This is a genomic window from Modicisalibacter coralii (genome assembly GCF_004117855.1).
Taxonomy (GTDB): Bacteria; Pseudomonadota; Gammaproteobacteria; order Pseudomonadales; family Halomonadaceae; genus Modicisalibacter; species Modicisalibacter coralii.
In genome coordinates, this window is record NZ_QWBW01000007.1 from 171773 (window position 1) to 278989 (window position 107217).

The 107217-nt window shown below is 65.8% G+C and carries 127 protein-coding genes, 6 tRNA genes and 1 pseudogene (2 of these 134 only partly in view); 69 read left to right on the plus strand and 65 right to left on the minus strand.

What is annotated here, in order from left to right; genetic code table 11:
* From bioD to D0901_RS02865, 8 genes are all read left to right on the plus strand, one after another.
* A protein-coding gene (bioD, locus tag D0901_RS02830) for a dethiobiotin synthase (RefSeq protein ID WP_129138770.1) crosses the window boundary here: on the plus strand, positions 1-208 show its end. The gene continues 476 nt to the left of window position 1, outside the view; the window shows 208 of its 684 coding nt (coding positions 477-684); its start codon lies beyond the left edge, outside the window; its stop codon occupies positions 206-208.
* 44 nt (positions 209-252) lie between these two features.
* Positions 253-337 (plus strand) — tRNA-Leu (locus D0901_RS02835).
* Positions 338-521: 184 nt separating this feature from the next.
* On the plus strand, positions 522-1784 hold the full coding sequence (locus D0901_RS02840) for a tyrosine-type recombinase/integrase (RefSeq protein WP_129138771.1): 1263 nt from the start codon (positions 522-524) through the stop codon (positions 1782-1784).
* Positions 1785-1869: 85 nt separating this feature from the next.
* Complete coding sequence (locus D0901_RS02845; protein WP_129138772.1) at positions 1870-2397, plus strand: hypothetical protein; 528 nt, start codon at positions 1870-1872, stop codon at positions 2395-2397.
* Positions 2398-2659: 262 nt separating this feature from the next.
* Positions 2660-3544, plus strand: a complete 885-nt coding sequence (locus tag D0901_RS02850; RefSeq protein ID WP_129138773.1) for an endonuclease — start codon at positions 2660-2662, stop codon at positions 3542-3544.
* 83 nt (positions 3545-3627) lie between these two features.
* Positions 3628-3855 (plus strand): DUF1654 domain-containing protein, encoded by a 228-nt coding sequence (locus tag D0901_RS02855; protein ID WP_129138774.1) that lies wholly within the window; start codon positions 3628-3630, stop codon positions 3853-3855.
* Positions 3852-4298, plus strand: a complete 447-nt coding sequence (locus D0901_RS02860) for a LexA family protein (RefSeq protein ID WP_129138775.1) — start codon at positions 3852-3854, stop codon at positions 4296-4298. Before D0901_RS02855 ends, D0901_RS02860 begins: the two co-directional genes overlap by 4 nt.
* Positions 4295-5578 carry a Y-family DNA polymerase gene (locus tag D0901_RS02865; protein ID WP_325051823.1) on the plus strand — a complete coding sequence of 428 codons (1284 nt, stop codon included), beginning with the start codon at positions 4295-4297 and terminating at the stop codon, positions 5576-5578. Before D0901_RS02860 ends, D0901_RS02865 begins: the two co-directional genes overlap by 4 nt.
* On the opposite strand, the gene D0901_RS02870 is transcribed toward D0901_RS02865, so the two are convergent.
* The 33 genes from D0901_RS02870 to D0901_RS03020 all read right to left on the minus strand — a co-directional run bounded on the left by D0901_RS02870 (position 5579) and on the right by D0901_RS03020 (position 30077).
* Positions 5579-6061 (minus strand): DUF4124 domain-containing protein, encoded by a 483-nt coding sequence (locus D0901_RS02870; protein ID WP_162500803.1) that lies wholly within the window; start codon positions 6059-6061, stop codon positions 5579-5581. It lies immediately after the preceding gene.
* 159 nt (positions 6062-6220) lie between these two features.
* On the minus strand, positions 6221-6415 hold the full coding sequence (locus D0901_RS02875) for a hypothetical protein (protein ID WP_129138777.1): 195 nt from the start codon (positions 6413-6415) through the stop codon (positions 6221-6223).
* Complete coding sequence (locus D0901_RS02880; RefSeq protein WP_129138778.1) at positions 6390-6800, minus strand: hypothetical protein; 411 nt, start codon at positions 6798-6800, stop codon at positions 6390-6392. Before D0901_RS02880 ends, D0901_RS02875 begins: the two co-directional genes overlap by 26 nt.
* 441 nt (positions 6801-7241) lie before the next feature.
* On the minus strand, positions 7242-7880 hold the full coding sequence (locus D0901_RS02885) for a hypothetical protein (protein WP_129138779.1): 639 nt from the start codon (positions 7878-7880) through the stop codon (positions 7242-7244).
* On the minus strand, positions 7877-8854 hold the full coding sequence (locus D0901_RS02890) for a hypothetical protein (protein ID WP_129138780.1): 978 nt from the start codon (positions 8852-8854) through the stop codon (positions 7877-7879). The genes D0901_RS02885 and D0901_RS02890 overlap by 4 nt, the downstream gene beginning before the upstream one ends.
* Positions 8851-9597 (minus strand): hypothetical protein, encoded by a 747-nt coding sequence (locus D0901_RS02895; protein ID WP_129138781.1) that lies wholly within the window; start codon positions 9595-9597, stop codon positions 8851-8853. Before D0901_RS02895 ends, D0901_RS02890 begins: the two co-directional genes overlap by 4 nt.
* Positions 9594-10526: a hypothetical protein gene (locus D0901_RS02900; RefSeq protein ID WP_129138782.1), complete on the minus strand. Its 933-nt coding sequence runs from the start codon at positions 10524-10526 to the stop codon at positions 9594-9596. The genes D0901_RS02895 and D0901_RS02900 overlap by 4 nt, the downstream gene beginning before the upstream one ends.
* The gene (locus D0901_RS02905; protein WP_129138783.1) at positions 10523-15493 is read right to left on the minus strand and encodes a hypothetical protein; all 4971 of its coding nucleotides are present in this window, start codon (positions 15491-15493) and stop codon (positions 10523-10525) included. Before D0901_RS02905 ends, D0901_RS02900 begins: the two co-directional genes overlap by 4 nt.
* A 73-nt stretch (positions 15494-15566) precedes the next feature.
* On the minus strand, positions 15567-15965 hold the full coding sequence (locus D0901_RS02910; RefSeq protein WP_129138784.1) for a hypothetical protein: 399 nt from the start codon (positions 15963-15965) through the stop codon (positions 15567-15569).
* Positions 15946-16347 carry a hypothetical protein gene (locus tag D0901_RS02915; RefSeq protein WP_129138785.1) on the minus strand — a complete coding sequence of 134 codons (402 nt, stop codon included), beginning with the start codon at positions 16345-16347 and terminating at the stop codon, positions 15946-15948. Before D0901_RS02915 ends, D0901_RS02910 begins: the two co-directional genes overlap by 20 nt.
* A 72-nt stretch (positions 16348-16419) precedes the next feature.
* Positions 16420-16683, minus strand: coding sequence for a DUF1799 domain-containing protein (locus D0901_RS02920; protein ID WP_203234781.1), 264 nt, complete (start codon positions 16681-16683; stop codon positions 16420-16422).
* Positions 16684-16778: 95 nt separating this feature from the next.
* Entirely contained in the window at positions 16779-17123 is a 345-nt protein-coding gene (locus tag D0901_RS02925; RefSeq protein ID WP_129138787.1) for a hypothetical protein, read from the minus strand.
* 76 nt (positions 17124-17199) lie between these two features.
* Entirely contained in the window at positions 17200-18153 is a 954-nt protein-coding gene (locus tag D0901_RS02930) for a phage tail tube protein (RefSeq protein ID WP_129138788.1), read from the minus strand.
* The gene (locus tag D0901_RS02935; protein ID WP_129138789.1) at positions 18134-18322 is read right to left on the minus strand and encodes a hypothetical protein; all 189 of its coding nucleotides are present in this window, start codon (positions 18320-18322) and stop codon (positions 18134-18136) included. The genes D0901_RS02930 and D0901_RS02935 overlap by 20 nt, the downstream gene beginning before the upstream one ends.
* A gap of 23 nt (positions 18323-18345) precedes the next feature.
* Positions 18346-19077, minus strand: coding sequence for a hypothetical protein (locus D0901_RS02940; protein ID WP_129138790.1), 732 nt, complete (start codon positions 19075-19077; stop codon positions 18346-18348).
* Complete coding sequence (locus tag D0901_RS02945) at positions 19074-19601, minus strand: HK97-gp10 family putative phage morphogenesis protein (RefSeq protein WP_162500804.1); 528 nt, start codon at positions 19599-19601, stop codon at positions 19074-19076. Before D0901_RS02945 ends, D0901_RS02940 begins: the two co-directional genes overlap by 4 nt.
* Positions 19588-19926, minus strand: a complete 339-nt coding sequence (locus D0901_RS02950) for a phage head closure protein (protein WP_129138792.1) — start codon at positions 19924-19926, stop codon at positions 19588-19590. The genes D0901_RS02945 and D0901_RS02950 overlap by 14 nt, the downstream gene beginning before the upstream one ends.
* A gap of 3 nt (positions 19927-19929) precedes the next feature.
* The gene (locus D0901_RS02955) at positions 19930-20472 is read right to left on the minus strand and encodes a head-tail connector protein (protein ID WP_129138793.1); all 543 of its coding nucleotides are present in this window, start codon (positions 20470-20472) and stop codon (positions 19930-19932) included.
* 58 nt (positions 20473-20530) lie between these two features.
* Positions 20531-20752, minus strand: a complete 222-nt coding sequence (locus D0901_RS02960) for a hypothetical protein (RefSeq protein WP_129138794.1) — start codon at positions 20750-20752, stop codon at positions 20531-20533.
* A gap of 84 nt (positions 20753-20836) precedes the next feature.
* Positions 20837-22138, minus strand: a complete 1302-nt coding sequence (locus D0901_RS02965) for a phage major capsid protein (protein ID WP_129138795.1) — start codon at positions 22136-22138, stop codon at positions 20837-20839.
* A 76-nt stretch (positions 22139-22214) separates the two neighbouring features.
* Positions 22215-23150, minus strand: a complete 936-nt coding sequence (locus D0901_RS02970; RefSeq protein WP_129138796.1) for a S49 family peptidase — start codon at positions 23148-23150, stop codon at positions 22215-22217.
* Positions 23135-24328: a phage portal protein gene (locus tag D0901_RS02975; protein WP_233440336.1), complete on the minus strand. Its 1194-nt coding sequence runs from the start codon at positions 24326-24328 to the stop codon at positions 23135-23137. Before D0901_RS02975 ends, D0901_RS02970 begins: the two co-directional genes overlap by 16 nt.
* A gap of 86 nt (positions 24329-24414) precedes the next feature.
* The gene (locus tag D0901_RS02980; RefSeq protein ID WP_129138798.1) at positions 24415-24594 is read right to left on the minus strand and encodes a hypothetical protein; all 180 of its coding nucleotides are present in this window, start codon (positions 24592-24594) and stop codon (positions 24415-24417) included.
* Positions 24588-26303: a terminase large subunit gene (locus D0901_RS02985; RefSeq protein ID WP_129138799.1), complete on the minus strand. Its 1716-nt coding sequence runs from the start codon at positions 26301-26303 to the stop codon at positions 24588-24590. The genes D0901_RS02980 and D0901_RS02985 overlap by 7 nt, the downstream gene beginning before the upstream one ends.
* A 6-nt stretch (positions 26304-26309) precedes the next feature.
* A complete protein-coding gene (locus tag D0901_RS02990; RefSeq protein WP_129138800.1) occupies positions 26310-26783 on the minus strand; it encodes a phage terminase small subunit P27 family in 474 nt (157 codons plus the stop codon).
* A 148-nt stretch (positions 26784-26931) separates the two neighbouring features.
* Positions 26932-27450: an HNH endonuclease gene (locus D0901_RS02995; RefSeq protein WP_233440337.1), complete on the minus strand. Its 519-nt coding sequence runs from the start codon at positions 27448-27450 to the stop codon at positions 26932-26934.
* Entirely contained in the window at positions 27432-27569 is a 138-nt protein-coding gene (locus D0901_RS20850) for a hypothetical protein (protein ID WP_162500805.1), read from the minus strand. The genes D0901_RS02995 and D0901_RS20850 overlap by 19 nt, the downstream gene beginning before the upstream one ends.
* Before the next feature lie 53 nt (positions 27570-27622).
* A complete protein-coding gene (locus D0901_RS21420) occupies positions 27623-27805 on the minus strand; it encodes a hypothetical protein (RefSeq protein WP_425256165.1) in 183 nt (60 codons plus the stop codon).
* Complete coding sequence (locus D0901_RS20855; protein WP_162500806.1) at positions 27744-28193, minus strand: hypothetical protein; 450 nt, start codon at positions 28191-28193, stop codon at positions 27744-27746. Before D0901_RS20855 ends, D0901_RS21420 begins: the two co-directional genes overlap by 62 nt.
* Positions 28190-28540, minus strand: a complete 351-nt coding sequence (locus D0901_RS03005) for a phage holin family protein (RefSeq protein ID WP_162500807.1) — start codon at positions 28538-28540, stop codon at positions 28190-28192. Before D0901_RS03005 ends, D0901_RS20855 begins: the two co-directional genes overlap by 4 nt.
* Positions 28541-28586: 46 nt before the next feature.
* Entirely contained in the window at positions 28587-29117 is a 531-nt protein-coding gene (locus D0901_RS03010; RefSeq protein WP_129138803.1) for a glycoside hydrolase family 24 protein, read from the minus strand.
* Positions 29118-29194: 77 nt separating this feature from the next.
* Positions 29195-29269 (minus strand) — tRNA-Met (locus tag D0901_RS03015).
* A gap of 100 nt (positions 29270-29369) precedes the next feature.
* Positions 29370-30077 carry a hypothetical protein gene (locus tag D0901_RS03020; protein ID WP_129138804.1) on the minus strand — a complete coding sequence of 236 codons (708 nt, stop codon included), beginning with the start codon at positions 30075-30077 and terminating at the stop codon, positions 29370-29372.
* Positions 30078-30162: 85 nt separating this feature from the next.
* Between D0901_RS03020 and D0901_RS03025 the strand changes: the two genes are divergently transcribed.
* A complete protein-coding gene (locus D0901_RS03025; RefSeq protein WP_129138805.1) occupies positions 30163-30342 on the plus strand; it encodes a type II toxin-antitoxin system HicA family toxin in 180 nt (59 codons plus the stop codon).
* Positions 30343-30414: 72 nt separating this feature from the next.
* Positions 30415-30834 carry a type II toxin-antitoxin system HicB family antitoxin gene (locus tag D0901_RS03030; protein ID WP_129138806.1) on the plus strand — a complete coding sequence of 140 codons (420 nt, stop codon included), beginning with the start codon at positions 30415-30417 and terminating at the stop codon, positions 30832-30834.
* A 2-nt stretch (positions 30835-30836) separates the two neighbouring features.
* Here the strand turns inward: D0901_RS03030 and D0901_RS03035 are convergent, their stop codons facing one another.
* From D0901_RS03035 to D0901_RS03065, 8 genes are read right to left on the minus strand one after another with little or no spacing between them, the layout of a single operon-like run.
* Positions 30837-31358, minus strand: a complete 522-nt coding sequence (locus tag D0901_RS03035) for a VRR-NUC domain-containing protein (protein WP_129138807.1) — start codon at positions 31356-31358, stop codon at positions 30837-30839.
* On the minus strand, positions 31355-31603 hold the full coding sequence (locus tag D0901_RS03040; RefSeq protein ID WP_129138808.1) for a hypothetical protein: 249 nt from the start codon (positions 31601-31603) through the stop codon (positions 31355-31357). The genes D0901_RS03035 and D0901_RS03040 overlap by 4 nt, the downstream gene beginning before the upstream one ends.
* Before the next feature lie 8 nt (positions 31604-31611).
* Complete coding sequence (locus D0901_RS03045; RefSeq protein WP_129138809.1) at positions 31612-31935, minus strand: hypothetical protein; 324 nt, start codon at positions 31933-31935, stop codon at positions 31612-31614.
* A complete protein-coding gene (locus tag D0901_RS03050) occupies positions 31932-32204 on the minus strand; it encodes a hypothetical protein (protein WP_129138810.1) in 273 nt (90 codons plus the stop codon). Before D0901_RS03050 ends, D0901_RS03045 begins: the two co-directional genes overlap by 4 nt.
* Positions 32201-32485 (minus strand): hypothetical protein, encoded by a 285-nt coding sequence (locus D0901_RS03055; protein ID WP_129138811.1) that lies wholly within the window; start codon positions 32483-32485, stop codon positions 32201-32203. The genes D0901_RS03050 and D0901_RS03055 overlap by 4 nt, the downstream gene beginning before the upstream one ends.
* Complete coding sequence (locus D0901_RS03060) at positions 32482-32817, minus strand: MarR family winged helix-turn-helix transcriptional regulator (RefSeq protein WP_129138812.1); 336 nt, start codon at positions 32815-32817, stop codon at positions 32482-32484. The genes D0901_RS03055 and D0901_RS03060 overlap by 4 nt, the downstream gene beginning before the upstream one ends.
* 2 nt (positions 32818-32819) lie before the next feature.
* Positions 32820-33449: a replication protein P gene (locus tag D0901_RS20860; RefSeq protein WP_162500808.1), complete on the minus strand. Its 630-nt coding sequence runs from the start codon at positions 33447-33449 to the stop codon at positions 32820-32822.
* Between the two features lie 7 nt (positions 33450-33456).
* On the minus strand, positions 33457-34392 hold the full coding sequence (locus D0901_RS03065; protein WP_162500809.1) for a DnaT-like ssDNA-binding domain-containing protein: 936 nt from the start codon (positions 34390-34392) through the stop codon (positions 33457-33459).
* A 79-nt stretch (positions 34393-34471) separates the two neighbouring features.
* On the opposite strand from D0901_RS03065, the gene D0901_RS03070 reads away from it, so the two are divergent.
* Positions 34472-34930: a hypothetical protein gene (locus tag D0901_RS03070; RefSeq protein WP_129138814.1), complete on the plus strand. Its 459-nt coding sequence runs from the start codon at positions 34472-34474 to the stop codon at positions 34928-34930.
* A gap of 522 nt (positions 34931-35452) precedes the next feature.
* Here D0901_RS03070 and D0901_RS03075 read toward each other — a convergent pair.
* Complete coding sequence (locus tag D0901_RS03075) at positions 35453-35743, minus strand: hypothetical protein (protein WP_129138815.1); 291 nt, start codon at positions 35741-35743, stop codon at positions 35453-35455.
* A gap of 33 nt (positions 35744-35776) precedes the next feature.
* The gene (locus D0901_RS03080; RefSeq protein ID WP_129138816.1) at positions 35777-35980 is read right to left on the minus strand and encodes a Cro/CI family transcriptional regulator; all 204 of its coding nucleotides are present in this window, start codon (positions 35978-35980) and stop codon (positions 35777-35779) included.
* Between the two features lie 78 nt (positions 35981-36058).
* Here D0901_RS03080 and D0901_RS03085 point away from each other — a divergent pair, with 78 nt between their 5' ends.
* From D0901_RS03085 to D0901_RS03180, 19 genes are all read left to right on the plus strand, one after another.
* Positions 36059-36733, plus strand: coding sequence for a LexA family protein (locus tag D0901_RS03085; protein ID WP_162500810.1), 675 nt, complete (start codon positions 36059-36061; stop codon positions 36731-36733).
* A gap of 328 nt (positions 36734-37061) precedes the next feature.
* Positions 37062-37475 (plus strand): type VI secretion system-associated protein TagO, encoded by a 414-nt coding sequence (locus tag D0901_RS03090; protein WP_162500811.1) that lies wholly within the window; start codon positions 37062-37064, stop codon positions 37473-37475.
* A 141-nt stretch (positions 37476-37616) separates the two neighbouring features.
* Positions 37617-38003 (plus strand): response regulator transcription factor, encoded by a 387-nt coding sequence (locus D0901_RS03095; RefSeq protein WP_129138819.1) that lies wholly within the window; start codon positions 37617-37619, stop codon positions 38001-38003.
* A complete protein-coding gene (locus tag D0901_RS03100) occupies positions 38000-38329 on the plus strand; it encodes a hypothetical protein (RefSeq protein ID WP_129138820.1) in 330 nt (109 codons plus the stop codon). Before D0901_RS03095 ends, D0901_RS03100 begins: the two co-directional genes overlap by 4 nt.
* Positions 38326-38628 (plus strand): hypothetical protein, encoded by a 303-nt coding sequence (locus D0901_RS03105; RefSeq protein WP_129138821.1) that lies wholly within the window; start codon positions 38326-38328, stop codon positions 38626-38628. The genes D0901_RS03100 and D0901_RS03105 overlap by 4 nt, the downstream gene beginning before the upstream one ends.
* Positions 38625-38918 (plus strand): hypothetical protein, encoded by a 294-nt coding sequence (locus tag D0901_RS03110; protein ID WP_129138822.1) that lies wholly within the window; start codon positions 38625-38627, stop codon positions 38916-38918. The genes D0901_RS03105 and D0901_RS03110 overlap by 4 nt, the downstream gene beginning before the upstream one ends.
* A gap of 13 nt (positions 38919-38931) precedes the next feature.
* The gene (locus tag D0901_RS03115) at positions 38932-39465 is read left to right on the plus strand and encodes a hypothetical protein (protein ID WP_129138823.1); all 534 of its coding nucleotides are present in this window, start codon (positions 38932-38934) and stop codon (positions 39463-39465) included.
* Positions 39466-39928: 463 nt separating this feature from the next.
* The gene (locus D0901_RS03120) at positions 39929-42547 is read left to right on the plus strand and encodes a DNA methyltransferase (RefSeq protein WP_129138824.1); all 2619 of its coding nucleotides are present in this window, start codon (positions 39929-39931) and stop codon (positions 42545-42547) included.
* Positions 42544-42738 carry a hypothetical protein gene (locus D0901_RS03125; RefSeq protein ID WP_129138825.1) on the plus strand — a complete coding sequence of 65 codons (195 nt, stop codon included), beginning with the start codon at positions 42544-42546 and terminating at the stop codon, positions 42736-42738. Before D0901_RS03120 ends, D0901_RS03125 begins: the two co-directional genes overlap by 4 nt.
* A gap of 1 nt (position 42739) precedes the next feature.
* Positions 42740-43666, plus strand: coding sequence for a recombination-associated protein RdgC (locus D0901_RS03130; protein WP_129138826.1), 927 nt, complete (start codon positions 42740-42742; stop codon positions 43664-43666).
* 17 nt (positions 43667-43683) lie between these two features.
* Positions 43684-44316 (plus strand): hypothetical protein, encoded by a 633-nt coding sequence (locus tag D0901_RS03135; protein WP_129138827.1) that lies wholly within the window; start codon positions 43684-43686, stop codon positions 44314-44316.
* Entirely contained in the window at positions 44313-46112 is a 1800-nt protein-coding gene (locus D0901_RS03140; protein ID WP_129138828.1) for a DNA cytosine methyltransferase, read from the plus strand. The genes D0901_RS03135 and D0901_RS03140 overlap by 4 nt, the downstream gene beginning before the upstream one ends.
* Positions 46113-46120: 8 nt before the next feature.
* The gene (locus D0901_RS03145; RefSeq protein WP_129138829.1) at positions 46121-46465 is read left to right on the plus strand and encodes a chromosome partitioning protein ParB; all 345 of its coding nucleotides are present in this window, start codon (positions 46121-46123) and stop codon (positions 46463-46465) included.
* A gap of 9 nt (positions 46466-46474) precedes the next feature.
* Entirely contained in the window at positions 46475-46750 is a 276-nt protein-coding gene (locus D0901_RS03150; RefSeq protein WP_129138830.1) for a MazG-like family protein, read from the plus strand.
* A gap of 9 nt (positions 46751-46759) precedes the next feature.
* Complete coding sequence (locus D0901_RS03155; protein ID WP_129138831.1) at positions 46760-47230, plus strand: hypothetical protein; 471 nt, start codon at positions 46760-46762, stop codon at positions 47228-47230.
* Positions 47231-47369: 139 nt separating this feature from the next.
* Positions 47370-47885, plus strand: coding sequence for a hypothetical protein (locus D0901_RS03160; RefSeq protein WP_129138832.1), 516 nt, complete (start codon positions 47370-47372; stop codon positions 47883-47885).
* Positions 47886-47948: 63 nt separating this feature from the next.
* Positions 47949-48215, plus strand: coding sequence for a helix-turn-helix transcriptional regulator (locus D0901_RS03165; protein ID WP_129138833.1), 267 nt, complete (start codon positions 47949-47951; stop codon positions 48213-48215).
* Positions 48216-48760: 545 nt separating this feature from the next.
* A complete protein-coding gene (locus D0901_RS03170; protein ID WP_162500812.1) occupies positions 48761-50476 on the plus strand; it encodes a PilZ domain-containing protein in 1716 nt (571 codons plus the stop codon).
* A 357-nt stretch (positions 50477-50833) separates the two neighbouring features.
* Complete coding sequence (locus D0901_RS03180; protein WP_129138835.1) at positions 50834-51124, plus strand: hypothetical protein; 291 nt, start codon at positions 50834-50836, stop codon at positions 51122-51124.
* A gap of 270 nt (positions 51125-51394) precedes the next feature.
* Here D0901_RS03180 and D0901_RS20865 read toward each other — a convergent pair whose 3' ends face one another.
* Entirely contained in the window at positions 51395-51571 is a 177-nt protein-coding gene (locus D0901_RS20865) for a hypothetical protein (RefSeq protein ID WP_162500813.1), read from the minus strand.
* Between the two features lie 113 nt (positions 51572-51684).
* Positions 51685-52401, minus strand: a complete 717-nt coding sequence (locus tag D0901_RS03190) for a GntR family transcriptional regulator (RefSeq protein WP_129138836.1) — start codon at positions 52399-52401, stop codon at positions 51685-51687.
* A gap of 302 nt (positions 52402-52703) precedes the next feature.
* On the opposite strand from D0901_RS03190, the gene D0901_RS03195 reads away from it, so the two are divergent.
* From D0901_RS03195 to D0901_RS03205, 3 genes are all read left to right on the plus strand, one after another.
* Positions 52704-53468: an SDR family oxidoreductase gene (locus D0901_RS03195; RefSeq protein ID WP_129138837.1), complete on the plus strand. Its 765-nt coding sequence runs from the start codon at positions 52704-52706 to the stop codon at positions 53466-53468.
* An 88-nt stretch (positions 53469-53556) separates the two neighbouring features.
* Entirely contained in the window at positions 53557-54549 is a 993-nt protein-coding gene (locus D0901_RS03200; protein ID WP_162500814.1) for a TRAP transporter substrate-binding protein, read from the plus strand.
* Between the two features lie 78 nt (positions 54550-54627).
* Positions 54628-56493 (plus strand): TRAP transporter large permease, encoded by a 1866-nt coding sequence (locus D0901_RS03205; protein ID WP_129138839.1) that lies wholly within the window; start codon positions 54628-54630, stop codon positions 56491-56493.
* Between the two features lie 153 nt (positions 56494-56646).
* On the opposite strand, the gene D0901_RS03210 is transcribed toward D0901_RS03205, so the two are convergent.
* Both D0901_RS03210 and D0901_RS03215 read right to left on the minus strand, forming a co-directional pair.
* A complete protein-coding gene (locus tag D0901_RS03210; RefSeq protein ID WP_129138840.1) occupies positions 56647-56904 on the minus strand; it encodes a hypothetical protein in 258 nt (85 codons plus the stop codon).
* Between the two features lie 237 nt (positions 56905-57141).
* Positions 57142-57217, minus strand: a tRNA-Ala gene (locus tag D0901_RS03215).
* Positions 57218-57418: 201 nt separating this feature from the next.
* Between D0901_RS03215 and uvrY the strand changes: the two genes are divergently transcribed.
* From uvrY to nadB, 8 genes are all read left to right on the plus strand, one after another.
* Positions 57419-58066 carry a UvrY/SirA/GacA family response regulator transcription factor gene (gene uvrY / locus D0901_RS03220; RefSeq protein ID WP_129138841.1) on the plus strand — a complete coding sequence of 216 codons (648 nt, stop codon included), beginning with the start codon at positions 57419-57421 and terminating at the stop codon, positions 58064-58066.
* A gap of 67 nt (positions 58067-58133) precedes the next feature.
* Positions 58134-59948, plus strand: coding sequence for an excinuclease ABC subunit UvrC (uvrC, locus tag D0901_RS03225; RefSeq protein ID WP_129138842.1), 1815 nt, complete (start codon positions 58134-58136; stop codon positions 59946-59948).
* Between the two features lie 61 nt (positions 59949-60009).
* Positions 60010-60558: a CDP-diacylglycerol--glycerol-3-phosphate 3-phosphatidyltransferase gene (pgsA, locus tag D0901_RS03230; protein WP_129138843.1), complete on the plus strand. Its 549-nt coding sequence runs from the start codon at positions 60010-60012 to the stop codon at positions 60556-60558.
* Positions 60559-60616: 58 nt separating this feature from the next.
* A tRNA-Gly gene (locus tag D0901_RS03235) sits at positions 60617-60691 on the plus strand.
* Positions 60692-60911: 220 nt separating this feature from the next.
* Positions 60912-60985: transfer RNA gene (locus tag D0901_RS03240), tRNA-Cys, on the plus strand.
* A gap of 32 nt (positions 60986-61017) precedes the next feature.
* Positions 61018-61104: transfer RNA gene (locus D0901_RS03245), tRNA-Leu, on the plus strand.
* 143 nt (positions 61105-61247) lie between these two features.
* A complete protein-coding gene (locus tag D0901_RS03250) occupies positions 61248-62429 on the plus strand; it encodes an FUSC family protein (RefSeq protein ID WP_129138844.1) in 1182 nt (393 codons plus the stop codon).
* Positions 62416-63996, plus strand: a complete 1581-nt coding sequence (nadB, locus tag D0901_RS03255) for an L-aspartate oxidase (protein ID WP_129138845.1) — start codon at positions 62416-62418, stop codon at positions 63994-63996. The genes D0901_RS03250 and nadB overlap by 14 nt, the downstream gene beginning before the upstream one ends.
* On the opposite strand, the gene D0901_RS03260 is transcribed toward nadB, so the two are convergent.
* Together D0901_RS03260 and D0901_RS03265 are read right to left on the minus strand one after the other, a co-directional pair.
* On the minus strand, positions 63967-64305 hold the full coding sequence (locus D0901_RS03260) for a hypothetical protein (RefSeq protein WP_129138846.1): 339 nt from the start codon (positions 64303-64305) through the stop codon (positions 63967-63969). The two genes, nadB and D0901_RS03260, sit on opposite strands and share 30 nt — an antisense overlap.
* 19 nt (positions 64306-64324) lie before the next feature.
* The gene (locus D0901_RS03265; protein ID WP_129138847.1) at positions 64325-64603 is read right to left on the minus strand and encodes an FAD assembly factor SdhE; all 279 of its coding nucleotides are present in this window, start codon (positions 64601-64603) and stop codon (positions 64325-64327) included.
* Between the two features lie 240 nt (positions 64604-64843).
* Here D0901_RS03265 and D0901_RS03270 point away from each other — a divergent pair, with 240 nt between their 5' ends.
* The 3 genes from D0901_RS03270 to lapB are packed head-to-tail and all read left to right on the plus strand — an operon-like array spanning position 64844 to position 66665.
* Positions 64844-65140: an integration host factor subunit beta gene (locus D0901_RS03270; RefSeq protein ID WP_129138848.1), complete on the plus strand. Its 297-nt coding sequence runs from the start codon at positions 64844-64846 to the stop codon at positions 65138-65140.
* A 34-nt stretch (positions 65141-65174) separates the two neighbouring features.
* A complete protein-coding gene (locus D0901_RS03275; RefSeq protein WP_129138849.1) occupies positions 65175-65480 on the plus strand; it encodes a lipopolysaccharide assembly protein LapA domain-containing protein in 306 nt (101 codons plus the stop codon).
* Positions 65481-66665: a lipopolysaccharide assembly protein LapB gene (gene lapB, locus D0901_RS03280; protein WP_129138850.1), complete on the plus strand. Its 1185-nt coding sequence runs from the start codon at positions 65481-65483 to the stop codon at positions 66663-66665.
* A gap of 12 nt (positions 66666-66677) precedes the next feature.
* On the opposite strand, the gene pyrF is transcribed toward lapB, so the two are convergent.
* On the minus strand, positions 66678-67379 hold the full coding sequence (pyrF, locus tag D0901_RS03285) for an orotidine-5'-phosphate decarboxylase (protein WP_129138851.1): 702 nt from the start codon (positions 67377-67379) through the stop codon (positions 66678-66680).
* Between the two features lie 208 nt (positions 67380-67587).
* On the opposite strand from pyrF, the gene D0901_RS03290 reads away from it, so the two are divergent.
* Complete coding sequence (locus tag D0901_RS03290; protein ID WP_233440338.1) at positions 67588-67863, plus strand: ComEA family DNA-binding protein; 276 nt, start codon at positions 67588-67590, stop codon at positions 67861-67863.
* Positions 67864-67937: 74 nt separating this feature from the next.
* Here the strand turns inward: D0901_RS03290 and D0901_RS03295 are convergent, their stop codons facing one another.
* Positions 67938-68699 (minus strand): SDR family oxidoreductase, encoded by a 762-nt coding sequence (locus D0901_RS03295; RefSeq protein WP_129138852.1) that lies wholly within the window; start codon positions 68697-68699, stop codon positions 67938-67940.
* Between the two features lie 169 nt (positions 68700-68868).
* On the opposite strand from D0901_RS03295, the gene D0901_RS03300 reads away from it, so the two are divergent.
* The 3 genes from D0901_RS03300 to groL all read left to right on the plus strand — a co-directional run bounded on the left by D0901_RS03300 (position 68869) and on the right by groL (position 71570).
* A complete protein-coding gene (locus D0901_RS03300) occupies positions 68869-69378 on the plus strand; it encodes an FxsA family protein (protein WP_129138853.1) in 510 nt (169 codons plus the stop codon).
* A gap of 181 nt (positions 69379-69559) precedes the next feature.
* The gene (locus D0901_RS03305) at positions 69560-69853 is read left to right on the plus strand and encodes a co-chaperone GroES (RefSeq protein WP_129138854.1); all 294 of its coding nucleotides are present in this window, start codon (positions 69560-69562) and stop codon (positions 69851-69853) included.
* Positions 69854-69929: 76 nt separating this feature from the next.
* Positions 69930-71570: a chaperonin GroEL gene (gene groL, locus D0901_RS03310; protein WP_129138855.1), complete on the plus strand. Its 1641-nt coding sequence runs from the start codon at positions 69930-69932 to the stop codon at positions 71568-71570.
* 135 nt (positions 71571-71705) lie between these two features.
* Here the strand turns inward: groL and D0901_RS03315 are convergent, their stop codons facing one another.
* Positions 71706-71996 (minus strand): hypothetical protein, encoded by a 291-nt coding sequence (locus D0901_RS03315; protein WP_129138856.1) that lies wholly within the window; start codon positions 71994-71996, stop codon positions 71706-71708.
* A gap of 304 nt (positions 71997-72300) precedes the next feature.
* Here D0901_RS03315 and D0901_RS03320 point away from each other — a divergent pair, with 304 nt between their 5' ends.
* Together D0901_RS03320 and D0901_RS03325 are read left to right on the plus strand one after the other, a co-directional pair.
* Complete coding sequence (locus tag D0901_RS03320; RefSeq protein ID WP_129138857.1) at positions 72301-72798, plus strand: nucleotidyltransferase family protein; 498 nt, start codon at positions 72301-72303, stop codon at positions 72796-72798.
* A gap of 93 nt (positions 72799-72891) precedes the next feature.
* Entirely contained in the window at positions 72892-73317 is a 426-nt protein-coding gene (locus D0901_RS03325; RefSeq protein WP_129138858.1) for a GFA family protein, read from the plus strand.
* An 85-nt stretch (positions 73318-73402) separates the two neighbouring features.
* Here D0901_RS03325 and D0901_RS03330 read toward each other — a convergent pair whose 3' ends face one another.
* The 3 genes from D0901_RS03330 to D0901_RS03340 form a co-directional block, all read right to left on the minus strand.
* Positions 73403-73789, minus strand: coding sequence for a hypothetical protein (locus D0901_RS03330; RefSeq protein WP_129138859.1), 387 nt, complete (start codon positions 73787-73789; stop codon positions 73403-73405).
* Between the two features lie 873 nt (positions 73790-74662).
* Positions 74663-75706: a tRNA dihydrouridine(20/20a) synthase DusA gene (dusA, locus tag D0901_RS03335; RefSeq protein ID WP_129138860.1), complete on the minus strand. Its 1044-nt coding sequence runs from the start codon at positions 75704-75706 to the stop codon at positions 74663-74665.
* Positions 75707-75873: 167 nt separating this feature from the next.
* Positions 75874-76902: a succinylglutamate desuccinylase/aspartoacylase family protein gene (locus D0901_RS03340; RefSeq protein WP_129138861.1), complete on the minus strand. Its 1029-nt coding sequence runs from the start codon at positions 76900-76902 to the stop codon at positions 75874-75876.
* A gap of 151 nt (positions 76903-77053) precedes the next feature.
* On the opposite strand from D0901_RS03340, the gene D0901_RS03345 reads away from it, so the two are divergent.
* On the plus strand, positions 77054-77806 hold the full coding sequence (locus tag D0901_RS03345; protein WP_129138862.1) for a sulfite exporter TauE/SafE family protein: 753 nt from the start codon (positions 77054-77056) through the stop codon (positions 77804-77806).
* Positions 77807-77816: 10 nt separating this feature from the next.
* Here D0901_RS03345 and D0901_RS03350 read toward each other — a convergent pair whose 3' ends face one another.
* Complete coding sequence (locus D0901_RS03350) at positions 77817-78584, minus strand: CDP-alcohol phosphatidyltransferase family protein (RefSeq protein ID WP_129138863.1); 768 nt, start codon at positions 78582-78584, stop codon at positions 77817-77819.
* A 230-nt stretch (positions 78585-78814) separates the two neighbouring features.
* Between D0901_RS03350 and D0901_RS03355 the strand changes: the two genes are divergently transcribed.
* The 5 genes and pseudogenes from D0901_RS03355 to D0901_RS21220 form a co-directional block, all read left to right on the plus strand.
* A complete protein-coding gene (locus tag D0901_RS03355; RefSeq protein WP_129138864.1) occupies positions 78815-79786 on the plus strand; it encodes a zinc-dependent alcohol dehydrogenase in 972 nt (323 codons plus the stop codon).
* A gap of 39 nt (positions 79787-79825) precedes the next feature.
* Positions 79826-80224 (plus strand): 6-pyruvoyl trahydropterin synthase family protein, encoded by a 399-nt coding sequence (locus D0901_RS03360; RefSeq protein ID WP_129138865.1) that lies wholly within the window; start codon positions 79826-79828, stop codon positions 80222-80224.
* The gene (locus D0901_RS03365) at positions 80221-81282 is read left to right on the plus strand and encodes a glycosyltransferase family 4 protein (RefSeq protein WP_129138866.1); all 1062 of its coding nucleotides are present in this window, start codon (positions 80221-80223) and stop codon (positions 81280-81282) included. The genes D0901_RS03360 and D0901_RS03365 overlap by 4 nt, the downstream gene beginning before the upstream one ends.
* Positions 81279-82154 (plus strand): class I SAM-dependent methyltransferase, encoded by an 876-nt coding sequence (locus D0901_RS03370; protein ID WP_129138867.1) that lies wholly within the window; start codon positions 81279-81281, stop codon positions 82152-82154. The genes D0901_RS03365 and D0901_RS03370 overlap by 4 nt, the downstream gene beginning before the upstream one ends.
* A 20-nt stretch (positions 82155-82174) precedes the next feature.
* Positions 82175-83035, plus strand: a pseudogene (locus D0901_RS21220) (lysylphosphatidylglycerol synthase transmembrane domain-containing protein); the annotation flags it as partial.
* 42 nt (positions 83036-83077) lie between these two features.
* On the opposite strand, the gene D0901_RS03380 reads toward D0901_RS21220, so the two are convergent.
* A complete protein-coding gene (locus D0901_RS03380) occupies positions 83078-84004 on the minus strand; it encodes a RibD family protein (RefSeq protein WP_325051824.1) in 927 nt (308 codons plus the stop codon).
* Here D0901_RS03380 and ribA point away from each other — a divergent pair.
* Positions 83999-85120, plus strand: a complete 1122-nt coding sequence (gene ribA, locus D0901_RS03385; RefSeq protein WP_129138868.1) for a GTP cyclohydrolase II RibA — start codon at positions 83999-84001, stop codon at positions 85118-85120. The genes D0901_RS03380 and ribA overlap by 6 nt on opposite strands.
* On the opposite strand, the gene D0901_RS03390 is transcribed toward ribA, so the two are convergent.
* Positions 85096-85914 (minus strand): creatininase family protein, encoded by an 819-nt coding sequence (locus D0901_RS03390; protein ID WP_129138869.1) that lies wholly within the window; start codon positions 85912-85914, stop codon positions 85096-85098. The two genes, ribA and D0901_RS03390, sit on opposite strands and share 25 nt — an antisense overlap.
* Positions 85915-86130: 216 nt before the next feature.
* Here D0901_RS03390 and D0901_RS03395 point away from each other — a divergent pair, with 216 nt between their 5' ends.
* From D0901_RS03395 to D0901_RS03410, 4 genes are all read left to right on the plus strand, one after another.
* Positions 86131-87684 carry a cation:proton antiporter family protein gene (locus D0901_RS03395; protein ID WP_129138870.1) on the plus strand — a complete coding sequence of 518 codons (1554 nt, stop codon included), beginning with the start codon at positions 86131-86133 and terminating at the stop codon, positions 87682-87684.
* A 105-nt stretch (positions 87685-87789) separates the two neighbouring features.
* On the plus strand, positions 87790-88785 hold the full coding sequence (locus D0901_RS03400) for an amidoligase family protein (protein ID WP_129138871.1): 996 nt from the start codon (positions 87790-87792) through the stop codon (positions 88783-88785).
* Positions 88782-89486: a gamma-glutamyl-gamma-aminobutyrate hydrolase family protein gene (locus D0901_RS03405; RefSeq protein WP_129138872.1), complete on the plus strand. Its 705-nt coding sequence runs from the start codon at positions 88782-88784 to the stop codon at positions 89484-89486. Before D0901_RS03400 ends, D0901_RS03405 begins: the two co-directional genes overlap by 4 nt.
* Before the next feature lie 254 nt (positions 89487-89740).
* Complete coding sequence (locus D0901_RS03410; RefSeq protein ID WP_129138873.1) at positions 89741-91423, plus strand: GMC family oxidoreductase; 1683 nt, start codon at positions 89741-89743, stop codon at positions 91421-91423.
* 74 nt (positions 91424-91497) lie between these two features.
* Here the strand turns inward: D0901_RS03410 and D0901_RS03415 are convergent, their stop codons facing one another.
* Entirely contained in the window at positions 91498-91929 is a 432-nt protein-coding gene (locus tag D0901_RS03415; RefSeq protein ID WP_129138874.1) for an OsmC family protein, read from the minus strand.
* Positions 91930-92035: 106 nt separating this feature from the next.
* Entirely contained in the window at positions 92036-92617 is a 582-nt protein-coding gene (locus tag D0901_RS03420; protein WP_129138875.1) for a DUF1415 domain-containing protein, read from the minus strand.
* Between the two features lie 74 nt (positions 92618-92691).
* On the opposite strand from D0901_RS03420, the gene D0901_RS03425 reads away from it, so the two are divergent.
* Positions 92692-93618: an aldo/keto reductase gene (locus D0901_RS03425; protein ID WP_129138919.1), complete on the plus strand. Its 927-nt coding sequence runs from the start codon at positions 92692-92694 to the stop codon at positions 93616-93618.
* A gap of 27 nt (positions 93619-93645) precedes the next feature.
* Here D0901_RS03425 and nfi read toward each other — a convergent pair whose 3' ends face one another.
* A complete protein-coding gene (gene nfi / locus D0901_RS03430; protein ID WP_129138876.1) occupies positions 93646-94434 on the minus strand; it encodes a deoxyribonuclease V in 789 nt (262 codons plus the stop codon).
* Positions 94435-94615: 181 nt separating this feature from the next.
* On the opposite strand from nfi, the gene D0901_RS03435 reads away from it, so the two are divergent.
* The 5 genes from D0901_RS03435 to csiR all read left to right on the plus strand — a co-directional run bounded on the left by D0901_RS03435 (position 94616) and on the right by csiR (position 100559).
* Entirely contained in the window at positions 94616-95872 is a 1257-nt protein-coding gene (locus D0901_RS03435) for an exonuclease SbcCD subunit D (protein WP_129138877.1), read from the plus strand.
* On the plus strand, positions 95869-99174 hold the full coding sequence (locus tag D0901_RS03440) for an AAA family ATPase (RefSeq protein WP_129138878.1): 3306 nt from the start codon (positions 95869-95871) through the stop codon (positions 99172-99174). Before D0901_RS03435 ends, D0901_RS03440 begins: the two co-directional genes overlap by 4 nt.
* A gap of 75 nt (positions 99175-99249) precedes the next feature.
* Positions 99250-99504 carry a type II toxin-antitoxin system Phd/YefM family antitoxin gene (locus tag D0901_RS03445; RefSeq protein ID WP_129138879.1) on the plus strand — a complete coding sequence of 85 codons (255 nt, stop codon included), beginning with the start codon at positions 99250-99252 and terminating at the stop codon, positions 99502-99504.
* Entirely contained in the window at positions 99501-99755 is a 255-nt protein-coding gene (locus D0901_RS03450; RefSeq protein ID WP_129138880.1) for a Txe/YoeB family addiction module toxin, read from the plus strand. Before D0901_RS03445 ends, D0901_RS03450 begins: the two co-directional genes overlap by 4 nt.
* 114 nt (positions 99756-99869) lie before the next feature.
* Entirely contained in the window at positions 99870-100559 is a 690-nt protein-coding gene (csiR, locus tag D0901_RS03455; protein WP_129138881.1) for a DNA-binding transcriptional regulator CsiR, read from the plus strand.
* Here csiR and D0901_RS03460 read toward each other — a convergent pair.
* From D0901_RS03460 to wrbA, 3 genes are all read right to left on the minus strand, one after another.
* Positions 100556-101791: a CaiB/BaiF CoA transferase family protein gene (locus tag D0901_RS03460; protein ID WP_129138882.1), complete on the minus strand. Its 1236-nt coding sequence runs from the start codon at positions 101789-101791 to the stop codon at positions 100556-100558. The two genes, csiR and D0901_RS03460, sit on opposite strands and share 4 nt — an antisense overlap.
* Before the next feature lie 7 nt (positions 101792-101798).
* Entirely contained in the window at positions 101799-102977 is a 1179-nt protein-coding gene (locus tag D0901_RS03465) for an acyl-CoA dehydrogenase (RefSeq protein ID WP_129138883.1), read from the minus strand.
* 202 nt (positions 102978-103179) lie between these two features.
* The gene (gene wrbA / locus D0901_RS03470; protein ID WP_129138884.1) at positions 103180-103785 is read right to left on the minus strand and encodes an NAD(P)H:quinone oxidoreductase; all 606 of its coding nucleotides are present in this window, start codon (positions 103783-103785) and stop codon (positions 103180-103182) included.
* 153 nt (positions 103786-103938) lie between these two features.
* Here wrbA and argE point away from each other — a divergent pair, with 153 nt between their 5' ends.
* Together argE and D0901_RS03480 are read left to right on the plus strand one after the other, a co-directional pair.
* Entirely contained in the window at positions 103939-105096 is a 1158-nt protein-coding gene (gene argE, locus D0901_RS03475) for an acetylornithine deacetylase (RefSeq protein WP_129138885.1), read from the plus strand.
* A 100-nt stretch (positions 105097-105196) separates the two neighbouring features.
* The gene (locus D0901_RS03480) at positions 105197-105958 is read left to right on the plus strand and encodes a FadR/GntR family transcriptional regulator (RefSeq protein WP_129138886.1); all 762 of its coding nucleotides are present in this window, start codon (positions 105197-105199) and stop codon (positions 105956-105958) included.
* 22 nt (positions 105959-105980) lie between these two features.
* Here the strand turns inward: D0901_RS03480 and D0901_RS03485 are convergent, their stop codons facing one another.
* Positions 105981-107217: the 3' portion of an IlvD/Edd family dehydratase gene (locus D0901_RS03485; protein ID WP_129138887.1), read on the minus strand. Its footprint extends 563 nt past the window's final position; 1237 of the gene's 1800 nt are visible here — the last part of the coding sequence; its start codon lies beyond the right edge, outside the window; the stop codon is at positions 105981-105983.

Here is a 107217-nt window from a genome sequence, read left to right on the forward strand (position 1 = left end):
GCAGGAGGCGGTTCGCGCCGATGGCCTGCACCTGGCCGGCTGGGTCGCCAATCAGGTCGACGCGAATTTCAGCGGTCACGAGGGCACGCTGGACACGCTCGCGGCGTGGCTGGACGCGCCCTGCCTGGGCATCGTGCCCTGGCTGGGCCAGCACGCCACGCCCGAGCGGGCAGCCGCCTACCTGAGGCTGCCCGATGGGCTCGATTGACTTGTTCGGTCACGTCCGTAGAATACGGGCGTTTCCTGCCTCCTGCGGATGTGGTGGAATTGGTAGACACGCTAGATTTAGGTTCTAGTGCCGAGAGGCGTGGGAGTTCGAGTCTCCCCATCCGCACCAAACAGCTTTTCCTCGCATCACCTGACCTACTCAACACCCCCGCAAGGCCGCATAACCACAGGCCTTTCTTTCACCTGACCTAATCCAAGCTACACGCAATAGCGCTTTGCGCGGTGTAGACCCACGTGTACCCTAAAGTTCGTGGGTACATGGGGTACAAGCCAAGCGTTGGGGAACGCACGTCATGAAACGATCACAGATCAAGCGGCGGCCGCTGGCCGACACCGTGCTGGCTTCGCTTGAGCCGGAGAACACCGACTACCGTGAGTTGGACGGCAACGGCCTCTACTTCCGGGTGCGCAAGAATGGCTCCAAGTCCTGGAACCTCCGCTATAAGCGCCCGAACGGCAAGTGGGCCTGGCTCGGGCTGGGCGGATTCCCGGCCGTCTCGGGGAAGGCTGCGCGGAAGGAAGCTCAGCGACTGAGCGGTATGGCCGCCGATGGCATCGACCTGGCGGTGTACAGGCAGGGTCTACAAGAGCAGCACCTTTTCGAGGCGGCCGCCGAGGACTGGTACCAGGCGAAGCTGGCCGCCGGCCGGGCCTACGGCACGACTCGGCAGATGCGTCTCTATCTGGACAGCGACATCCTTCCAGCGATCGGCAAGAAGGCACTCGGCGCGGTGACCCGGGCCGACTGCACGAAGATCCAGGAAGGCCTGGAGAAACGCGGAGCGCACAACGTCGCGAAGAAGACCCGCTCGTGGATCAATCAGATCTTCTCGCGCGCGATCGCCCAGGGTAAGTGCGACCTCAATCCGGCTTCCGAGTTGCGCCACATCGCCGCCGAGGCACCGAAGACGACCCACTACCCTCACCTGCTCGAGCCCGACCTCCCCAAGTTCATCCAGGCGTTGCGCGGATCCAACAGTCGGGTCATCTCCCGCATCGCTGTCTGGATGGTCCTGCGCACCGCGTCGCGACCGGGCATGGTCCGCCTCGCCGAGTGGTCGGAATTCGACCTCGATGAAGCGCTGTGGTCCATCCCCGCCGAGAAGATGAAGATGCGGCGTGACCATCTGGTGCCGCTCTCAAGCCAGAACGTGGAGGACTTGCGCCAGTTGCACGAGATCACCGGCCGTTGCCGATGGGTATTCCCCGGCAACGGGCCGAAGAATCCGACGCTGAGCGAGAACACCATCAACAAGGTGATCGCTATGGTCGGGTACAAGGGAAAGCTCGTCGGCCACGGTTCACGCCACACCGCGTCGACGCTCTTGCGTGAGCATGGCTGGCACCGAGACCTCGTCGAGGCCCAGCTGGCTCACAAGGAACACGGCGTCGCCGGGGTCTACAACCAAGCCTCCTACCTTGGGAAGCGTCGGAAGATGATGCAGTGGTACAGCGACTACCTCGATGCACTTGAGCAAGGCATGGTCTCTGAAAAGAGTGAGTGGTTTGCGAATAAAGTGATTGGTCTTGCTCTATCGCACGACACCGTCTCCTAGAAAGGCGAGCTATCTCGAGTGCGCCCAAGACTAGAACCAAGGAATTCTTCTACGACCCCTAGACTCAGAAAACTCGTGAGAAACTATGGATTTTCTAAAGACAATTCTAGCTGTATTGGTTAGCTCTTACTTAACCATGATGTTTGCAATGACTCGTTTCCGAAGTGAGCGCATATGGGAACGAAGGGCAGACGCGTACTCCAAAACAATACGATGTCTACACCGCCACAAAGACTATGCCGAAAATTATATAGATCATTTATCTGAGCACCAGAGTGACTATTTAGACGGCAAAATCCGAAAACTATCTCTCCAAAGCCAAAAGGCTACTAGCGAAACCAGGGAAGCCCTAGAAATCAATTACTTCTTTTTAAGCTCCGACGCAATCAGCGTTATCAATAAATTCTTGGCCGGCCCCAACTTTCCTCCGGGGTACGAAGAATATATGGATCAAGAAGAGATTGCCACGCAGTACCTAGAACTAGCAGAAGAAAGCATAAGCAACCTACACACAATTGCTCGTCGCGAGCTTGGTGATAAAGAACCAATTTTTAGCAAGATTATAAGGCATAGCAGCATTATCAAGGCAAAGATCACACGTGGATTGAAATAAACAGCGCTGTTCATCTTCTGATGCGCATCGCTTTCATGCAATTCCACACTATTACTCAAATTCAGCCACGCCTATCCGGTCGCAACACTGCCAGTCTTGCGCCCTTGCTAAGCTAACCGGTTGTCACAGTTGAGAAAACCACTATTTCAGGGCGAGGCAGACACGACATATCCGACCCGCATGAAATCTGGCGCCACGCATAGGGTTTTACGGGTCCTGCGCTGGTACCATACCCGCCTTTTGCCTTGCCGAGCTGATACCCATGCGCCTACCTCTGATCGCCGCCCTCCTGATTGCCACCACCCTACCCGCTCTCGGTGGCCCGCCCTCGTCGTTCTCCGCCGCCAAGCGCATCGCAGAGGAGCAGATCTACTTCGATCAAAGCTCCAGCTTCTACTGCGGCTGCACGTTCGACTTCGAAGCCGGCCCCGATCTGTCCAGTTGCGGGTACCAGGTCCGCAAGCAGCCGAGGCGCGCCAGCCGCATCGAGTGGGAACACGTCATGCCGGCATACGATTTCGGGCGCCAGCGCCAGTGCTGGCAGGACGGCGGGCGTCGGAACTGCCGATCGACGGATCCAATCTTCCGCCAGGCAGAAGCCGACTTGGTCAACCTGGTACCGAGTGTCGGTGAGGTGAATGGGGATCGATCGAACATGCGGTATGGAATGGTGGCCAGCGCCGATGCATTCCAGTATGGCCAGTGCCAGGCCAAGGTCAGTTTCGATGAGCGCACCTTCGAACCACCGGCGGCCGTGCGCGGCGACGTGGCTCGGACGTACTGGTACATGCGTGACACATACGGCATAACCATCAGCAGACAACAGCAGAAGCTTTTCAAGGCTTGGGCCAAGCAGGATCCAGTAGACGAATGGGAGCTGCTGCGAAACCAGCGCATCGCGGCCATCCAGGGCGCCGGCAACCCTCACGTGACGGGCGATACCTCGGCGCCGGCCATCCCGCCAGCACCTGTAAAGCGCCGCGATCCTATCTTCGAGACCGCGAGGGATTCGTATAGCTGCGCAACCCGCAAAACCTGCGGCGCGATGAGTTCGTGCGACGAGGCGCTCTATCACTTGCAGCAGTGCGGGAACGGTCGCCTCGATGGTGATGGCGACGGCACGCCCTGCGAATCGATCTGCCGTTGAACCTGTATTAGCATTTGCCTCTCGCTGGCTTGTTTGCTGATACTGTATAAATACACAGTATCTAGCGAACGGGGAACGTCACCATGTCCAATACCAGCTACGAGCGCCTGGGCCACCGCATCCAGCGCGCCGTGACCTCACCCGCCGCGGTGAGCCGGCGGCAAATCACTCTCGAGCGCCAGCCCGATGAATCCCAGGAAGATTGGGATCAGATACTCGACGAGATCGACACGAACGAGCACGTGGCCGTCACTCGTATAGACGACGATACAGCGAGCCTCCGCTGGAACCCGGCGGAGAGCGGAGCATGATTCATCTCGACGTTATCGGCCGGGTCGACGAGACCGCCGTCCCTCGCCTGCTACCGCTCGCTGCCGACGCCGTTCGTGCGGGTTTCCCGTCGCCGGCAGACGACTACATCGAGACCGAGCTCGATCTCGTCGAGCACCTGGTGCAACACCCCAGTAGCACGTTCTATGTGCGAGCCAAGGGGGACTCGATGGTGCGCGACGGGATCTACGACGGCGATTTGCTGATCGTCGATCGCTCGCTCGAGCCCCGGGACGGAGATGTGTTGGTCATCGCCGTCGACGGTGAGCTGACGTGCAAGCGGCTCGGCACGATCGGCAATCGCCCCTACCTGATCCCCGGCAACCCAAATTACCAGGCTATCCCGCTGACAGGGTCTGAATGCCATTACTGGGGGGTCGTCACTCACAACGTCCACGCACTGCGCCGCGGGGTAGGCCGATGAGCATCATCGGGCTGGTCGACTGCAACAACTTCTACGTGAGCTGCGAGCGCGTCTTCGACCCACGCCTCGAGGAACGCCCGGTCGGGGTATTGAGCAACAACGACGGCTGCGTGGTCGCGCGATCGCAGGAGATCAAAGACCTGGGCGTGGCGATGGGCACACCGGCCTTCCAGATCCCGCACCACGTGCGCCGACAATGCATCCTGCTGAGCAGCAACTACACGCTGTACGGCGACATGAGCCGCCGGGTCGTCGCCACCCTTCGCGATTTCACACCGGACGTCGAGGTCTACTCAATCGATGAGTCATTCCTGGGATTCGACGGCTTCGACTTGGACGGCCTGGAGGACCACTGTCAGAAGCTGCGCTACACCGTCCGGCGCAACACCGGCATCCCGGTGAGCGTCGGCCTGTCGACCTCCCGTACTCTCGCGAAAGTCGCCAACAGGATTGCGAAAAAGCAGGCCGTCTACGAGGGCGTCTGTCTGTTGGAGCCCGACGCCACGGTCACGCGTCACTTACTTGAGCGCATGCCAGTCACCGATCTCTGGGGCGTCGCCGCGCGCACCGCGATCCGGCTCGGCGAGCTGGGCATCCGCTCAGCGTGGGATCTGCGCCAGGCCAACCCCAAGCGGATCCGGAAGCATTTCAACGTGGTCATGGAACGCACGGTGTGGGAACTGCGCGGCGTCGACTGCATCGAGCTCGACGATATGAGCAAGCCCAAGGACAACATCATGACCTCACGGAGCTTCGGGCGGCTCACCGGCGACAAGGCCGATCTGCGAGAGGCGATCCGCGTCCACGCCAGCCGCGGCGCTGAGAAGCTGCGGCGCCAGGGCAGCGTCGCCCGGGCCATGATGGTGTTCCTGAAGACGAACAGGCACCGCGAGGACCTGCCGCAGTACAACCCGAGTCTGGTCGTGCCGCTGCCTCGCCCCACCGACGACAGCCGAATCATCGTGGCCACGGCCCTGCGCGCGCTCGATGCCATGTACCGCCGCGGGTATCTCTACATGAAAGGCGGGGTGATGATGCTGGACTTGGCGGACAAGGCGACGCTGCAGCACGACCTGTTCGACGATCCGCAGAGCGACGCCGAACGAGCGCGCAACGAGCGGCTGATGAGCGTCATCGACAAGATCAACCGCGAGCACGGCCGGGATGCGGTGAGCGTGGGGAAACCACGGGCGGGGAATGCATGGGCGCTGCGCTGCCAGCATCGGACGCCGCGCTATACCACCCGGTGGGATGAACTGCCAATCGCCATGCTGCGGTGATCAGTAGAGGACTTTGCTGACCTGGTTCAAACAGATCCGAGCCGCGTGATCAGGGTTTCGCCAGACCAGTCGCCGACAGATGCCATCGCGATCGACGTGGAAAGGGACACCGTAGACCAACCTCGCCTCGGCTTCTGACATTCCCTTGGTGATGCGACCACCGATGACTGCCCTGTTGATGCGATTCTCACGGGCGCGAGTCGCCTTCACGGCGGGCATGTTCTCGATGGCCTGATTCAGAGAATGTGCTCGGTAACGACCCAACTGCGTGAGAGGGTCGGCATTGTCCGGCTCCCCGCCGAGGATGGTGAGGCCGCCGATCTCGACGGGTTTTCTGGAGTCGCCACATGGGGCGTCCTGGAATACTGTCGTCCCGTTGATGGAGCAGCGATAGACATCGGCCGCCTGTGCCGGCAGCACTGCCGCCAGCGCCGCCGTCGCGACCATCCCCGCCAATGCCCCCGCAATGAGCCACCGCCGCATCTCGGCCTCCCACGATGAGAATTGATGGCGTCCTTGCCAGGGGATCCGTCCCCGATCCTGAACATAATGCATGTCATTTGACTGTAACCGGGGACGCCACAGGCGGCTGTAAGCCAGGGCTTACATGGCTGTAAGATAGTTACTTTACGTTACCAATCCTCAGGCAGGATTGACGAGCGTCTCGTCATCGTTGCGCACGTTGCCGACCCGGCGATCGACAGACCAGTGTGTCAGCGCATCGGCAGGCAGGTTCCCGACGGCGCCACGGGCGGGCTCGGTGATGATCGCACACCTTGGATAGCCTTCGGGGAGCGATTGAGCGACCACGCTACAAAATGAGGAAAGATGCAGCAAGGAATATACCTAAAATGTACAGAACTCCTCCAATCGCGGAAAGACGCTTGGCGCGTCTAATCACCTCGAAGTACCTTTCAATAATAGCTTCTGGATACTTCAGGTCGTAGGATGTCATTTTTGGTATCATCATATAAACCCCCATAATCATGGCGGTTAAAAAAAGTGCGACTGGAGTCAAGGCCCACAATGAAAAATCGCCATCCCCAGATGATTTTCTGATGTCTAGCAAGCTCAAGTATATCGGGATTGATGTCGAGGATATTAAAATAAGATATTTCACCAAGCTCTCTCTGGTTTCGACCGCCTTTTCTAGAATTGCTTTTGCAAAACTAACAATAATGTCATTCTGCACATCCTCCCTAACCCCGCTCCCCATTGCCATGACTCCCCCTCACATCGGAAAAATAAAAAGATGCTTTTTTATAGTTATCTAACAGCAAGCATTTGGCGGTGTTGACAACTAAATCTTATTAGCATTCTGTCTCGAAAGCTTCTGCTAGAAACCACAATGATTATCTTAGATAATTATCTCCGACTAGGTACGGGTAGCAATACGCCATCCTCGCACTTTGGACATGGGGCTGGACCCCTTGACCGTTTGAAAAGCATATCGCCTGTCAATAAGTAGGTGGTGTACCCGCAATGGGCGCATCTGTAGTAAGCCATGATCTCCTCCCAAGATTCATAATCACCGATTCTTGGAGATGCTGTTTAACAAAAAATAGACAAAAGACAAAAAAACTGCGGGCTAAATTAGCCACTCTATGGGTACTAGATTTTTAGTATTCATGGCTTTTTATTCAGACCCCATTATGGATATTAGTTAGTTTTCTAGGCTCTCCCACGTCACCGCCCGGGCCTCCTCGGGCGTCTCGGCGGCAGCGATCAGGTTCTCGCCCCGCTGCCGCCGGCCCATCAGCTCCAGCGCCTGCGAATACTGCTCTACCTTATTGAGCACTTTGGCGACCAGGTCGGCCATCGTCTCGCTGCCGTCCGGGCTGCGCCCAGCGAGAATGCCCGATAGCTTGGGCGTTGCCGGCGGATCGCCGCCGCTGCCGTCGTCGATCCACGCCTGGTAAGCCTTGGCCTCGGCTTCCTGGGCATTCCAGGTTTTTTGCTCGGTCTCCGGGTACCACTTGATCATCGGCTCGACGAGCGCGTTGTAATCGTCATTGAGCCTCGCCAGCGCCTCCTCGCGGGCCTGCTCGAGCTGCGCGGCACGCTCGGCGGCGGTGTAGTCGCGCACGTTCCACGCCTGCCGCCATACCCCGTCCGCCCCCTGCTCCAAGCCGGCAGGCTCAACGACATCGCCGGCCGGCGGCTCGCTCTCGACGACATACGCGCGGGGCGGGTCGAGCCGAGCCAGTGTCTCGGCGGGCGGATTGCGCGGCAGGGGCACGCCGGTGGACTGGCTGATCTGGCGCGGGGATTCGAGTTCGTGGGTTTCGGTGTTGATGATCATTCGTAGTCGCCCCCAATGAAGCGGTGCACCCCTGATAGGAAACTGTATCCGCTATCTCCGGCGCTGACATCCCACTTGAGATTCAAATCAGAGTCGAACATCTTCAGCCCTGTATATGACGTCCAGTTTATCCAAATAAACAAATTGCCATCGCTATCAATCCGCGCGGTTGATGAAAGCGGATAGTTTGCAGGCATTGCAACAAGAGTGATTGTCGATAGGACGCTGAGCGATTGCCGGCTGAATTTTTCTAGGTATAGATTATTACCACTTCTGTACATTGCATAAACATACTGGCCATCTTTAGACGCCAGTATGTATGATAATAAATTGTTTTTTTTAGGGAAGGCGGTGATTGCCATCGATCCATTTCCCGTCGAAACATTCGCTGCGCTGCGCACCAATATTTCGCCGCCTAACGTCAAGGCAAACAGATAACCATTCTCAACGCAAATATCAAGAAAATCATCGGAGTTTGAAAACGAGGATAGCTGATTATTGCTAAGGTCTCTTCTAAACAAACCCCCGCCCGTGTAGCTTACAAAATAAATACTGCTATAATAGCCGTCTACGATGTAGTTATAAGGTACTGAATTGTACTGACTGCCAGAATTGCTGGATGTTTCGAGCGTTAGATGGTAGCTGCCGGAACCGACGAAAAAAGCATATTGACCACCGCTCGAAAGACCAATTTTCTTGCCTGTATTATAGTAGGCGCTAGAAAAAGTCGGACCAGAATTGACCTGGCTAAAATCATCAACCCTTACCGTCTTAACCTTTCCGTCATTGTCAATTGTCTTTATCAACGACTGGCTTGAATCATAGACTACACCAGCGACCCCTCCACTTCCGATATATTTGCTGTACAGAATATCGCCATTCCTTTTGTCCAGCGCGTACAAGTTGCCGCTTTGATCAGACAGTATAATCCGCTTGGGCTTCCCGCTTCCTAAGCCCATCAGCATCTCGATCATCGCTTAATCCCCACTGTTCCGCGCCAGTAACTGCCGGTGTACCAGAGCAAATACTGGGTCCAGTAGGCTCCGGCCTCGGGCACTTCACCGTCGTCCCAATAATTGCCGTTGGGCAGTTGGGTAAATGACAGACCGGCAGAGCCATTAGCCTGAACGATCACCAACATCGATCTGTCCGCCGGCGGATTGTTGAGATTGACCGTGCGCAGCGAGCTATTGCCCACGATCACGACCTGCGGGCCGTCTGACAGATCGACATCGACGGCCGTGGTGGCGTTTGCCGAGTAGGTGTCGTTGACGTCGAGGCTGTACTGCTCGAGCGCCATCGGTCCGCCGAAAGCGACGCTGGGGTCACCGCCATCGGCGCCGGGCTGCACGGTCAGCGCGCGACCCTCGTTGCCCGTCAGCGCCGGCAGCCCGGCGGCATCGCCCACGGTGGCGGCGATCGTGCGCGCGGCGCTCTCGCTCTCGCTAGCGGCAGTTGCCGAGTCCGCTGATGCCTGGGCGGCCTGTTGTGATTGATCCCGTGCCTCGGCCGCGGCCGTCGCGGATTCGCCGGCGGCGGTGACCTGGTTGCCAATCACCTCGATCTGCCCATCGATCCAGCCAAGGGCGGCGTTGGTCTGCTGCACCATGGGCGGCAGGGCCGCGACGAAGCGGTCGGCCTGGACGTCGAATTCCTCCTCGCCCTGGGCGCGGCGCGAGGGCGCCGCCGGGAGTTCGTCGATGCTAGGTGTCGTCATTCGTTGAGCCCTTCGATGTCGATACTGATCTCGGAAAAGATCCGGTTATCCAGAACCGGGGTGAAATCGCGGAAGTAGCCGTAGAGAATCGTCGAGCTGTACTGGATCGCCCCGATCCACACGAGCGCGGTCGATCGGTAGCCGGCGAGCATCTTCAGCACGGCATCGACGCGTTGCGTGTCGATGTCCACGTCTGCGCTGAGGATCTTCGAGAAGCCGCGCGGGACGATCTCCGGGCGGCCGAAGACGTCGCGCCCCTTGCGTGAGTAGTCGGTAATGCCCGGCTGGGCGCCCCACTTGAGGTGCCCGATCTTGCGTTGGGCGCCGATCACCACCAGCCCGCATGTCGCCGGAGCCCCTTCGCGGTCGATGCTGATCCGCAGCGTTGCCGAGCCGTAGCTCGGCAGGTCGTCGAGCACGAGATCGGTGTCGCGCTCGATCGGCTCGAAAAACCAGCTGTACCAGCTATCGATCCCCGCGCTGGAGATCAACGAGCGCCGCCGCGAATAGACCGTCCCCTCGTAGTCGTCGATGACCTCGACAGTGACCGCGTCGGCAACCAGACCGAAGAAGGCCACGCCGTTGATCACCGCCCCGGGCTGCACCTCCACCTGGATGCCGACGCCATCACCGACCGCCCACGGCTCGGCGGCCGTGGTCCCGGTACCGATCTTGCCGTCGAACATGGCCCAGCGATTGGTGGCCCCGACGCGCAGCCACTTGGGGGTCTTCGCGGTGGCCACGTCATCGACCGGATCGACGCCGGAAACCGCCACCGCCGCCTCGTAGACCGTGTGATTCGCCGGCACGTAGCAGCGATCACCCTTGGCGTAGGACGCGCCGCTGCTGTAGATCGGGTACTCAGACTCCGCGACGTTCGATGTCACCAGCCGCGTCTCGTCGACCGTTACCGGCCGTATGATCTTCATTGCACCGTCTCCACCAACTCGCGGACCTCGGGCAGCCCGTCGTAGTCCCAGCGGCGCAGGATCTGCGCCATCTTCGCCGCCGCCCGGCTGACGACCTCGAGGCGTTGCTCACTGCGCTCGGCCCGATCCGTCAGCGCCTGCAGCGCGCGGACGATGGCCTCGTCGTCACGGCGGGCCGCGCGGTCGTCCATGGCCATGGGCGGCAGGATCGCCGGTGGCAGGGCACCAGGTGCGGGCAGGTCCATGAGCTGCTGGGTCTCGAGCGCGTTGTAGATCCGCGACGGGCCGAGGTCGACATACTCCGGGCCCTGCTCGCCTACCAGGGCCCAGCCGCCGCCGTGCAGCCCGCCGGCGGCGTAGGCCGGCACACCCTCGGCGCGGCCGTAGCGCATCCAGTGCTCGTAAGGCGTCATGCCGGAGTCGCTGAACGCATCGACGACCTGGCCGATGGACGTCCACGACCGTTCGCCGGCGTCGCGTTCCTGCAGGTAGTCCAGATAGTTGGCGAGGTAGCGCGACTCGTTGAAGCGATTAGCGCTCTGCGCGGAGCCGGCGCCGCCGTCCGGGTCGTAGGTCGGTAGCACGCCCTCGTCACGCCCGTACCGCTGGTAGTGCTCATACGGCGTCATGCCCGCCTGCTCGATCGCCGCCAACACTTGCTCGACGGTCCAATCGCCGCGGCCACCCTGGTGCGACGCGTTGACTTGCGCGGTCTTGTTGGCGAGATACGCTGACGCGTTGAACCCGCTCTCGCCGACATCAGTGCCGTACTCCGGAAACAGATCGCTGAGCGTGCTGGCCATGCCGGCGGGGAGCGTGTCGATCAGGTCGGCGATCGAGTTCAGCGACGCATTCTGCGTGACCAGCTCGTTGAGCGAGTCGAGCAGGGTGTAGTTTGTGCGTTCCTGCTCGCGCAGTTGCCGCGCCGCGGTCTTGCCCACGTCGTCGGTGGCGTCGACGGAGTCCTCGAACTGGTCCTGCAGCCCGGCCACGCCGCTCGTCACGCCGGCATAGACCCGGGCGTAATCGAGCGCGGTCGATGCGTTCTGCTGATAGAGATCGAGATAGTCGCGCGCGGCGCTGGTGTAGTCGTCGATGACGCCTGCATCGCCGCCCCGGGCCCGCGCATAGAGCCGGTCGTACTGACGTTGCGCGGCATCCAGCGACGAGCCGATGGCCAGGTCGGACGTCGACAGCGAGTCGAGCAAGTCGCCCAGCGAGGTGATCGCGCGGTGCTCGTCCTCGAGCTGGGCCTGACGGGTCTCGGCGATGTCGTCGAGCGTCGATGACGACTCGTTGAAGATCGACAGCGCGTCGGAGACGCTGCCCACGATGCCGGACGTGTAAACGCCGGTGCGTGTCAACAGCGCCTCCCGCTCTCGCGCTGCCTCCTGCGCCGCTTCCCGCGCCGCCTCGGCCGCTTCCTGGGCCTTCGCTTCGTCCTGGAGCGACCAGATTCGCCGCTGCAGCGCGCGATTCGACTCGTCGAGACCTGCCAGCTCGCGCTCGCGCTGACGATTTAGCAGCTCGGTGTCCTTGCCCTGAGCCTTGAGCAGCTCGTTTTGCAACGACCAGCGCTCATTGCTGATAGCCTCGGCCGCTTCCTCGGCAGCGGTGCGCTGCTCGCTCATCGCATCCGTGTAGCTCTTGAGCGTCGGCGTCAGCTGGTAGATCGTCAGCAGCTGCTCACGACCGGCCTCGGTCATCGTGTCGATGCCGCCGACAAGATCGCGCACCGCCGCCGCGCTCTTGGGCACGGCATCGATACCCACCGAGGCGAGCTGCTCGGTCAGATCCGTGCGCAAATCGGCGAGCTGCTGCTCGTCGGTGGTCCAGGTGGCGTAATACTGCTGTTGCAGGGATTGCAGGTTGCCGAGACCACCGGCCATCTCGGCGAGCTTACCGGCGGCGGCCATGGCACCGACGGCTGTCTCGTCGAAACGCAGGTTGAGCCGGTCAGCCGCCTGCGACAGCGTCTGCATCGCCTGCGCCTGCGTCGCGAGCTGCTGGGCCGTGGCCACGATGTCGTCGCTGTCCGCCAGCGCGGCACGGGCATCGGCCATCGCCTGGGCGTTGTCGCCGACAGTGTCCTCAACGCTCTTGAGGTTGGTGGCGACGCCGACCAGTTCCTCGGATCCGCCCTCAAACGCCAGGATGGTATCCTCGAAGGCCAGGTTCAGCGGGTCGAGCGCGTCCTTGTAGCGCGACGTCAAGATCCTGACGACGTTCGAGGCATGCGAGGTCTCACCGTAGTGGCCTTGCATGCCGTGCCGATCCGGAGACATGACGGCGTCGGTCATCGCTTGGAGCTGCTCGGGGGTATCAGCCAGCGCGGCGAGGGCGTTGTCGAGCTGCGCCAGACCGTCGAACAGTTGCTGCGCCTGCTCGGGCGACCAGAGCGAGTTGATGTCGTGGGTGCCATCCTCGTCGAGACCCAGCGTCCCGAACGCACCGACTGAGCGCACCCCCTCGTCCCAGTTGGGCCGGTCGGCATACGCCTCCGCGGGCCGACGGCGCAGCGAGAGATCCAGCTCGGGCGGCGACGAGCCGAGCGCGGCGTCGATCACGCTGCCGGCTGCGGAGCCCAGAAACCCACCGACAGGGCCAGCGAAAAGCGTGCCAGCGGTACCAAGCACCGTTGAGCCAATATTGCTGTTGGCCTGTTTCCCGGTTAGCGACTCGCCGGCCTGGCTGCCGACGTAGTTGCCGAGCATGCCGGCACCCAGTGACGCAAGGCCTGTCAAACCGGAGAAATTGGACATGCTTCCGTTGGAAAGGAAGCCCTGATTCATGAAGCCCTGGCCGCTTTGCAAGCCACCAGTGGCTACTTGGCTGCCAAAACCGCTGGTATACGATGTCGGCGCACCGAACCAATTTACTGCACCGAAGCCGTCGGCGATGCCGCTGTAGACGTTTTTGCCCAGGCTGGCCAGATCACCCAGCCCGCCCATGCCACCACCGGCCTGCTGCGAAGATCTGCTCTCACCAGTTATGGCCGCTGAAATGCTCATCGTCAGCGGCTGAGTGATCAGCTTGTGAGCCACCTCGGCGACGGAATCGAGAACCAGATCCTCGAACTGATCCATCGCATCGCCGGTACCATCCAGGAAACCACGCCACATGGAAACGCCAGCGTCGTCCATGCGCTCGAGCGTGCGCTCCCAGATAACACCCATGGGGTCGGCGGCATCGGCGGCCTGCTGGGCGGCCGTTTCGACGTTCATGCCGTAGGCTTCGGCCCAATCACTGCCGCTTTGGAACTGCTGGTCGATCTTGTCGAGACCGTCCATGTAGCGCTGCTGGCTTATGTCGCCGCGCATGTAGGCGGTGGTCAGCAGGTCGATGGCCTGCTGGTATTCGCGCTGCGATTTCTGTGCCGGATAGAGCGTATCCAGCAGTGACTGCAGGCTGTTGTCGTATTCACCCGCGGTCTTCGCGGCCTCGTCCGTTGCGCTCCCCAAATCGCTGATGGTGCTGATCGTGTCGACGCTCTGCTCGTTGAGCTGCGACAGCCGCTCGCGCAGCTTGTCGGACGCCTGGCCGTTGGCGTCGAGTTCCTCCCGGACCTTCCTCAGGGTCTCGTAGGCCTCGCGGCGCTTCTCGGCGTCTTGGCCCAGCACCATGGAATTCCGGAACGGGCCGGGGTCGCTCGATGAGGCGTTGATCTCTTCGAGTTGCTGGCGAGCGGCGGCCGCTTGCTGCTCGAGCTGCACCATCTGCCCGGTCAGGTTTACCAGTTGCCCTTTGATCGCCGCCTCGCTGTTGAGGTTGATGGCGTTCGTCAGGTCGTTGACGCGCTGGGTCGCCCGCTCCGCCGGCGCCAGCATCTCGTCGAGTTCTTCGTGATAGGCGGCGATACCGGCTACGGCCAGCATGGCGACGCCCGCCGGGCCACCAACCAGTGAAAGCGCGCCAGTCAGGGCGCGGCCGGCGGCGGCGGTTGCGGCAATTCGCGCTTGGGTCACGACAAGCGCCTGGTTCAGCCGCCCAGCAGCGCCCGTGGCAATGTACATGCCCTCTGCGATATGGCCACCAGCCACTAGCCCACTCCTGCCGACAGAAAGCAGGCCGGGGCCGAGGCGGCGAGCCAGATACACGGTGGCTAGTGTCCCGACCGTGGTCATCAGAACGTCGAGAACTTCATCAGCGCCACCAATCTGATCGATCAGGGTGGTGAGGTTGTTAGTCGCACTCGTCAGTCCTGGCCCAAGATCAGCAATCAGGGTATTGGTTAGCCCGGTTGCGACACCCTCGAGCTGATTCATGGCCAGGGCGGCGTCCACGGCCTTGTCGATGTCTACCTGGTCCATCGCAACACCGAGCGATCGGGCCATACTGGCGTACTGCTTCAGCGCCTCGGCGTTGTTCTCGAGCAGCGGTTGTAGCAACACCGCGTCGTCGCCCAGTGATTCCAGGATGTTGACCTGCGAGTAGCGGTCCAACTGCTGCAGACCTTCGGCTATCTTGAGGATCGTTTCGTCAGGGCTCAACTTGATCAGGTCGGCGGCTTGGAGGTTCAGCGTTTCGAGCGCGTCGATCGCCTCGCCTCCGCCGTTGCGGTAGGCATCACCGATCTTGTCAGCGACATCCTTCATGATGCCGCCGATGTTTTCGGCATCCATTCCGACTGACTTGCTGGCGTACTGCCATTCCTGGAGGCGCTGAGTGCTGACACCGATCGACCTTGCCAGGGCGTCGGTCTGCTGGATCATCTTCGCCTGTTCAGCGAGATTCCCGACAGCAAACATTCCAGCCAAAGCAGCGCCGGCACCAAGGGCGATGTCCTTCAACGTGTCCAGGCTTTCGCCAGCATTATCTATATCATCGGACATTTGCCGCGACCGGCGGCTACTATCATCGAACCGGCGGTTCAGGTTCTGTAACTGATCGTCCGTTGCCTGAATTGCTCGAATCCCGCCCCTGGCGTCACCTTCGATGATCAGCGCTGTCCGATACTGCTTGGCCATGACTTACCTCACCCGATAGGCAATAAAAAACCCCGCCGTGGCGGGGTTCGATGTTGTAAAGAGAAGACGTTATTCAGCGACAGGAATCCGGTGCGAGCATTTCAATGGACATCATGCCCTGGGAGACTGAATCATATACGGCGACACAAGCACCCTTAGGCACGAAGTTGTAGGCATTGATTAGTTGAGGGTCTTCACTTGACACAGGCTTGACGATATAGCTGTATGCATCGACGTCACCAATGTCAGATTCTGATAGGCCGGCGAAAGCGCTCGCCACAATACCGCCAGCAAGAAGGCCCCAGCCAGCCCGCGACCAATTGCTCTCACTGGCCTCACCGGTATACGGCTGGACATGAGCCACAGTTCCAACGAGACGATTGGTGGCACCGGAAGCTGGGTAGCTTTTTCTTTCCAAGCCTCCACACCCTGCCAGCGATACGATCAAGAGACTAGCGACGATCCAGCGCATGCTCGATACCATCGAAGACCGCTTGGGCGAATTCATCTTCATCCGTACCTGTCAGTTGGTACTTCGACCGCTTCTCGGAAACCACGGACACACGACTGTTTGGGTGAAGGTCCATGACGTTGACGCGCCCTATCTCCCCCCAACTGAACGCCGACATGGGCTTCGCGAAAAGAATCGTATAAACGTCACCCGACTCCTGCGTCGATTTAACATCGACGTTCAGTCCTTGGACACTCTCGAGCGTCAGACGCTTGGTAGTGTCGTAGGGAGCGCTGAAGTCCTTGGACACACCCGCTGTCAGTGGAGCGTTCATCACATCAGATGAAGTTGCACAGCCAGCCAGCATGGCCAGGGCGGCCGCTCCCATGGTTATTTTCCACATTGCTTTGTTCCCTTGCGTTGTTAGGCAAAGGAAACTTTAGCGCCGACTGCATTAGTCATCTACCCCACCTCCCTACCGCGCATTCAACCCTTCGAGCGCGCCGGCCTCGATGTGGCGCAACTGCTCGAGGCGTTCGTCCTGCTCGTCGTAGCCGAGCCGGGCGAGGCGTGGGTGGGCGTAGACGGCGCTGTAGTCGAGGCCCTGGTATTGGGCCCCGCCCATGCCGGCGACGATGCGCCACTGGGTCTGCACGCCGAAAAACAGCTCGAGGGCCGGCCAGTGCTCGGGCCAGACGGCGCAGTGCTCGGGCCAGACGGCGCAGTGCTCGGGCTGCACGTCGTCGGGCGTGTAGTCGTCCAGCCCCCAGGCGGCGGCGTCATCGGCGCGGGTATCCTGGATGCTGCCGCCCGCCCAGTACCGGCCGGCCTCCCTCAGTTTTTTGCGGCGGCCTCGCCCCGGCCCTGCTGGGCGGCGAACCAGGACAGCACCAGAGGCCGGCGGATGTACGCCTTACGCATCAGCTGATCGCGAATGTCCTTGGTCAGCTTCAGCGGCTTTCCCTTCTCGTCGCTCATGCCCTCGATGTCGAGCAGGTCTTCCTCGACGAGCTGGTCCTCCGACAGCTCGCTTTTCTGCATTTGCTCCTGACGCTTCTGGGCGTCGGGGACGTCATGCAGGCGCCAGCGCGCGGAGATCTTGCATGTGCTTTCTTCGCCCGGGATCTGGATTGTGACGGGGACGGTGATGTCGGTGACTTCTTTGAGCAGGAATGCCATGTCGGGCTCTCACGATAGACGGAACGAACGGCGCCGCCCGGAGGCGGCGCGGTAAAGGGTTGCCGGCGGAGCCGGATCAGGTGAACACGATGGAGACGTCGTCGTCCTCGGCGGCGCTGGGCAGGAACCGCAGACCGAGGTCGTAATGCATGATGCCCTGGTTCTCGCTGGGCGAGATGCTGCTGAGCTGCACTTGCTGGCCGCTGATCTCGACGATGTTGCCCTCGGCCGTACCGTGGGTGAGCACCACCGGCACCAGAGCTTGGGCCTGATGGCTCTCGACCTTGGCGAAGTAGTCGACCGTCGCGAGATCCGGCGCCTCGATGTTGGTCGAGCCGGAGACCTGACGGTCGGTGAGCTCGACTCCCTCATAGCTGGTGAGGTTGCGATACGGGTACTCGATGCCCAGGTCCAGCGAGAACGACGACATGCGCGCCTGGTTGCCGTCGATGCTGAACTGGCTGTTCTGCTTGTTGACCGGCAACTCCTTGGCCTGGGCGCCCTTGGTGGCAACGCTGGCATCGCCGGCAGCCTCCGGGCGCTGGTAGAGTCCGCGCAACTGGTACTGGATATACGGAAGGCCCTGGCTATCGGTGGTAATCGAGGCCGTGCCGCGCACACCAGTGACGTGCTGCTGCTGAGTGTCCTCGAGCCACCACATTTCCAGGGACTCGAAACCCTTGCTGACCGGCGCGTAGGTCACGCTCTCGCTGCCCGCCTCTGAGTTGATGGTCTCCGAGAAGCCACACACACGCAGCAGCAGGCCGGAACCCGGCGGTTCGCCTTTGGTGCCGGAGCCTGACAAAGGCGTGCGGAGCGAGCGTTCTACATAGGGCCCGGTGTTGACCTGCTCGAACCCGCCGAGACCGTTGCGCATACGCTCGCGGTCCACGGTGTTGCCGGCATAGGGATTGCCGCCCTCCATCATCACGACCTCGAGGATGGTGGCCCCGGTCATGTCTGCACTGCCCTGGCCGTAGGTGGATTCCTTCTTCACCGCCACCAGGCGCTTACGCCATTTGATCGGCATCGCCGCTCTCCTTCACGTTGCTGGATTTCGCCGGCGCCGGCTTAGCGGCGGGCTCGCTGGCCTTGGCGGGCGCCTTGGCCTGGGGCTTGGGGTCGGCCGCGGGCTGGGTGTACTGCACGCGCACGCGCTTGCCGTTGCGGATCTCGTAACGGCCGCCGAGGTTGGCCATGGGTGTCTCCTACATGGACTGGATCAGGTGGACTGGATCAGGCGCTGGTAGCCGTAGAGCTCGCGCCAGTAGACGTGCCGGCCGGAAATCGCCGCGGGCTGGCCGGCCAGATACACCAGGGGCGACACGCCGTCGCCACCGGTGTCCATGCCCAGCAGGGCCACGCCGGCGGCGCGGCGCTGGGCCTCGATGTCGTCCTGGTCGGCGACGATCACCACGGCGATCTGTTCGGTGACGGTCTGGCGCACCGCCCAGGCATCGAGATCGTTTTCCGACGGCGACGCGCCGACAACGTGCACGAACGCCGCCGGCACCGTCGGGACCGTCATGGCCAACGCCGCGGCCTGCAGCTCGAAGTGCGCGCGGTACTGGAGCGGCTCGGGCTCGTAGTCGGTGGCGGCGTCGGTGATCGACCAGCTGACGGTGCCGCGATGGGCGGCGACGCGGTCGATCAGGTCGTCCGTCATGGTGCGCAGCGGGTCGAACTGCGGCGATCGCAGGCTCAGGACGTAGGTATCGACGCGACCCAGGCGGTAGCCGTCGACGTCGATCTCGTTCCAGCCGACCAGCTGATACACGCCGTTGGTGGCCGGGGCCTGCTCGGGCAGGTTGAGCGGCCACAGCGCGCTGTCGACGACGGGGTCGACGAGCGTGACCAGCCCCGGCACGGTGTCGGTCCGCGCGGGCTCGGCGTCGCTCGAGCGCGCGGCGGTGATACCGGCGCCCTGCAGTTGGGTGATGATGGCGTCGATCATGCGCGGTGCTTCTCGAGGTAGCGGGTCAGGCCCTGGTAGAACCGGCTGTCCATCTCGTCGCCGTTTTCACGCAAGGCCGGGCCAAGGAACGGTTCGGCCTTCTGGCCGGGGTGGCGGTAGGTGTAGGTAACCCACTTGCCGTCGCGCTTGTGCGCCTGGTGGCCTTTCAGGTTGCGGCGCACTGTGCGCGTGCTGGGCTCGACACCGCTCTCGACCAGCCCGGCCACGAAGTCCTGGGCGTAGCCGCCAACCTTCCGCGTCGGCCCGACGACGATGGCGACGCGGTCGTTGGCGATACCCAGCCGCCCACGCGCCGACTTGCTCAGCAGGCGGTGACCGATCGACTTTCGGAGATCACCGGAGAGCACCGGGACATTTCGCTTCGCGGCACGCTTGATGGGCGACACGGCCTTGACCAGGCCGGCGCGCACCGCCTTCGCCTGCAGATCGGCGGCGAGGCCATCGAGATCCTTTTGCACCTCGGCCATCTGCTCGGCGGAGAGCTGGAATTCAAACCCACTCATGGCAGCTGATCTCCAGTTCTCGGCGTCGGCCGTCCTTGTCCAGAGGCCGCCCATCGACGCGGTAGACCCGGCCGTCGTGCACCAGGCGCAGCGTCTCGCCGGTGGCGTTGGCGATGGCCTCGTTCCAGCGCATGCGGACGGTGTGTGTGGTGCTGCTGTTGGCCTCGTTGGCGAGGAACGTCATGCGGGTGCTGAGCGGCTTCACTTCGGCCCAGCGCGCCCGGGCCTCGGCCACCCACTCGGCGGGTGTGGCACCGGAGGGGGACCGGGCGCCTTCCTGGTACCACTCGAGCGTGACGCGGTGGCGTAGCTGACCGGCTCTCATGGCTCACCCCACGGCGTGAATGCGATACGGCGCCAGCAGCGAGCCGACACCCAGCGGCACTTCGCTACTGGTGGTGCCGACCACTACTTGCTCGCGGTTCTCGTACCAGTGCCCGATCAGCAGCAGCAACGCGAGGCGGACGTCAGCCGGCAGCGTGTCGTAGCCCACCGTTGCGGTGATGGTCACCGACTCGGGTTCGGCGATGGTCACCGGCCAGTCGCTGCCGTACTGCGGAGAGAGCCGGGGCATGATCGGCCGGGTATCGAGGCGCAACGTCGAGACATCCATGGCCTGGCTGACGCCGGCCGGGTCGATGTAGTCGAGGCTGTCGATGGCGATCACCGGCGACCACGGCAATTCGATGGCGGCATCCTTGGCCGGAAACCCGTCGAGCACCTGGATCTTGCTGGCCTTGGCGAACCGCGACTGGGTGTGGTTCTCGGCGTAGCGGACGGCGGCGTCGATCAACGCCTGGATCAGCGTTTCCTCGCTGGTGTCGTCGGCATCGAGACGTAGGTGCGCCTTGGCGTCGGCCAGTGTGATCATGCGGGCACTCGCTCAGAATTCGGGATCACGGCCGCCGGTCGGCGGCCGCGGTTGACGATCAGGTCTTCTCGGCGGCCTTGCCGTCGCCGCCAGCGTTCTTGCTGGTGGTGGCCTTGGTCTCGGCATCGGCGGTCGAGGTCTTGCCGGACTCGACGGCGCGCTTGGTCTCGATCAACCACTGGGCTTTCTCGGGCTCGAAACCGGCACGGTCGCCGATCGCGTAGCGACCCCAGGATTTCTTGAAGGTCACGGAGACCAACTTGGATTTCTGTTCGGCCATGGGAGGCTCCTTCGGGGAATGAGGGGAAGTGCCCGGCCGCGCGGGGCGCGCAGCCGGGGTAACTGCCTGCCGGGCGGCAGCGGCTTACCAGGTGATCTCGGTACCCAGTACCAGGCCTTCGGGATGGCGGAAGCCGACGTCGTGCTCGTTGACGACGCGGATGACCGACTGGTTGCGCGTGAACGCGGAGACGAGGTTGCCGGCCCCATCCTTGTAGGTGGCCTCGCGGCTGAAATCGATGGTCATGGAGTCGGCGTCGCCGATCACCACATCGTTCCAGTCCGCGAAGTAGATCTCGGTCTCGTTGTTGTTGCCGGCGGCCGAGGTGTCGAGGTTTACCGGAATGGTCGTGGTGTGCTTGATCGGGTAGCCCTTGAGCATGCCCTGCGCCATCTCCGGATAGACCTTGTTGCCGTTACCGTCGCGCAGCCCGAACAGCTTCATGTAGGAGCGCGGCGACAGCCCCCAGCCACAGGCAACCATCATGCTGTCGCTGTTCATCAGCTTGAGGATCAGGCTGTCGAGATACTCGTCGATGGTGGCCAGGTCGGCAGTGCCTGACCAAGCCACGACGCGGCTGGCATCGCGGGCGGCCTGGGCGAAGCCAGTCGGCATGTCGCCGGAGCCGGTATCGCGCAGGAACGCCTTGTCCTGACGCACGGCCATGGAGTTGAGCATGTCGTTGAGGAACATCTGCTCGACCTGGAAGCCGGCGCGGCCGATCAACTGGTTGGAGATCGGCACCAGCGTGATCATGGTCTTGGCGCTGAGCTGCACGTCGTCGGTCGATGCCTCGGTGGCCAGCGCGTCGGATCCTTCGCCGACGTAGCTGGACGCAGCACCGGACGCCATGCGCGGAACGCTCAGGTTGCCGTTGGGCAGCGGCAGCGATTGGGCGCCGAGCCCGCGCACGATGGTTTTCGGGCGCAGCAGCTCGATCACCTCGCTGTAGAGGTTCTGGGGCACCAGCGACCCGGCGGACCCGGACGAGGTCTCGATCGCCATGGCGACGTCGGCATCGCCGATTTCCTCGCGGGCGAACTTGACGGCGAGATCACGGTTGCCGCCGGCGGCCGCCACGGACATGGCGATACGCGTGGCCTTGGCGCCCTCGTACTGCTTCAGCTCGGGCTTGGTGTGCACGGCCGGTGACCGGCTGTGCCCGCCGAAGCTCTCGACCGGTTTGGAGGCCGCGGCGTTCATGCGTTCCATGCGCTCGGCGCGGTCCAGTTGGGCGCTGATCTTGTCGAAGTCGCCGGCCAACTGCTCGAACTCCTCGAGCTGCTCGGCGGAGAGCTCGCCGCTCTCCTCCTCGGTCTTGGCCAGCGCCTGGATCTTGTCGTTGACCTCGGCGCGGTTGCGGCGGAGTTCTTCGATGGTGGGCATTGCGGTGTCTCCTTGGGGATTCACGGGCATGAAAAAGGCGGCCGGTGGCCGCCTGGGTTGTCGCTCCGCCGCCTGGCTAGAGCCGACACTGGGCGTCGAGCGCCCGGGCCTGGGCCCGGATGCGCCGACCGGAACTGGTACGACTGGATGAGGCGTAGCGTTGGGCGATCGCGTCGACCGCGTCCTGGGCCGGCGCGATCTCATCGATCAGCTTGGCGGCCAGGGCATCCTCGGCGCTGTAGAGCCGCGCCTGGGTGGCGACGACATCGGCCACGTCCATGCCGCGATAACCGGCCACCGATTCAGTGAAGGTGGCGTAGTGGGCATCGAGCCGGTGATTGATCTCGGCGATGGCCTGGTCGGTGATCGGCTCGTGCGGGGAGCCGTCGTTCTTGTGGTCGCCGCGGAAAAAGGTGTTGAAGGTGATGCCCATCTCTTCTTCCATGCGGCTCACCTCGTAGGTCTCGATGATCACGCCGATCGAGCCGACGCCGGCGGTCGGGCTGCAGACGATTCGCGAACAGGCCGAGGCCAGGAAGTAGCCCGCCGAGTAGGCGGCGAAGTTGACCAGCGCCGTGATGGGCTTGACCTGCCGGCTGGCCTGGATGAAGTCGGCCAGTTCCTTGCAGCCCATGGCGTGGCCGCCGCCGGTGTGAAAATCGAGGACGATCTCCTCGACCATCTCGTGTTTGAGCGCCGCCGTGATCTGCGTGCGCAGCCGCTCGTAGGAGACCAGCTCCTCGCAGGCGGCATTGATGGTGCCGCGCCGAGCCACCAGGATCCCGTCGACCGGGATGATTGCCAGTCGCCCTACCACCTGCAGGCGCTGCATCTCGCGTTCTTCCGGGTTACCGCCGTCCAGACTGACACCGTTGGGCAGGTCGGCGGCCTTGCCGAGCAGGCGCGGCTCGAGGACCGTGCGCACGGACTGAACCAGCGTGGGCGTCGCGTACAGTGGCGTGTCGAACACCATCGACGCGATGTGTGGATAGTTGATCAGGGCGTGCGGCATTTAAGGATCCCCTCGATTTCCTGCATCTGTTCGGGCGTGGCGTTCATCGACTGCTCGATGTTGCCGGAGTCGTTCATGTTCAGCGGGGTCAGGTAGCGGTCGCCGCCAGTGATGGGCGGCATGTTCTCGAGGCGACGGATGTCGTTGACCGACAGCCAGCCCCACTGGCGGCCCAGGGCATAGGATTCGTATCGGGATTTCTGGTCACCGCGCAGCAGGCCGCCGACGTTGAACTCGATGTAGTGGTTCTTGCGCTCTGCCGGTAGCAGCAGGTCGCGCATCATCGCGCCCTCGATGCGCTTCACCCACGGCAGCAGGGTGTAGATGACGAACTGCAGGCCCTGGTGCTCGATGTTGCTGAATGTGGCCTTGTCAAGCTGCTGGACCATGTGCGGCGGCACCTTGTACAGCCGGCAGATCTCGTTGACCGAGAAGTTGCGGGACTCGAGCAACTGCGCCTTCTCGTTGTCCATGGAGAGCTGCTTGTAGGTCATGCCCTCCTGCAGCATCGCGACCGAGAAGGCGGTGCGAAGCCCGCCGCCGTGCTTCTCGGTGAACTTCTCGAGGATCCGGTCGATGGCCCCCTGGCTCTCGATTGCGGGCGCCTCGCGCGGCCGCTCGATCACGCCGGACATGGTGGCACCGCGCTGGAACACCGCCGCGGCGTGCTGGTCGGTGGCCAGCCCCAGGCCAATGACGTCGGCGTTGGTGGCGATCGGCGAGAGGCCGACATAGCCGTCCACCGAGAACGCCTTGATGTGGTGCATCATGCGCATCGGCACCACCTCGTCGACCTCGAGTAGGTGGTAGTACGGCATGGCGTCCGGCCCCTTCAGCACCCGGACTTTCTTCGGATGGATGGGGATCAGTTCGGTCGGGTAACCGCGCCCGTCGCGCTCGATCAGCGAGAACTGGTTTCCCTCGAGGCCGAGGCAGCCCTGGGCCTGCTCGTAATACTCGAACGCGGTGTCCTTGCGGTTGGGCTGACTGTGGATCAGGTCGTAGACCGGGTGCTCGACGGCGCGGTCGCGGCCGCCCTTGCCGTCACGCCGGTACAGCTCGCAAGGCAGTTGCGCAACGGATTCGGCGAGCAGCGTGACGCAGGCACGCAGCGCACCCACCGCCATCGCGGTCTCGGTGTTGACCATGACGCCGGCGGAACTCTGGCGACCAGTCATGGAACTGACCCAGCCAGTCCAGTCCGGATTACGCTTGGCAGTGCCGGCGCTGCTAGACGAGGTAGTGAAAAGCCCGGGCCAGAACATCAGTCAGCCTCCTGCGCCGGGGTTTGGCGGCCGGCGGCGCGGGACGCCAGCCAGGACCACGCCAGGCACAGAACGCCGGCGACGATGTAGCCGGCGGCCGGGGCCAGCAGCCAGGCCCCGAACGACACCAGGGCGGCGCCGATCAGCCCGACGAGAAAAGCGATCAAGGGAATCAGCATGTCACGTCCGTCGTGTCGTAGATGGATTTCTGGGGCTCATCACCCTCGGTGAGAACCGCCCTACCCAGCGCCATGAGAATCGCGACGATGCCGTCGATCTTGTTCTCGTCCTTCTCCTTGCGCGGGTAGATGTTGTCCTTGGCGTCGGACTTGGCGACCACGTTGGAGGCCATCCAGGTGAGCACGGGATCCGAGCTGTGCCGCCAGCGCCCACCGGTTATGGCGGCCTCCATCTCGCGCATCGCTGGGCTCATGTTCTGCACCGTGTTGCGGTACTCGATGACCTCGGCGCCGTCCTTCATCAGCTGGTGAGCGAGCTGCGTCGCGCGCCAGGGGTCGTAGGCGATTTCCTGGATCTCGAAGCGCCCGGCGAGGTCCTTGATGTCCTCGCGGATGACGTCGAAGTCGAGCTCCTCGCCATCAGTGGTGATCAGGTCGCCGCTGTTGACCCAGCTCTCGTAGGCGGCGCGGTTGTTGCTCGCCCGCTCGACCGCGCCTTCCGGCAGGTAGCTGCGCACGAAGACTGTCCAGCGCGTCTTCAACCGCCCCTTCTTGTCCTCGACCTCGTCGCGAAACAGCAGCGCGATGGCGGCGATGTCGGTCTTGCTGGCCAAGTCGACGCCCAGCCAGCAGGGCTGGCCCTCGAAGGCCTCGAGCGTCAGGCCGTCCTCGCCCGACGAGTGCCAGTCCGCCATGTTCAACCAGGCGGTGCGGGCGCTGACCCAGACATTGAGGTGCTTGGTCAGGAAGGCGTTCTGACGACTCGGGTAGCGAACGGCGTCGCGCTGCGCCTTGAGCAGGAATTCCTCGGAGACCGAGACGCCGAAGTTGGGGTTGGCCTTGCGCAGGACCGCCGGATCCTGCCAGTCGTCCCCCTGGTCGATCGTGTAGATGATCCCGAACAGCTCGTCGTTGGGCAGCGCGCCGTCGAGCATCTGCTGCACCTGGCGGCGCTTGTCGTAACAGGGCCCGGCCAGGTTGAAGCCCGCGGTGGTGATGATGAACATCAGCGCCTGGTCGCGGGCGCCCATGCCGGTGAGCATGGTGTCGTAGAGGTTGGGCGTCTGGTGCTCGTGGAACTCGTCGACCAGCGCGCAGCTGGGCGAGGAGCCATCTCCCGGGTCGCCGATCAGCGGTTCGAGGCGACTGCCGTCCTCCGGGATCGAGATGTTCTTGGCCATGATCTCGATGCCGGCGGCACTAACCAGCGCCGGGGACTTCATCAGCATCAGCCGTGCCGGGCGGAAGACCTCCCAGGCCTGTTTCTCGGTGGTCGCGCCGCAGTAAACCTCGGCGCCGTACTCGCCATCCGCGGCGAGCATGTAGTTGGCCACGCCGGCGGCCATCACCGACTTGCCGTTCTTGCGCTCGACCTCGACGTAGGCCTCGGAGAAGCGGCGAAGGCCGCTCTTCTTGCGCAGCCAGCCGAAGATCGCGCAGAAGATGAACAGCTGCCAGGGCTCGAGAGTGATCAGCCGGCGCTCACGCGCCCAGCGCCCCTTGGTGTGGGGCAGCAGTTGGATGAAGACACAGACCGTCTCGGCAGCGTCACGGTCGAAACGGTACTGAAACGATCGGGACTTCGCTGCCTTCAGGTCGTCGAGATGGCGCCGGCAGGCCTGCCGGACCTCCTTGCACGCCGGAATCCTGCCAGCCACGACGTCCCGGGCGTACTTGTTCGCGGCGTTGACGTTGGGGTAGCTGGCCATCCGATCTCATCGCTTTTTGCCCACCAGATCCTTGAACGGGTTGTTGGCTTCCTTCGCGCCCGGTACCGCAAGGCGAGCCCGACTGGCGGGGTCGAGGCCCAGGGCGCTGCCGAAGGTCGTCATCTGCTTGAGGGATTCGTTGGCCACGGTGCAGGCCGGGTTCTTCACCACGCCGCCCATGGGGCTGTCCACCACCAGACCGTTGACAGCGATGTTCTCTTCCGCCTTGCGCCACCGCGCGTAGGCGGCACAATAGGCCTCGAGGTTGGGGATGTCGGACGCGGTGAGGATCTTGCTGCTCACCAGCCACGGCGCCACCCTCTCCCACATCTGAATGCCGATCGGATCGAGCCACTCCGGTGGCGGCGGCACCTCGAGCAGCGAATCGGCCTGCGGCTCGTCATGGTTGATCGCCCGCTTGCCGGCGTTCCCTTGGACCGCCTTCAAGTGACTCGGCTTGGGCTTACGTCCACGGGTCATAAATGAGAACTCCTCGCGCCGACCTGATTTTTCAATTTCGCGGGTGTAAAAATTTGACCTCGGCGTCGGTGTCCGGGGGTCGAAGGCTCCAGGGATTGACCCTCCCCCTCCCCTCGGCCTGGCCCGCACCATCGTAGTGCACCGGGCTTCACTGGCGGCCGGTCTGGGCCTCCTGTGCCGTCTTCACCTTGTGGCATGCCCGGCAGATGGCTTCGAGGTTGCTGTCATCGTCGGTACCGCCGGCGGCCAGCCCAACAATGTGGTCCACCTCGCTGGCCGGCTGCACCCGACCCGCACGCATGCAGGGCTGGCAGAGGTAGTTGTCACGCTGCAGGATCCGCTCGCGTTTCCGGCGCCAGGGGCGACCGCCTCGACCGCTGCCCTTCTGCCTTGGCTTCTGCCACGCGGCAGACAGGTGTTGGTGATCCGCGCAGTAGCCATTCCCGGCGGTCGTCTTGCGCGGGCACATGGCGGCGCGGCACGGACGTGGCGGCTTGGAAGGCATCGGCGTCACCTGCTGACGATCATGAGAGAAGCGAAAATTCTCGGCAGCCGGGAGACTGCCCGTCCCCATGGCTGGCTTTGGGGTGGTCCGGAAGGACCCGCGATTTTCTGCATCAGCGTGGTGCGGACGCGCCTGCTCGGCATTCAGCGCACCTTGCGCCACTTGCGCTCGATCCATCGCGCGGCCGCCGTGATCTTGTCCCTCACGTACCGATACGGGACAACCACCACCGCGAGGAGCAGGATCTTCGTGATTCCCCATGCCGTGTTCGGCAGCGGCATATCGCCTCCTATGCCCGCGGCGCGGGCGATGTCAGTTCGATGGGCGTGGCCGCTTACTCGGCATCGTCGTCATCCATCCTCTGCAGGATCTGGCTCACACCCAGCCGATCGGCGTTGGCCCGGCGCCGCAGCGACTCGTAAGCGGCCAGCAGATCCAGCAGCCCGCCGTTGCTCTCATTCGTCAGAGGCGGCGCCGGTAGAGGTGTCAGCAGGTGCGGCGGCACGTTCGGCGTCATCACCACCGGCACGGTCTTCACCGAGCCGGCGCACCCAGTCACCAACGCCAACAGGCAGAGGCTGAGCAGCCCAGTCGCGAGTCTCGGCATCCGTTTTCTCCATCTGGCGCAGGTCGCGGCGCTTAGCGTCGATCTGCTCGTTGGCATCGGACAGCGCCGCCTCCCGATCAGCCAGGGCGGCATTCAGGCGCTGGGCCTCGGCGCGGCGGTAGTCCAGCGCGCTCTGCAGCGCGGCGGCCAGATCTTCGGACTTCTCGGCCTGAGCCCGGGCAGCATCCCGCTGGGCGGTGAGCGCCTCGATGCGCCACCAGCCAAGGGCGCCAGCCACGGCGGCCAGCAACGCCAACCACGCCCAGCCGGGCACCAGCCGCAGCAGCTTGCCGATCACCGGCGCCACCGACCGACGATGATGTCGTAGATGTCGTCGGCCTTGTTGCGCATCCACTCCGTGCCCAGGAATCCCAGAAACACGCAGGGAGCGATGGCCACCGACGGCGCCAGGTCATAGCGATCCGCCAGGGCCTGAAACAGCGGGAACAGCCCGACGCTGAGCAGCGTACAGACCAGAGCCCCCAACATCGCCTTCTTCCAGGGGCCGCCGTCCTGCAGGCCCCGGAACAGCGCGATGGCAAACGTCAGCAGCGCCGCCGCCAGGTTGGGCAGATACTCGATCACCCGCTGCCAGAGTTCAGGATCACGTTCCTGCATGGCGCGTTTCTCGTGTTTACGGTTCATCGTTGGGCACCTCATGAGCTGCCCGCGTACCGGAAGGGTTATCGTGTTATGCGACGTGCCCACCGGCCTGGCGGTACACGTCGACCAGCTCAGCCATGGCCACCTCTCGCTGCCCATAGCCAGCGCCGGGCAGGCTCGCCCAGATCGTGCGGCATGCATGAATGGCATCGCGGATGCGGCCGTCGTAGATCAGCCGCAGTGCCTTGCACTGGCGAATCAGCTGCGTGGCGGCGGCATCCTGGCTCGCCGGCGTGAAGTCGGTGAAGCCGAAACGCTCAACCAGATCGTCCCAGGTCGACTCGAGGAACTGGGCACGCCCCGCCGCCGTACTGTGGATGCCGTAGGCCGGCAGCCAGATCGAGCGACGCGGGTGATCGGCATAGCTGTGGAACAGGCCACCACCGACCAGCACGTTGTAGCCGTCCTGATCACCGAAACGGACGGTACCCTCTGCATGCGCGAGCATGTCGAGGAATGCAGCCAGGTTGCCGGCGTCATCGGCTGCGGGGTCAACGGGCGGATCGAACGGGACCAGCTCGGCCTCGCCGAGCCAGGTGCGCGGTGCATAGGCAGGCATGACGAGGCCTCGGGATAGGTGCCGCCCGACGGGACATGGGGAACGAGCGCGGGGAACGCACGGCCGGGCGGCGTAACTGGTAGCGGGTAGTGGAGTCGAACCACTTTCTCCGGGATATGAGCCCGGCGTCTTTACCGTCTGACTCACCCGCTAGAAACGACGGCGCCCCGGCCACCGGAGTGGTCGAGGCGCACGGATCACAAGCATAGCTGAACACTAGCACCGCGGTGTCGCAATTACAACATATTGTGGTTATATAGCCGAAAAAGCCTGTTGCTCTACCACCGATAGTAGTGATGCCCTCGCCCGCTTGGTCGTTTGCTTCAGGCTCTGCACGCTCTTGAACACCACCCGATCGCCCGGGGCCAACTGGCGCATCCGCTGGCGCGAGCGCCAGGCGTTGTGCCGCACTGGCGCCAGCGCCCACACCACTGGTCGGAACGCCACGCACTCCCCGGCCGCATACCCCGCACCCGGCGCCCAGCCCAGCCGACGCAGGACGACCAGCTGCGCGTCGCACACCTCGGCGAGCGATAACCCCCGCTCCCCGGCCAGCACCGCATGATGCAGCGCGATCTGCCCGACCGCCCGGCGCTGGTGCCGATGCTCAGGGATCGCATACCCGCACAGCAGCACCGCCATACGCTGGCGCTCGGAGAGGTGCGCCAGCAGCGCCTCGGCCATGGAGCGCCAGCGGCAGGCATACCGGTACCGCTCCGCCGCCTGGCCGACGTGGTCAACCCGGCCGGTCAGTTGCCCGCGCCCCTCGCCCATCCCGGCGATGCTGCTCGCCTGGTGATACCCGGGGTTCTGGTGGCGCAGGTCCAGTCGCCAGCTCACCTCCACCTCGATCAGCGCTGCCAGCGCCGCCGACAATGCCCGCTCCCGGCGCTGCCCCTCCGGCTCGCGCCGCACGATCCCCAGCAACTCGCCGATACCCATGTCCTCGATCTGGCGCATAGCATCCCCTTCAAATAATTAAACACTTCTGTTGCGTTTCGCCACACTTGTGTGTATACTGAGTTCATCGAATCGAGGAGGAGGCATGACATACAACGAGTTCGTCAGATGGTTGAAGAAACGCGGCGTTGAGGTCACCACCGGCAAAGGACGGCACAGCATGAAGGCGACTCACAACGGAAAGACGGTCCCGCTCCCCTACCACGGCGCCAAGGAAATCGGCGAGGGAGTCAGGAAACGGATCATCAAGCAACTGGGCCTCTAAGGAGGCCCCATCACCGACGAACCCGGCATGCCTCCGGTCGACAACAACCCCGTGAACGCAAGAGGTGTTCGCATGCGCTACCCCATCACCATCGAGCCCGACACCGTCGGCTACATGGCAACATCCCGAGACCTGCCCGAATTCACTGCGGCAGGTGAAACCGTGGCCGAGACCCTGGAGAACGCCATCGAGATCCTCGAGACCACCGCCGGGATCTACATCGACGAACGGCGCACTGTGCCCGGCCCCAGCAACACGCTCGACGGCGAGCACCTGGTCGCCCTGCCGTTGAGCACCGCACTCAAGGTGCTGCTGTCCAACGCGATGATCGAGCGTGGCTGGCGCAAAGCGGATCTCGCCCGGGCACTGGGCTCCGCCCCGACGCATATCGACAGGCTGCTGGACGTCAACCACAAGTCCAAGCTCGCCGCGATCGAGGACGCATTCGCTGCGATGGACCGCCGGGTCGAGGTCGATGTCCATGCCGCGTGACATCATCGCCAGGCACTCCCCGCGATGAGTGGGTCCGGCCCGGCGACCACCTCGGTTGCCGGGCGGCTCATGTACTCGGTGATCACCGCCCGCGCCTCGTCGATACCCCGCGCCAGCGCCGCGCAGTACCCTGCCGCCTCCATCCGCGCCAGCCACTCACGCTGTGACTGAGCCAGGCTCGCTCCGTGGGGCGGCGTCGCCTTCAGCTCAAGGTACAGGCCGTGATACCCACCGCGTGGCACCGCGATGACCAGATCGCTCACCCCCGACTTCACTCCCTGAGCTTTCAGGTTTGCCGCTTCCTTGCTATGGCGTGTCCCGCCATTGGGGACCGCGTAGGTGTTGGCGAAAGCTGGCGCCACCGGCGTACCCCGATGCGCCTCACCCCTGAGCCACAACATCAAGGCCGCCTGTTCCTGCCCCTCCCAGTTGACCGACTTGCGGCGTGGCTTGCCGTCGGCATTGAGCGAACGCTTGCGGCGTACCGGCTTCGGGCCCGGCTGCCCATGTGTGCGCCAGCTCATACCTCCAGCTCCTCGTTCCGTTCCCACAGCCGAAACCGCTTCACGATCTGATCGAACGCCGCCGCGGCCTCCGGGTCGGTGCTGATCCGGCCCAGGGTGTCGACGTCACACTGCTCGCGCAGCCAGCGGGCCGCTGTGCCGGTTGAGTGCGGCCACCGGCTGTCGAGTGAATGGTGGGCGTCCAGGTACTCGCAGAACCGTGGATCCTCGGCCAGGACGTGCGCCTCCATCTCGATCGGGTGCATTGCCTCGCTCATCCGGCCACCCCCTGATCTTCCGGCTGGCGCTTAGCGAGCTCGCGCCGTTCCCAGAGTTGGTAGTCGGAGACGATGCGGTCGAGCATCGCCCGGGCGTCGGGGTTGTGGTCGATCTCGGCCCGGCTGGTCACCCCGCAGGCCTCACGGATGAACTCGGCGACGTCCTCCTCGCTGTGCGTGCCGTCGGGCAGTTGCTCGGTGCTCAGGCCGTGGGCATGCCGCCGACGATGGTCGAGGTAGAGACGGAACCGGTCGTTGGTGCCGAGCTTCCAGGCGCGTTGCGACTGCAGGCCGCCCGCGCGGTGGGTGGTCTGGGTCATTGGCTACCTCCCGGCAGTGTCCGCGCCTCGACGATCCCGGCGGCGGTGAGTGAGTAGACCGGCTGGCTGACTCCGCCGGCTGGGTGTTCTTCGGTCAGGATCTGCGCCAGCCCGTCGCGGCGCAGCGTCTCGAGGGCGCGGGTCACCTCGTACCCGGCCACCGCGTACCCGGCATGGCGCAGGTCTAGCGTGATCCGGCTGGGCGTGCCCGAGGTGCGCAGCAGTGCCAGCAACGTGGCGTTCTGGATGTCGATGGGTTTCATGCTCATGCCGTCTCAGCCTCCCGCGCTTCGGTATTGAGTGACTCCCCACCGTCAATGCGGAGCAGCATGCTTTCGCAAACGATGTGGCCGAAATCCCATCCCTCAGGAACAGCGCACGGCCCATCAGTGACGCGCCATACTGCTTCTTCCAGAACGCCAAAGAAGGTTTCGCCGCCGGGCACAATCTCCCCGGCTCCGAAGCGCTCGAGCGCTGTGGTCTGAAATCCGAAAAACTTGGGATGGATGATGATGCACAAACACCCCGGCTCAATCGGCTTCATGCTCATCCCTGCCGCACCTCCGCCACGATCCGCGCGGCTTCGGCGCGACCCTTCTCGGTCAGGCGAAGCGTGGTCCGCGGCGAACTGGAGCCCGGGTCCTTGCGCGTGCCATCGACCTCGACGTAATCGAGATCCAGCAGCTCGGACACGCGGCCGCACACCGAGCTCAACGACATGCCCGCACGCTCTCCCAGCTGGTGGCGTGTGAGTGACTGGGGCGAGAGCGACAGCGCCAGCAAAATGGTCTGCTGCTGGCGGCCCAGGTAGCCCTTGCGCAGGTGCGCCAGGTAGGCGCTCAGCGATACCTCGGTGCCAGTGGGTGCTCCGATCGGTTGCATGGTCAGGTCCTCCCCAGTGCGGCGCGCAGAGCTCGGCGGCCCTGGTCGGCGTTCATGCGAGGCGGTAGGCCGGCGTCCGCCGCGCGCTGTGCGGCCTGCTCGTTGCTGGCGCGCTCGGCCAGCTCGGCGGCGCTGCGGTTACCGTCGTGCTCGAGCAGATGGCGCGGGGTCAGGTTCTCGCCGGCCATCACGCGATTGATCAATGCCTCGTACTCCCGGGCGAATCGGCGCTCGAGGCGCTCCACCCGGCTGGGCATGACGTGCTGAATCTCCCACCAGCCCACGGCCTGGCCGGCCAGACGCACGGCCTCGTGGCTCCAGCGCCAGCCCGACGGGTCATGGGCATGGCTGCTCGCCTCACGCCAGGCCTGTGCCACGGTCGGCAGGCCGAGATCCTCCGGGCGCGGCTCGCACAACCCGGCGAACGCCAGCGGCTGCGGGGGCCATGCCTCGTCGCCGGTGCGGGCCGCATCGCGGACCTGATCGCGGCAACGCTGGAGGCCCAGTTCAATGGCACGGCGCGGCAGGTGCGCCAGCTCTGCCAGCCAGGCACCGGTCGCGTCCCAGTCGCCCCACTGGCTGGTGAACTTGTTGCCGAACAGCTGGCTCATGGCGTTGAACAGGTGATCCATGTCCGATTCACCGACCTGGGGTGCATTCGCCGTCGAAGACGTCCCCGCCTCCGTCGCCACCTGCTGCGGCTCGGGCTGCGGCGCGGGCTTCTTGGGCTGATCGATGGCGCGCTGGAGTACGTTGCTGGCGAGTTCCATGGCGGGCACCTCCGGTGGCTTGTTGAGATTGGGCGGCCTGCTGGCGCGCGTCGTTGCGGATCCAGTCGACGAGCTTCGACGTCCACGCCATCGCGCCGTGGCGCCGGCTTGGGTTGTCGGCGTGGTGGGCGGTGAACTTGGCGAGCTGGTGCGGGGCCGGCCGGGTGTCGGCAGGCAGGCCGGCACGCTGGCACGCCGCGGCCAGGTGCTCAGGGTCGGGTTGCCAGTCCAGGGTCATCGCGAACTGGTGAGCGCCAGCGGTCAGCGGCTGGCCGTCGTCACCCTGTTGGGCGGCTCGAGCGAACACGTCGCCCGCGCCAGAGAGAGAGTTGTGGTTGGTTAAGGACGTTTCGGGTGCAGCTCCTGCACCCCGTGGCGTCGTCATTTGCACCCCGTTCCCGTCACGGGGTGCATTTGGCGCACCCCGCTGATCTGAACGGGGTGCATTTCCTGCACCCGGTGATTCCGGCATGTCCGGGGTCTGCTCATCCCCCAGATCGACCTCCTCGAGGCCAACGCCCAGGGCCAGGTCGTACACCACCGGACGTCGGTCAGCGCGATCGATGATTGCCGCCGCCACCTTCTGGTTACCGCGACGAATCAGGCCCTGCTCCTGCAGCAGCTTGAGCTTGGCGATCACCGTGCGCCGGCCAAGACCGGTGTAGCGGCACAGCAGGTCGACGCTGGGGAACGCGTGGCGCCCCTCGTGGTTGGCATGGTTGGCCAGGCCGAACAGCACAGCGCGGGCACCGGGATCGGTCACCGCCTGCTGCTGGAGCGCCCAGCTGGTGGCTTCAACGCTCATAGCCATTACCCGTTGAATAGAGGGTCATACCGTTACCCGGTAAAGTGGGAGTTCTCACGCAACCCACTGGAGCAACGACATGACCGAAACAGCCTTTCCCGACGGGGTACAAGGATTCAATCAATGCTGGATCAGACTGGGGAAAGAGGAGTTTGAAAAGCTTGGCCTTAATCCAGAAGGCCATGCCTTCCCGAGAGACCAGCTCCACGAAGCTTTGCTGGCGACATTCAAGCGGTTTGTTATTGAATGCTACGCACTCGAACTCAGAGCTAGATATGCGCGCGCATGGCAAAGCCTTGACACTCAACAAGCTCTTATGCTTCGGGCCGTGACAGTTCATCACTGGCAAATCGACTACGCGCAAAGCCTGACTATCTCTGACCTGGCATTCGCGCTTCATGACGAAATTTGCCATTTCAAACTCCCCGACCCGGCTTTTCGGACTGCATATGGGAAGCTGATGGACTTTGGCCCTCGCCAGGCTGAAGAGATGTTAGAGCCGCATCGTCCCGATGGGCTAAACCCGCCGAGGGCTTAGTCTTATATCCGGGTGAGAAAGTCAGCATCGGAGCTGGAAGCGGTCCATTTTGTAGACCGAGGTGTTCCCGAATACTGCGGATTTCGCTGATCACCTCGGCTTCTTCTCCCCGAAGCTCGCTAGCCAGCAGCTCATGCCAGTCTGCGTCACGACGGGTCTTGTCGAGTCGTCTCAGAGCCGAAGCCAGCTCCAGCTCGATCTCCCACTGCTCAAGTTCGTTCAGCTTCGTAGCCATATCAGGCCCCCCTTCCCACCGATGCGACAGCACGTGCTTTGCGGTTGGCTTTGCTCGAGCTGAGCTGACACCGCCGGCACGCCAGCAGCGTGTGTCGCTCATGGGTCACCGGGTCGACGACCGTCATCTCGCCCTCACCGCGCGTGCGGCAGCACATCGGGCACCAGTGTCGGCCGTGGCCGCGTGTCAGTTGTGTCATCCTGCGTACCTCCCCAAGAATCCGATCCACACCAGCACCGGCAGCGAGGCCGCCAGCGCCAGCGTCAGGCTGATATGCAGTGCGGTTCTCATGCCGGCACCGCCTTGCCGGTCCCAAGCCGGGCGCCGCGGTGGCGGGCGGCTTCCTCGAGGTGGCCCTGGCAGGTTTTCCGGGCGCGCTCGACGGCCGCTTCGTCACGCCCGGCTGCCGACTTGGTGATCAGCCAGGACTGCGCGATATGGAACCGCTCGCACAGCTGGTGGTGGCCGACCATGTCGCCCAGCGTGGCGCGCTTATCGGCCGCCAGCGCCAGCCGGATCGTCTCGGCGATCAGATCGTCGCGCGTCCAGTTCGCGTAATCGGGTGTCGTGTTCTTCATGCGGGCGTTCCCCTGTATGGATTTACACGGGGCTCAGGCCCGCTGTGCGGTGCGGCGCTTGCCGGTAGGCTGAGGGGTGTCGGCCTTGAGCCTTCCCTCAGTCATCTTTTCCAACTGGAATTGACGGCCCAGAGGTACCGTCTCCGGCCACAGGCTCACCGCCTGACTAGTGATGCCGAGTGCGGTTGCCACCGCCCCTACGGAACCGAAGAAATGGATAACGTCAGCTTTTCTCATGGAATGCCCCGGAATGTAAGTCCGCTTACGCATCTTAGAGAAAGCCTGCTTACTTCACAAGCATGTAAGATTGCTTACATGAGTGATCAATCAACGCGCATAAAGCACCGCCGGAAAGAGCTGAAGCTCACGCAAGAGAAGCTGTCCAAAGCGGTCGGCGTCTCCCGCGTGGCCATCTCTCAGTGGGAAAGCGACCCGACGATCCAGATCGCAGGCAAGAACCTCACGAAGCTGTGCCAAGCGCTCAAGTGCTCGACCGACTGGCTTTTGGAGGGCAAGGGAGGTGCGGATATGGGGGTCTCACAGCAGACCGGCACTTACCAAGCAAACAGTAATGTCTCGTCAGGCCCTGCATTGCGGGGTCTGGCTCCGGAAATTTCATGGGTGCAGGCCGGAGCATGGACCGAGGTCTGTCACGTCGAACTCGATCCCGAGGCGGTCAACTGGTACCCACGACCGCCCGGCGCCAGTGATCGCACCTTCGTGCTGCGCGTCGTCGGAGAGAGCATGCTGCCCGAATACCCGCCGGGGCGGCTCATATTCGTCGACCCCGAGCGCATCGCCGACAGCGGCGATGATGTCGTGGCGGTGATGACCGAGACAGGTGAGGCCACGTTCAAACGCTTCATTGAAGAGCCTGGCAGCGGCAAGATGCTCAAGGCCATCAATCCCGCATGGCACGAGCCCTACATCCAGATCAACGGCAACTGCCGCGTGGTCGGCGTGGTGGTCGCCGACATGCGGATACGCTGAGAGCAACACATAACAATACCTAGCCGCACGCGGGGAGGCTGGATGCCTGATCAGGGGATCAAGGAGAGGTTTTTCAGTTTTTACTTACAGAACTCGACTTCAACCTTTGTCAAAATGGGGTGGCGCAGAAGAAAAAAGGAGCTGAAGCATGGGAAAAATATTAGCGTTAGCGCTTGCGGCGCTAGTCCTCTACGCAGTCTTTGGCGGCGGGAGAGACGACACTGACGCCGGTTCGTCAGCCGCAGCGACCTCCAAAAAGCCAGAGCCCAAGCATACCCCACCGCCGCTACCACGGTCGCCATGGCATGTTAGCCAATGGACGTCGGATATGGATGACAGCCCAGCCGTGGCTCTGACGACAAACTCCGAGGAGATCTACACCGGCGCCTACGGTGGCCCCGCCGGTTATGCCACCCTGCATCTCCGCTGCCTGGAGAATTCGACCAACCTCTACGTCAAGATGAACGGTCACTTCCTCGCCGACTCCGGTGGTTATGGGAGAGTCACCTACCGTATCGATGACAATCGTGCGCATACCGTGAGCATGCACGAATCGACCGACAACAAGGCCCTGGGCTTATGGTCTGGCGGACGGGCAATACCTGTCATCCGCCGATTCTTCGGCCACGACCAGGTAATCATGCGTGTCACGCCATTCAATCAATCGCCGGTTGAGGTGAAATTCCCGATCAAAGGGATCGAGGAAAAGATCAAGCCCTTGCGCACAGCCTGCCACTGGTAACTCCTCACCTCTGCTGACAGCCCGCCCACTGGGCGGGTTTTTTACGCCCTGCTGCGTAAGCTGGCTTACATTTCTTGTTGACAGCGAGAGTAAGCTTACTTACATTCTGACTTACGAGAACAGATCAGCGCAGGGGAAATCATGAACCTCACTTACCGATCCTGGCGGGCCACCGCCAATCCCAATCGCAAGGCCGGCGGCCTGGCGCCGAGGGAAGCCCAGCACCTCATGGCCCTGGCATGCGGGATGACCCAGAAAGAGATCGCCCGCGAGTTCGGCGTTTCGCCCAGCACCGTCGGCCACAGCCTGACCCGCATCTACCAGCGGCTGGGTGTCGAGCGCGGCACGGCGGCCGTGGCCATCGCCATCCGTCGCGGCTGGATCGCCCCGATGGCCCTGGTGCTGCTGATCAGCGCCATGACGCCGGACGCCCACTGGCAGCGCGTGCGTCAACCGCGCACCCGCACCGTGACCATGACCAAGCTGGCGCGGCGTGAGCTCGCCTGTGTTACAGGGGGTGCCGCGTGAAACTCCCCACCCACATCCGTTTCGAGATCGCGGCGATCAATGACCTGTGCATCGACATCGGTCTGGCCGGCAAATACGAGGCGCGCGCCGATCTGGTGACCGGCCCCAAACTGTTCGTGCTCGACGTCACCACCTGCCCGGTCGGCAGTGCCCGGACGGCAGACGACTGCGAGCGGCACAGCTGCACCCTGGGCCGCCTCACCGTCCCGGGCTGGGGAAATCTCACACCGGAACGAGCCTTGGAGCTGGTGCGCGAAGAACTCGCCGAGACCATCCAGCACCTCGAGCGCCTGCGCGCCGAGACCCAGGAGGGCCAGCCGTCATGACCGCCGACACCCTGTTCACGTATGCCGTCCACGACGTCGCCCACGCCTGGCGCGAGCACGCCCAGCAAAGCGGCATCACCGACCCCGAGACCGAGATCCTCGCTCGCGAGGCCGTCGCCGGCTCACCGCGCGCCGGGTACCGCCCCGCGTTCCGCGTGCCCAGCACCGGGCACCTGGTGGTGATCGTCACCTGCGAACCGCACCGCACCGAGTACGAGGCGCGCCACTGGCTGCGCTGGATGCTCGAGCAGCTCCACAACAACGGCAACATCACCCTCTACCGGGAGGACGTCGCATGAGCTGGATGACCGATTCCGACCGCGGAGTGGCCGGCCTCCTGGGCGCGGGCGCCCTACTGCTGATCGCCATGCTCGCCTGCCTGGGCTGGGCCCTGGTCGTTGGCCCCTCAGATGCCGAGGTTCGCCAGGCCGCCCAGGCCGACTACTGCGATGCGGTCCAGCAGTGGCAGGAAATGGCCGCCCGCGGCGTCCCGGCGGCCCAGCGCTTCGGCCATCCGGACTACGACCACCGCGCCGACGAGTGCACCAGCTACACCAGCGCCAGCGGCGAGCAGCTCGCCCAGCAGTAACCGGGAGGACGCCATGCAACTGCATCTGATCGACCGACAGACCGCCAGCGAGCGAGGCATCAAGCACTTCTTCACCGGCGTTCCCTGCAAGCACGGCCACATCGCCCTGCGCTACACGCGCTGCGGTGAGTGCCTGGAGTGCCACGCGGCGCGCCTCAAGAAGTGGAGGGCGAAGAACAAGGGTCACATCGACGCCTACAACGCGCGGTATCAGGCGGCGAATCCGGACTACTTCCGCTCGTTCCACCAGCGGTGCCACTTGAAGTCCATGGCCAGCAAGCGCCGTCGGCGCCGGATGATCGAGAACGGGACGCTCAAGGTCAGCGACCCGGTATGGCAGGCCTACGAGCGGGAGCGCTGGAAGCACCTGCGCCAGTTGGCCCGGCAGTACGAGGAATGGACCGGCATCACCTTCGAGGTGGACCACATCGTGCCGGTCGTCGACGAGAACGTGTGTGGGCTGCATTGGCATGGGAACTGGCAGCTCATCCCAATGCGGCTCAACCGCAGGAAGCGCGGCGTCATCAATCACGAAGTCGCCGTTTAACGAACGACCAGCGTGCCACGGCAACACCGGCACGACTGCTGCTCTTTATCAATGTGGACCCCGAACGCGGCGCCAGCAGCGCGTGAAATCTGCTGGCCATCGGGAAGGGTTCTGAAGAGTGCCCGGGGGAGGAGAAACCCCTGCAATGTGCGGATAAAGCAAGAGCGAGAGCACCGCCAAGAGCCCTTCCCGATGCCCCTGGCATCACCCGAGCGCCTCCCCCTGGGCTGCTCGGCTCTCTCGTTGCGTATTGCCCCGGTGGGTGTCACCGGGGCCCTTTTCGAGACCAGCGGGGTGTCGCCCTCACCGGCGCCAGCCCGCTGCCCTTGGACAGGCAGCACCCTCAATTCCTTGCATACCTCGCCCGGCGACGGCCGGGCGCTTTTTCGTCCCAGTGCAGCGGTCAAGGATTCCTTGACGACTGATCCCTGACCGGTGCGCTGGCACAACGACGGAGACCCTCATGGACTACCAGCAATTCCTCGAGGCCAAGGTGCCGCCGGCGCCGGTGTTCGGCGCGCCGGTCGCCACGGCCGATCTCAACCCAGTGTTGAAGGACCACCACCGCGCCATGGTGCAGTGGCTGGTCGACGGCGGGCGCCGAGGCTGTTTCGCCAGCTTCGGCCTGGGCAAGTCGGTCATCCAGCTGGAGACGGTGCGGATCTGCCGGGAGCGCGCCGGCGGCATGGTACTGATCGTCATCCCCCTGGGTGTGCGGCAGGAATTCATCCGCGACGCCTGGATGCTGCGCACCGGCGATCACCCGCACATCACCGATGACCAGCGCCAGCAACTGGGCGCCTGGCTGGGCGACGAGCCGGAACGGCGGGCGCCGGTACCGAAGTTTATTCGGCGCATCGAGGAAGCGAAGGACCCCGAGGGCATCTACCTCACCAACTACGAGACGGTGCGCGACGGCAAGCTCGACCCGCGGGCCTTCAGCGTGGCATCGCTCGACGAAGCGTCCTGCCTGCGCGGCTTCGGCGGCACGAAGACGTTTCGCGAGTTCATGGCCCTATTCGCCGGTGACGATCGCCAGACCGGGGTGAAGCGGCCGGGCATCCCCTACCGCTTCGTGGCCACGGCCACGCCCAGCCCCAACGACTACATCGAGCTGCTCGCCTACGCGGCCTTCCTGGGGATCATGGATGTCGGCCAGGCCAAGACGCGCTTCTTCCGCCGCAACAGCGAGAAGGCCGACAAGCTCACCATCCACCCCCACAAGGAGCGCGAGTTCTGGTTGTGGGTCGCCAGCTGGGCCCTGTTCGTCCAGCGTCCCAGTGACCTGGGATTCAGCGACGAGGGCTACGAACTGCCGGAGCTCGACATCCGCTGGCACGAGATCCCCAGCGACCACAGCGAGGCCGGCAGCGAGAAGGACGGCCAGGGGCGGCTCTTCGCCAACGCGGCGATCGGCGTGGTCGACGCCGCCCGGGAGAAACGCCACAGCCTCGAGGCTCGGGTCGCCAAGTTGATGGATCTCCGCGCCGAAGATCCCGGCGCCCACCGGCTGATCTGGCACGACCTCGAGGCCGAGCGGCACGCCATCGAGAAGGCGATACCGGGCATCACCAGCGTCTACGGCAGCCAGGACCTCGACGAGCGCGAGGCGGCGATCATCGACTTCAGCGAGGGCCGCTACCCGGAACTGGCAGCCAAGCCCTCCATCGCCGGCAGCGGCTGCAACTTCCAGCGCTTCTGCTGGTGGGCGGTGTTCCTCGGCATCGGCTTCAAATTCAACGATTTCATCCAGGCGATCCACCGCCTGCAGCGCTTCCAGCAGACGCACCAGGTGCGCATCGACCTCATCTATACCGAGGCCGAGATCCAGGTGCAGCAGGAGCTGCAACGCAAGTGGCGCCAGCACGAGCACCAGGTGGAGACCATGAGCAAGATCATTCGCGAGTTCGGCCTCACCCAGCACGCCCTCAACGACCAGTTGGCCCGGTCGCTAGGCATCGAGCGCGTCGAGGCCTCGGGCGACGGCTACACGGTGGTCAACAACGACTGCGTGCTGGAGACCCGGGCGATGGCCGAGAACAGCATCGACCTGATCGTCACCAGCATCCCGTTCTCGACCCAGTACGAGTACAGCCCCAGCTACAACGACTTCGGCCACACCGACGACAACGCCCACTTCTGGGCGCAGATGGACTACCTGGTACCGGAGCTGCTGCGGGTGCTCAAGCCTGGCCGGGTCGCGGCGATTCACGTCAAGGACCGCATCGTGCCCGGCGGCATCAACGGCCTGGGCTTTCAGACGGTGCACCCGTTCAGTGACGAGACGATCGCCAACTTCATCAAGCACGGCTTCGCGCTGCTGGCCCGCAAGACGATCGTCACCGACGTGGTGCGCGAGAACAATCAGACCTACCGGCTGGGCTGGACCGAGCAGTGCAAGGACGGCAGCCGGATGGGCAACGGAACCCCGGAATACCTGCTGGTGTTTCGCAAGCCGCCCAGCGACCCCAGCAATGGCTACGCCGACGAGCCGGTGGTCAAGGACAAGGCCGAGTACAGCCGGGCGAGGTGGCAGATGGACGCCCACGGCTTCATGCGATCGAGCGGTGACCGGCTGCTCAACCCCGCCGAACTCGAGGGCATGGACCAAGCCGCCATCTTCCAGCTGTTCAAGCGCCACAGCCTTGAGGAGGTCTACGACTTCCGCCACGACGTGAAGATCGCCGAGGCGGTCGACGAGACCGGCTGGCTGCCGACCACCTTCATGCTGCTGCAGCCGCAGTCCTGGCACCCCGACGTGTGGGCCGACGTGGTGCGGATGCGCTCGCTGAACACCAGCCAAGCCAGCAAGGGCAAGGAACAGCACCTGTGCCCGCTGCCCTTCGACATCGTCGAGCGCTGCATCGAGCAGTACAGCATGAAGGGCGAGGAAGTGTTCGACCCCTTCGGCGGCCTAATGACCGTCCCCTACTGCGCCATCAAGGCCGGACGGCGCGGCCGCGGCTGCGAACTCAGCCCCGCCTACTTCATGGACGGCGCCGGCTACTGCGCGGCGGCCGCCAAGGAAATGTCCATGCCGTCGCTATTCGACGCGCTCGAGGAAGAGGAGAACGCTGCATGACCATCACCACCACCGTCCAGTGTGACGCGCTCAACTGCTGCGCCGAACGGGAAATCGAGGACGCCTACGACTCGTCTGTGACCGCCGCTGGCTGGCACGTCGATCCCAACGATGGATACCAGCACTACTGCCCCAGGTGCTGGCCGGTCGTGAAGAAAGAGCTCGAAGAACTGGAAGAGGAGGATGCCTGATATGTGGTTCAAACACCTCCACCTCTACCGCGTCCACGACCTTCCCGTCCTGCCGCTCCGTGACCTGGGCGCCTGTCTGGCTGAATCCTCCTACCGGCCGCTCGGTGGCAGCGAGGCCAAGCGCATCGGCTGGGCCGCCCCGGCCGGGCGCGGTAGCGAGCAGCTGGTCCACCAGGTCAAGGGCCACCGGCTGCTCTCCGCCCTGCTCCAGGAACGCATCCTGCCCGCCTCCGTGGTCCGCGAGGAACTCGAAGCGCGCGTCTCCGATCGCGAGGCCAGCGAGGGGCGCCCGCTGCGCCGCCAGGAGAAGCAGGCCCTCAAGGAACAGATCTACGAGGAGTTCCTGCCCCGCGCCTTCGTGCGCACCCAGCGCATCGACCTGTGGTGGGACACCGAGCGCCAACTCATCGCCGTCAACGCCGCCAGCCGGGCCCGGGCCGAGGACGTGCTCGACCTGCTGCGCCAGACCCTGGGTTCGCTCAAGGTCACGCCGCTGGCCACCAAGGTGACGCCAGTACGCGCCATGACCGACTGGCTGCGCCAGCCCGAGGATCGCCCGGCCTGGCTGGAGATCGGCGACCAGGTTCAGCTCAAGGCCACCGGCGACGAGAGCACCATCGCCGGTCGGCATGCCGATCTCGACGCCGAGGACATTCAAGCCGCGCTGGAAGCCGGCCGCCAGGTCACCCGCATGGCGATCACCATCGACGAGCGCGTCTCCTGCGTCCTTCACGACGACCTGGCCATCAAGTCGCTGCGCTTCGCCGACGGGGCGCTCGACGAGGCCGCCCAGGTCGAGGACGACGGCGACCCGGTCGTGCGCCTCGAGGCCGACTTCACGCTGATGACCGGCGCCCTGCGCGCCAGCATCGAGCAACTCATCCACGGCCTGGGCGGCGAGACTCAGCCCGCGGCCGCTACCCCATAACGACAATGGAGGGAGTCATGCATCCGATCCTCGAACGCTTCCAGCGGGACGTAGCCAGCCACCAGATGGAAGTCCTGCACGATGACGGCCTGTATCGCCACCTACGGTTTTCGCGGGACGGCTCCAGCGCATACCACTTCAACATCACCACCTGGCCGGGCTATCTAGCAATCACTGGCGACATGGGCGATTTCGTGTTCTCCCGCGTGCAGGACATGTTCGCCTTCTTCCGTGACGAGCCGGGGCGGCTGGGCATCAACCCCGGCTACTGGGCCGAGAAGATTCAGGCCGGCGCCAGCACTCCCGATCGATCCCTGTACATGGACTGGGACGAGAAGGCTTTCAAGCAGCGAGTTGTCGAAGAGTACAAGCGCTGGCTGGAATCTAACGGGCCTCTGGACCCGGAAGTGTCCAGTGACCTCAAGGACCAGATTCGTGAGGAGATACTCGACGAAGCCCATTCCGAAGAGCTCGCGTGCGTGGCTGTGGCCAATTTCCACTCTGATGACGCGCCGGATCTGTTCGATGACTTCCTGATGGAACTGGGCAGCTCCTGTCACGAATACAGCTTCCACTATCTCTGGTGCTGCTGGGCCATCGTCTGGGGGGTCTCCCGCTATGACGAGCAGCGGGAGGCGGCCGCGGCATGAGCAACCTGACCGAGATCCGTCACTTCCATCTGTTCTGCGGCCTCGGCGGCGGTGCCGCTGGCTTCAACCGTGGGCACGCCCGGGTCGGCACCATGGAGGCGCGATTCCGCTGCATCGGCGGCATCGACTCCGACCCGGCGGCCATCGCTGACTTCGGCCGGCTGACCGGGACTCCAGGAACGGTGCTCGACCTGTTCGACCGTGACCAGTACCAGGCCTTCCACGACGCCGAGCCGCCGGCAGACTGGCGAGAAGCCACGCCGGCCGACATTCAGGCCGCCGCCGGCAATGAGCGCCCGCACATCGTCTTCCTTTCGGCGCCCTGCAAGGGCTTCTCCGGACTGCTCTCGCAATCGCGCAGCACCACACCCAAGTATCAGGCCCTCAACCGGCTGACATTGAGGGGCATGTGGCTGACGCTGGAAGCCTTCGCCGACGATCCGCCCGAGCTGATCATCTTCGAGAACGTCCCGCGCATCGCGAACCGTGGCCGGCCGCTGCTCGACAAGATCGTCGCCATGCTCGAGCACTACGGCTATGCCGTGGCAGAGACGACCCACGACTGCGGAGAGATCGGCGGACTCGCGCAGAGTCGCAAGCGCTTCCTGCTCGTCGCCCGCCACCAGGAGAAGGTGCCGCCCTTCCTCTACGAGCCAGTCAAGCGTCCGCTGCGCGCCGTTGGCCAGGTACTGGGCGAGATGCCCCTACCTGGGGACGAGCTGGCCGGCCCGATGCACCGGGTGCCTCGCCTGCAGTGGAAGACCTGGGTTCGCCTGGCGTTCGTCGAGGCCGGTAGCGACTGGCGATCGCTGAACAAGCTGGCCGTCGAGGATGGCCACCTGCGGGACTACCTGATCGTGCCCGACTACCGCTCGGGCTACCTGGGCGTGAACGACTGGCAGGAGCCGGCCGGCACGGTCGCCGGGCGGAGCGGGCCGAGCAACGGCGCCTTCTCGGTCGCGGATCCGCGCTTCGACCAGTCGGCACGATGGAAAGACGGCCAGGCCTACGGCGTGCGGCGCTGGGACGAGGCCACCGGGGCCGTCACCGGTCAGCAATCACCCGGGCAGGGAACATTCAGCGTGGCGGACCCGCGGCTCAGCGGCATCCGACACAACAACGTCTTCCGCATCATGCCTTGGGTGGCGACCAGCCAAGCCGTAACCGCCGGCGGCGGGCCCACGGCCGGCGGGCTGGCGGTGGCTGACCCGCGCGGCGCCACCTTCGCCGGCAAGTACCAGGTGACCCCATTCAACCGCGCAGCCGGCACAGTCATCTCGGGCAGCACCACCGGTCAGGGAGCCTTCGCCGTCGCCGATCCTCGCCCCGGTCTGCGCCGCGGGAAAGGAGACGCCTGGCTGGAAGGCGGACATTACGGGGTCGTGCCTTGGTCGTCGAGGTGCGGCGCTGTCTCCGGATCGGCCCGGCAGGACAACGGCTCATGGTCAGTAGCCGACCCTCGGCTACCGGCGGCCACCGACAAGCTGGTTGCGGTGATTCGCGCACTGGACGGCACATGGCACCGCCCTTTCACCACGCTCGAACTCGCAGCCCTGCAGGGGCTGGTTGACCCCACCGAGCAGCTCGAACTCGACGGACTGAACGACAGCGCCTGGCGGGAACGCATCGGCAATGCGGTACCCCGCAAGGCCGCCGAGGCGATCGCCGGCGTGATGGGCACCACCCTGCTGCTGGCCTGGAGCGGCGAGACGTTCGCCCTGGGCTCGACGCCGATCTGGGTTCGCAACGCCGCGATGGCCCTTTCCGTTCAACAGCCGGCGAAAGCCGAGGCATAGGAGAACACATGCCTGATGCCCCGCTGATCAGCAGCCAGCGCCATCTCGACCGCGCCAAGGTGCTGAACAAGGCCCGGACGTTCCGGATCTTCACCGTGAAGATCCACGAATGCGAGCTGCGCGGCCGGCGATACCGGATGGTCGTCGACGGTCATCACAATCTCGCCGCCGCCCGGGTGGCCGGTGTGGCGCCCCGCTTCAAACCCGTCAGCGAGAAGTTCCTGCGGAGCCTCGGCCGGCTGACACCTACCCAGCGCGAAGCGTTTCTGATCAACAACCTCAGCGACAGCGACCACTACTACGTCGAGACCGGCGAGGTGGTCGCCGAGTTGCTGCCGATCGCCGAGGCATAGGAGAACCCCATGGCAGACCTGACATTCGACACGCTGCGCCAGGCCAACATCACGCGCCAACAGGAGTGGCCCGGCTACGAACAGACCGACACCACCTTCAAGGCCCTGGAGGTATGCGGCGAGGCCGGCGAGTTGGCGGAGGCCGTCAAGAAGCTGGTCCGCGTCGAGCGAGGCATCGCCGGCACCACGGTGAACCTCGAGGCGGTCGCCGATGAACTGGCCGACGTGGTGATCAGCGTCGACCTACTTGCCGAGCACCTGGGCATCACTGACGAGGCCGCATAGGAGAACTCCATGGCGCGATACGCCGAAAACACCTCGGTCTCCAGCGAGCGCAGCCGCGCGGAGATCGAGCAGACCCTCGCCCGCTACGGGGCCGACGGGTTCATGTACGGCTGGGATGGCGGTACCGCGGTGCTGGCCTTTCAGATGCACGGCCGCCGCATCCGCTTCGACCTGACCATGCCCGACCGCAACGACGAGGCCTACACCCTCACCGAAACCGGCCGGGAGCGAGCGCCAGCCCAAGCCGCCAAGTCGTGGGAACAGGCATGCCGCCAGCGCTGGCGGGCCCTCGCCCTGGTCATCAAGGCCAAGCTCGAGGCGGTCGAGTCCGGCATCACGGTGTTCGAGGAGGAATTCCTGGCTCACATCGTGCTGCCCGGCGGCAACACGGTCGGCCGCTGGATGCTCCCGCAGGTCGAACTCTCCTACGAAACCGGGCAGATGCCGCCGCTGCTGCCCGGGCCAGACGACAAGAGGTGATTCATGGAACAGTGCAGCGAATACGACCCCGAAAGCCGCACCTGCCGATCTAGATGGCCGGTAACCTCGAGGAAGAACCACCGTCCCAGTTCCTGCAGGAAGACGGCAAGCCGAAAGGATTTCCCAAGGAGCCCACCGCGTGACCCCGACCCACACCCACACCACCCAGGGCGGCCGTTTCGAGCTGGTCAGCGAGTCGACCGGGGCCGGCCCGCTCGAGGGCCAGGCGCTGGTCATCTATCACGACCTCGACCGAGACGTGCAGAGCGTCACCACCAGCGCCGACTGGCGCCAGCACTGGCGGTCGATCGCCGCCGACGACTGCACCGTCTGCCTCGGATCCGGTACCGACCAGATCAAAGGCAACAAGAGTCAGCCGTGCGGCGGCTGCTTCGGGCTGGGGAAAGTGCGCCAGGACGGCGAGACGCCGGCCGGCGAATGGCAGGTGGCCGACGTCGCGCTGGGCGTCATCCGGCGCCAGCAGCGGATCATCGAGCAGCGGGACCAGGTGCTAGCGTTCCCCGAAGTGCAGGCAGCGTTGAAGGCGCGAAAGGAGAAGAAGGGAAAGGAGCCGGCCGACTGGGTCCAGCGGGAACAGCAATGGCGGGAAAGTGGCGGCCGCGGGCACGGCGGTCGGCGCCACGTCGGAGATTGAGCGACTGCATCGGGGTCCACGCGGCCGGCGACGGCCAGGCAGGAAGGTACACAGGAGAGGAATATGGCGAACGCCCAACGAAAAGACGCTCAGGAGTGGATCGACCCACGGTTCGTGCAGATCTCTCGGACCGAGGCGGCGAGGATCCTCGGGCGGAGCCCTACAGAGTTCGACCGGATGCGGAAGAACGACCCCGAGTGCCCGAAGGGTTTCAAGGATGGGAACGACCGCGGTGCGCGGGTGAGGTTTCGCTTGTCAGACGTCTACGCTTACAGCGACACTCTGATGAGTCGCGGTAGCAACGACGCTGGAGATGGGGAAGGCGAGTGATTCCGAGGGTCGGCGTTGGCAGCAGGCAGCAGCGTCGACCTTGTACACCCACGTGTAGACCAACCTCGAAATCCGCTTATAAAGCATTGATTTAATTAGGCGGTTTGTGTCTCCCCATCCGCACCAAAACCCCGTTTAAAACCAAGACATTACCGAAATAGACATAGCCAGCATTGGCTCACCATGGTCAGTTCTTGGCATGCCTTGGTTCAGCTTTTCCACCGCCCCTGGCTGGCCCCACTCGCCACCCCACCAGCCCCTTCCGTTTCGAATGCCTCATGTTCGATCAGGCCTTCTTCCGGCTGATGACCACCGCAGCGCTGAATATCGTCGTCATAGTGTAATCCGCATATAGGCTTCGCAAGTTAATATTTCACCCCCTATCAATTGACCTTACAAAACCACACAAAGCAAAAAGAAAAGGCGCTCAATGACTTAGCAAAACAGCAAAAAAAACCAATATTGACTTAGACTTCCACCGAATGGATATTCCAGGAAACTACAATAAAAACATGAGAGCCGATGGGTCACACGGGGGAATGCCCATGCCATTTTTGACCGGATACAATAATTTTGCCTATGCCATCGAAACGATCCTCAACAAGGGACATAATGTCTATATCTTGTCAAAATACGAACCACAGACTCTCCCGGCCACCATTCTGGAAGTCGACGCCGCCACTGGTAAGCTTCTTATAGAAGCACATTTCGATCAGGACAAGCTCGAGCGCTTCGTCTGGAACGGCAAGATCAATATCGACATCGAAATAATGAAGGAGGAAGATGAACCCGAGACTCTCAGCCTGGAACGGATTCAGGCATCGGCCTCCAAGAAATCGGGTGACACCTATCGACTGAATTGCCAACTACCCAACTCGATCTTCGTGAAGGAAGCCCGGGGTAGTGTGCGCATCCCCTTCGTTCTCGGCATGAAAGCCAAGGCCAATATCGTCGTCTATGAAGGAGGAATGTCCCTCGCGGGCAGCGTCAAGAACTTGTCGATCGGTGGATGCCTGCTGGAAGTTGCCATCGAGGACAGCACGGCGCTCTCCGTCGGCCAGGACCTGGCCGAGGTACATATCGAATTCCCCAACTGTCAATCCTTCACCAGCCATGCAAGGGTACGCCACATGCGCCCGCTAGGTGGAGGGTTGCAAGCCGCGGTGGGCATCGAATTTCTCGACATATCTCCCGAGCTGCAGAAGGACCTCAGTCACTTTGTCAACGAGTGCGAACGCGAGTCTGCCCGTCGAACCGGTCTCAAGCCTCTCGAGATCGCCACTTCGGCGCTTTTCATTGCCAGCGGGAAGACGCGCCAGATGCTTCAGAAAGAGCGTCGGGAGCATCTCAAGGCTACCAAGCTACCGCCCATGGTTCAGGGGGTTCGCGAAGTCGCCAGACGGCTACAATTGTCGTTGATGTTCCTGAAAAACCATCGCGACTTCCCTCAGGAGATTATCTACGATTGTGCGGATACGCTTCTCTATCTGTTGTCCAAGGAGCGCAAGCAGCTCCTCTATGCGCTCTCCTACCTGACGAGCGCCCCAGACTGGGTCAGTCACACCCTGGTGACCAGCGTCCGCCTGGCCGATTACATGCTGGCTAGCCCTGCGCTTGCCCACAAGGCGCGCGGGGCCATGGTCGGCTCCTTGCTGCACGTCATGGGCAAGTCGCTGCTGCTCAACCGCGACCTGCCCTCGCTCAAGGTCTGCATGACTCCGACGCAGAAGGAGATACTGCGGGGGCATGTCACGGCGCTGCTCGCAAAGTTCGACGAGATAGACTGGCAGCCGGGTAGCATCTGCCTTGACGTGATTGTCAACGCCAACGAACGCCTGGACGGTAGCGGCTATCCGGCCGGCAAGCGCGGTGACGCGCTTTCTGATGAAGCCCGCTATATGGCCGTCGTCAAGATCATCGACAAGCTGACCCATCCCCGTAACGGGGCGCCGCCCCAGCCGCCAATCGATGCCTACCGCTGGGTCAACGAACATTCGCAGTGTTACGAACGGTCGATGTTGGTCGAGTACATCCAGACCTACGGGCTCTATCCGATCGGCATGCTGGCCCGGTATTCGCAGGGCTTTCTGGCCTGGATCGTCGATGTCGACCTCAAGGGCTTGCCGAATAAGGTACACGTCGTCAAGAACTTGCACTTCTCCGATACCTCGCTGGATATCAACCTGACCCAAAACGACTTCGGCCAGATCGGCAAGCTCGAAGGCATCGTCAATCCTGCCGACTACGACATTTCCCGTTAGGGAAATGCTTAATAAATCGACGAGCGAGATGAAGCGCGAGGCGCATGGAACGGAGAAAACGAGACATAACATGAAGTTAGGCGAGTTTTCGAGTACCACGCAACGAAGCGATTCGCTCGCGCAGGCATTTATGCAGCGTTTCCTTAGCAGCAGGGGGCTCGATCGCATGGAAGACGGAATGGCAACTCATGGGTACGTTTTGGCGAGCCAGGGCCTGAAGCCCGCCTCACCCATGAAACGCCGATGACAGTCATTGATTGAACGTTTGGCGTATTGAGGGGTGCCGCGTTGTTGCCGTACAAGCATCGAGGGCTCGCCCGATACGGACGGACAACGACAGGACCGCGGGAGGCAGACGTGACGGATCTGGAACTGGGCTTCGTGGCCATGCTCAATGCCGGCTACAAGGAAGTGACACGCGACACCACAGGCGGCCCCGTCGGAGCCCCGGATCAAGCCTGCGTGAATGCGTGCTTCCTGCGCAGCGACAGTGACGAACTGCATTTCGAGCGCGTCAGCCACGACCAGCTAGAGGCGCGATACGAGCCGGCGCTGGCCATCTATGCGGGCGCCCCGATCGGGGTATTCCTGCGATGCGCCTGGTGGGACAACGACTCGGCGCCGGTGGCGTGGGCGGACTGGGATTGAGGCTCGCCCCTTCGTTTGTCACCCGACTTCCTTGCCGGCTGAGGAAATGCTGAATAAATCGACGAGCGGGATGAAGCGCGAGGCGCATGGAACGCAGAAAATGAGGCATAACATGAAGTTAGGCGAGTTTTCGAGTACCACGCAACGAAGCGATTCGCTCGCGCAGGCATTTATGCAGCGTTTCCCTGAGTGCCGCCGCTTTTACCCGTGGCGTTGACACGTGACAGTGGATGCTGCCGGGGCCCGGTTACCGGCAGGCCACCCAGCGGGTCAGGCCTCGCGTTCGGGATGCGCGTTTCCACCCTGCCCCAGGTGATAGCTGCTGACCCCGGTTATCGTCCCGTCGATCAACTGACGTTCATCCTTTTCCGCCACGGCGGTCAACGGCATCAGGGCCGAGAGCACCACGGCGGCAATCGGCGAGAGAACCTTGTTGAGATACGGCATGACAGCCTCCTATCTATTAGCTTGCTATCAATATAGCCGATTCCAGCCCTCTCGTTAACCCCTTCGCTTCATCGCCCCCATAGGCTACGGCTATCGCGGGACGCTCGAGAGGCTCAACTCAGGTCATGGGTCAGCGGCTCGATGCTCACGTCGAAATGGTAAGGCTCCAGTTGCCTTTCCAGCGGCGCGAACATGTCGTCCATGAAGTCCATCAACCGCTGCGTGGCGGTAACGGCCGTCTCGCTGTCACGGGCGATGATCGCCTCGAGAATATGGACGTGCAGTTGCACGTTGTCGTGCACGCTGTCGTCGGTGCCCAGGTGGCTCTGATAGAGAAAGCCCAGCCGCCGAAAGATCGTGTGCAGGGGGCGCAACGAGCGCTCGACGAAGGGTTCGGCACAGGCATCGAGCAACAATCGATCCATGCGCTTGTCGAGTTCGTTGAACTGGCGCATGTCCTGGCTGGCCTCGACCTCCCGCAGCGCACGCGCCAGATAGTGCATCTGGTTGCGAACCAGCCCACTGGCATTGTCGATCGCCAGGCCGACGACGAAACACTCGAGGTGCCGGCGGATTTCGAGCAGGCGGCGTTCGCGAACCAGATCGATGGGCGTCACCCGCACCCCACGCCCGGCACGCACTTCCAGCAGCGTGTCGTCCGACAACTTTCTGATCGCCTCCAGCACCGGCGTGCGCCCCAGTTCCACCCGCTCCTGCAGGTCGGCCATGGTCATGAAGGCGCCCGGTTTCAGCTCCAGATGGGCAATCAGGGTCTCCAGCCGTTCGTAGGCCAGCTCGCCCTGAGACAGTCCTGATGACTCTGTTTTCATGGTCTTAACAATTCTTCACTGGTGAAGTGCGCTTACGCATTAGCCATAAGTATCATGGTATATCAAGGTATTGACCAATATATTTCTTAACAGGCGCTTGAGTCGAGCCCCCTAATTCACGACACATCGTCAGCCAATCATCCCGGCTGTGTGCTGTCCGAATCCGCCGGATAATCGCGCCATCCCGGCGCGGAATGGCCTGCGAAGCCAGATATGACTTGCGGCGTGAACGCCCTTCGGACGGGGTGCCAGTGCACCACAACATTTCAAGAATCGGCCCCACTCAGGAGGAGAAACGACCGATGAACCTATTCGACCTTTCCGGAAAGACGGCCCTCGTCACGGGCTCCTCGGGCGGCCTGGGCCATGCCATGGCGCGGGGACTGGCCGAGGCCGGGGCGCGCATCGTCTTGCATGGGCGCGACGCCGAAAAACTCGAGAAGGCACAGCAATCGCTACGCGATGCCGGTCACGAAGTCGCCGTGGCCTCCTTCGATGTCACCGACGAAAGTGGCATCGCCGAGGCGCTAGACGCACTGGAAGACAACGGCCTTTCGATCGACATCCTGGTCAACAATGCCGGCATGCAGTTGCGCAAGCCGATGGTCGACCTCGAACGAGACGAGTGGCAGAAGGTCATCGATACCAATCTCTCCAGTGCCTTTCTCGTCGGCCGTCAGGTTGCCCGTCGCCTGATCGAGCGAGGCCAGGGCGGCAAGGTGATCAACATCGGCTCGCTGATGAGCTCGGTGGCCCGCCCCACGGTGGCGCCCTATACCGCCGCCAAGGGCGGCATTCGTCTCTTGACCCAGTCGATGGCGGCCGAGTGGGCGGAACACGGCATCCAGGCCAACGCCATCGGTCCCGGCTACATGATCACCGAGATGACCCAGCCGCTGGTCGACGACAAGGCGTTCAACGACTGGATCATCGGCCGCACGCCGTCCCGGCGTTGGGGCACGCCCGATGACCTGGTCGGCACGGCGGTCTATCTCGCCTCGCCCGCCTCGAGCTACGTCAACGGGCAGATCATCTACGTCGACGGCGGCATGCTGGCCGTCCTCTGAGCGACTCGCGCCGACCGACCATGGCGGCCCCACCCACAACGACAACCCTCCACCGACGACCGGACGAACAACACAAGAGGTTCACGACATGTCGATCAAGCAACGCCTTCGCCAGTTCCCTGCACTGACACTGCTCGGGGCGGCCATGACCTTCGGCGGCAGCGCACTGGCCGCCGACTACAACGCCAAGCTGTCGCTCGATGTTCCGGAAGGCAACACCAAGTACGTGGCCGCCAAGCAGTTCGCCGACCTGGTGCGCGAAAAGACCCACCAGGATGTCGACATCAAGCTGTTTCCCAACAGCGTGCTCGGCGGCGAGAACGAGTCCGCGGAAGGCATCCGCCTGGGCTCCGTGCAGATGGGCATCATCACCAGTTCGGTGCTGACCTCCTGGGTGCCCGAGGTTCAGGTCCTCGACCTGCCCTATCTGATCAACAGCGACGAACAGGCCGTGGCGATCAACCAGCCCCTCACCGACGAGCTGGCACCCAAGTTCGCGGAACAGAACTTTCACCTGCTGGGGTTCTCGGTCAACGGTATCCGCCAGTTGATGAGCAGCTTCCCGATCCACTCGGTGGAAGACATTCAGGGCAAGAAGATGCGCGTCATCCAGAGCCCGCTGCACGTCGCCATGTGGCGCGCCGCCGGCGCCAATCCGACGCCGATCCCCGCGCCCGAGATCTACAACTCGATGCAGACCGGGGTGATCGACTTCTTCGACAACACCGCGACCAACTATCTGACCAACCGCTTCTACGAAGTCGCGCCCTACTACGTGAAGACCGGCCACGTCTACGCGATGGGCACCTGGGTGGTGTCGCAGAGCTGGTGGCAGCGCCTGCCCGAGGAGTACCAGCAGGCGATCACCGAGGCCGCTCACGAGGTGCAGGAAAAACTGCCGGCGATGCGCCAGAAGGATGACCAGGCGGCACTGGCCAAGACCGAAGAGGATGGTGCCACCGTCATCGAGATCGACGACAAGGGCCCCTGGAAGAAGGCCATGCAACCGGTCAAGGCGGAGTACATCGAGAAGATTCCCGACGGCAAGGCACTGGTCTCGCTGATCGAGAACGCCGACTGAGCCAGTCGACGGCCCCGTCATGACGACGGGGCCCCTGCGTTTCCCTTCCAATGGCATTGCCATTCTGGAGCCTACCGGATGTCCGCCTTTCGTCTTTCTCTCGCCCTGCCGTCGCTGGGGATCGGCCGTATCGCGACCGGTCTGGAGTCGGCGGTGCGCCTGCTGATCTTCGTCGACCTTCTGGCGATGACACTGGATGTGTTCGCCGGCGTGGTCTCGCGCTACGTGTTCAACGATGCCTTTTCCTGGACGGCCGAATTCGCGGTGTGGTCGTTCACCTGGCTGATCTTCCTCGGTGCAGCGCTGGGCATCCGCTACCAGCGTCACGTCGCCGCCGACTTCCTGCCGCAGAATCTGCCAGGCTGGCTGTCGGGCTCGCTCGGCTTCGCGCAGAGCCTGATCATGGCCCTGACGGTGCTGATGATGGTGTTCGGCGGCTATCAGCTCGCCACCCTGGTCGGCGGCGTCAGCGCCAGCCTCGAATGGCCCAAGGCCTACAAGTACGCCGTCATTCCGCTGTTCGGCGTGATCAGCCTGGTCTTCCTGCTGGCCCGCGACGCCGGGACCCTGCGGGTGCTCTTGCGCAACCTCCTGGCGCTGGTGCTGGCCGGCCTGCTCTATCTGGGCATGGACCACGGCCTGCTGGGTCCGCTTCAGGGCCTCTCGCCCAGCCTGATCATGCTGGTGGCCTTCTTCGTCGCCTTGAGCGTCGGCGTGCCAGTGTCGTTCTCGCTGATGTTCGGCGTCTTTCTGGCCAGCTCGGCCTCGTTCATTCTGCCGGCGCCGGCGGTGGTCCAAAACATGGTGACGGGGTCGACCAAGTTCATCCTGCTGGCGATTCCGTTCTTCCTGTCGACCGGCTATCTGCTCAACCTGGGCGGGCTGTCCACACGTCTGATCGACTTCGCCTCCAGCCTGGTCGGCCACCTGCGCGGCGGCCTGGCCCACGTCAACGTGCTCAACAGCCTGATGGTCGGCGGCATTTCCGGCTCGTCGAGCGCCGACGCCGCCAGCAGCACCAAGATCCTGGTTCCCGAGATGGTCCGGCGCGGCTATTCGCCGGCGTTCTCGTGCGCCGTCACCGCCTCCTCGGCGATCCTGCCCAACGTCGTGCCGCCGGCCATCGCCATGCTGGTGTACGCCTCGGTGGCCAACGTGTCCATCGCCCGGCTGTTCATGGCCGGCATCCTGCCGGCGATCCTCTGCGCCGGCGCCCTGATGGGGGTGGCCTACCTGATCTCGGTACGTCGCCATTACCAGACGGCCACGGCAAGGGCGCCCGGTAGCGAGATCTGGCGCACCTTCCTGCGCGCCCTGCCGGTGCTGGTGATCACCGTCGGCGTCCTCGGCGGCATCCGCTTCGGCGTCATCACCGCCACCGAGGCCGGTGTCGTGGCGCTGATCTGGACCTTCGTGCTCGGCAAGTGGGTGTTCCGCGCCTACGGCTGGGGCCGCTTCTATCGTGCCTTCGCGGAATGCGGCACCGACGCCGCACTGGTGGGCTTTCTGATCGCCGCCTCGGTGCCCTTCGCCTGGATCCTGATCGCCGAACAGGTGCCCCAGACCATCGTCGCCTGGGCAGGCAGCATCGCCGACGGCCAGTTCGGCCTGTTCGTCATCCTGCTGCTGGTACTGGCCGCCGCCGGGATGTTCCTCGACCTGACCCCGGCGATGCTGATCATCGCCCCGCTGTTCCTGCCGATGATGACCAACGCCGGCGTCGATCCGGTCCAGCTCGGCATCATCATGATCATCACCCTGCAACTGGGCGGTGTCTCGCCGCCGGTGGGGCTGCTGGTGTTCATCTCCTCGCAGATCGCCAAGGTCTCGCCCTCCGCGGTGTTCCGCGCCGTGACGCCGTTCATCGCCGCCGCGATGGGGGTCGTGCTGCTGCTGTGCCTCTTTCCGGGACTCACCCTGGGCATCTGGGAGCTGATGGAATAAGAGCCCGGCAAAGGGCTCACGCTAGCGGCGACGAAAAAAGGCCGGCCTGCCCCCTTCGGGCAGACCGGCCTTTTTGTCTCTTCTCCATCAGCACGACCAGCAGGACGCGGCGCCCGAGGGCGCGCATCAGGCCGCCGGGCCTGACGAGGGCGCCTAGGCGCTCAGCCGTTGCTCGGGCTCGGCCAGCACCTGCTTGAGATGAGCGACGTCCGCGGCGGTGCTCGCCTCGGTGAACTGCGCGAGCACTCGCTCCGCCTCGGCATGGATGGCGTTGCGAATGTAGTCGTCGTAGAGGGTGACGAAGCCTTCGCAGGCGCGGCAATAGAGCTCGTCGGTGAGCCCCGGATTACCGGTCCAGAAATTGGCTTCTTGACAATGCGGGCACGTGACTTGCCGGGTACGATTGAACATGATGGCCTCCTGCCAGATTGAGCGATCTCGAGCCACCCTGGCCCGAGTATCCCGTCGCGCCGACTCCTTCGGCGACTAACGAGTCTCTAGCATAAGACATCCGTGAACTTATACAAGGGCGGCGACGCACGATCGGAGAGCGACGCCGTGGCGACGACGGGATCCAACTGGAGGAATCGACCGGCAGCACACAACGAAAAAGCCGCCCGGCAATGCCGGACGGCTTTTCGAGAATCTTGGTGGAGCCTAGCGGGATCGAACCGCTGACCTCAACACTGCCAGTGTTGCGCTCTCCCAGCTGAGCTAAGGCCCCAATCGCGTTACCTGCCTGCCGTGTCGGCCTGCTTGGCAACGGCACGAATAGTACGCGACCACCCTTTCCCCGTCAAGTACTCGCGTTAGACCCGGTGGCTGGCGTCCCCATATCAGAAAACAGTAAACTGACCGCGCCGGAACCGATAACGGATTCTCGCACTCACCACGCCAGAAAGAAAAAGATGCCAGGAGCGAGCACTTGATCAGGGTTCTAGTCGCAGACGACCACCACCTCGTTCGCACCAGCATCGCGCGCATGCTGGACGCGGAGGAAGGCTTGCGCGTCGTCGGCGAAGCCGCCGACGGCGAAGAAGCCATCAGCCAGGCGCGAAACACCCGTCCCGATCTCGTCCTCATGGACATCCGCATGCCCGGGATCGGTGGCCTGGAGGCGACCCGCAAGATCGCCCGGGGCATGTCCGACATCAAGGTGATCGTACTCACTGCCTACCTCGAGGACACCTTCGCCCAGCGTCTTCTCGACGCCGGGGCCAGCGGTTTCATCAGCAAGGGCACCGAGCTCGACGAGATGGTCAGGGCGATTCATTGCGTCCATGCCGGCCAGCGTTACATCAGTCCCGACATCGCCCAGCGACTGGTTCTGGCGAAGCTCGACAGTCAGGAAAACCCCTTCGATCAACTCTCCAGCCGCGAGTTGCAGGTGGCGATGATGATCGTCAACTGCCACAAGGTCAGCGAAATCTCGGACAGCCTGTTTCTCAGTCCCAAGACGGTGAATACCTACCGCTATCGCATCTTCGAGAAGCTCGGTGTCCAGTCGGACGTCGAGCTGACTCACCTGGGACTGCGCTTCGGCCTGATCGAGGACTATCCGGCGCCGGGCTGATTCGTCCGACGCCACCCGCCGGTGAATTTGCTATCCTCGGGGCCTTTTCCAGTCAATCGAACGGCCCATGAGTTTCGACGCCAAGCACTTTCTCAAGACGGTCAGCGAAGCGCCGGGCGTCTATCGGATGCTCGATGCCGAGGAGAACATTCTCTACGTCGGCAAGGCCAAGCGGCTCAAGGCCCGTCTGGCCAGCTACTTCCGCGGCGCGCTCAATGCCAAGACCCAGGCGCTGGTCGCGCGGATCGCCGATATCCAGGTCACCATCACACGCAGCGAGACCGAGGCGCTGCTGCTCGAGCAGACGCTGATCAAGGAGCAGCGCCCGCCCTACAACATCCTGCTGCGCGACGACAAGTCATACCCCTACGTCTTCGCCAGCGACCGCCACCCCTACCCCGCCCTGGAGTTCAAGCGGGTGCGCCACAAGCGCAACGACGGCCGCTATCTCGGGCCTTTCCCGAGTTCCGTCGCGGTCCGCGAGAGCCTGGCGCTGATGCAGAAGATCTTTCGCATCCGCAACTGCGAGGACAGCGTCTTCGCTCACCGCACGCGCCCCTGCCTGCAGTACCAGATCAATCGCTGCAGTGCCCCCTGCGTCGATTACATCAGCGAGGCCGAGTACCGCCGCGACCTGGAGCACGCCGTGCTGTGTCTCGAAGGCAAGAGCGAGCAGGTCACCGCGCAGTTGACCGCCGCCATGGAGGCGGCGAGCCGTGCGTTGAACTTCGAGGAAGCGGCACGCCTGCGCGACCAGATCCAGCAGCTGCGCCGCCTGCAGGAGCGCCAGATCGTCGATACCGGCAGCGGCGAGGCCGACGTCTTCGCTCTCGCCCAGCGACCGGGCGGCCTGTGCATCAGTCTGCTCACCGTGCGCCAGGGGCGGGTACTGGGAGCCCGTCACTTCGCCCCCGACAATGGCCTCGACCTCGGCGAGGCCGAGCTGCTCGGCGAATTCGTCAGCCAGTACTATCTCGGTCAGGAACGCGAGTTGCCCCAGGAGGTGCTGACCAGTCATGCGCTGCCCGATGTCGCTCTTTTGCAGTCGGCGCTCGCCGAGAAGGCCGGCCGACGGTTGCGCATCGCCCATCAGGTGCGCGGTCATCGCGCCCAGTGGCTGCAGCTGGCCCGCACCAACGCCGAACAGCACCTGGCCACCGAGCTGGCCAATCGCAGCCAGTTGTCGCGGCGCTTCGAGTCGTTGCAGGAAGCCCTGGCCATGGACGCACCGCCCGAGCGCATCGAGTGTTTCGACATCAGTCACAGCCATGGCGAGGCGACCGTCGCCTCCTGCGTGGTCTTCGATCACGACGGTCCGGTGAAATCGGACTACCGCCGCTTCAACATCGAGGGCGTGGCCGCCGGCGACGACTACGCGGCGATGCGCCAGGCCCTGGAGCGGCGCTTCAAGCGTCTGCAGAAAGGCGAGGGCAAATGCCCCGACATCCTGCTCGTCGATGGCGGCAAGGGCCAGCTCAACATGGCCCGCGAGGTCTTCGAGTCGCTCGACGTGGCCGGCGTGCGCCTGATCGGTGTCGCCAAGGGCACCACCCGCAAGCCGGGCCTCGAGACGCTGTTCCTCGAAACGGTCGATCGCAGCCTGACCCTCGAGGGCAGCTCGCCGGCCCTGCACCTGATCCAGCACGTGCGCGACGAGGCGCACCGCTTCGCCATCACCGGCCACCGCCAGCGTCGCGACAAGGCGCGTCGCACCTCGACGCTGCAGGACATCCCGGGCGTCGGCCCCAAGCGCCGCCGCGAACTGCTGCGCTTCTTCGGCGGCTTGCAGGGGGTGCGCCGCGCCACCCGCGAGGAACTCGCTCGCGTGCCCGGCATCAGCGCCAGCCTGGCGGCGTCGATCCATCAGGCGCTGCATGGATGAAGCCCCATCGCGCGGGTAGAATGCAGCTTTACGTAAACCGGCAAGGGACCCCTGCTGAGCGATGAACATCCCCAATATCCTGACCATGGCCCGTATCGTGTTCATCCCGCTGCTGGTGATCCTCTTCTACCTGCCCTATGCCTGGAGCTTTCTGGTCACCGCCGCCCTGTTCGCCCTGGCCGCCGTCACCGACTGGCTGGACGGCTACCTGGCCCGCCGCTGGGATCAGAGCACGCCTTTCGGCGCCTTCCTCGACCCGGTGGCCGACAAGGTGATGGTCGCCGTGGCCCTGGCCCTGCTGATCGAGCGCTTCGACTCGGCCTGGCTGACACTGCCCGCCCTGGTGATCATCGGCCGCGAGATCGTGATCTCGGCCCTGCGCGAATGGATGGCGGAAATGGGCAAGCGAGCCAGCGTCGCCGTCTCCTGGATCGGCAAGATCAAGACCACCCTGCAGATGGTCGCCCTGCTGCTGCTGCTGGCCTCGCCGCCGGGTACCTGGCTCTCCGACCTGGGCGTCGTCACGCTCTACCTGGCCGCGATCCTGACCTTGTGGTCGATGATCCAATACCTGCGCGCCGCCTGGCCGCACCTCACCCGCTCGCTGTGAGCAGACCATAAACGTTTGACAGTCACGCACTTATCCGTATAATGCGCACTCGAGTCGAGCGGGAATAGCTCAGTGGTAGAGCATCGCCTTGCCAAGGCGAGGGTCGCGAGTTCGAATCTCGTTTCCCGCTCCAGACTTCGATTCGGATTATTGTTCGGATCAGGAGTTGGAAAAGAGGGTCGCGAGCTGGAGCGCCAGTCCGATCGAATCCTGTTTCCCGCTCCAGACTTCGATTCGGACTATTGTTCGAATCAGGAGTTGGAAAACGAGGGTCGCGAGCTGGAGCGCCAGCCCGGTGGAACGCCACCCGATCAAATCCCGTTTCCCGCTCCAATTATCGAAATGTTCGATATGGCTGGATGGCAGAGTGGTTATGCAGCGGACTGCAACTCCGTGTACGCCGGTTCGATTCCGACTCCAGCCTCCATTTCCCCGCCTGAAACCGGCACCTCCCTTCCTGCCCGGATGGCGAAATTGGTAGACGCAAGGGACTTAAAATCCCTCGGTGGTAACACCGTGCCGGTTCGAGCCCGGCTCCGGGCACCAGGCACCTCGATTCCACCGACCTCCATGCGGCAACCGACTCATCACGCAACGCCCCCTGCCGCTTGCGGTTTCATGGCACGCTCCCTCGGGGCGCATACGCTACCCCCAGCGAGCCCGTTCGGCACTCGACAAGGCCGCGTCCGATGAAACTGCCACGCCTGCGCGACCCCTATTTCAACTACTTTCATCGCCACCGGCTGCACGTTCTGCGCACCAGCCTGGCGCTGGTGATCACCTATGCACTGATCCGCAGCCTGGCCCTGCCCCACGGCAGCTGGGCGCTGGTCAGCAGTCTCATGGTCATGGGCAATCTGCCGCACATCGGCGGCGTTCTCGACAAGGGGCTGCAGCGCCTGCTGGGCACGGTGCTGGGCGCGCTCTGGGGCATCCTCCTGATTCTGATCCCGGAACCGTCACCCGGCGTCGTCCCCGTCTGGACCCTGATCAGCATCGCCGTCGCCACCCACGCCACCTTCGCCACCCGCTACGGTTACAGCGCGCTGATGTTCGGCATCTCGCTGCTGCTGGTGGTCGGCAGCGGCGACAACGACCTGAGCGTGGCACTGTGGCGGGCGGCCAACGTTCTGCTCGGCACCCTCATCGGCATCGGCGTCACGCTGCTGGTGCTGCCCCAGAAGGCCACCGACACCTTTCGCTTTCTGCTCGCCGACAATCTCGACAAGCTGGCGCGGCTCTATCACGCCCACACCAGCAGCGCCTCCGCCGACAACGACCTGGACACCCGCGAACTGCTGAAGACGACGACCGCGCAACTGGTCAAGCAGCGCAGCCTGGTCGACGCCATTCACCGCGAGCGGCGATTGCGCCGGGATGCCCTGGAGGACATCCTGTCCCTGCAGCGGCGAATGCTTTCCACCGTCGAGCTTTTGCTGGAAACTCACTGGACCACCCGCGAGGGCCACGACCGCATCGACGCCATGGACGGCCTGCGTGACGAGCAGCACCGCCTGGCCCGCGGGCTGGGCACGCTGGCCTTCCAGGTCCGCACCGGCCAGGCGATCCGGGTCAGCGTGACCCGCTTCGACCCGCAACGCTATGCCGACCAGGCGACGACCGCCCGCGGCGCGGATGGTCGCATGCTGTTCAGCCCCAGCGGCTATCTGTGGCTCAATCGCGAGCTGGCACGCCTGACCCGCGAGATGAGCCTGCGCCTGGCCCGGCTGCGGCGCCTGCCCAGCCGTCGCCTGCGGCGACGCGCCAGTCGTCATACCCTGATCAGCGATGCCCGCCGCCTGGCCATCGGCAACGCCGATACGCCCCACGAGAACCACGGAGGAAGAAACGAACGCCATGACTCGCAGTGAGCACGATGTTCTCGTCGTCGGCGGCGGCGTCGCCGGCCTGACCCTGGCCCTCGAACTCGCCGATCATCGGCAGGTCACCCTGCTCCGACCGGTGCAGGACGACATCGGCGCCAGTCGCTGGGCCCAGGGCGGAATCGCCGCGGTTCTCGACCCGCGGGATGCGGTGGAGGACCATGTCCAGGACACCCTGATCGCCGGTGACGGCCTGTGCGACGAGGAGGCGGTGCGTTTCACCGTCACCCACAGCACCGCGGCGATCGAATGGCTGGTAGCGCTCGGCGTGCCCTTCACCCCGGACCCCACGCCGGACGCCCCCTACCCCTTTCACCTGACGCGCGAGGGCGGGCACGGTACCCGGCGCATCATCCACGCCGCCGACGCCACCGGACAGGCGCTGATCGAGACACTGCTCGAGCGCGTCTTCGGCGACCCGCGCATCCAGGTGCGCGACGACCTGCAGGCCATCGAGCTGCTCGCCGACGCGCAGCGTGCCTGCTGTGGCGCCCTGTGCCTCGACGCCGCGGGCAATCCGGTCACGCTCGCCGCCCGTGACGTGGTGCTCGCCACCGGCGGGGCCAGCGGCCTGTTCCGGCACACCACCAGCCCCGCGCCGGCCTGTGGCGAAGGCATGGCCATGGCCGCCGCGCTCGGCGCCACCCTGATGAATCTGGAATTCCAGCAGTTCCACCCCACCTGCCTCTATGACCCGGCGGGCGCCCCCTTCCTGATCAGCGAGGCGGTACGCGGCGAGGGCGGACGGCTGCGCGACATCCACGGGCGGGCCTTCATGGCCGACTACGACAGCCGCGCCGAGCTCGCGCCGCGCGACGTGGTCGCCCGCGCGATCCATGCGGAGATGCAGCGCACCCGCGCCTCTCACGTACTGCTGGACGTCACCCACCTGCCCGCCGCGCAGATCGCCCATCATTTCCCGACCATCCAGGCCCACTGCCAGTCCCGCGGACTCGACATCACCCGTCAGCCGATTCCCGTGGTTCCCGCGGCTCACTACAGTTGCGGCGGCGTCGCCACCGACCTCAACGGTGCCAGCGACGTGCCCCATCTGTACGCGATCGGCGAAGTCGCCTGCACCGGCCTGCACGGCGCCAACCGCATGGCCAGCAACTCGCTGCTCGAATGCCTGGTCTTCGCCCGCGCGGCGGCGCGCGCGCTGCGCGAGGCCACGTCACGGGAGACCGCCGGCGACCCGGCGCCCCACCGCGCCGGCGGCGAGGCACCGATGCCCCCTGCCGAGGCCAACGCAGGACTGCAGGAACTGCGCAGCCTCATGAGCGCCCATGCCGGAATCGTGCGCCACGATGCCGGCATGGACGAAGGGCTCCGGGCGCTGGAGGCACTGGCCGAGCGTTACGCCCCGTTCTGGCGACGCCAGCGACCCAGCGTCGAATCGGCACGCCTGCACCACGCCACCCGGCTGGCGATCCTGCTGATGCAGGCCGCACGCCAGCGTCGCGAATCGCGCGGGCTGCACTACAACCGCGACTGCCCGGACCGGCAACCCGGCCCGGCGCGGGCCTCACGCTCCCGCCTCGCCCCGCCAGAGTAACAGCCGCCGCAGATGCCAGCGCTGCCGAGGGCCCGCGCTGTCGGGCCAGACCCAGCGGCACTGCCCGTCGATACGCAGGCCGGTCAGCCAGGGCCCCAAGTAGAAGCCATCGACACTCGCCGAACGCCACTCGCCGTCCCGCCGGCGCTGCCAGCCGGGGGCGGCACCGGGGACCCAGCGCAGCTGGATCGGGGTCTCGCCGCGCCATTCGACGGCCAGCCCCGTCACCAGAGCGGCCAGGCTGAGCATCCACAGCCACCCGGGGGCGAAGGCGATCAGCAGAGAAACGACGGCCGCTCCCAAGGCCACGGAGAGGCCGCGCCCCCATCTAGAGGGTGCGATACTGATCGTTATCGGTCGTTTCCGCATACTCGACGATCAACTTGACGATACGCCGCAGGGCGTCGTCCGAGGGCCACTCGCGACGCATCAACCAGATGAACAGATCCTGATCCTCCTGGTCGATCAATTCCCGATACGCCGCCTGGTCGGCCGCGTCCAGCGAGGCATAACGATGCTCGAGAAACGGCACCAGCAGCAGGTCGAGCTCCCACATGCCGCGACGGGAGTGCCAGTAGAGACGTTTGAGCGTGGAATCTTCACTCACCGGGGAACCTCGCATGACTCGAATTGACGAGCCGGCAGTATACCCGAGCCCGGAAGCCGACGACACGGACCCGGTCGGGGCACGGCTGGCTCCGGGCGCGCCCGGTCAGCGTTTGCCGCCTTTCCCGATGGCAGCGCGGCTCCCCAACCTAGTGCGTTGTTTTCTCACGATTTGCCAAGTATGCTGACAAAAACAAGAAGACGCGCCCTGCCGCCGGCAGGCCTCGTGTGGAGACGACCGATGACCAAATCAGAGTTGATTGAACAGATCGCCATGCGACAGCCCGAATTGTCGATCAAGGAAGTCGAATCCGCCGTGCGGCTGATCCTCGACGACATCACCAATGCCCTGGCGGACGGCGGTCGTGTCGAGATTCGCGGCTTCGGCAGCTTTTCGCTGCATTACCGTGAGCCGCGTGTCGGTCGCAACCCCAAGACCGGCGACCCGGTCGACCTGGATGGCAAGTTCGTGCCACATTTCAAGCCGGGCAAGGAGCTGCGAGAGCAGGTCAACGCCAGTCGCGCCCTGGGCTACTAGCGGCCCCTGTCCGAGACCGTAAAAGGAACACACTATGCGTTGGCTAAAAGGCCTGCTGCTCGCGATCATCCTGCTGGTCGTCCTGCTCCTCGGCATCCTGTTCGCCGTCAACAATCAACAGGCGGTACCGCTGAACCTGATCTGGATCGACCTGCCGCCGGCCTCCCTCTCGCTCTGGCTGCTCGTCGCCCTGGCCTGTGGCGTGATACTGGGCATGCTGGCCATGACCGGCGTCTACCTTCGCCTGCGCACGCTGCTCACCCGGGCTCAGCGCCACAACCAGCAGCAGCGCAAGGAGCTCGACCGTCTGCGTATTCAGGAGTTCAAGGAAATTCCCTAAATGCCCGATCTGATGCTGCTGGCCCTCTTGTTGGCGGCAATTGCCATCGGCTGGTGGCTGGGACGACGCGAGCAGGGACGCTCGGAGCCTCGAACGCATCACGCGAATCGCCTCTCTCGCGACTATTTCGTCGGTCTCAACTATCTGCTCAACGAGCAGCCCGACCAGGCCATCGAAACCTTCGTCCAGGCGCTGGAAGTCAACAGCGACACCATCGACACGCACATCGCGCTGGGCAACCTGTTTCGGCTGCGCGGCGAAGCCGACCGTGCCGTGAAGATCCACCAGAACCTGCTGGCCCGCCCCGCGCTCACCGCCCTGCAGAGCGGCCAGGTACAGATCGAACTGTCCCGGGACTTCCTGCACCTGGGCCTGCTCGACCGCGCCGAACGCCTCCTCGAGTCGCTGTCCCGCGAGAGTATCGACGAAGAACAGCTCAACGCCGCCAAGCGGCTGCTCGTCGATCTCTACGAACGGGAACGCGAATGGCAGAAGGCGCTGGATGTCGCCCTCCCCCAGCTGGTCCGTCAGGACGACGACACCCGCCGCGCCGCCGCCCACTGGCTGTGCGAGCTGGCCGAAGGCGACATGCGCTCGGCCAGCCCCGCCCTGGCCCGCAAGCGGTTACGCCACGCGCTCAACATCGACGCCCGCTGCGTGCGCGCCAACTGGCTGCTCGCCGAACTCGAGCGTGATACCGCCAACTACAAGAGCCAGATCCGACTCTTGCAGCGGCTCGCCGAACAGGACCGGGATTTCATACCGATCGTTCTGGAGCCGCTGCGCGACGCCTACCTGAAGCTCGAGGACGAAAAGGGCCTGGAGCGCTGCCTGCACCGCTGGCTGGAATCGGCACCGCACATCAGCACCGTGATCATGCTCGCGCAGCGCATCGAGCATCGCGAAGGAATCGACGCCGCCGCGGCGTTCGTCAGCGAGCAACTGGCCGTCAACCCGAGCCTGCGGGGCGTCGACTACCTGATGAATCTGTATCTCGTCGATGCCCAGCCCGACCAGCGCCAGCACTTTTCACTGCTCAAGCAGCACACCGGCAAGCTGCTCGAGGCGCGGCCGCGCTTTCGCTGCCATCGCTGCGGCTTCTCCGGCGGGCAGTTGCACTGGCAATGCCCGCGCTGTCGCAGTTGGGGCACCACCAAGCCGATCACCGGCCTCGAAGGCGAATGAGCGCCGGCCGGTTCAGGCCGAAAGTTCCTGCTCGATCGCGGCCAGCGCCGCCATCGGCTCCCGCGCCTGGGTCACCGGACGCCCCACCACCAGATGCGTGCTGCCGGCCCGGATCGCCTCGGCGGGCGTCAGCACACGGCGTTGATCGTCGGCGGCCGCGAAGGACGGGCGGATCCCCGGCGTCACCTTGAGGAAGGTGTCGCCACAGACATCGCGCAGCCGCTGCGCTTCCTGCGCCGAGCAGACCACGCCATCCATGCCGCTGTCCCGGGCAAGGCGCGCCAGCCGCTCGACCTGGCTCATGGGCTCGACGTCGAGCCCCGTCTCCGCCAGATCGGCCCGTTCCATGCTCGTGAGTACCGTCACCGCGATCAGGTGCGTGGCCAGCCCGGCGTGATCCAGCCGCTCGCGGGCGGCTTCCATCATCCGCCGACCGCCGGCGGCATGCAGATTGACCATCCACACGCCCTGGTCGGCCGCCGCCTGCACCGCCGCGGCGACCGTATTGGGGATGTCGTGAAACTTGAGGTCCAGAAAGACCTCGAATCCCCGCCCGTGCAAGGCTTCCAGCACCGCGGGTCCGCTGCGGGTGAACAACTCCTTGCCGACCTTGAGCCGACAGCGCGAGGGATCGAGTTGATCGGCCATGCACAAGGCGGTATCGAGCGATGCGTAGTCGAGCGCGATGATCAACGGGGAACGGGTGACGGCCATGACGACTCCAGATCGGGTTTTCCGCGGAGTATACCAGCGAAGCCGGAAACGCCGGAAAGCCGCCAATGTCGCCTTTCGCCGACAGACTTCTCCGACATCTCTTACACAATGTTGAGAAAAAGTAACTAAACGTTCCTCGCGTCATTGCTTAGCGTGAAAGGTCCCGTCGGTTCCGGGGCAACTGTGCACACTACCGCGAGGAAACGCCATGACCATGAAACGCGTCATCCAGACACTGTTACTCACGCTGGCGCTGGGCGTCGTCGCGTCGCCGGCCTTCGCCGATGATACGCCGGCCATCGACGTCAACACGGCCACCGCCGAGCAGCTCGCCCAGCTTCCGGGCATCGGCGAGGTCAAGGCGCAGGCGATCGTCGCTGACCGCAAGGCCAATGGAGACTACCAGACGGTCCAGGATCTGGCCCGCGTCGACGGCATCGGCGACGCCACGATCGAAGGGCTAGAGGGCAAGGTCAGTTTCTGACACGACAGGGGGATCAACGACGCAGGGCGTGGCCATGGCCACGCCCTGCGGACGTTGCATTCGACCGATTCCTGTCAGATACGCAGCGCGCCGTCACACTCCAGAACCCGGCCGCTGAAGTAGCCGTTCTCGAAAATGTAACGAACACTGTCGGCAATGTCCTGCGGCTGGCCGAGATGCCCCAGCGGGATCCCTCGGGTGATCTTGTCGAGCACATCCGAGCGCATCGAGGCGGTCATCTCGGTCTCGATGAAGCCCGGCGCCACGGCACCGACCCGGATCCCGTGGCGCGCCAGTTCCTTCGCCCAGGTCACGGTCAGCGCCGCCACGCCCGCCTTGGTGGCCGCATAGTTGCTCTGGCCCATGTTACCGGCCCGCGAGATGCTCGAGATGTTGACGATCACGCCCTCGTGACCGGCTTCGATCATCTGGCGCGCGGCTTCCCGCCCACACAGGAAGACGCCGGTGAGATTGACATCGATGACCTGCTGCCACTGTTCGAGCGACATCGTCTTTTCCACTTCGCCGTTCTTGGCCTTGACCAGCAGACCGTCACGGGTCACGCCGGCGTTGTTCACCAGCCCCGAGACCGGTCCCAGTCGGTCGGCGATCGCAGCGAAGGTATCCACGACCGAGCGCTCGTCGGCGACATCGGTCACGAAGGTCTCGACGCCGATGCCCCGTTCGGCCAATGCCCCCGCGGCTTCGACGAGGGCCTCGTCCTCGCGGTCGAGCAATGCCAGCCGTGCGCCCTGCGCGCCCAGCGTCTTCGCCATGGCCAGGCCCAGACCGCGAGCCCCGCCGGTAATCGCGATGATGGCACCATCCAGTTGCATGTTCGTTCCTCCGCACCAGTCGGTTTTGTGCACTGCAATATAATCCCAAGATAGCATGGCTCCCCGACCGAAGCCATTGGCGCATGGTGGTGTCGCGCCGCGTCCCGGAACACTTGCATTCCGCGTGTTTGCCTCCATCTTGTCGAGAGTCCCACGCCTCGGAGCAACTATGCCGATTCTGCTGTTCTTCACCCTGTTCGCCCTGCTCGACTTCGTCATCCTCTTCACGGTCGGCGCTCACATCGGACTGCTGATGACGCTCCTGCTGGTACTGGGTACCGGCTTTCTGGGCCTGCACCTCATCAAGCGTGAAGGCGTTGCAACCCTCCAGCGCGCCCAGCAGCGCCTGGCCGAGGGGGAAATTCCGTCCGACGAACTGATGACCGGCGCCGCCCTGATCTTCGGTGGCGCCCTGCTGATGGCGCCGGGGTTTCTCTCCGACACCCTGGGCTTCCTGTGTCTGTTGCCCAACACCCGCCGCTGGCTGGGCCGGTTGCTGACGCGGCTACCCGCCCAGGTGCGCGGCTTCAACCTGCACACCTATCGTCGCGGCAGCGACGGCTGGCACGAAACCTATCGCCCGTCCGGCGCTCGCGAGAGCGATTCGCGCCAGCAGCAGGCCTCGGAAGGCGACGCCCTGGAAGGCGACTTCATCGCCAAGGACGAGCCTCGTCAGTGAATTTTTTTCATTGCAACCCCTTGAAAGGGGTTGAGCCGACCCCATCAAGGGAGCAGCAATCAGCTTCGGTCTGCATCCCGATGCAGACCATTGACACCGGGGGGTCGAGGCCCTCCGCCCGTGAGCCTTGCTCGACAGGGAAATGCATTCTAGTCATGCAACCATCAGGAGAACGTGAGCAATGAACATCCGTCCCTTGCACGATCGCGTCGTCGTCCGTCGCGTCGAAGAAGAACAGAAAACCGCTGGCGGCATCGTGCTCCCGGGCAATGCCCAGGAAAAGCCGACTCGTGGCGAGGTCGTCGCCGTCGGTAACGGCCGGATTCTGGACAGCGGCGAAGTTCGCCCCCTGGACGTGAAAGTGGGCGACACCGTGATCTTCAAGGAAGGCTTTGGCGTCGAAAAGCAGAAGATCGATGGCGAAGAAGTTCTGATCATGAGCGAATCGGACATTCTGGCCGTCGTCGAAGGCTAACCAGGACTTCGTGTCGAGTCCGACCTTTTACTACTTCTAATCTCGTTCATCGCACAGACATCAGGAAGTAACGAAAATGGCAGCGAAACAGATCAAGTTCTCAGACGACGCTCGCAAGCGCATGGCGCGTGGTGTCAACGTTCTCGCCGACGCCGTGAAGGCAACGCTGGGGCCGAAGGGCCGCAACGTGGTTCTCGAAAAATCCTTTGGCGCTCCCACCGTGACCAAGGACGGCGTTTCCGTTGCCAAGGAAATCGAGCTCAAGGACAAGTTCGAGAACATGGGCGCGCAGATGGTCAAGGAAGTGGCTTCCAAGACCTCCGACGTTGCCGGTGACGGTACCACCACCGCGACCGTGCTGGCCCAGTCCATCGTCAACGAAGGTCTCAAGGGCGTTACCGCCGGCATGAACCCGATGGATCTCAAGCGCGGGATCGATCAGGCCGTCACCGCCGCGGTCAAGGAAATCGAGCAGCTGGCCGTGCCCTGCACCGATTCCAAGGCCATCGCCCAAGTCGGCACCATCTCGGCCAACGGCGACGCTCGCATCGGCCAGATCATCGCCGAAGCGATGGAAAAGGTCGGCAAGGAAGGCGTCATCACCGTCGATGAAGGTCGCGGCTTCGAAGACGAGCTGGAAGTCGTCGAAGGCATGCAGTTCGATCGTGGCTACCTGTCGCCCTACTTCGTGACCAATCAGGAAACCATGGCCGTCGAGCTGGAAGACGCCCTGATCCTGCTGGTCGACAAGAAGATCTCCAACATCCGCGAACTGCTGCCGGTACTCGAGAGCGTCGCCAAGGCCGGCAAGCCGCTGGTGATCATCTCCGAGGACATCGAGGGCGAAGCCCTGGCGACCCTGGTGGTCAACAACATGCGCGGCATCGTCAAGGTCGCCGCCGCCAAGGCACCCGGCTTCGGTGATCGCCGCAAGGCCATGCTGCAGGACATCGCCATCCTCACCGGCGGTACCGTGATCTCCGAGGAAGTCGGCCTGACCCTCGAGCAGGCCAACCTGGACCATCTGGGCAACGCCAAGCGCGTGACCATGTCCAAGGAAAACACCACCATCATCGACGGCGCCGGCGCCGAGGGCGACATCGAAGCCCGCGTCAGCCAGATCCGCGCGCAGATCGAGGAAACCTCCTCCGACTACGACCGCGAGAAACTGCAGGAGCGTGTCGCCAAGCTGGCCGGCGGTGTTGCCGTGATCCGCGTGGGTGCGGCGACCGAAGTCGAGATGAAGGAGAAGAAGGCCCGCGTCGAGGATGCGCTGCACTCCACTCGCGCCGCCGTCGAGGAAGGCGTGGTACCGGGTGGCGGCACCGCACTGATCCGCATCCTGACCAAGGTCCAGGGCCTCAAGGGCGACAACGAGGATCAGACCCACGGCATCGCCATCGCGGTACGCGCCATGGAAGCGCCGCTGCGTCAGATCGTCACCAACGCCGGTGAAGAAGCCTCCGTCATCGTCAATCGCATCAAGGACGGTGAAGGCAACTTCGGCTACAACGCCCAGACCGGCGAGTACGGCGACCTGTTCGAGATGGGTGTTCTCGATCCGGCCAAGGTCACGCGTTCTGCCCTGCAGTCCGCCGCCTCCGTGGCCGGGCTGATGATCACCACCGAAGCGATGATCGCCGAGGATCCGGACGAGAAGGAAGCCGGCGGTGCCCCCGACATGGGCGGCATGGGTGGCATGGGCGGCATGATGTAAGCCAGCCCCGGCCGACCGCCGATACGTCGCCTCCATCGAGGCGACGCAGAAGCCCCACCGCACGCGGTGGGGCTTTTTCATGAGCGCCGTTCCGGCAGCCGGCGACAAAGCCCGGCCACAGCAGACCGGGCAGGCTCAACCCAGCGGGGCGTCCTCCTCGAGGCGTTCGACCACCCAGTCGTGAACATCGCGCTGCTGGCGCAATGCAGACGGCAGCGCCTCCTTGATCAGGGACTCGCCCTTGTGGAGCTTGGTCTTCTCGGACGCCCCCAGCGTCTCGAGCGCCTTGTTGAGCACATACAACACCTCATTGCCCTCCTCGGGCACGAACTCGCTGCCATCGGGCTCGCCCTCGAAGCGCGAATCCTTGGGGCCGGTACGCCAGGAATAGTGCGTCAGGCTCATGTCGGACTTGTCGAAAAGCATCACAATCTCCCTTTGTTGCCATTGAGCGGGCATTTTCCCAATGCCCTCCCCAGCCTAGGCGTTATCCCCCTTTTTCGTCACCCGGCTCGTCGGGATTTTTCTCCCCGCACCGCTGGCGCAGGCCCCGACGCCCCGTCGTCAACGCGTACCAGCCAACACCCCGTGAGCGAGATCGCGGGTTGCCTTATGATGGGCAGGTGGAAAGACGACCCTGGCGCTAGCCGATGAGGATAATGACCGAATGTCGAGTGACACGCCCCGAGAACAGCGGATAACGACCTGGCTCGAACGGGACGACGTTCGCATGAAGGCGTTGCGCCTGGCCCGGTCACTGAATCTCGACGACTGGTGCATCGGCGCCGGCTTCGTCAGGAATCTGGTCTGGGACACCTTGCACGGCAACGCCGAGTCGACGCCGTTGAACGACATCGACCTGATCTACCATGACGCGAGCCATGCGACGCCCGCCCGTGACGCGGCCCTCGAAGCGCGACTGGCCAGTGTGTCGCGGCTACCATGGTCGATCAAGAATCAGGCACGCATGCACCATCGCAATGACGACGCGCCCTACACCGACACCGCGCATGCCATGCAGCATTGGGTGGAAGTGGAGACGGCAGTCGGGGCGCGGCTGTCGCCACGTGACGATATCGAACTGATCGCGCCATTCGGCCTCGCGGCCCTGTTCGCCGGAACCATCACGCTGAATCCGTACCGCCCCAGGCCATCGGCTTTCCAGCAACGTGTTGCGGATAAACGCTGGCGGGAAACCTGGCCGACACTCAAGGTAAACTGTTCTTGAGGGACCACTAATCGCTGTCTGAAAAGTCGGCGAGCGCAGATATTTTTCAGACAACGCGTAACCGCCAGCCCTTCTCGACGAACCCGGTGAACCATGACCCAACATAGCGGACGCTGCCTCTGCGGCGCGGTGACCTACACGATCAACGCCGAACTGACGATGGCCCGGGTGTGCTGGTGCCGCGCCTGCCAGCACATCGCCTCGAACGGTACCGTCAACGCCCTGGCGCCCACGGACGCCGTCTCGGTGAGCGGCGAACTCAGCACCTTCACCGCCACGGCCGACAGCGGCAACGAGATCCAGCGGCGGTTTTGCCCGCAATGCGGCTGCCACCTCTTCGCCAATTCATCCGGTCGACCGCAATTCACCGTCGTGCGCCTGGGCACATTGGACGACCCGTCCTCGGTCCCGCCGACGATGAACATCTGGGCACAGAACGCACCGTCTTGGGCCTGCCTGGACCCGGCCCTGACACGTATCGAGGGTCAGCCCGCGCCTCCCCGCCCGGCCGGACAATGACACCACCCCGAGTCATCACCGCTCTCGGCATGGCATCGCCTGAGCCGGGATGCGGGGCCCGGTGTGAGCGAGGCAAGCTCGCCGCTCAACGAGTAACGCTGACCACGTGGCCGTAACAGATCTTCACCCGGTGATCGGGGCGCCACCAGGTCAGCTCGTCGCACCCTTCGCCATCCGCCGTGACTCGATCCGGCGGGCCGTAGATCAGACAGGCATCGCTGGCCATCATGCCCGGAATGACCCGTTCGGCGATGATGAGATGCTCCAGGCGTCTGCCGAACGCCAGACGGTCGAGCAGATGACTCGCCTCACTGTTCTGGGGGCCGCACAGCGACCGCCGCGTCACGGAAGCACCCCGCTGGCAGGCACAGGATGGCGTCGCACTGTCGGGATGCGCGATCTGATGATAGAGGTCGAGTTTCGCCGGGCTGGCCATGGCGCCACTGGCGGCGATGCCCAGGCCGACCAGCATGCCGAGCATCAATGATTTGACAGGCGGGATTGCGTCGCTTCGAAAGGCTTCCTTGCCCATAGGTCACGTCTACACGCTTGATCGAGTCAGTCGGAAAACGGCCCCGATGCCAGCGGAGCGGAACAACGAGCGTACGGCGTCGGAGTCGCAAGGGCAAGCGGCCACGCGAGGCGACCGCCCGGCACCGCAAGCGCCGGCACACCGTCATTGTAGTCCATGGCAGGCGGCCCATCTCGAACGTTCACACGGGAACGGCACCCGTTCAGGCGTCTAGCGCGGTTCGACGCGCAGGCCCTCCCCGACCATCACCGACTGATTGTCCGCCCTTGCCGGTAAGGCACATGCCAAGGCGGCAGTCGCCAACACCCCCGCCAGAACTCCAGCAATCAGCCAACGCTGCATAGTGTTTCCCCTACGTTGCCATTCACAGTTTTATACGTCGATTATCGTGAAGGTATTACTATAAACAGAGGAAACGGGTGCATTCTGTCAGCCAAGGCTTACATTCGCGTGCGAAAGTGGCGAAACAACGCAGACCTTGCCATGGCGACGGCCCTCGTCCGGCCGAGGTACGCGCAGGCACTCCAAAAAAGCCCGGCCTCAAGGGCCGGGCTGCGTAGCGCTATGCTCCTTGCTGCTCACCCGTGAGCAATCCGGCTCACGCCTCCTTGGTGCATCGGGCATTCCCTGCCCGGGGTCCTTCACGGGTCTTCCCTGACCACTGAGAACAGTATAGCGAGGCATTTCGCCAGGTAATTAACTCAAGTTAGAAACCCGGGTAAGCGATCGCCCAAGACGAGGTAAGAGATAACCTACAAAACACCGGCGAGATCGTTGGCCACGGCGTCACTGCACCGCGCGCCGCGGTGCTGCTCAGTGGATAGCCGGCTCGTTCACTTCCGGCACCAGTCCGAGCGCATCGTCGTAGACCGCGATCCCGGCACCGTCGCGGTGGGCGTTTTCGGAGAGATGACGGCGGAAGCGACGCCCGCCCGGGCACCCCTGGAAGAGTCCCAGCAAATGCCGGGTAACGTGGTTGAGCCTGGCACCCTCCTCCAGCCGCCGAATGATATAGGGGCGCAGGGCCTGCGCCGCTGCATGGCGCGACGTCGCCGGGCCGGGGACCCCGTACAGGGCCGCATCCACACCGGCCAGCAGCCAGGGATTCTGGTAGGCTTCGCGACCGATCATCACGCTGTCGACGTGGGCGAGATGCGCACCGCAATCATCGAGGGTCTTGATGCCGCCGTTGATGCCGATGTGCAGCTGCGGATTATCGCGTTTCAGCCGATGGACCCGCGGATAGTCGAGCGGCGGCACGTCGCGATTTTCCTTGGGCGATAGCCCCTGCAGCCAGGCCTTGCGCGCGTGGACGATGAAGGTCTCGCAGCCGGCGTCGGCCACCTCGGCGACGAAACGCGCCAGATCAGCGTCGGCATCCTGATCGTCGATGCCGATACGGCACTTCACCGTCACCGGAATCGATACCGCCTCGCGCATGGCGCGTACCGCCGCCGCCACCGTCTGCGGATGGGCCATCAGACAGGCGCCGATCAGGTTGTTCTGTACCCGGTCGCTGGGACAGCCGACATTGAGGTTGACCTCATCGTAGCCCCAGGCCTCGGCGATCGCCGCGCAGGCCGCCAACTCCCCCGCATCGCTACCGCCCAGTTGCAGGGCCAGCGGATGTTCGGTGTCGTCGTAGCCCAGGAAGCGCTCCCGCGGCGAGCCGTGAAGAATCGCCCCGGTGGTGACCATCTCGGTATACAGCAGCGCATGCCGGGTCAAGGTCCGCGCGAAGGCCCGGTAGTCCCGGGTCGTCCAGTCCATCATCGGCGCGACGGAAAACGTCCTGTCCAGCGCAGGCCGTAGGGGGTGAGTCGTGGTACGGGAAATCGCGTCTTGGAGCTTTGCCATGGCGTATCGATCACGGAGAATTCGAGGCATCACCGCCCCCGGCGGCGCAGTGCGCCAGCAGAAGACGGCAGAAAGGAAGGGGCGGATTCTCGCACAGCACGGCGCGATTCGCATCCCGACGCGCCACCGCCCTCCAGCCCTCGGGTCGATGGTTCGACACGGCCCCTTCAGAGGACGTCCGGCAGCCCTTCATAGTCGGACTGGAACGACTCGACGGCATTCTCCGCTTCTTCGATGGCCTCGAAGCGCGCGACGTGAAACAACGCCTCGCCCTCGTTGGCCAGGGGCAGATTGCTCTGGCCGATGACGATACCGTCGGCGTTGGATACCACCTCGCCTTCGGTGTTGCCGAACGGATCCGCGACGATGCCCAGCACCTGGCCCTTGGCCACCCGCGTGCCCAGGCGCACGCGCGGACGCAGGATGCCGTCGATCGGCGCCCGTGCCCAGCTCGACCCGTTGGCGATCTCCGCCGGGGGCGGTTCGCGACGCCGCCGGCTCGCCGCCAGCATGCCCAGGTGGCGCATCACCCGCAGCACACCGCGCACCCCCGGGGCGATCGCCCACTCGTCGAAACGCAGCGCCTCGCCGGCCTCGTAGGTGAGTACCGGCACCCCGCGCCCCTGGGCGTAGGCGCGCAGACTGCCCTCGCGCAGCTCGGCGTTGAGGATCACCGGCGCGCCGAACGCCTCCGCCATCGCCGCGGTTTCGTCGCCCACGTCGAGCTGCGAGCGCACCTGCGGCAGGTTGGTACGGTGGATGGCGCCGGTGTGCAGATCGATGATGTGCGACGCCAGGTCGACGATCTGCTCGCGAAACAGCGCGGCCACCCGCGAGCCCAGCGAACCCGATTCACTCCCCGGGAAACAGCGGTTGAGGTCGCGCCGGTCCGGCAGGTAGCGGGTGTGCTGGACGAAGCCGAAGACGTTGACGATGGGCACCGCGATCAGCGTGCCGCGCAGGCGACGAATCGACGAGGAGCGCAACAGGCGGCGAACGATCTCGACGCTGTTGATCTCGTCGCCGTGAATCGCCCCGCAGACCAGCAGTACCGGGCCGGGCTGCCGGCCATGGACCACCTCGACGGGAATGTCCAGCGGCGCATGCGTGTAGAGCTTGGCCACCGGCACGTCGATCTGCTCGCGCGACCCCGGCGCCACGCGCACCCCGGCCAGTTCGAAGGGGGCTCTTGCCATGTCCTTGCGTTCCTTTGATGAAGCGTGGGTTCCTTATACGCGGCGAGTGGCGCATTGACGACCCCCATGCTTTCTTCCCGGTCCTCTCGCACGCCGGACTGATACACTCCACCCCCTCGTCGTCTTACCCGTGCGAACCCAAGGAGCCCGCATGACCCTGCCGGACTTTTCGCTGCTCGCCTGGTCCCTGATCGTGATCTCGACCTTCTTCACCGGGGTCTCCAAGGGGGGATTCGCCGGCGGGTTCGGCACCCTGTCGGTGCCGCTGATGGCACTGGCCATCGGTCCGATCGAGGCAGCGGGCCTGCTGTTGCCGCTGCTGATCGTGATGGATGCCTTCAGCGTCAAGGCCTGGTGGGGCCGGCAGGACAATCGCGAAGTGAAACGGCTGCTGCCGGGCATGGCCGTCGGCGTGGTGATCGGCACGCTGACCATCGGGCTGCTCGACGAGGACCTGATCCGGCTGCTGCTGGGGGTCATCTCGCTGCTGTTCGCCGCCTACATGCTGGCGCGCCCCGCCGCCTCACGCGCGATCTCCGCCCTCTGGTCGATCCCGGCCGGCATCGGCTGCGGCTTCACCAGCTTTCTCGCCCATGCCGGCGGACCGCCGGTGAACCTCTACCTGATCCCGCGACGCCTCTCCAAGGAAGCCTTCATCGCCACCAGCGTGCTGGCCTTCGCCGCGGTCAACCTGATGAAGCTCGGCCCCTATCTGTGGCTCGGCGAGATCGACCTCACCAGCGCCAGCGCCTCGCTCTTGCTGGTGCCGGTGGCCTGGGCCGGGGTACGCAGTGGCCTGTGGCTGCAGCACCGGGTCAACGAACGGCTGTTCTATCGCCTGATCATCCTGGCCATGGCGATCGTCGGGGGGCAGTTGATCCTCAAGGCGCTGGGCGTGGTCTGAACGTCCCGTCTCAGCACTCGCCCGCCGGCACGGGGACGTGACGCCGGCGCGCCAGCCAGCGCACATCGATCGCGAAGGACAGCCCCAGCAGCGCCAGCGCCACGCCGGCCAGCCCGCTCGCCAGCGACTCAGGCGTCCAGGGCAGCAGACCGACGAGCAGGGTCGCGACCTGCCAGACACAGATCACCTTGCGGCGACGCGACGCGAACAGCGGGCGCTGGAGCCACTGCCAGCGCCAGCCGGCCATCACGAACAGGTAGCGCAGGGCGCCGATCGCCAGTACCCAGCAACCGACCTTGCCCAGCACCGTCAGCGCGGCACACAGCACCACGATGAAGAAGGCATCGAGCTCCATGTCGAAGCGCGCCCCGAAGCGCGATATCGACCGGGTCAGGCGCGCCACCCAGCCGTCCACGCCGTCGAGCAGCAGGGCCACCAGCGCCAGCCCGGCCATGGCCCCGGCGTGCCGGGCCATGAACTCGGGGAACACCAGCGCGCCGGCGATCACCGCCACCGGCATGCCGCGCAGCAGGGTGACGCGGTTGGCCCAGCCCAGCGCCTGGCGCGACGGTGCCCAGCCCCACGCCACCAGGACCAGCATGGCCAGATAGATCGCGCCGGCACTCACGCGCAGCCCGGCGGGCGCCGCCAGCCAGGCCAGCAGGCTCTCGACCAGCAGGGCGAACAGCGTCAATACGGCCAGGCTCTCGGCGAGACTCGGCAGCGGTAGACGCCGGAGACGGGGGACACCGGCAGGTGGCGGGGATGACCGACGCATGTGGCGCTACCTCCTCGTCGACTGACGCACTCGCCAGATGATGACTTGACGTCGCCGGCCCCACCACGGAACTTAAGGATGACGGCGCGATGACGCGCAGCACCCCACCCGGTGCAGGTCGAGCATTGATGATGCAAGGATGCATTGCTATACAATCATTGTACAACGGTTGAACCGATGATGCCTGAGCGCATCCCGCGGACGACCCCGGTCACGACAAGGACGCTATCATGCCCGCCACCCCCGCACAGGCCTTCTGGACCCTGGCTCCCGGCCACGGCGCGATCCGCGAGGAAGCCCTGCCGGCGCCCGCCGCCGGCGAGCTGCAGATCCGCACCCGTTACAGCGGGATCAGCCGCGGCAGCGAAGCGCTGGTCTTCAACGGCCGGGTACCCTCCTCCGAATACCAGCGCATGCGCGCGCCCTTTCAGGCCGGCGACTTCCCGGGCCCGGTGAAGTACGGCTATGCCAGCGTCGGCGAGGTCGAGCGCGGCCCCGACGAATGGCTCGGCCGCAGGGTGTTCTGCCTGCACCCCCATCAGGACCGCTACGTGGTCCCCGCCGAAGCCGTCGTCGCCCTGCCCGAATCGCTGCCCGCCGGCCGCGCCGTGCTCGGCGCCAACATGGAAACCGCCGTCAACGGCCTGTGGGATGCCGCCCCCGGCCCCGGCGATCGCATCGCGGTGATCGGCGCCGGGGTGGTCGGCGCGCTGATCGCCTTTCTCTGCGCCCGAATCCCCGGCACCCGGGTCGAGCTGATCGACATCGACCCGGCCCGCGCCGAACTGGCCCGAGCGCTCGACGTGCCTTTCCGCACACCCGGCGAGGCCACCGGCGAGGCCGACCGGATCTTTCATGTCAGCGGCAACCCGGCCGGGCTGCGCCGCGGCCTGGAACTGGCCGGATTCGAGGCGACCGTGATCGAGATGAGCTGGTACGGCGAGCAGGCCGTCGAGGTGCCGCTGGGCGAAGCCTTCCACGCCCGCCGCCTGACGCTGCGCTCGAGTCAGGTCGGCTCGGTCGCGGCGTCGCACCGCGCGCGCTGGAGCCATCACCGGCGTCTCTCGCTGGCCCTGGAACTGCTCGCCGACCCGCGACTCGACGCGCTGATCGAGGCCGAAAGCGCCTTCAGCGATCTCCCCGACCTGATGCCGCGCCTGGCCGCCACCCGCGGGGCACTGTGCCACCGCCTGCGCTACTGAGCGACACCCGAGACCCGCACGCCAACCAAGGAGGCTCGCATGTTCAGCCTGACCGTCCGCGATCACATGATGATCGCCCACAGCTTCCAGGGCGAGGTCTTCGGACCCGCCCAGCGCCAGCACGGCGCCACCTATGTCGTCGACGTGACCTTCCGCCGCCCCGAGCTCGACGAGCACGACCTGGTCGTCGACATCGGCCTGGCCAGCGAGGCCCTCAAGTCGTTGCTGGCGGCGTTCAACCTCAGCAATCTCGACGACGACGAGGCCTTCCGGGGTCGCAACACCACCACCGAATTCATGGCCCATGCCGTCTTCGAACGCATGGCGGCGATGATCCGCGAGGGCCGGCTGGGCGAAGGCGCCAAGGCGCTGACCCACCTCACGGTCACGCTGCACGAGTCGCACATCGCCTGGGCCAGCTACGAGGGGGCATTGTGAGCGCGACCCTGACGTTGATCGTCGCCGGCGACCCGCAGCAGCTCACCGGCGGCTATGTCTACGACGCCCGCATCGCCGAGGCCCTGCGCGAGCAGGGCTGGCGAGTCGACGTCATCGGCCTGGAGGGGCGCTTCCCCGAACCCGACGCCGTCGCCGCACAGGCGCTCGACACCGCCCTCGCCGGGCTGGCCGACGGCGCCCGGGCGGTGATCGACGGCCTGGCGATGGGCGCACTGCCCGAGGTCGTCGTCCGCCACGGCGAGCGCCTCGACCTCACCGCCCTGGTCCACCATCCGCTCGCCGACGAGACCGGCCTCGACGAGGCCCAGCGCACGCGCTTCGCGGTCAGCGAGACGCGCGCCCTGGGCGCCGTGGCCCGGGTCATCGTCACCAGCCCCTTCACCGCCCGGCGCCTGGCCGATTACCACGTTGCCCCCGGGCGCATCGCGGTCGTCGAGCCCGGCGTCGACCGCGCCCCGCTGCCCGCCGACGGCGGCGACAGCGCGACGCGCCTGCTCTGCGTGGCCACCGTTACCCCGCGCAAGGGCCACGACGTGCTGATCGACGCTCTGGCGACCCTTGCCGATCGCGACTGGCGCTGCGACTGCATCGGCGGCCTCGACCGCGACACCGCCCATATCGATCGGGTGCGCGAGCGCATCGCGGCCACCGGGCTCGAGGCGCGCATTCACCTGCTCGGCGAACGCCCGCCCGCCGAGCTGGGATCGGCCTACCGGGACGCCGACGTCTTCGTGCTGCCTTCCCACTACGAAGGCTACGGCATGGTGATCAGCGAAGCGCTGGCCCACGGCCTGCCGGTGATCACCACCACCGGCGGTGCTCTGGCCCATACCCTGCCGGCGGATGCCGGCCTCCCGGTGCCCCCCGGCGACGCCGAGGCCCTGGCCGGCGTCCTGGCCCGCTGGTTCGACGACGCCGAGCTGCGTCGCCACCTGCGCGACGGCGCCCGTCGCGCCCGCGACGCCCTTCAGGACTGGGACCAGGCCGGGCACGCCTTCGCCGCCGCCCTGCAGCGGCCGCCGGGAGACGCCCCATGAGCGATACCACCGGCCACTTCGACGCACACTGGCTGCGCCTGCGCGAAAGCATCGACCACCGTGCCCGCGACGCCGGCCTGACCGAGCAGGCCCGAGACTGGCTGCTCCCGCGCCAGACACCGGCCCATGCCCTGAGCCTGGTCGACCTGGGCAGCGGCGGCGCCAGCAACGTCGCCTATCTGGCCCCGCGGCTGCCCGGCCCCCAGCGCTGGCGGCTGGTCGATCACGACGCCACCCTGCTCGGCCAGGCCGCGACACGCCTGCATCGCCTGGCAGACGAGGCCGACCGGCCGCTGGAGTGGATCAGCGATCATCGCGGCCTGCAGCCGCTGGACGCCGCACTGCTCGACGGCTGCGATCTGGTCGTCGCCTCGGCGCTGTTCGACCTGGTCTCCCGCGACTGGCTCGATGCCCTTGTCGAGGCCTGTGCGCAGCGCCGGATCGCCGGACTGTTCACGCTCAGCGTCACCGGCGACTGGGCCTTCGTCGACGCTCGGGGCCATCACCACGAGGACGACGACGACCGCTGGCTGCGTGGCGTGCTCGCCGCCCACCAGCGCCGCGACAAGGGCTTCGGCCCGGCGCTGGGCGGCGACGCGCCGACATGGCTCGCCGACCGCTTCGCCGCGCGCGGCTACCGGATCGCGCGGGCACCGAGCCCCTGGCGGTTGCCGGCGGGGGCGCCGGACGCCACGCCCCTCGCCACGACGCTGATCGACGGTTGGGCCCAGGCCGCCGGCGAGCAGGCCCCGGACGACACGCGGCGGATCGCGACCTGGCTGGAACGCCGTCGCCAGGCACTGGCAAGCGGCCGGCTGGGGCTGTGCGTCGAGCACGACGACCTCTTCGTCGTACCGGGGGATGCCGCGTGACGGCGTCTCGCCGCCGGAGCGTGCTGCGGCTGGCGGTCAGCCTGGGGCTGCTCGCCGCGCTGGCGGCGTGGCTCGAGCCGTCGGCGATCGCCGCGCAACTGCGCGATCTGTCGCCCGCCTGGGTGCTCTTGGCGCTGGCCCTGGGGCTGCCCCAGGTGCTGATCTCGGCCTGGCGCTGGCGGCTCACCGCGCGCCTGCTGGGCGTGCCGCTGGCCTACCCCACGGCCGTCGCCGACTACTACCTGGCGACCTTTCTCAACCAGTTGCTGCCCGGCGGGGTGATGGGCGACGTCACCCGGGCCTGGCGCCATGCCAGCGCCAGTGGCGAACGCGGTCCGGCGGTGCGCGCCGTGGTCATCGAGCGCGTCTCGGGGCAACTGGTGCTGTGGCTGCTGGCGGGTATCGCGCTGCTCTCGCCGACCTGGCGCGACCCGCTGAGTCACGCCGTCACGACACTCGTCGAGCGGCTTGGCGAACTGGGGCTACCGGGCGTGGCCGTGCCGGGTCTCATCGTGCTGGCGGTTGGCGGTGGGCTCCGGCACGTCCGGCATCGTCCGCCGCGGGCCCTGCAAGGGCTCGGCGGTGACCTCAAGCGCGCCTTGCTCGACGCCGCGGCCTGGCCAGGGCAGTTGCTCGGCTCGCTGCTGGTGGTCGCCAGCTACGTGGCGGTCTACCTCTGTGCGGCCCGCGCCATCGGTGTCGAGCTGGCCACGCCCACGCTGCTGGTCCTGGTACCACCGGTCCTCATGGCCATGGCCCTGCCGCTGTCGGTGGCCGGCTGGGGGCTGCGTGAGGGCGCCGCGGCGCTGGTGTGGGGCGCGACCGGGCTCGACCCGGCCCAGGGCGTGGCGGTGTCGGTGGCCTACGGCGTCCTCGTGCTGGTGAGCAGCCTGCCCGGCGCGCTGTTTCTGCTGCGCCGACGCTCAGGCGTCGAGCAGGCGCAGATCGAACAGGGTGTCGTCGCCGCAGGGGAAGGTCCGGGCCGGCGGGCGCCGCGCCGCGTCGAGGGTATCGATGGGCGTCAGCGCCAGGCCCGGGCGGCCGGAGCCGATCAGCAGCGGCGCCACCAGCAGATGCAGGCGATGCAGCACGTCGGCCTCGACGAAACGCGAGACGGTGACCCCGCCGCCCTCCACGAGCACCCGCGTCAGGCCGCGCTCGGCGAGCGCATCGAGGACCGCGCGCGGCTCGATGCCGCGGGGCCCCGCGGGCAGTTCGAGACGCTCGACGTGCGCCCCGGCGCCGACCAGTGGCGGCGCGCCGCGCCCCACCAGATGCAGGGTGGGCGCGGCAGCGGTCTGGAACACGTCGCGCCGGACGTCGAGCCGCCCGCGCGGGTCGCAGACCACCCGCCAGGGGTTGGCGCCCTCGACATGGCGCACCGTGAGTTGCGGATCGTCGGCCGCCACGGTACCGGCGCCGACCAGCACGGCATCGACCAGGGCACGCAGACGGTGCAGATGCACGCGACTGGCCAGGCCGTTGATGTAATGCGAGGCCCCGCTCTCGGTGGCGATGCGCCCGTCGAGGCTCTGCCCCAGCTGGGCGATCGCCAGGCCCCCGCACCGGGCCACCAGCGGCAACAGGCTGTCGAGCAGGGCGCACGCGCCGGCGGGCCAGACGGCATCAACGGACCAGTCGCCGCCGCGCCGGACCTCGATGACCCCGGCGCCGGTGTCGATACGGGCGACGGTCGAGCGTGACCAGTCGTGTTCGCGCGCCCGGCGCACACCGCGCCAGGCCGCATCGAGAAGCGAGTCGTCCATGTCGGCTCCCATCGAGACAGGCGATTCATCATGCGCAGCCCGGCTGCGCCAGGGCAACCCCCAAGCAAGGAGACGCTCATGCATCAGGTCGAACGCGCCCTATTCGATATACGCCGCGGCTTGCCGGTGCTGCTGCGCGACGCCGACGAGGCCGTCCTCGTCCACCCGCTGGAGAGCGTCGACGAGGCGGCCTTCGAGCGTCTCGCCGAATCCGCCGAGATGCCGACACCGGCGCTGGTGCTCAGCCGTCACCGTCTTGCCCGCCTGGGGCACAGGATCGACGCCGACAGCGCCCGTCTGGCGCTGCCGCCGGCACTGTGGCACGACACCCGGCGTCTGCATGCGCTGGCCTTCGGCCTCGAGCCCGAGGCGACGGACGCCGAACCGCTCGCCGCCAGTCGTGCCGAACAGGCCGCCCTGGCGCTGATGCGCCGCGCCCTGTTGATTCCGGCGGCGCTGACCCGCCGCCTCGACGGCGAGGCACGCACGGCGATCGAGGCACGCATCGCCGAAGGGGCCCTGCTCGGCGTCGCCGCCGAGGATGCCGAGCGCTGTCTGGAGAGTGCCGACGGCATGCTGCGCCGCGTCAGCGAGGCCCGTATCCCGCTCGCCGAGGCCAGCGAGAGCCGCTTCATCCTGTTTCGCGAGCCCGACGGCCTGCGCGAGCACGTGGCGATCGTCATCGGTGACAGCGAGACCTGGCAGCGGGACGTGCCCCTGCGCCTGCATTCCGCCTGCCTGACCGGCGACCTGTTCGCCAGCCTGCGCTGCGACTGCGGCGAACAGCTGCGCAACGCCGTCGCCGAGATCGCCGCCCTGGGCGGCGGCGTGCTACTCTACCTGGCCCAGGAGGGCCGCGGCATCGGCCTGGCCAACAAGCTGCGCGCCTACGCGCTCCAGGACGAGGGCCTGGATACCCTGGACGCCGACCAGGTGCTGGGCTTCGGCGAGGACGAGCGCCGCTACGGCGTCGCCGTGGACATGCTCGCCGCACTGGGCGTCCAGCGCGTGCAGTTGCTCACCAACAATCCGGTGAAGATCGCCGCGCTGGCCGAGGGCGGCATCGAGGTCGCCGGCCGCCAGGCGCTTTACGGGCGGCTCACCGAGCAGAACTACCGCTACCTGCACGCCAAGGCGCATCGCGCCGGGCACCTGCTCGATGACGTCCTCGACGGTCACTCCGGCTCGGAACGGGCCTGAAAGTCGTCGATCGCCAGCTCGCGGGTCTCGACGAGCACCTCGGCGAGGCACTGCGCGTAGTGCGCGACCAGCCGCTCGCCGAGGGCGGCGCTGGCCAGACGCGCATCGCCGACCACGCCGCCCGGGTGCAGGTCCTCGGCCATCCAGGCGAACGCCGCCTCCCCCTCGGGGCCCAGCCGGCCGCCCTGTGCCGCCATCGCCTCGCCCCGCGACGGCGGGTGATCGAGCCACGCCCGGCGTAGCGTCCCCGGGGCCAGATGCAGCATCATCGCGGTCTCGGCGGCCCCGCCGTGCAGGCCGTGGCGCCACTCCGCCGCGGGCAGTGAATCCGCCGGCGGCGCGAAGCGCATGTAGTGGGCCTTGACCACCAGCAGGCCCAGCCGCCGGCGCAGCTTGAGCGCGGCAATGTCGGCCACCGCGGTATTGCCGCCGTGGCTGTTGAACAGCACCAGGCGGCGCAGGCCGGCCCGCGCGACCGCCTCGCCGTGGGCCTCGATCACCGCAATCGCCACCTCCGGCGGCAGGCTCAGGGTGCCGGCAAACGCCGTGTGCTCGTCGCTGGCGCCCACCGCCAGGGTCGGCAGCACCAGCAGCGGGAAGTTCTCCGGCAGCCGATGGCGCGCCGCCTCGAGCAGCCCTTCGCCGATCGTCCGGTCGGTGGCCAGCGGCAGGTGGCCGCCGTGCTGCTCGATCGCCGCCAGCGGCAGCACCGCCACGCCGTCGCCCTCGGCCCAGGCCTCGAGTTCGACGCTGGTCAGCGCCGTCCAGTCCGCGCCCTGTCGCGATGCGTTCATGCTTCCTCCCTTGCCGACGGTCGACGCCGCCGGTGTCATCGAATCGTCCCGCTGACAGGATACGTTAGCGTCGCCGCGAACGCTGACGCTTTGCGCGTTGATCGAGGTCAATCCGGCGTCGCCGACGGTGGGCATGACGGCCGAGTTGCGGTAAAAAACCCGGGAATCGCTCGTCATACCGCCGGGCACACCAGATCGTCTCACGGGAGCCCGCCCATGCTGGAAGTCATCTGTCTGTCGTTCGCCTTCGTGCTGGGCCTGCTCGCCTGGCGGTGCGGGCTGCCAGCGCTGATCGGCTTCCTGGCGGCGGGCTTTCTGATCAACCCCTTCGCCGACTCCCTGGCGCTGCCACCGTCGACCCCCGAGATCCTCGACCATGTCGCGCACCTCGGCGTGCTGCTGCTGCTGTTCACGGTGGGCCTCAAGCTCAAGCTCAAGAGTCTCGCCCAGCCCGAGGTGTTCGGCGGCGGGCTGATCCACTTCCTGGCCACGCTGCTGGTGTTCGCGCCCGGTCTGCACTGGCTGGGTGGGGCGACCTGGGCCACCGCATCGATCCTGGCCATCGCCCTGGCCTTCTCGAGTACCGTGCTCTCGGCCAAGAGCCTGGAGGCCCGCCGCGAACTGCGTGCCTTTCACGGCCGGGTGGCGATCGGCATCCTGATCATCCAGGACCTGATCGCCCTGGTGGTGCTGGCCTTCTCCACCGGCCAGGTACCCTCGCCCTGGGCCGTGCTGCTGTTCGGCCTGCCCCTCGCGCGGCCGCTGTTGAAGCGCCTGATCGATCTCAGCGGCCACGACGAGCTGCTCCTGCTGATGGGTCTGGTCCTCGCCGTGGTGGTCGGCGGCGCGGGATTCTCGGCGCTGGGGCTGTCCGGCGAGGTGGGCGCGCTGCTGCTCGGCGCACTGGTCGCCGATCACCCTCGCGCCCAGGAGCTCGGCAAGACGCTGTGGGGGCTCAAGGAACTCTTCCTGGTGGGGTTCTTTCTCAAGATCGGCATGTCGGGGATGCCCGACTGGGATTCGCTGGTCTTCGCCGTGACCTTCACCGCGCTGCTGCCGCTCAAGGCGGCGCTGTTCTTCTTCCTGCTGATCCTGTTCCGGCTGCGCGCCCGCAACGCCTTCCAGGCGGCGATCAGCCTGACCAGCTACAGCGAGTTCGGCCTGATCGTCGCCGCCGCCCTGGCGCCCGACACCCTGGTGGGCCTGGCGCTGGCCGTGGCGCTGTCGTTTCTGGTCGCCGCACCGCTGCAGCGCAACGCCCACTCGCTGTTCGCGCGTCTCGAGCCCTGGCTGCGGCGCTTCGAGAATCATCGCTGGCATCCCGACGAGCAGCCAGCCTCGCTGGGCGACGCCCGGGTGATGATCGTCGGCATGGGGCGTACCGGCACCGCCGCCTACGATCGTCTGCATGCCGACGACACCCGGTTGATCGGCCTGGACGCCGATCCCAACCGGGTCGAGAGCCACGTCCGCGCGGGGCGCCACGTGGTCTACGCCGACGGCGAGGACATCGGCTTCTGGAACAGCGTCAACCTGCGCCAGATCGAGGTCGTGATGCTGTCGCTGCCGGATGCCGAGTCGAAGGTCTTCGCCACCCGCCAGCTGCGCGATCACGGCTTCGCCGGCACCATCATCGCCCACAGCCTCTACGAGGACGAGGCCGAGGCGATCCGTCGCGCCGGGGCCAACCAGACCTACCTGACCATGCACGAGGCCGGGCTGGGGCTGGCCGAGCACGTTCGCCAGGGGCTCACCGCCACGCGTGGCTGATACCAGCCGATACCCGAAAGCCAGCCGCCACGCGTGAAAGGGCTTGCAAGGCACCCGGTCAGCCGTTGCAATGGTCGGCATCAGTCGTCTACCCCGGAGGGTCGCATGAAACCCGCAGCGCCGCCCTCGCCCCGAACGCCCGAAGGCCAATTACGGCGAGTGGGCGTGGAGATCGAATTCGCCGCCATTGCCCCGACCGCCGCCGCCGAGCTCGTCCGCGACCGCTTCGGCGGCGAGATCGAGCGGCTCGGCCCCCATCGCTACAAGGTCGTCGATACCCGGCACGGCGACTTCACCATCGAGCTGGACGCCAAGTACGCGCATCCCGACGACAAGCTGCTGGCGAAGGCCCGTGAGCACGGCGACGACGAGTGGTCGCACCTGCGCCTGGAGCTGCACAATCGTACCCGGGCGCTGATCGGCGACGCCGTGGCCGGCGTGGTGCCCACCGAGATCGTCTGCCCGCCACTGCCCTGGCTGGCCCTCGGCGAACTCGACGGGCTGTTCGACGCCCTGCGCCGGCAGGGCGCCCGCGACACCCGCGACAGCCTGCTCTACGGCTTCGGCCTGCATCTCAACCCCGAGGTGCCGGATACCGATGTCGAGAGCGTGCTCGCCCATCTGCGCGCCTACCTGATCCTCGCCGAGTGGCTGCGCGAGGAGATCGACATCGACATCACCCGCGAGGTGCTGCCGCACGCCAATCCGTTTCCTCGTGACTATGCCCTGCGGGTGCTCGAGCCGGACTATCGGCCGGACCTCGACACCCTGATCGACGACTACATGGCCGCCAACCCCAGTCGCAATCGCGAGCTCGACTTCTATCCGCTGTTCGCCTTCCTGAGTCCCGATCACCCCGGCTTGGCGAACGACGATCGCGTCAAGCCGCGGCCGACCTACCACTACCGGCTGCCCAACGCCCAGTTGTCGCAGCCGGACTGGAGCGCCACCGCGGAATGGAATCGCTGGGTGGAGGTCGAACGCCTGGCCGCCGACCCGACCCGGCTGGCCGAACGCAGCGCCGCCTATATCGCCCATCACAGCCGCTCGTCGGTATCGCGCTGGCTGGATCGACTTCGCGAGTGGATGAAGGACGCATGAGACGACCGCTGATCGGCATCACGACATCGGATCACAAGAGCCGGCTGGCCTGGTGGTGCGACTGCCTCGCGGTATGGCGCGCCGGCGGGCGGCCCGTGCGGCTGTCCCCCGCCCGGCCCGACATCGATAGCCTGGACGGGCTGGTGGTCGGCGGCGGCGACGATATCGGCGCCCAGCTCTACGGCGGCGAGATGCAGCTCGACGTGCGCGTCGATCCGCAGCGCGACGAGCTGGAACTGACGCTGCTCGACCGCCTGGTACCCACCGGATGCCCGGTGCTGGGCATCTGCCGCGGCGCCCAGATCATCAACGTCTTCCTGGGCGGGACGCTGATCAGCGACATCCAGACCACCTACGCTCACATCAAGCCGCGCCGGACGGTGCTGCCGCGCAAGACCGTCGACGTGGTGGAAGGCAGCCGGCTGCACCACATCCTGCAGGTCGACTGGTGCCAGGTGAACAGCCTGCACCATCAGGCCATCGACCGTACCGGCCACGGCATGAGCGTGGTCGCCCGCGACCGCGACGGCCTGGTCCAGGGCATCGAGAGTTGTCACCACGAGTTCCTGATCGGCGTGCAGTGGCATCCCGAGTTCCTGGTCTTCAACCGGCCCCAGCAGCGCCTGATCCGCGCCCTGGTCGAGCAGGCCGCGATACGTGCCGAGGCCTCGCGGCCGGCCGGGGACGAGACGCGCGCCTAAGAACGCTTTTTACAACCGGTAGATGAAGCGGACTTTTCCGGCGACAGGGCTTCGCGAGGGCGCTGTAAACCCATCCCTGGGAGCTACCTTTGCCATCCATGACAAAGGACCCTCGCTTCGCCCTGTCCCCGGCCCCCATCATCAGGGGGGTTGGAAATGTGCTCTAAGAGCCTTCGACCATCGTCGGCTGCCGATGGCCGGCCTCTCTCGCCTAGTCTGGCAATGACCGACAACGACAAGAGACGCCCGCCGCCATGACGCATGCCCGTTCCTACGCGGCCGCCGATACCCTGATCGTGGGTGCCGGCCCCGCCGGCTGCCTGCTCGCCAAACGCCTCTCCGAGGACCCGCACCACCGCGTCACGCTGGTCGAGGCCGGCGGGCGCGACAACTACCCCTGGATCCATATCCCGGTCGGCTACCTGTACTGCATCGGCAACCCGCGCACCGACTGGTGCTATCGGACCGAGGCCGAAACCGGGCTCAACGGCCGTTCGCTGGGCTACCCCCGCGGCCGGGTGCTGGGCGGCAGCTCGTCGATCAACGGCATGATCTACATGCGCGGCCAGGCCCGCGACTATGACCACTGGGCCGAGCTGGGCAACGCCGGCTGGGACTGGCAGAGCGTGCTGCCCCTGTTCCGCCGCAGCGAGGATCACTACGCCGGTGAAAGCGCCCTGCACGGCGCCGGCGGCGAGTGGCGCGTCGAACCCCAGCGCCACGCCTGGGAGATTCTCGAGGCCTTTCGCGAGGCCTGCGCCGAGAGCGACATCCCCGCCATCGAGGACTTCAACGGCGGCGACAACGAAGGCTGCAGCTACTTCCAGGTCAACCAGCGCCGCGGGGTGCGCTGGAACGCCAGCAAGGCCTTCCTGCGCGGGCTCGAGACCCGCGACAACGTCACCCTGGTCACCGACGCCGAGGTCGACCGCGTGCTGTTCGACACCCGCGGCGAGCGACCGCGCGCCTGTGGCATCCTGGCGCGCCTCGGTGGGGCCTTCCAGTCCCTCGAGGCCGACGAGGTGATTCTCAGCGCCGGGGCGATCGGCTCGCCGTCGATCCTCCAGCGCTCGGGGGTGGGGCCCCGCGAACTGCTCGACGAGCTGGGCATCCCCGTGGTTCACGCCGCGCCGGGGGTCGGCGCCAATCTGCAGGACCACCTGCAACTGCGGATGATCTATCGGGTCACCGGCGCGACCACCCTCAACGAGATCGCCGGTTCCTGGTGGGGCAAGCTGGGCATGGCCTGGCAGTACCTGAGCGCCCGCCGCGGGCCGCTGACCATGGCACCCAGCCAGCTCGGCGCCTTCGCCCGTTCGCGTCCCGACCGGCCCAGCGCCGACCTGGAATATCACGTCCAGCCGCTGTCGCTGCCGGCCTTCGGCGAGCCGCTGCACGACTTCCCGGCCTTCACCGCCTCGGTCTGCCCGCTGCGCCCGGCGAGTCGCGGCACGGTGACGATTCGCGCTCGCGATCCGCGCCAGCCACCGCGCATCCAGCCCAACTACCTGAGCGAGCCGGAGGACCGGCGCGTGGCCATCGATGCGATTCGCCTCACCCGCCGCATCGTCGCCTCGCCCGCCCTGGCCCGCTACCGGCCCGAGGAGATCAAGCCCGGCCCCGACTGGCAGAGCGACGAGGAACTCGTCCAGGCCGCCGGCGACATCGGCACGACCATCTTCCACCCCGTGGGCACCTGCAAGATGGGCCAGGACATCCACGCGGTGGTCGACGACCGGCTACGGGTGCACGGCATCGAGGCCCTGCGCGTCGTCGACGCCTCGATCATGCCCACCATCACCTCCGGCAACACCTGCTCCCCCACCCTGATGATCGCCGAGAAGGCCGCGGCGATGATTCTCGAGGAACGCCATTGGCGGGCCATCGGACAGGCCACCGACGAGCGGGCCACTCTCTCGGCGACGGCGTCCTCCTGAGCCGCCAGCCCGGGGCCCGACGCAAGGAAGCCGACCCGCGGGCCGGCTTCCGATGTCGTGCGAACGGCTTCCGCTCAGTTGGCGAGCTTGGCGTCCAGGGTGATCTCGGCCTTGAACAGCTTGGAGACCGGGCAACCTTCCTTGGCCTTGTTGGCGCAGGTCTCGAAGGTCGCCTGATCGGCGTCGGGGATCTTGGCCACGGTTTCCAGGTGAATGGCCGAGATGGTGAAGCCGCTGTCGTCCTGCTCCAGGGTCACCGTCGCCCGGGTATCGATGCTCTCGGGCTCCAGGTTCTCCTCGCCGAGGATCATCGACAGCGCCATGGAGTAGCAGCTGGCATGGGCAGCACCGATCAACTCTTCCGGATTGGTGCCCGGCTGACCCTCGAAACGGGTGTTGAAGCCGTAGGGATTCTCCGCGAGCGCGCCACTCTCGGTGGAAACGGTGCCCTTGCCCTTCTTCAGGCTGCCACGCCACTGGGCCGACCCCTGCTTCTTGATCGTCATGAACTGCCTCCTTTCGTGGGTTGATCGCCCGACGCGGCGCCTCGCCGCCGCCGGGTCAGCATCATGCCTTCCTGACTGTAGTGCATTCGGGCCGGTAAGGGACAATTCAACCCCGCGACTCGCCTTCGTGGCCGAGCGGACTCTCCAGACAGGCGAGCCGTTCGGCCGTCACCCGCGCCAGCCCCAGCCGCCGCATCGCCGCGACGTTGCGTTCGGGGATGGCTCCGGGATCGGGGTAGCTCTCGAGGACCCGACTCAGGCTGGCCTCACGCAGCAGGTGGAGCATCGGCCAGGGCGAGCGGTTGGTGGCGTTGGCCGGGTCATCGGCGTCGGCCTGGGCAAACTGGTAGTCGGGGTGGAAGCTGGCCAGCTGATAGACGCCGGCGTAGCCCTCGGCCTCGAGCAGCGCCTCGGCGAGGGCCAGCAGATCCAGATAGTCGTCGAACGAGGCCATCCCGCGGGTGAGGATCAGCAGCGTGGTCTCGATCGCCGGGTCCTCGTCGAGCCGCCGACATTCGTCGATCAGGGTCCGCAGCGCAGGTTCGATGGCCTCCGCCGAGACGGTGGCGTAGCGTACGCGCTCGCGACGCACCTCGGGCGCGGCGAAGGGACACAGATGGTGGGCGACGACGAAGCGCTCGACCCAGGCGCGGGTGGCGGCGATCGCGGCAGTATCGGCGGACGGCATGACGGACCTCGTTGATGAAGACGGGCCAGTATAGCCCTTGCGGCAGCCGGCGGGGTCGAGCACCATGCATGGCAATGGCTACCACGACCGATCCGGAGGTCCTCGTGCCCCACGCTAGCGTCACGTTACCCGCCGCCGCTGCGGCGCCGGCCATCACCCTGCCGGCGATCGGCCAGGGTACCTGGTACATGGGCGAGGGCCTCGCGCCACGCGATGCCGAGGTCCGCGCCCTGCAGCAGGGGCTCGACGCCGGGCTGACACTGATCGATACCGCCGAGATGTACGCCGACGGCGGCGCCGAAGAGGTCGTCGGCGAGGCGCTCGCCGGGCGCCGCGACGACGCCTTCCTGGTCTCCAAGGTCTACCCGTGGAACGCCGGTCGCGACAGCGCCATCGCCGCCTGCGAACGCAGCCTGGCCCGGCTGGGTACCGACCACCTGGATCTCTACCTGCTGCACTGGCCGGGCAGCATCCCCCTCGACGAGACCCTGGAAGCCTTCGAGCGCCTTCGCGACCAGGGCAAGATCCGCCGTTTCGGCGTCTCCAACTTCGACGTCGACGACCTCGAATCGCTCTGGCGGCTTCCCGGCGGTCGCGACTGCACGGTGAACCAGGTGCTCTACCATCTCGGCTCGCGGGGCATCGAGCACAGCCTGCTGCCCCGGCAGCGCGAGCGCGGCCTGCCGACCATGGCCTACTCGCCGCTGGCCCAGGGCGGGCGGCTGCGGGACTCGCTGCTCGCGAACCCGGCGGTGACGGCGATCGCCGCCGACTACGGCGTCACGCCCACCCAGGTGCTGCTGGCCTGGGCGATCCGCCCGGCGGCCGACCGTCACGACGGCGACGCCCGCGACGTGATCGCCATTCCCAAGGCGGTACAGCCCGCGCACGTGCGCGCCAACGCCGAGGCGCTGACGCTGCGCCTCGACGCCGAGGCCCTCGCCCGGCTGGACGCGGCCTTCCCGCCGCCCGCGCGCAAGGAACCCCTCGATATCATCTGAGCCGTATGGCGGCGTCTGCAGCGTGCCCTACAACAACGCGGGGCCCTCGGGGTCGCGAAACGCCTTTCCCCGCCGGGAGGCCAGCCGATCCGCCAACCGCGTCGGCTCGGGCAGCTTGGTGCGTCCCAGGCAGGCGATCGTCCAGTCCAGCGCGGTGGCCAGGCTCAAACGATGGCCGGGGGAGACGATCACCGGCTTGACGCCCAGACGCGAGCGCAACATGGCCCCGATGACCACCCGGCCGTCGGCATCGGTGGCCACGTCCGCCGGGTCCTCGGCGCGGCGGCGATCGGTCAGTGGCGTCCATTCGCCGCGAGCCTCGGGCACCTCGCCATGACGCCCGCACAGGCGCTTCTTGGCCACACCCAGGGTGGGCAGGTCGAGCCATAGCCCGAGATGCGCGGCGATCCCCAGGCGTCGGGGATGGGCGATACCCTGGCCGTCGACCATCACCAGATCGGGACGCCGCGAGAGCTTGTCGAAGGCCCCCAGCGCCGCCGGTATCTCGCGAAACGACAGCAGGCCGGGAATGTAGGGCATGCGCGTCGGCTCGCGGTGGACGAGCTCCTCGACCGGTGTCAGGTCGGGCCAGTGCAGCAATACCACCGCCGCTCGGGTGGTCGACCCCTCGTCCTCGAAACCGATGTCGACGCCGGCGATCCACGCGACCTCACCGATCCGGTCTTGGCGCTCGAGACGCGGCGCGAGTTCTTGCTGCAGAGCGATGGCGCGCTCCGGGGACAGGGTCCAGTCATGCAGGGCCGCGTTCTGAACGCGCCCTTCGTGAAACGGCTCTTCATGCAACGATTCGGGCATCGAGACAACATCCTTTTGTCGAACGTGCCCCCAGCCTAGCATGCCCGTCACGCCATTCCGGAACGCCCCTGAGATGCTTTTCCCTGTCTGCCGGAGCCCCGCCCGGATGCCATCATGGACCCGGCCGGCAGAGCCGGTACACTGAGGCGCCGACCGATCATCGTTGCGCGGATACCCCGACGTGAAACTGCTGCATACCGCCGACTGGCACCTCGGCCAGACCTTTCATGGCCAGGAACGCCATGCCGAACAACGGGCCTTTCTCGACTGGCTGCTGGAGACGCTGGAGACCCGGCGGCCCGACGCGCTGCTGATCGCCGGCGACGTCTTCGACGTGGTCAACCCGTCGCTGCGCGCCCAGGCCCTGCTCTACGACTTCATCGTTGCCGCCCACGAGCGCCTGCCGACGCTGGACATGGTGCTGATCGCCGGCAACCACGACAGCGGCAACCGCATCGAACTGCCCGCTCCGCTGCTGGCCCGCCTGCGCACCCACGCGCTGGGCCGGGTTCACTGGCTCGACGATGGGCGGCTCGACGCCGAGCGGCTGCTGGTACCGCTCACCGACGCCAGCGGCGAGACCCGCGCCTGGTGCCTGGCGCTGCCCTTTTTGCGTCCCGCCGAGGTCACCGGGCGGCGCGGCGACGATGACGCCCCGGTCGACGACTACGTCGGCGGCATCAGCCGCGTCCACGCGGCACTGATCGATGCGGCCCGCGCGCGCCGCGCCAACGGCCAGGCACTGGTCGCCATGAGTCACGCCCACCTGCGCGGCGCGGCGGTCTCGGAGGCCAGCGAGCGGCCGATCGTCATCGGCGGCGAGGAATCGATCCCGGCGGCGCTGTTTCCCGAGGACATCGCCTACGTGGCGCTGGGTCACCTGCACCGCGCCCAGCAGGTCGGCGAGGCGCGCATCCGCTACAGCGGCAGCCCCTTGCCGCTGGATTTCAGCGAGGTCGACTACCCGCATCAGGTGGTCGAGGTCACCCTCGACGGCGAACGCCTGGTCGATCTCGAAACCCTCGGCGTGCCGCGCCCGGTGGCCATGCAGCGGATCGGCCCCGCGCCTCTGGCGCAGGTGCTGGACGAGCTGGAAAGCCTGGACGACGACCCCGACCTGCCGCGCGAGCGCTGGCCCTGGCTGGAGGTACGCGTCGAGCTCGACGCGCCGGCCCCCGATCTGCGCGCCCGCATCGAGGCGGCGCTGGCCGGCAAGGCGCTGCGCCTGCTGCGACTCACGCGGCGCCTGCCCCAGACCGAGCACGAAACGGCTCCGGCACGGGTCGATCTCGAGACGCTCGGCCCGCGCAAGCTCTTCGAACGCACCTGGCAGGCACGCTGGGACGCGCCACCCGACGATACGGTGCTGGCCGACTTCGACCGGCTCTGCCAGGACGTGCTCGACGGACAGCAGGACGCCGGGGAACTGGACCGATGAGAATTCTCGCCCTGCGTCTGGCCAACCTCGCCTCGCTGCCCGGTCCGCTGGAACTCGACTTCGCGAGCCCGCCCCTCGCCGATGCCGGCCTGTTCGCCATCACCGGCCCCACCGGCGCCGGCAAGAGCACCCTGCTCGACGCGCTGTGCCTGGCGCTCTACGGCAATACACCGCGCCTGCGCCTGGCCCCCCAGCGCGACAGCCAGCTCGACGATGCCGCGGGCACCGCGCTGACCACCAGCGATCCGCGCACCCTGCTGCGCCGGGGTACCGCCAGCGGCCATGCCGAGGTCGACTTCGTGGGTCGCGACGGCCGCCGCTATCGCGCCCGCTGGGCGGTGCGCCGGGCCCGCGACAAGGCCGACGGCCGCCTGCAGGCCGTCGAACAGTCGCTGCGCGATCTCGACAACGACCGCCTGTTGACCGCCCAGAAACGCGAGTTCGATCGCCTGCTGCCCGAGCGTCTGGGGCTGACCTTCGAGCAGTTCACCCGCGCCGTGCTGCTCGCCCAGAGCGAGTTCGCCGCCTTCCTGCAGGCCGACGACAACGCCCGCAGCGATCTGCTGGAGCGACTCACCGGCACCGCCGAGTATTCGGCGATCTCGATGGCCGCCTTTCGTCGCGCCAGCGAGGCGAAGAAGCGGGTCGAGGCCCTGGAGACCCGACTCGCCGACGACCTGCCCGCCGAGCCGGCGGGCCGCGCCGACCTCGAACGACGGGCCCGCGCCGCCCAGGACGCCTTCGATGCCGTGCAGCGCGACGCCAGGGGGCTGGAAGCGCGCGAGCAGTGGCACGCCAGCGATGAACGGCTGCGTGACGCCGTCACCGCGGGTCGGCGCCGCCAGCAGGCGGCCGAGGACCGCTGGCAGTCACTGGCGCCCGTGCGGGAGGATCAGGCGTGGCGGCGGGTGATTCTGCCCCAGCGGCATCGTCTGACGCGTCAGGCCGAACTGCCCGGCGAACTCGACGCCCTGAAAGCCGCTCACCAGCAGACCCAAGGGGCACTGGCCGACGCGGAGAGCGCCCGGGACCAGGCTGGACGCGCCTTCGAGGCCGCCGAGCGGACACTGGCGCAAGCCGCCGAGGCACGCCGCACGGCCGAGCCCGCGCTGCGCGAGGCTCGGGAGCTGGCCATGGACCTGGCCAATCTCAACCATCAGCTGGCACAGCTGGAAAAGACCCAGGCCGAGCGGCAGGCCCAGCGCGACCACCTGGAGACCGATCATCAGAAGGCTCGGACGGAACATCGTCAACGCCGCCAGCAGCACGCCGACTGGCAGGCGACGTTGCAGCAACTGCTGGGCGAGCACGACGACCTCGAGACCGCCCGCCAGGCCCACCGCAGTGCGCTCGAACGGGCTCATCAGCGCCAGCTGGCCCTCGAGGAGCTCGCCAGTCACTGGCGGGAGTACCAGCGCGCCCTGACCCACCATCAGCGACTGTTCGAGCGGGTCCAGGCGGACGAACCCCGGCTGGCCCGGCTGCTGGAGCAGGGCCGGCAGGCCCGACGCCGGCTCGATGACGCCCAGGCCCGCCACGACACCGTGACCGGCATGATCGAGCGCAGCCGGGCGGCGCGCAGCGACGGTGTCGTCGCGCTGCGCGAGACGCTTGTCGAGGACGCCCCGTGCCCGGTCTGCGGCGGGCTCGAGCATCCCTGGCGGCACCATCCACCGGCATCGCCGGAGGCGGAACAGCTGGCAGCGCAGCAGCGCGAAGAGGAACGCCAACGCCAGGAAGTCGACGAGGCCCTGACCCAGGCCAAGCAGGCACGCGACCGCCTGTTCGGCGAGTACAGTGCCCTCGACGCCTCGCTCAAGCAGGCGCGTCAGGAGCTTCAGAGCGCCGAACGGCAATGTCGGGAGGCCCGCGACGCCCTCGCACGGCACCCGCTGCATGGCGAACTCGCGACGCTCGAAGAGGACCAGCGCGACACCTGGCTGGCCGAGCAGAGCGAGCGCGCCAAGGCCGATCACGCGCATCACGACACGATACTAGGCAAGCTGAATCAGGCCGAGGCGCGCATCGAACCACTACGCCAGGCCCTGCAGGAAGACGCCACGCGGCTGGCACGTTTCGAGACGCGCCGCGAGGGGCTCGACACGGAGCTGCAGGCACTCGCCGAGCAACTGCCGCCGCTTCGTCAGCGGCGCGACGATCGCGCCCGCGCCCTCGCCGCGAGACTCGGCGAGCATGCCTCGCCGGACGCCTGGCAGCAGCATCTCGATGCCCGTCAGGAGAACGCCAGACAGGCCCGGGAGGCGGCCCAGACACACCGGCACGAGACGCAGCGCGAGCACCAGCGGCTCGCCCAGCAGGCGGCCCACGAGGCCGAGCGCCTGGCGACGCTGACCCATGAGCGCGACACCCTGAACGCCGAGCTGGCCGAGTGGCGGCGCACGCATGCCGCGCTGGACGAAGCCCGGCTCGCCCGCCTGCTGGCCCAGGCCGACGACGCGGCAGAGCGCCAGCGCCAGCAACTGGAAGACGCCGATCATGACCGCCAGCAGGCCGCCGCCAGCCTGGCCGAGCGTCGTCAGGCACTGCTCGATCATCGCCGCGATCAGCAGCTCCTCGACGGGGCGGCAGACGACGCTGCCCTGCTCGACGAATCCGCCGAGGCCGAGATCGTCCGGCGCCGCGAAGCGCTCGACCATGAACGCGAGGCCCTGGCCCCGCGCCTGGACGCCGCTCAGCAGCAGCGCGACGAGGCCGTGCATGCCCTGCGCGACGACGACCGGCGACGTCAGCGCCACCAGGACGCCCAGGCCGAATTGGCAGCGGCACGCAGCGAATTCCGCCGCTGGGGCCGGATCAGCGAGCTGATAGGTTCCGCCGACGGCAAGGCCTTCCGGCGTATCGCCCAGGCCTACAACCTGGAACAGCTGCTCGAGCACGCCAACGTCCATCTCGCCGGGCTCAGCCGCCGCTACCGGCTGGTACGCGGCGGCAGCGAACTCGGTCTGCTGGTGATCGACCGCGACATGGCCGACGAGCGCCGCTCGGTGCACTCGCTCTCCGGCGGCGAGACCTTCCTCGTCTCGCTGGCGCTGGCGCTGGGCCTGGCCTCGATGGCCTCCGGCGAGCTGGCCATCGAGTCGCTGTTCATCGACGAAGGCTTCGGCAGCCTCGACCCCGAGTCGCTGGCGCTGGCCATGGATGCCCTGGACGGTCTCCAGGCCCTGGGCCGCCGTGTCGGTGTGATCTCCCACGTCCCCGAGATGCACGAACGCATTCCGGTACAGATCCGCATCGAACCGGAGGGCAACGGTACCAGCCGGGCGCGGTTGGTGAGCGAGTGACTCGGCCTCGCCATTGCCGCGCGCTCTGTTGAACGCTATTCTGTACAGGACAACATCCCGTACAGGAAATATCCGATGGATGCCATCAGCTATACGGCGGCACGCAGCCATCTGGCGAAGACCATGCAGCAGGTTTGCGACGACCACACCCCCATCACCATCACACGCAGCAAGGCGCCGTCGGTGGTCATGATGTCGCTGGAAGACTATGAAGCCTTGCAGGAAACCGCCTACCTGTTGCGCTCGCCGAAGAACGCCCGACGCCTGCTCGAGTCCATCGCGCAATTGGAGAATGGCGATGGTCGCGAGCGGGAGCTCATCGAGGAATGAAGCTCACCTTCTCCGAGCATGCCTGGGAGGAGTACCTCTATTGGCAACGAACCGACAGGAAGACACTCCGCCGGATCAATCAGTTGATCAAGGCGATCCAGCGAGCGCCCTTCGAGGGTATCGGCAAGCCGGAACCCCTGAAGCATGGTCTCGCGGGCTACTGGTCACGGCGCATCGATGAGGAACACCGTCTCGTCTACAAGGTCGCGGAGGCACATCTCTTCATCGCTCAGTTACGCTACCACTACTGAGACACCGGGCACGACGTCAATCACCGCAACAATCGCCAGTCGCGCTGATATCGGCAGGTCCCGTCCGGCGGCGGGGTTGGGTATCATCGCGTCACATTCGCCAGGAAGCCGCCCATGACCCGCGACGTGCCGCGCCCCAATCTCGCCATCAGCGCCCACCAGCGTCTCAAGCGCGACATCATTCGCGGCGTCTTCGCCCCTGGCGAGAAGCTGCTGATGAGCCGCCTGAAGGCGCGCTATGAACTGGGCGTGGGGCCGCTGCGCGAGGCACTCTCGCAATTGATCGGCGAACGGCTGGTCACCGCGGTCAGCCAGCGCGGCTACCGGGTCGCGGGGATGTCGCTGCAAGAGCTCGAGGATGTCTACGATGCCCGCGCCGAACTGGAAGGGCTGGTGCTGGAGCTGGCCATCGCCCGCGGCGACGACGACTGGGAGGCACAGATCCTGGCCAGGGCGCACACCCTGGCCAAGGTGATGGAGGTCAACAGCGCCGAGGAGATGCTCGACGTCTGGGACGCCCGCCATCAGGCCTTCCACACCGCTATCGCCGCGGGCTGCCGCTCGCCGCACCTGCTTCAGGCTCGCGCCGCGTTATTCGACCAGGCCGAGCGTTATCGCCACCTGTGGCTGTGTCGCACGGTGTTCTCCGACGACGCCCTGGACGCCAAGCGCCGCGAGCATGCCGCCCTGGTCGAGGCGATCCTGGCCCGCGACACCCCCCGGGCGCGGGCGATGATGCGCGACCACCTGATGACGCCGGTGCCGATCATCCGGCAGGAGCTGGAAGCGCGCGCACTCATCTAGGCGTCGTCGGGTCGGCCGAGCACCCCACTCTCGTGCAACGCCGCCAGCGCGGCGGGATCGAGGCCGAGGCGTTCGGCGAGCACCGCATCGGTATGTTCGCCTAGCCGCGGCGGGGCCCGCTCGGCGTTCAGCCGCTGGCCGTCGAGCCGAATCGGGTTGCCCACCAGCGACATGGGCTCGCCGGCCGCGTGACATCGCTCGATGCGTAGCCCGCGATGACGCACCTGCGGGTCGTCGAATACCGCGTCGAGCCGGTTGATCGGCCCGCAGGGCACCCCCGCCGCTTCCATGGCCGCCAGCCACTCGACGCTTTTCGCCCCGCGCAGCCGGGCGTCGAGCAAGGGGACCAGTGTCTCGCGATGGGCGACGTGAGCGGCGTTGGTGGCAAAGCGTGCATCGTCGGCCAGCCCCGGCATGCCCAATACCTCGCACAGGCGTCGGAACTGGTCGTCGTTGCCCACCGCCAGGATCAGATGGCCGTCGGCGGTGGCGAACGCCTGATAGGGCACGATGTTGGGATGCGCATTGCCCAGCCGCTCGGGATTGCGGCCGCTGGTCAGGTAGTTGAGCGCCTGGTTGGCCAGTACCCCGACCTGCACGTCGAGCAGCGCCATGTCGATGTGACCGCCCCGCCCGGTGGTCTCGCGGCGGTGCAGGGCGGCGAGAATAGCGTTGGCGGCGTACAGCCCGGTGAAGATGTCGACGAACGCCACCCCCACCTTGGTCGGCTCGCCGTCGGGCTGACCGGTCACGCTCATCAGCCCGCCCATGCCCTGGATCAGGAAGTCGTAGCCGGCCCGCGAGGCATAGGGGCCGTCCTGGCCGAAGCCGGTGATCGAGCAGTAGACCAGACGCGGGTTGGCCTCGCACAGGCTGGCCGCGTCCAGGCCGTAGGCGGCCAGCCCGCCGACCTTGAAGTTCTCGATCAGCACGTCGCTGTCGGCGGCCAGCCGGCGAACCAGCGCCTGCCCCTCGGGCCGGGCGAGGTCGATGGTCACCGAGCGCTTGCCGCGATTGGCACTGAGAAAGTATGCCGACTCGGTGGTGCCGTCGAGCCAGGGCGGCCCCCAGCCGCGGGTGTCGTCACCGCGCCCGGGGCGCTCGATCTTGATCACCTCGGCCCCCAGGTCGGCGAGCTGCTGGGTACACCAGGGACCGGCCAGCACCCGCGACAGATCGAGCACGCGGATACCGGCGAGCGGCTTGCGCAGGGTCTCATCGCAAACGGTCATGGCGGCCTCAGGCAAAGGCCTGGATGCCGGTCTGGGCACGTCCCAGGATCAGCGCGTGCACGTCGTGGGTCCCCTCGTAGGTGTTGACCGTCTCCAGGTTGACCATGTGGCGAATCACGTCGTATTCCAGCGAGATACCGTTGCCGCCATGCATGTCGCGGGCCTGGCGGGCGATCGCCAGCGCCTTGCCGCAATGATTGCGCTTGATCAGCGAGATCATCTCCGGCGTCGCCTGGCCGGTGTCGAGCAGCCGGCCGACGCGCAAGCAGGCCTCGAGCCCCAGGGCAATCTCGGTCTGCATGTCGGCCAGCTTGACCTGCACCAGTTGGGTCGCCGCCAGCGGACGCCCGAACTGCTGGCGTTCCAGGGTATAGCGGCGCGCGGCATGCCAGCAGAACTCGGCGGCACCCATGGTGCCCCAGGCGATGCCGAAGCGGGCCTTGTTGAGACAGCCGAAGGGCCCGCCCAGGCCGCTGGCATCGGGCAGCAGCGCCTCGTCGGGGACGAAGACGTCGTCGAGGACGATCTCGCCGGTCACCGAGGCGCGCAGCGAGAGCTTGCCGTGGATGGTCGGCGTCGAGAAGCCCTCGGCGCCGCGCTCGACGATGAAACCCTTGATCTTGCCCTCGTGGGCATCCGAGCGCGCCCAGACGATGGCGATGTCAGCGATCGGGCTGTTGGTGATCCACATCTTCTGCCCGCTCAGCCGGTAGCCGCCGTCGACCCGGCGCGCCCGGGTCTGCAGGCTGCCGGGGTCGGAACCGGCGTTGGGCTCGGTGAGGCCGAAGCAGCCCACCAGCTCGCCGCTGGCCAGCCCGGGCAGGTAACGTTGCTTCTGCGACTCGCTGCCGTAGGTCTCGATGGGATACATCACCAGCGAGGATTGCACGCTCATCGCCGAGCGGTAGCCGGAGTCGACCCGCTCGACTTCGCGGGCGATCAGTCCATAGGCGACATGACCGACCCCGGCCCCGCCGTAGGTTTCCGCGACGGTCGCCCCGAGCAGCCCCAGCTCGCCCATCTCGCGCAGAATCTCGCGGTCGAAGCGCTCCTGCTCGAAGGCCTCGCGCACCCGCGGCTGCAATGTCTCCTGGCAGTAGGCGCGTGCCATGTCCTGAATCTGTCGTTCGTCGTCGCTGAGCTGCTGTTCGAAGAGCAGCGGATCGTGCCACTGGAATCCACTCATGTCGGCCTCGCGGGAAGCGGGTTGCAGGGGATGACGCTCGCCATCGTGCCTGAAATATTATCGACATAAATAAAAAATATCTACATTTTTAACGGTCGACGAGAAGCCTGTTCGATGGCTCGACAAAAAACCGCGTTAACGAAATCGGGCGAGGGCCCTGTGGCCCTCGCCCGAGCGAGACGAGCGTTATCAGGAGAGGCGATCAGCCGGCGAGCTTGGCGGTGGTCCTGGCGACATGTTCACCCTGGAAGCGCGCGATGGTCAGTTCGTTCTCGCTGGGCTGGCGGCTGCCGTCGGGGCCGACGACGGTCGTGGCACCATAGGGCGTGCCCCCGGTCACCTCGCCCATCTCGGTCAACGCCTGGCAGGAATACGGAACACCGACCACCACCATGCCCAGATGGAAGAGCATGGTATGGATCGAGGTCAGCGTGGTCTCCTGGCCGCCGTGCTGGCTGGCGGTCGAGGTGAAGGCGCTGCCCACCTTGCCGATCAGCTTGCCCTGGGCCCAGAGTCCGCCGGTCTGGTCCCAGAAGTTGCGCATCTGCGAGGTCATGTTGCCGTAGCGAGTGGGCGTGCCGATGATGATCGCATCGTAGTCGGCCAGTTCGTTGGGATCCTCGATCAACGGCGCCGCCTGATCCCGCTTGTAGCCGGACTGCACGGCCACCTCGTCGGGCACCAGTTCGGCGACGCGGCGGATGTCGACCTGTGTCCCGGCAACGCCGCGCGCGCCCTCGGCCACGGCATTGGCCAGGGTCTCGACATGCCCATAGCTGGAATAGTAAACGATCAGGATACGGCTCATCGGAAACTCCTATCGACAATGAATCAAGCGCGAAAACGAATCATGAGTTGGCAAACGTTCTCAAGATGGCTCATGAGCGCTTTTCCGTCAAAAGCCCTGCCGGGGGCGCGCGGGGCCATGCTAGGCTGTGGCAAACGATCCCCCGGAGCCCTCATGCAGTCCGCTCAGCAGCTACTCGAAACCCTGGTCGGGCACCCCACGGTGTCCCGCGATTCCAACCTCGACCTGATCCGTTTCGTCGAGGGCTATCTCGACGATCTGGCGGTGCCCTGCCGCCGCATCGAGAGCGATGATGGCAAGAAGGCCAACCTGCTCGCGCGCATCGGCCCCGAGGTCGAGGGCGGCGTGGTGCTCTCCGGCCACACCGACGTGGTACCGGTGGACGGCCAGCCCTGGTCGAGCGATCCGTTCTCGCTCACCGACAAGGGCGACGGCCGCCTCTACGGCCGCGGCAGCTGCGACATGAAGGGCTTCATCGCCTGCGCGCTGGCCCAGGTCCCGCGCTGGCTGGAACAGTCGCTGACACGCCCCATCTATCTGGCACTCTCCTACGACGAGGAAGTGGGCTGCGTGGGCGCGCCACGGCTGATCGAGTCGCTGGTGGCCGACGAGCCCCGCCCCGCCGCGGTGATCGTCGGCGAACCGACACTGATGGCCCCGGTGGTCGCCCAGAAGGGCATCACCAACCTGCGGACCACCGTGACCGGACTGGAGGCACATTCCAGCCAGGTCAACCAGGGCGTCTCGGCGGTCCACGTCGCCGCCCGGCTGGTGGCCCGGATCGAGGACATCATGGCCGAGCTGCGTGAGGCCGGCCGGGTCGACGAGGCCTTCAACGTCGCCCACTCCAGCCTTCACGTGGGCAAGATCGCCGGCGGCACGGCGATCAACATCATGGCGCGCGAATGCCAGTTCGACTGGGAGATCCGCCACCTGCCCCAGGACGGCTTCGAGTCGGTCTACGCGCGTTTCACCGAGTACGCCGAGTCCCTCGAGGGCGAGTTGCGCCAGCGCGCGCCGCAGGTCGCCATCCGTACCGAGAACCTGACCGATACCGTGCCGGGGCTGGCCGATCGCGACAACGCCGCGGCCCTCTCGCTGTGTCGCGACCTGCTCGGCGAGCGCGACAGGGAGGCCGTCGCCTACGCCACCGAAGCCGGCCAGTTCCAGCGCGCGGGTCTGCCGACGGTGATCTGCGGCCCGGGCAGCATCGCCCAGGCCCACCAGCCCGACGAGTACCTGGACAAGACCCAACTGGAAGCCGGGGCGGCCTTCATGGCCCGGCTCGGCGATCGCCTTGCCGGCGATTGATCCAGGCTTTCACGCCCATCGCCCTTGTTAACCGTTGGTCACGTTGCCCAAATGTTGAACATATGGCAGCGTTGATCGAAACCGTCTTGGAATCACATCCGTGAAGGGACAGCAACGCAAGTCAGCGTCGAGGCCCAGCGTCGCCGAGGCGCTGGCCGAGGCGATCTTCTCCGGCGACTACCAGCCGGGCGATTTCGTACCCAAGGAGCTCGCCCTGTGCGAGCACTACGCGATCAACCGTTCCGCGGTGCGCAGCGACCTGCGTCAGCTGGTCGACGTGGGCATCATCGAGCGCATCTCGGGGCATGGCTCCAAGGTGCGCGACTACACCGAGTGGAACATTCTCGACCCGCAGGTGACCGAGTGGATGACCCGCTACGCGGCGCCCAATCCCCGCGTCCAGCGCGAGATTCTCACCTTCCGGCTCGACGTCGAGCCCTACGTCGCGATGACCGCCGCCAAGCGCGCCACGGCACGCGACCTGGTGGCGCTCGAGGAAGCCTTCGAGGGCATGGGGCAGAACCTGCACAACGCCACCAACCCCGAGGAACGCCGCCTGCACAGCGACTACGACGTCGCCTTTCACGCGGCGATCTTCAAGGCCACCCACAACATCGTCTGGTCGCAGCTCTCGCACATCCTGCGCCCCTCCATCTACCTGCTGGTGTCGATGTCCAACGTCAGCGAGACCGATGACCCCGCGGCAAGCCTGGAGCGTCACCGCCAGTTGATGGAGTGCATTCGTGCCCGCCAGCCCCGCGAGGCCTTCCGCGCCGCCCAGCGGGTACTCGCCGGTACCGCCAAGGCGCTCGGCCTGGAAGACCCCGAGACGTCGCTGGGGCGCGGCGTGGAACTGGAGTGACCGCCACGCCGACCCCGCCCGCTCAGTGGTTGTCGCGCGGCGGCGAGCGACGCGCCACATCGCGATACTTCGTCGCCGGCGCCAGCGTCATGCCGCGATCGAGCTGCTCGACCATGCCGCGCTGGATCTCCTGCCAGGGGGTCTGATGCGGCGGATAGATATAGCCGCCGCGTGACGCCAGCGCCTCCCGGCGCGAGGCGAGTTCCGCGTCGTCGATCAGCAGGCTCGCCTCACCGCGCGCCAGGTCGATGCGGACACGATCGCCGCTCTCGAGCAGCGCCAGGCCACCGCCAACGGCTGCCTCCGGCGAGGCGTTGAGGATCGACGGCGAGCCCGAGGTGCCCGACTGGCGCCCGTCGCCCAGGCACGGCAGCGACTCCACGCCCTGACGGATCAGCGCCTCCGGCGGCTGCATATTGACCACCTCGGCACCGCCGGGGTGACCCACCGGCCCGGCGCCGCGCATCACCAGAATGGTGTTCTCGTCGATCGCCAGGGCGGGGTCGTCGATGCGCGCGTGATAATCCTCCGAGCCGTCGAATACGACGACTCGCCCTTCGAAGGCGCCGGGATCCTCGGGCCGGCTCAGGAAACGTCGGCGAAAGTCGTCGGCGATCACGCTGGTCTTCATCAGCGCCGAGTCGAACAGGTTGCCCTTGAGGTTGATGAAGCCGGCGTGCTCGACCAGCGGATTGTCATAGCGACGGATGACGTCGTCGTCCCGGGTCTCGCAGTCGCCGACGTTGGCCGCGAGCGTTCGCCCGTTGGCGGTCATCACGTCGCCGTGCAGGCGCTTCGCCTTGAGCAGTTCGCTGAGAACCGCGGGCACGCCGCCGGCCCGATGAAACTCCTCGGAGAGGTAGATGCCGGCCGGCATCACGTTGGCCAGCAGCGGGATCTGGTGACCCAGGCGCTGCCAGTCGTCGTTGTCGAGTTCGATACCGGCGTGACGGGCGATGGCATTGACGTGGATCGGCGCGTTCGAGGAGCCGCCCAGCGCCGAACAGACCACGATGGCATTCTCGAAGGCCTCGCGGGTCAGGATGTCCAGCGGGCGCAGATCCTCCCAGACCATGTCGACGATGCGCTCGCCGGTCTGGTAGGCGACCATCGCCCGCTCCTTGTAGGGCGCGGGAATCATCGCCGAGCCCGGCAGGCTCATGCCCAGCGCCTCGGCCATCGAGTTCATCGTCGAGGCGGTACCCATGGTGTTGCAGTGCCCGATCGACGGCGCCGAATCGGTGGCCCGGTCGAGAAAC

Excerpts from the sequence above, each read along its gene's own strand:
- D0901_RS02840 (WP_129138771.1), top strand. The coding sequence starts at position 522 with ATGAAACGATCACAGATCAAGCGGCGGCCGCTGGCCGACACCGTGCTG.
- D0901_RS02845 (WP_129138772.1), top strand. The coding sequence starts at position 1,870 with ATGGATTTTCTAAAGACAATTCTAGCTGTATTGGTTAGCTCTTACTTA.
- D0901_RS02850 (WP_129138773.1), top strand. The coding sequence starts at position 2,660 with ATGCGCCTACCTCTGATCGCCGCCCTCCTGATTGCCACCACCCTACCC.
- D0901_RS02855 (WP_129138774.1), top strand. The coding sequence starts at position 3,628 with ATGTCCAATACCAGCTACGAGCGCCTGGGCCACCGCATCCAGCGCGCC.
- D0901_RS02860 (WP_129138775.1), top strand. The coding sequence starts at position 3,852 with ATGATTCATCTCGACGTTATCGGCCGGGTCGACGAGACCGCCGTCCCT.
- D0901_RS02865 (WP_325051823.1), top strand. The coding sequence starts at position 4,295 with ATGAGCATCATCGGGCTGGTCGACTGCAACAACTTCTACGTGAGCTGC.
- D0901_RS02870 (WP_162500803.1), bottom strand. The coding sequence starts at position 6,061 with ATGCGGCGGTGGCTCATTGCGGGGGCATTGGCGGGGATGGTCGCGACG.
- D0901_RS02880 (WP_129138778.1), bottom strand. The coding sequence starts at position 6,800 with ATGGCAATGGGGAGCGGGGTTAGGGAGGATGTGCAGAATGACATTATT.
- D0901_RS02885 (WP_129138779.1), bottom strand. The coding sequence starts at position 7,880 with ATGATCATCAACACCGAAACCCACGAACTCGAATCCCCGCGCCAGATC.
- D0901_RS02890 (WP_129138780.1), bottom strand. The coding sequence starts at position 8,854 with ATGATCGAGATGCTGATGGGCTTAGGAAGCGGGAAGCCCAAGCGGATT.
- D0901_RS02895 (WP_129138781.1), bottom strand. The coding sequence starts at position 9,597 with ATGACGACACCTAGCATCGACGAACTCCCGGCGGCGCCCTCGCGCCGC.
- D0901_RS02900 (WP_129138782.1), bottom strand. The coding sequence starts at position 10,526 with ATGAAGATCATACGGCCGGTAACGGTCGACGAGACGCGGCTGGTGACA.
- D0901_RS02905 (WP_129138783.1), bottom strand. The coding sequence starts at position 15,493 with ATGGCCAAGCAGTATCGGACAGCGCTGATCATCGAAGGTGACGCCAGG.
- D0901_RS02910 (WP_129138784.1), bottom strand. The coding sequence starts at position 15,965 with ATGCGCTGGATCGTCGCTAGTCTCTTGATCGTATCGCTGGCAGGGTGT.
- D0901_RS02915 (WP_129138785.1), bottom strand. The coding sequence starts at position 16,347 with ATGTGGAAAATAACCATGGGAGCGGCCGCCCTGGCCATGCTGGCTGGC.
- D0901_RS02925 (WP_129138787.1), bottom strand. The coding sequence starts at position 17,123 with ATGGCATTCCTGCTCAAAGAAGTCACCGACATCACCGTCCCCGTCACA.
- D0901_RS02930 (WP_129138788.1), bottom strand. The coding sequence starts at position 18,153 with ATGCCGATCAAATGGCGTAAGCGCCTGGTGGCGGTGAAGAAGGAATCC.
- D0901_RS02935 (WP_129138789.1), bottom strand. The coding sequence starts at position 18,322 with ATGGCCAACCTCGGCGGCCGTTACGAGATCCGCAACGGCAAGCGCGTG.
- D0901_RS02940 (WP_129138790.1), bottom strand. The coding sequence starts at position 19,077 with ATGATCGACGCCATCATCACCCAACTGCAGGGCGCCGGTATCACCGCC.
- D0901_RS02945 (WP_162500804.1), bottom strand. The coding sequence starts at position 19,601 with ATGAGTGGGTTTGAATTCCAGCTCTCCGCCGAGCAGATGGCCGAGGTG.
- D0901_RS02950 (WP_129138792.1), bottom strand. The coding sequence starts at position 19,926 with ATGAGAGCCGGTCAGCTACGCCACCGCGTCACGCTCGAGTGGTACCAG.
- D0901_RS02955 (WP_129138793.1), bottom strand. The coding sequence starts at position 20,472 with ATGATCACACTGGCCGACGCCAAGGCGCACCTACGTCTCGATGCCGAC.
- D0901_RS02960 (WP_129138794.1), bottom strand. The coding sequence starts at position 20,752 with ATGGCCGAACAGAAATCCAAGTTGGTCTCCGTGACCTTCAAGAAATCC.
- D0901_RS02965 (WP_129138795.1), bottom strand. The coding sequence starts at position 22,138 with ATGCCCACCATCGAAGAACTCCGCCGCAACCGCGCCGAGGTCAACGAC.
- D0901_RS02970 (WP_129138796.1), bottom strand. The coding sequence starts at position 23,150 with ATGCCGCACGCCCTGATCAACTATCCACACATCGCGTCGATGGTGTTC.
- D0901_RS02975 (WP_233440336.1), bottom strand. The coding sequence starts at position 24,328 with ATGACTGGTCGCCAGAGTTCCGCCGGCGTCATGGTCAACACCGAGACC.
- D0901_RS02980 (WP_129138798.1), bottom strand. The coding sequence starts at position 24,594 with ATGCTGATTCCCTTGATCGCTTTTCTCGTCGGGCTGATCGGCGCCGCC.
- D0901_RS02985 (WP_129138799.1), bottom strand. The coding sequence starts at position 26,303 with ATGGCCAGCTACCCCAACGTCAACGCCGCGAACAAGTACGCCCGGGAC.
- D0901_RS02990 (WP_129138800.1), bottom strand. The coding sequence starts at position 26,783 with ATGACCCGTGGACGTAAGCCCAAGCCGAGTCACTTGAAGGCGGTCCAA.
- D0901_RS20850 (WP_162500805.1), bottom strand. The coding sequence starts at position 27,569 with ATGCCGCTGCCGAACACGGCATGGGGAATCACGAAGATCCTGCTCCTC.
- D0901_RS21420 (WP_425256165.1), bottom strand. The coding sequence starts at position 27,805 with ATGACGCCGAACGTGCCGCCGCACCTGCTGACACCTCTACCGGCGCCG.
- D0901_RS03005 (WP_162500807.1), bottom strand. The coding sequence starts at position 28,540 with ATGAACCGTAAACACGAGAAACGCGCCATGCAGGAACGTGATCCTGAA.
- D0901_RS03010 (WP_129138803.1), bottom strand. The coding sequence starts at position 29,117 with ATGCCTGCCTATGCACCGCGCACCTGGCTCGGCGAGGCCGAGCTGGTC.
- D0901_RS03020 (WP_129138804.1), bottom strand. The coding sequence starts at position 30,077 with ATGCGCCAGATCGAGGACATGGGTATCGGCGAGTTGCTGGGGATCGTG.
- D0901_RS03025 (WP_129138805.1), top strand. The coding sequence starts at position 30,163 with ATGACATACAACGAGTTCGTCAGATGGTTGAAGAAACGCGGCGTTGAG.
- D0901_RS03030 (WP_129138806.1), top strand. The coding sequence starts at position 30,415 with ATGCGCTACCCCATCACCATCGAGCCCGACACCGTCGGCTACATGGCA.
- D0901_RS03035 (WP_129138807.1), bottom strand. The coding sequence starts at position 31,358 with ATGAGCTGGCGCACACATGGGCAGCCGGGCCCGAAGCCGGTACGCCGC.
- D0901_RS03040 (WP_129138808.1), bottom strand. The coding sequence starts at position 31,603 with ATGCACCCGATCGAGATGGAGGCGCACGTCCTGGCCGAGGATCCACGG.
- D0901_RS03045 (WP_129138809.1), bottom strand. The coding sequence starts at position 31,935 with ATGACCCAGACCACCCACCGCGCGGGCGGCCTGCAGTCGCAACGCGCC.
- D0901_RS03050 (WP_129138810.1), bottom strand. The coding sequence starts at position 32,204 with ATGAGCATGAAACCCATCGACATCCAGAACGCCACGTTGCTGGCACTG.
- D0901_RS03055 (WP_129138811.1), bottom strand. The coding sequence starts at position 32,485 with ATGAGCATGAAGCCGATTGAGCCGGGGTGTTTGTGCATCATCATCCAT.
- D0901_RS03060 (WP_129138812.1), bottom strand. The coding sequence starts at position 32,817 with ATGCAACCGATCGGAGCACCCACTGGCACCGAGGTATCGCTGAGCGCC.
- D0901_RS20860 (WP_162500808.1), bottom strand. The coding sequence starts at position 33,449 with ATGGATCACCTGTTCAACGCCATGAGCCAGCTGTTCGGCAACAAGTTC.
- D0901_RS03065 (WP_162500809.1), bottom strand. The coding sequence starts at position 34,392 with ATGAGCGTTGAAGCCACCAGCTGGGCGCTCCAGCAGCAGGCGGTGACC.
- D0901_RS03070 (WP_129138814.1), top strand. The coding sequence starts at position 34,472 with ATGACCGAAACAGCCTTTCCCGACGGGGTACAAGGATTCAATCAATGC.
- D0901_RS03075 (WP_129138815.1), bottom strand. The coding sequence starts at position 35,743 with ATGAAGAACACGACACCCGATTACGCGAACTGGACGCGCGACGATCTG.
- D0901_RS03080 (WP_129138816.1), bottom strand. The coding sequence starts at position 35,980 with ATGAGAAAAGCTGACGTTATCCATTTCTTCGGTTCCGTAGGGGCGGTG.
- D0901_RS03085 (WP_162500810.1), top strand. The coding sequence starts at position 36,059 with ATGAGTGATCAATCAACGCGCATAAAGCACCGCCGGAAAGAGCTGAAG.
- D0901_RS03090 (WP_162500811.1), top strand. The coding sequence starts at position 37,062 with ATGGATGACAGCCCAGCCGTGGCTCTGACGACAAACTCCGAGGAGATC.
- D0901_RS03095 (WP_129138819.1), top strand. The coding sequence starts at position 37,617 with ATGAACCTCACTTACCGATCCTGGCGGGCCACCGCCAATCCCAATCGC.
- D0901_RS03105 (WP_129138821.1), top strand. The coding sequence starts at position 38,326 with ATGACCGCCGACACCCTGTTCACGTATGCCGTCCACGACGTCGCCCAC.
- D0901_RS03110 (WP_129138822.1), top strand. The coding sequence starts at position 38,625 with ATGAGCTGGATGACCGATTCCGACCGCGGAGTGGCCGGCCTCCTGGGC.
- D0901_RS03115 (WP_129138823.1), top strand. The coding sequence starts at position 38,932 with ATGCAACTGCATCTGATCGACCGACAGACCGCCAGCGAGCGAGGCATC.
- D0901_RS03120 (WP_129138824.1), top strand. The coding sequence starts at position 39,929 with ATGGACTACCAGCAATTCCTCGAGGCCAAGGTGCCGCCGGCGCCGGTG.
- D0901_RS03125 (WP_129138825.1), top strand. The coding sequence starts at position 42,544 with ATGACCATCACCACCACCGTCCAGTGTGACGCGCTCAACTGCTGCGCC.
- D0901_RS03130 (WP_129138826.1), top strand. The coding sequence starts at position 42,740 with ATGTGGTTCAAACACCTCCACCTCTACCGCGTCCACGACCTTCCCGTC.
- D0901_RS03135 (WP_129138827.1), top strand. The coding sequence starts at position 43,684 with ATGCATCCGATCCTCGAACGCTTCCAGCGGGACGTAGCCAGCCACCAG.
- D0901_RS03140 (WP_129138828.1), top strand. The coding sequence starts at position 44,313 with ATGAGCAACCTGACCGAGATCCGTCACTTCCATCTGTTCTGCGGCCTC.
- D0901_RS03145 (WP_129138829.1), top strand. The coding sequence starts at position 46,121 with ATGCCTGATGCCCCGCTGATCAGCAGCCAGCGCCATCTCGACCGCGCC.
- D0901_RS03150 (WP_129138830.1), top strand. The coding sequence starts at position 46,475 with ATGGCAGACCTGACATTCGACACGCTGCGCCAGGCCAACATCACGCGC.
- D0901_RS03155 (WP_129138831.1), top strand. The coding sequence starts at position 46,760 with ATGGCGCGATACGCCGAAAACACCTCGGTCTCCAGCGAGCGCAGCCGC.
- D0901_RS03165 (WP_129138833.1), top strand. The coding sequence starts at position 47,949 with ATGGCGAACGCCCAACGAAAAGACGCTCAGGAGTGGATCGACCCACGG.
- D0901_RS03170 (WP_162500812.1), top strand. The coding sequence starts at position 48,761 with ATGCCATTTTTGACCGGATACAATAATTTTGCCTATGCCATCGAAACG.
- D0901_RS20865 (WP_162500813.1), bottom strand. The coding sequence starts at position 51,571 with ATGCCGTATCTCAACAAGGTTCTCTCGCCGATTGCCGCCGTGGTGCTC.
- D0901_RS03190 (WP_129138836.1), bottom strand. The coding sequence starts at position 52,401 with ATGAAAACAGAGTCATCAGGACTGTCTCAGGGCGAGCTGGCCTACGAA.
- D0901_RS03195 (WP_129138837.1), top strand. The coding sequence starts at position 52,704 with ATGAACCTATTCGACCTTTCCGGAAAGACGGCCCTCGTCACGGGCTCC.
- D0901_RS03200 (WP_162500814.1), top strand. The coding sequence starts at position 53,557 with ATGTCGATCAAGCAACGCCTTCGCCAGTTCCCTGCACTGACACTGCTC.
- D0901_RS03205 (WP_129138839.1), top strand. The coding sequence starts at position 54,628 with ATGTCCGCCTTTCGTCTTTCTCTCGCCCTGCCGTCGCTGGGGATCGGC.
- D0901_RS03210 (WP_129138840.1), bottom strand. The coding sequence starts at position 56,904 with ATGTTCAATCGTACCCGGCAAGTCACGTGCCCGCATTGTCAAGAAGCC.
- uvrC (WP_129138842.1), top strand. The coding sequence starts at position 58,134 with ATGAGTTTCGACGCCAAGCACTTTCTCAAGACGGTCAGCGAAGCGCCG.
- pgsA (WP_129138843.1), top strand. The coding sequence starts at position 60,010 with ATGAACATCCCCAATATCCTGACCATGGCCCGTATCGTGTTCATCCCG.
- D0901_RS03250 (WP_129138844.1), top strand. The coding sequence starts at position 61,248 with ATGAAACTGCCACGCCTGCGCGACCCCTATTTCAACTACTTTCATCGC.
- nadB (WP_129138845.1), top strand. The coding sequence starts at position 62,416 with ATGACTCGCAGTGAGCACGATGTTCTCGTCGTCGGCGGCGGCGTCGCC.
- D0901_RS03270 (WP_129138848.1), top strand. The coding sequence starts at position 64,844 with ATGACCAAATCAGAGTTGATTGAACAGATCGCCATGCGACAGCCCGAA.
- D0901_RS03275 (WP_129138849.1), top strand. The coding sequence starts at position 65,175 with ATGCGTTGGCTAAAAGGCCTGCTGCTCGCGATCATCCTGCTGGTCGTC.
- lapB (WP_129138850.1), top strand. The coding sequence starts at position 65,481 with ATGCCCGATCTGATGCTGCTGGCCCTCTTGTTGGCGGCAATTGCCATC.
- pyrF (WP_129138851.1), bottom strand. The coding sequence starts at position 67,379 with ATGGCCGTCACCCGTTCCCCGTTGATCATCGCGCTCGACTACGCATCG.
- D0901_RS03290 (WP_233440338.1), top strand. The coding sequence starts at position 67,588 with ATGACCATGAAACGCGTCATCCAGACACTGTTACTCACGCTGGCGCTG.
- D0901_RS03295 (WP_129138852.1), bottom strand. The coding sequence starts at position 68,699 with ATGCAACTGGATGGTGCCATCATCGCGATTACCGGCGGGGCTCGCGGT.
- D0901_RS03300 (WP_129138853.1), top strand. The coding sequence starts at position 68,869 with ATGCCGATTCTGCTGTTCTTCACCCTGTTCGCCCTGCTCGACTTCGTC.
- D0901_RS03305 (WP_129138854.1), top strand. The coding sequence starts at position 69,560 with ATGAACATCCGTCCCTTGCACGATCGCGTCGTCGTCCGTCGCGTCGAA.
- groL (WP_129138855.1), top strand. The coding sequence starts at position 69,930 with ATGGCAGCGAAACAGATCAAGTTCTCAGACGACGCTCGCAAGCGCATG.
- D0901_RS03315 (WP_129138856.1), bottom strand. The coding sequence starts at position 71,996 with ATGCTTTTCGACAAGTCCGACATGAGCCTGACGCACTATTCCTGGCGT.
- D0901_RS03320 (WP_129138857.1), top strand. The coding sequence starts at position 72,301 with ATGAAGGCGTTGCGCCTGGCCCGGTCACTGAATCTCGACGACTGGTGC.
- D0901_RS03325 (WP_129138858.1), top strand. The coding sequence starts at position 72,892 with ATGACCCAACATAGCGGACGCTGCCTCTGCGGCGCGGTGACCTACACG.
- D0901_RS03330 (WP_129138859.1), bottom strand. The coding sequence starts at position 73,789 with ATGCTGGTCGGCCTGGGCATCGCCGCCAGTGGCGCCATGGCCAGCCCG.
- dusA (WP_129138860.1), bottom strand. The coding sequence starts at position 75,706 with ATGGCAAAGCTCCAAGACGCGATTTCCCGTACCACGACTCACCCCCTA.
- D0901_RS03340 (WP_129138861.1), bottom strand. The coding sequence starts at position 76,902 with ATGGCAAGAGCCCCCTTCGAACTGGCCGGGGTGCGCGTGGCGCCGGGG.
- D0901_RS03345 (WP_129138862.1), top strand. The coding sequence starts at position 77,054 with ATGACCCTGCCGGACTTTTCGCTGCTCGCCTGGTCCCTGATCGTGATC.
- D0901_RS03350 (WP_129138863.1), bottom strand. The coding sequence starts at position 78,584 with ATGCGTCGGTCATCCCCGCCACCTGCCGGTGTCCCCCGTCTCCGGCGT.
- D0901_RS03355 (WP_129138864.1), top strand. The coding sequence starts at position 78,815 with ATGCCCGCCACCCCCGCACAGGCCTTCTGGACCCTGGCTCCCGGCCAC.
- D0901_RS03360 (WP_129138865.1), top strand. The coding sequence starts at position 79,826 with ATGTTCAGCCTGACCGTCCGCGATCACATGATGATCGCCCACAGCTTC.
- D0901_RS03370 (WP_129138867.1), top strand. The coding sequence starts at position 81,279 with ATGAGCGATACCACCGGCCACTTCGACGCACACTGGCTGCGCCTGCGC.
- ribA (WP_129138868.1), top strand. The coding sequence starts at position 83,999 with ATGCATCAGGTCGAACGCGCCCTATTCGATATACGCCGCGGCTTGCCG.
- D0901_RS03380 (WP_325051824.1), bottom strand. The coding sequence starts at position 84,004 with ATGCATGAGCGTCTCCTTGCTTGGGGGTTGCCCTGGCGCAGCCGGGCT.
- D0901_RS03390 (WP_129138869.1), bottom strand. The coding sequence starts at position 85,914 with ATGAACGCATCGCGACAGGGCGCGGACTGGACGGCGCTGACCAGCGTC.
- D0901_RS03395 (WP_129138870.1), top strand. The coding sequence starts at position 86,131 with ATGCTGGAAGTCATCTGTCTGTCGTTCGCCTTCGTGCTGGGCCTGCTC.
- D0901_RS03400 (WP_129138871.1), top strand. The coding sequence starts at position 87,790 with ATGAAACCCGCAGCGCCGCCCTCGCCCCGAACGCCCGAAGGCCAATTA.
- D0901_RS03405 (WP_129138872.1), top strand. The coding sequence starts at position 88,782 with ATGAGACGACCGCTGATCGGCATCACGACATCGGATCACAAGAGCCGG.
- D0901_RS03410 (WP_129138873.1), top strand. The coding sequence starts at position 89,741 with ATGACGCATGCCCGTTCCTACGCGGCCGCCGATACCCTGATCGTGGGT.
- D0901_RS03415 (WP_129138874.1), bottom strand. The coding sequence starts at position 91,929 with ATGACGATCAAGAAGCAGGGGTCGGCCCAGTGGCGTGGCAGCCTGAAG.
- D0901_RS03420 (WP_129138875.1), bottom strand. The coding sequence starts at position 92,617 with ATGCCGTCCGCCGATACTGCCGCGATCGCCGCCACCCGCGCCTGGGTC.
- D0901_RS03425 (WP_129138919.1), top strand. The coding sequence starts at position 92,692 with ATGGCTACCACGACCGATCCGGAGGTCCTCGTGCCCCACGCTAGCGTC.
- nfi (WP_129138876.1), bottom strand. The coding sequence starts at position 94,434 with ATGCCCGAATCGTTGCATGAAGAGCCGTTTCACGAAGGGCGCGTTCAG.
- D0901_RS03440 (WP_129138878.1), top strand. The coding sequence starts at position 95,869 with ATGAGAATTCTCGCCCTGCGTCTGGCCAACCTCGCCTCGCTGCCCGGT.
- D0901_RS03445 (WP_129138879.1), top strand. The coding sequence starts at position 99,250 with ATGGATGCCATCAGCTATACGGCGGCACGCAGCCATCTGGCGAAGACC.
- D0901_RS03450 (WP_129138880.1), top strand. The coding sequence starts at position 99,501 with ATGAAGCTCACCTTCTCCGAGCATGCCTGGGAGGAGTACCTCTATTGG.
- csiR (WP_129138881.1), top strand. The coding sequence starts at position 99,870 with ATGACCCGCGACGTGCCGCGCCCCAATCTCGCCATCAGCGCCCACCAG.
- D0901_RS03460 (WP_129138882.1), bottom strand. The coding sequence starts at position 101,791 with ATGACCGTTTGCGATGAGACCCTGCGCAAGCCGCTCGCCGGTATCCGC.
- D0901_RS03465 (WP_129138883.1), bottom strand. The coding sequence starts at position 102,977 with ATGAGTGGATTCCAGTGGCACGATCCGCTGCTCTTCGAACAGCAGCTC.
- wrbA (WP_129138884.1), bottom strand. The coding sequence starts at position 103,785 with ATGAGCCGTATCCTGATCGTTTACTATTCCAGCTATGGGCATGTCGAG.
- argE (WP_129138885.1), top strand. The coding sequence starts at position 103,939 with ATGCAGTCCGCTCAGCAGCTACTCGAAACCCTGGTCGGGCACCCCACG.